Origin of the sequence: Pseudarthrobacter sp. NPDC055928 (genome assembly GCF_042270935.1) — a bacterium.
Classification (GTDB): Bacteria; Actinomycetota; Actinomycetes; order Actinomycetales; family Micrococcaceae; genus Arthrobacter.
Map to the genome: position 1 here is coordinate 114,371 of NZ_JBHJZH010000008.1, position 87,173 is coordinate 201,543.

Genomic DNA, 87,173 nt, shown 5'->3' on the forward strand with positions numbered 1-87,173 from the left:
AAGGACAACTGCGACGTCGCTGTGGGCTGAGTCGCTGCGGATGGCGCTCTCCAAATCCAGCGCCAGCCCGGCCAATCGCTCCGCTCCCACCATCTGGCTTGAAGTCTTGAGGCTAAGGATGGCGTCCACTGCACCGTTCAAGTCGCCCGTGGTCAAGGCCAGGCGGAGTCGGCCGATCCGATACGGGAGGTAGTCGATGAAGTTCCCGACAAAGACCGTGCAGTAGCCCTCGTCCTCGTCCAGTTCTTCCCGCAGCCTGTCCAGGACAGACTGGTCCACCAGCGGCCGCCCTGCATCATCAGACTGCGTCATGACGGTCCTTTCCGCTGGGGCCTCCCGCTCCGGAAATGCGGAGGTGGGTTGAGCCATCTTTCCTCCTTCAGATTAGGTCTGTTCCCCCGCCCTGTAAGGGTTTTGGAAAAGAATTGTGGCTTTCTTGATGAGACTGCGGATTTTCCATCTAGGATCACGCCGGTGCCGCCAGCACTGCCTGTTCGTGGCCCGGGCCACGACTCGATTGTGGGGAATTGATCGCCTTGTTTCGAGTGTTGAAAACCGTGGTTCTCTCGCTTGGCGTGGGTGCCGCTTTGGTCGGCCTATGTGGATATCGTGGCTTTGGACGGCTACAACTGGGGACGTCCGCCGCCTGGAGCAGCTGGAGAAGGAAGCTGACTGGCGCATCAACAGCAGCGTTTCTTCCGCAGGGGCCTTCAGCTCCGCCTTGCTGGCCAGGTGCAGTTAGCCGGCTCTTCGTAGCTGGCCGGGATTTCGTAGCACGCATGGGCGGGAAAGGCACACGTTCCTTCCCCATAGTTGATCCCTTGGCCGCACGATTGCGGCAACAGGGATTCCATCCTTGCTGCCGGTACTCAATATGGGCGGCGGCAAAGGATCAAGATCGCCTCAAGTTCCCTTCAGGCGGCTTACGGGACCGTTGGCTTATGGCACCGCCCAGGAACTGGACGAGCTGGGCCTCGAGGGCGGACCCGTCCTTCAGCTCGCATTCCCACACGGTCAATACCTCCCACCCGGCGTCTTCAAGCTGCCTGCGCTGATCGGCGTCGCGGTCCCTGGTGCGTGTGCGCTTGGCTTCCCAGAAGGTGGCGTTCGCCTTGGGGGCATGCTGGCCCACCCTGCAGTCATGGAAATGCCAAAAACAGCCGTTGACGAAGATGACCTTGCGGCGGCCCGCGAAGACCATATCGGGGTTGCCCGGCAGGCGGACCTTGCCCGCTCCGCCATGCAGGCGGTATCGGTAGCCTTTGGCATGCAGGAGGCGGCGGACCAGCAATTCGGGCTTGGTGTTCTTGCCCCTGATCCGGGACATGTTCCAGCTCCGCTGCTCGGGGGTCAGCCTGTCCGCCATACCTCCAGTCTAGGCAGCCCCTAGATGACGCGCTCCGGCTGCTCGCCAAGCTGGAAATGCCGGCCGCTCAGGGACGTGGGCACGATCTCCACGTAGAAATCCTTGAGTGTGGGGACCCAGCTCTTGAGCCCCATTTCCTCCACTGCGGCGAGCTCCGAGGAGTTGGTCAGGACCCGGGCGGTTCCCCGCAGGACGACGGACCACGCTTCGTCGGACAGGACTCCATCCGTTTCGAACAGGACCCTGGAGTTGATGGTGAGCTGCGCCAGCTTATTTCCGGGCGCCGTCCGCAGATAGATCTTCCGGTCCGAGGTTAGGTAGTTGACCGGGAAAATGTCGGGCTCGCCCGCTACTGAAACCACCAGCCGGCCGTGCTTGGTGGCGTCAAGGAGCTGCCAGGACTGCTCGTCGTCAAGTTCCAGGACGGGGTTGCCGTCGGTGTGGTTGAACATCATGGCTCCTATTCTTCTACGTTGCGTAGAAAATGGCTAGGGCTTTGGAGAATTCGCATCCTTTGCCCTAACCCGGGTGACGCCTTCATTCATAACTTCACAACGCAGTCAAAAGGTGTAACTGAGTGGAAACAATATCGTGACGAATCCGTCGTACTTGCTGGCTACGGTCGCAGGAGACGTTCCACCAACGTTGTCCCCGCACGGAAAGTGACGCACTCACATGAGTAATGACCTGGAGAGCACGCGACTGCTGGACCCAACCGCGCCCGGAAGTGCCGCCGTCGGCCGCGGTCCGGGGCAAACCCCGACGGCGGGCAACACGGCCGCCCTCAGCGCAACCAAAGAGAGCCTGGAGGATTACACGCTCCGGTTCGCGCCGCGTTCATACCGCAAATGGAGCGCGGGCGTAGTTGCCACGAGCGCCCTGGGCGGCATTGCGTATCTGGCCGATTTCTCGATCGGGGCGAACATCGGCATTGCATACGGCACCACGAATGCGGTCTTTGGCATCCTGGTTGCGGCGCTCATCATCTTTGCAACAGGGTTTCCGCTCGCCTACTACGCGGCCCGGTACAACATCGATCTGGACCTCATCACACGCGGTTCCGGCTTTGGCTATTACGGATCCGTGGTCACCAACGTCATTTTTGCCACATTTACGTTCATCTTCTTTGCGCTGGAGGGTTCCATCATGGCGCAGGGTCTGGAACTGGGGCTCGGCATCCCACAGTGGCTTGGGTATGCGGCGTCGACAGTGATCATCATTCCGCTGGTCATTTACGGGATGAACACCTTGGCCAAGCTGCAGGTGTGGACCACTCCGCTGTGGCTCCTGCTGATGGTGGTTCCGGTGGGATACCTGGTCATCTCCCACCCGGAAAGCGTCGACAGCTTCTTCGCCTACACCGGCGAATCAGGGGCAGAAGGACCCAGTGTTGCTTCAGTGATGCTGGCAGCAGGGGTCTGCCTGTCGCTGATGGCGCAGATCGCCGAGCAGATCGACTACCTGCGATTCATGCCGCCGCGGACCGAGGCCAACAAAGGCGCGTGGTGGCGGGCGGTGATCCTGGCCGGGCCGGGCTGGGTGATCTTCGGGGCCATCAAACAGATTGTTGGCATGTTCATCGCCATCTACCTCATTGCCACGCTCGACCCCGCAGCATCAGTGCACGCAAACGAGCCCGTCCACCAGTTCCTGGGCGTCTACCAGGAGATGATGCCGGCGTGGCTTGCCATGACGCTGGCAGTGGTGCTGGTGGTTATCTCGCAGATCAAGATCAACGTTACGAATGCCTATTCGGGGTCCTTGGCCTGGACCAACAGCTTCACACGCATCACCAAGACCTACCCGGGCCGAATGGTCTTTGTGGTGGTCAACCTGGTCATCGCGCTGGTGCTGATGGAAGCCAATATGTTCGACTTCCTGAACACGATCCTGGGCTTTTACGCCAACTGCGCCATGGCCTGGGTGGTTACCGTGGCGTCCGATATCGCCATCAATAAGTACCTGCTCAAGATCTCTCCGAAGACGGCCGAGTTTCGGCGCGGCATGCTGTACGCGGTGAACCCGGTGGGGTTCGTCTCCATGCTGGTCTCCGCGGGGATCTCCATTGCGGTGTTCTTCGGCGCGTTCGGTGGCGCTATCCAACCTTTCTCGCCGATCTTCGCCGTGGGGCTGGCGCTGGTCCTGCCTCCGGTCCTGGCGCTGGCGACCCATGGAAAGTACTACCTGCGGCGCACGGACGACGGCATTGACCTGCCAATGTTTGACGCCAACGGGAACCCGAGCGAGGACAAGCTGCCCTGCCATGTCACCGGGCTGGAGTTTGAGCGTCCGGACATGATCCGCTCGGCCCAGGACGGGCCCGACGGCGAACCCCAGTATGTGTCCTCGCTTGCCCTTTCGACCGATAAGACAGGGAAGTTGGTTTTGCCGGCCCAGACGTAGTTTTTGACGTTTCCACGGTGGGCGGCCCGTGCTTACTGCAAGGGCCGCCCACCGTGTTCCCAATCACAACCGGAATAGTTGCAGACGCCAGTCAGTTGGGCAGGGCAGTACCACTTCATTTCTGAAAGGAACTGCGCATGCTGTTTTCCCCGTTGACCCTCGGCGAGCTCGAACTCCCCAACCGCCTGGTGATGGCACCGCTTACCCGCCTCCGCTCCGGTGCGGAAGGTGTGCCCGGCCCCCTCGTCGTCGAGCATTACCGCCAGCGCGCGTCCCTGGGCCTTATCGTCAGCGAAGGTATTTACCCGAGCCCTGCCGGCCGTTCCTACCCGGGCCAGCCCGGGCTGGTCACCGAGGAGCAGGTCGCCGCGTGGAAGCATGTCACAGACGCAGTTCACGCCGAAGGTGGCAGGATCTTTGCCCAGGTCATGCACGGCGGGCGCGTGTCCCACCAGGACATCACCGGAGGCCATCCGATCGTTGGCCCCAGTGCCGTCGCCATTGAAGGTGAAGTCCGCACCCCGTCGGGCAAGGAGCCCTACCCGGTACCGCACGCGCTCACCTCCGACGAACTGCCCGTCGTGATGGGCGAGATCGTCACCGCATCCCGCAACGCCATCGAGGCCGGCTTCGACGGCGTGGAACTGCACTCAGCCAACGGCTACTTGCTGCACGAATTCCTTGCGCCGAACTCCAACATCCGCGATGACAGCTATGGCGGATCGCCGGAGAACCGGGCGCGCTTTGTCATTGAGACCGTCAATGCCGTAGTCGCAGCACTCGGCGCCAACCGTGTGGGCATCCGCATCTCACCGGAGCACAATGTCCAGGGGATCGCCGAAACGGACCTGGCGGATGTCCGCGCAACCTACGAAGTTCTCCTGGACAGCATTTCGCCGCTCAACCTCGCGTACCTGAGCATCCTGCACCACGAGCCCACCGGCGAGTTGGTCCAGGACCTCCGCGCACGCTTTGATGGGACGTTCCTGGTGAACACGGGCTTCGGTGTTGTCACTACCCGCGACGAGGCCGTGGCCCTGGTGGCCGACGGCCACGCCGATGCCGTGGTGGTGGGCCGGCCTGCCATTGCCAACCCTGACCTGGCCCGCCGCTGGAAGGAAAGCCTCCCGCTGAACGAGCCGGATGCTTCCACTTTCTATGGCGAGGGTGCCAAGGGCTACACCGACTACCCCGCGTACCAAGGCTGACAGCCACATAACGACGACGGCGGCACCCGCTTGGGTGCCGCCGTCGCTGGCTGCACGGTGTGCTGTCCCGGCAGCGCGCGCCAAGAAGCCATCCGACGGCTTTTTGGCTCATTTTATGATTGGCCCGCCTGGATCCCTTGGGGTCCGGGCGGTGCTTACATGATATTCCACCGAATGGATTATCGCTAGGGTTTTCGCTAGAGGAATGCCTCGCGGCCCGTCCCCTCACGCATCACCAGCTTGCCGTCCTCGATTGAAACGAGCAGGCTTTTGGGTTTCCCGCTAACCTTGAGGATGCCTTTCAGGCCCCTGTTGGTGATCTCCACGCCCACCTGTGCCCCTTTTGCGGGCAACTCCACTGATGCTTCAAACGCTTCCCCGAGAAGGGGATTGGTGGAAACTCCGACGTCTCGACGGACCTCTTTGCCGTTGACCATGACGGTGATGTTGGCCTCGTCGAATCCTTCCTGAAAGACGATGAGCAGTTCCCGCATGGTGGCCTCTTCCTCGAGAATGATTACCTGTGACGGCAACTCCACTACAGCACTTCACGGCCCGTAGCGGAATACCCGGGCTGGCGCGGCCCTTGGTGGAGACTGTCGCTGGAGACCGTCAGACCCGTAGGGCAAAATGTTCTGGTGACCCAACTCCCGCACGCCCCGTCCGCCCCCGCATCCGCCCCAACACTGGACAGCGCCATCCACGCCCAGATCGCCGCCGAACTTGGTGTGAAAACCTGGCAGGTCAAGGCTGCTGTGGAACTGCTCGACGGCGGGTCCACCGTCCCGTTCATCGCCCGGTACCGCAAGGAAGCCACCGGGACGCTGGATGACACGCAGCTCCGGGACCTCGACGAACGCCTGCGCTACCTCCGGGACCTGGAAGACCGCCGTCGTACGGTCCTTGAGGCGATTGCCGCGCAGGGACAGCTGACACCGGAACTGCAGGCGGCCATCCTTGCCGCGGACACGAAATCACGGCTGGAAGACATCTACCTCCCCTTCAAATCCAAGCGGCGCACCAAAGCGCAGATCGCGCGGGAAGCCGGATTGGAGCCGCTCGCCGACGTGCTGCTGAAGCGGCCGGAGCTGGACCCCGAACGCGAGGCCGCCAAGTACTTGAACCTAGAGCACTCCATAGACGACGCCGCTGCCGCGCTCGCCGGAGCCCGCTCCATTCTGGTTGAGCGTGTCGCCCAGGACCCGGACCTTGCCGCCACCCTGCGGGACCGGCTCTGGACTCAGGGCCGGATGGTGTCGCGGGTCAAGAAGGGCAAAGAGGTGGAGGGGCAGAAGTTCGCCGACTACTTTGAGTTCGCGCAGGCGCCTTCCGGGATGCCCTCGCACCGCGTCCTAGCCTTGCTGCGTGGCGAGAAGGACGGTGTCCTGGAACTGGATCTTGTTGAGGCAGATCCGACTAACGACGACGCGCTCGCTGCCGCCCGTGCCCGCTACGAGAATGCGGTGGCCAGGTGCCTTGGTGTCGCCGAACGGGGTCGGCCCGCCGACGCCTGGCTGATGCAGACTGCCCAGCTAGCGTGGCGCTCACGTGTACTTGCCCGGTTGACGGCCGACCTTCGCGGACGGTTGTTTACCGCCGCCGAGGACGAGGCCGTCCGGGTATTCGCCGCAAACCTGCGCGACGTTCTTCTCGCGGCACCCGCCGGCAACCGCGCCACGCTGGGGCTGGACCCGGGCCTGCGGACCGGCGTGAAGGTGGCCGTGGTGGATGGCACAGGCAAAGTGGTTGCCACCGACACCGTGTATCCGCACGCACCGGCCCGGAAGTGGGACGAGGCCCTGGCCACGCTGGTCAGGCTGGCGCGGGAGCACAACGTTGAACTGGTGGCCATCGGCAATGGCACGGCGTCACGCGAGACTGACAAGCTGGCCGCGGAACTGATCAAGCTGCTGCCGGCCGGGGAGAAGAAACCGCAGAAACTGGTGGTCTCCGAGGCGGGGGCGTCCGTATATTCGGCGTCGGCGCTGGCAGCCGCTGAACTGCCCGGGATGGATGTGTCCCTGCGGGGAGCCGTCTCCATCGCCCGGCGCCTGCAGGACCCCCTTGCCGAACTGGTCAAGATCGATCCGAAGTCCATCGGGGTAGGGCAGTACCAGCACGACGTGACGGCGTCGAAACTGGACCGCAGCCTGGACGCAGTGGTGGAGGACTGCGTGAACGCGGTGGGTGTGGACGTCAATACGGCGTCGCCCGCGCTGCTGAGCCGCGTGGCCGGCGTCGGGCCTTTGCTGAGCGAAAACATTGTGGCGTACCGGAACGAACACGGCCCGTTCGCCAAGCGCACCGACCTGAAGAAGGTGCCCCGGCTCGGCGCCAAGGCGTTCGAGCAATGCGCGGGCTTCCTGCGGATCACCGGGGGAGCGGAGCCGCTGGATGCCTCCAGCGTGCACCCGGAGGCCTACGCAGTGGCGCGGAAAATCCTGGTGGCTGCCGGTTCGGCGCCGGCGTCGTCCCTTGATCCCCGGGAGTTCGTGGACGGGACCTTCGGGTTGCCCACGGTCCAGGACATCCTGGCTGAACTGGACAAGCCCGGCAGGGACCCGCGGCCCGCGTTTGCCGCCGCAACGTTCTCCGAAGGGATCGAAAAGATTTCGGACCTCAAGCCCGGCATGGTGCTTGAGGGGACCGTCACCAATGTGGCCGCTTTCGGCGCATTCGTCGACGTCGGAGTGCACCAGGACGGGCTGGTCCATGTCTCGGCGCTGGCCAACCGCTTTGTGTCCGATCCGCGCGAAGTGGTGAAGTCCGGCCAGGTGGTGCGGGTCAAGGTCCTGGAAGCCGATCCCGAGCGGAAGCGTATCTCCCTGACACTGAGGCTCGACGACGAACCCTCACCATCCGGCGGGCGTGGGGTTGGTGGGCGTTCGGAAGCCGGTCGTGGGGCTGGCGGGCGGCCGGGAGCTGGTCGTGGGGCTGGTGGGCGTTCGGAAGCTGGTCGTGGGGCTGGTGGGCGTTCGGAAGCCGGTCGTGGGGCTGGTGGGCGGCCTGAGGCAGGCCGTGGCGCTGGCGGGGGTTCGGAACCCGGCCCTGGGGCTGGTGGGCGTTCGGAAGCCGGCCGTGGGGCTGGTGGGCGGCCTGAGGCAGGCCGTCAGGATCGCGGGAAGGCCCCGCAGCCGGCAGGCGGCCGGACTGCTGCCCCAAAGTCGGCGCCGAAGCCTGCGCCGGTGAACACTGCCATGGCGGAGGCCCTTCGTAAGGCGGGACTCGGCAAGTAGCTGGTTCCGTTTCCGCTAAGGCGCTCAAGCGAATACGGGCGGTTCAGGCGAGCGGTTCAGGCGAGCGACAGTACAAACGCGAGGACGAAACCCGCCGCAGTGCTGATGGCCACGGCGGGCCCGCCGTGTTCGTAAGCCTCAGGCATGAGTGTGTCGGCGAGTGAAGCAATGACCGCGCCGGCTGCGAACGCCAGGGGTAGGGAGATTGCTTCGGGGTCGGTACCGGACAGCGGGCCGGCTCCGATCACCACGGCGACTACCAGGAGGATTGCGCAGGCAAGCCACAGTCCAATGACGCTCAACGAAGAACGGCCTTGGCTGCGCATCGAGGCCGCACCCACCAGGGCCTCGGGCAGGTTGGAGACGAAGATGGCGGCGAGCAGGGCCAGTCCTCCGGTACCTTCTCCCAAGGAAACACCGAGGGCGACGTTTTCCGGCACGCCATCCAGGGTGACGGCTGCTAAGAGAGCCATCCCGGCCGCGCCGCGGGTGGAAACCTTGGCGGCTGGCTTGTCCTCCGCGGCAGCATCTGTGTCCAGCTTGGCGCTGCCGTGGAATTCATCGGCAGGTATCGCCTGGTCGCCGGGCTGGGCCCAGCGGTCCAGCAGTGCACTGAGGATTGTGAAGACGATGGCACCGCCCAGCAAGCCAAGTGCGGCCCGGATGATGCCACCGCGCTCATAGGCGTCCTCGAAGAGTTCAAACGTCAGGGCGGTAATCAAAGAGCCCGCTGCGAAGGCCAGAAGGATGGCCAGGAGCCGTTTGGGCAGCTCGAACCGAACACCGATGAAGGCACCCAGAACCAGTGCACTGGATGCTATGACGCCGAACAACAGCGACATCGTCATCCCGTCAGTATAGGAGTGGCGGGCGGGCACGGGAACCTGTGAGTTTCTCAGCAGGAACTTTCGGCGCCGAGACGTATCTGCAAGGGTGGAACCATGACTTACTTCTTGGAGTACACGGTCCCAGCCGCTTCCGACGAGGAAGGATTCGCCTTTCCCCACGATGAAATCAGTCCCGGCACTACCGTCCCTTTGGTGCGGACAGATGCGGACATCGTTCATACCCCCGACCTTCCGGCTCGGACGGGCATCATCGGAGCGACTGTCGCAGAAGCCAAGCTCGAGGCCGAGCAGCTCATCACGCATAGCCGCGCCACCGAAGCCACGCTGTATGAGGATCCGTCGAACTCGCTCCGGGCTGGCGTCGGAACCCGGGTGGCCACCTTCAAAGAGGGGCGCGGCTGGCAGGACGCCTAGCCAGACTGAGGCGGTTGGCTCCCTTTGGTCGAGGCTCAGGGAGAGTCGAGAACGCCCAATCCGTGAAAGTGTGCAGGTCGGCTTAGGGCGCGGCAGGGCCAAAGGCAGGCTCAAGTTGCTGGCCGAACGGCTGGTCCTTCGCAACGGTGGGGCTGTGTCCTTGGTCCGGAAACTGGGCAAGGATCTGGGGTGGCCATTGGGGTGGTTCCCAGTCTTGGTGTTCGCTTTGGTAGTGGCGTCCGGTGGGTGAGGTCCAGCCGGGTGGTTTGTCGATGCTTGCTGCGGTGGGTGTCCAGGCGGTGGTGTGTTTCAGGCGGTGGTGTTTGGGGCAGGGCTGTCCGAGGTTGCTGATGCCGGTGGTGCCGCCGTCGGCCCAGGCCAGGAGGTGGTCTGCTTCGTTGTCCAGGGAGTGGTTGTTGCAGCCGGGGAAGGGGCATTTGCCGTCGCGCATCCTCAGCCATTGGCGCATCGCGGCGGGGATCCGGTAGCTTTGGCGGCCGATCTCCAGTGGTGCCCCGTTGCGGGGGTCGGTCAGGACGCGGTGGAACGAGCCGGCGCCGTCGGCGACCAGGTTGCGGGCCATCGATGCCGGGATCGGCCCGTACCCGTCGAGGGTGGCTGGTTCGTCGGTGAGGCCCATCAGCGCGAACACCGGCACGGTCACGAGGACCTGAGCCGCCGGAGACGGGACCCGGCCCGTCATGAAGTCGTTGCCCGGCAGGACGTTGCTGCCCGCCACGGCTTCGTTGCCCGCCGCGGTCCCGTTGGTTTCGACACGGCCCGCTAGGACGTCGATGCCCGCCGCGGTCCCGGTGGCCAGGACCCTTCCAGCGTCGCCATGGCGGTCGGGGGAAGTACCAGCGGTAAGGTCGGGGCCCGCGGGGCAGCCTGCCGAGACGTCGCGGTCCGGCGGTCCGCGGTGCTGCCTGCCGTGGTGGTGTAGCCGCTTTTGCCCGCCCCGACATCATTGGTACGGGCGCTGCCGGCTGCTGTGTCTGTTCTGCCCTCGGCCAGGCTGGCCGTGGTGCCGGTGAAGCCTGCGCTGAGGAGCAGTTGGGCGGCGATGTCGGCGCGGAGCTGGGTCATGGTGCGGGTCTCGGCCGGGCCTTGGAGGGTGCGGGCGGTGGCGGTGATGCCGTTCCAGATCCCGGCTGCCCGGTCCGCGGGCAGGTAAGCCGAAAGCCAGGCCATGCCGTCCCGGTCCGGGACGTACTCCAGCCGCCGGTCCAACACGCTCCTGGCATGGCGCTTTTCGATACTGACCGGGTGGTGGCGTTCGCGCCAGGTCCGGGCCTTGTGCCGGAACCGGGACGGGACGAGCTCACCGGCCGGGCACTCCCGGGCCCGGTCCGGAACGTCCGGGCCCAGGAAACGGGCCTCCAACGCCGCCGCGCCGGCCGCATCCAGGCCGGTGGTTTCATCGACCATGACCTTCGCGTGCTGCCACGACAGATCCCCGGACTGCAGCGCAGCCAGCGTCAGCGGCAAGGCAGTGGTCAGTTCATGGGCCTGCGCCAACAGGGACGAGGCCGAGCGTTCACTCACCGTCAGCGCACACGCGACCTCGGACACCACACCCATCTCCTGGGCCGTGTGTTCCCCCGGGCTCCTGACCGGGCCGTCCAGGGCCGCAGCCTTCCCCGCATACGCGGCGGCCAGGCGCACCCTGAACGCCGCCACCATCGCGTCCACCCGGACCGAACCGCCCAGCCCGTCCAAGCAAGCATCGGCCTGCCCCCGCAAAGGATCACCACCCCCGGAACCCATCCCGGAACCCATCCCGGAACCGCGGCCGCCCAGCCCCCGGCGCATACAGGCAGCAAACTCCGCAGCAGCAGCCTCAAAGGCCTCCACCGCCTCCTCAACACCCGGGATCCCCATACCCCCATCATCCAGCGAGGCGCCAACAAAAACAGCCCAGCACATCGCCTATGTGGATAACCTCAGGACCACCAGGACCGCCTTAGGTGATTGGGCCAGTCAGGGGGGGCAAGCTGGTGTCCGCGTGCTTAGGTGTCCGCGCGGGCCCGCTCGGAGGGCGTCTCGGAAGGTTCCTTCTGCCATGGCCAGCGTCCGGTGATCTCCAGTTCCAGCGAGAAGCTCAGGAAGGTTCGGATCAGGACGATGATCGCGAGCACGCCCACGCTTTCATATGTGGGTGTCACGGCTACCGTGCGAATGATATCGGCGGCCACCAGAAGTTCCAGGCCCAGCAGGATGGACCTCCCCAACAGCTGCCGGTAAGAACGGTACACGGTCAACTTTTCGGATCCAGCAGGGCGCTTTCGAGGCTGGTAGCCGCGCAAGGCCATGGGAATCGATACAACAGCGCCGATGACCATAACGGCCACTCCGGCGAAGTCCATGTATCTGCCCACGGCTTCGATGATGTGCTGGAAGTCCACGATGCTCCTCGGTTACGACGGGTTCTCACAGCTCAGTACGCCGCGGTGCGGCTTACGGCGGTCCGGCCCCAAGTGTACGTTCGCCCATAGGAAGCTAGGGGTGACGGGCGCCTCTACCGGCAAGGATGTCGCGGTAGCCCTCGCGGAATGACGGGTAGGCGAACTCGAATCCGGTGCTCCGGAGCAACGCATTGCTGCACCGCTTGTTGCCACCGCGGGCCTCGCCAGCAGGGCCGATCGGCGGTTCGGCATAGCCCATCTCGGAGGCCAGGAAGCCCAGCACGTCGCCGAGGTCGGCCGGCTCATTGTCCACGCCAACATATACCGGAGCAGGCATGGACTCCATGGTGCATAGATGGACGATGGCCGCCGCTGCGTCGTCCCGATGGATCCTGTTCGTGTACCGCGGCTCGTCTGGAGCGACCGCCGCTCCGTTACGGACCTGGTCGATAAGCCGGGTCCGCCCGGGCCCGTAGATTCCACCGAGCCGCAGGACCACCGGTGCGCATCCGGTGCCGCGCAACCGCGAAAGCAGGAGTTCCTCAGCCTCGCGGATGATGCGCCCGGAGAAACCACCAGGTGCCGGCGTCGTACTTTCATCAACCCAGCCACCGCCCGCGTCCCCATAGACGGCAGTGGAGGAAACAAAGAGGACGCGGCGTGGTGTCACGCCGTCGCGGTCCAAGGCGTCCAAAACGTGGGAAAGCCCGTCCACGTACGCTGCCCGGTAGGCCGCTTCCGTGGGTGAATCGGCTGCCACTGCAATCACGACGGCGGCAATTCCGGCCGGGATAGCGGGAAGGGCCGCGGTGGACAGGTCAGCTGCGACGCCTTCGATTTCTGCGGGAAGTTTTTCCGGCGAGCGTCGCCAACCCACTACGCGGTGTCCTGCCGCAGCGAAGCGCAGGCCCGCTTCCGTGCCCAGATCGCCGCAGCCGGCCAGGAGGATGGTCATGCGGTCAGGGAGCGGGGACCGGGAAGAAGACCCGGGGGTCCTGCAGGAGTGCCGGGTAGTCGAAGGCGGAGCGGTCGATCACCTCGGTGACGCTGAAGTTCCGGCCAAAGCGGCCGTCGTCGAGCGTGATGGGCCGGCCCAGGACCTGGCCTACAGCGAACTTGGCGCCGTCCTCGAACGAGACCGCCACAGCGGTTTTGCCAGGGAGGGTGGCAAACGCTTCCTCCTGGGCCTGGCGCTTCCTCGTGGGCTTCTTGATCTTCGCCTTGGGGGGAAGCTTCCGGGGCTGCTTGGAGGGACGGCGCGACCCGTCGTCCGCATAAACGGGGGAGTAATCGTCCTGCTCGGCGGCAGCAATGGCGCGGCGGACCGGCGGCAGGGCCACGGTGTTTAGTGTCTCCGGGCTGAATTCTGCATGCGGTGAGCGCAGGATCCACAGGATGTCGCCTTCGGGGTCCTCGGGCAGGAACTCATGCTTGGGCTCAGGCCAGATGTAGTCAATGTCCGGTATGGCGTCAGGGAACACGGACTTGTAGAACTTAGGTTCCTTGCGGAGGAGCTTTGACCGGTGGCTCAGGTGGAAATCCGAATTTCCCAGCCATGGCGGCATGGGGATTTTGGCGGCGTAGTCGGGGTGGGCTGCCTGCGGAGCGAACTCGGTGATGTTGGCGCGGGTGTTGTCAGGGTGGCCACGTTCAGTCCACTCGTCAACCATGGCCAAGCCGTACATGGTCAGTGCTGGAACGTAGCCCATCCACATCCGGACGGCCGGGTGAGTCTGCCAGCCGTACTCGGGGATGACCAGCGCCCGAAGGGTCTGCAGCGCTTCGACGCGCTGCTTGCCGAGCCTGGCAGTGTCCAGTGCTGCGGCGCTCTGCCGGAAATCGGGGTACGGAAGGAAGGTTTGCATCCCTTCAGTCTGACGGCATGCGGCCCAAGTGCCAATTGCAGTGCCGGCCGCCACAGGGGAAAGCCGGAGAATGTTCACATAGTGGACCGATGCATACAGCGGGTAGGCCTTACCACTAAGATCACCGAAACACCCCAGCGTCCCGGAAGCCTTTACATGACAACTACACCTGAAATAACCCCCGGAACTGCACAGCCTTTCACGCCTAAGTTCGGGCAGATGCTGAGTCCGGAGGCCAACGGCATCCTGGTCCTTGATGAGTTCATAATCGACCCAGCCACGGCACGCAAGGACCAGCACGGCTTCCGCGCCGCCCTGGCGTCCGTGGCCCTGACCCTCCGTAAGATCGCCGCCCTTCGCGTCATCATCGCGATTGTGGCCATCGGAAACCTGCCGCTGTTCCTCCTGACCAGCGGCTGGTGGATCTACGGCGTCTCCCTGGCCCTCGTCATCGGCGTCCATGCGGCTGTGTCCTGGCTCAACAAGCACGAACCCAAAGTCCGCCAGCGCCAGAGCCTCGAACTGCACCTGCACCGCGAACGGAGCGCGAATTACCGCAAAGTCCGTGACGCTGTGAAGTACATGATCGACACGCCCAGCCGCATGAACGAGCACCTTTACCTCGAACTGCTCGCAGCCAAGCGTGTGGCACTGAACGTGGCCCATGGCACGGTGGCCCTCCTGGATACCAGCGATGACGCCGCCTGGAAAGTGCGCATCATCCGCGAAATCCCGGCCGCAGCGTAACCGCAGCAGCCGGTCCACAAGCTCAAGACGCAACAACGACGCCGGAGTTCCCCGCTGGGGGGAGCTCCGGCGTCGTTATTCCCGGCCGGGGTCCTGCAGCTTCCAGCCTAGGCTGGAAGCTGCAGGACCTGGCCCTCAAACACGAGGTCAGGATCAGCGACGGTGTCCGTGTTGGCGTCGGCCAGGCTCTGCCAACCGCCATCGATGCCCAGCTTTTCGGCTGCGGTGCTGAGGGTATCGCCCGCCTCTAGTGTGTAGGTTTCGCCGCTCAACGCCACGGGCGCGACGTGCTGGGCTGCCTGCACCGCGTCAGTCGGCGCTGCCAGTGGCGCGGTCTGAACGGGGACGTTTTGGGGCGGTGCCGTCTCGACCGGCACGCTCTGGACCGGCACGCTCTGGGGAGCAGTGGCGCCGCCTCCACCGCTCAGGCCAAGCTGGGAGGCGCAGGACGGCCACGCACCCCAGCCCTGGGATGCTTGCACTTGTTCGGCCACGGCGATCTGCTGCTCACGGCTGGCGTCTGCAGCCGAGCCTGTGCCGCCGTAGGCTGCCCACGTGCTGGCGCTGAACTGCAGGCCGCCTGTGTAGCCGTTGCCGGTGTTGGTGGACCAGTTGCCGCCGCTCTCACACTGCGCCAGGGCGTCCCATGTTGATGTGCTGGTGGCCGCGTTAGCGGCTGTTGCGGAGAGTGCAAGCCCTGCTGCTGAGACGGCGGCAAGGGTGACTCCACGGCGTGCGGCAGTACGGAAGGTGGTGTTTTTCATGTGGTGATGCTCCTGAAGGCCACCTGCGCTCGATCCGTCCCCGGAGGTCGTTGCGCCACTGCCCGCCCCTGACGAATAGAGGTCATTTTCGGTGTCTGCCGGCCGGGCAGTTCTGGTGGAGGCAGCACCGGGCATTCCTGTCGCCCGCTTAGCGGGCATGTCTTTCACGCTAGGACATCACGGTGCCGTTATCAAACCGAGATGCTTTCTGGGAGTTGGCTGGTGGTCGGTTGGGGAAGTGCCGCGGCCAGGTAAGCGGCAGTACGGCTGTGCGGGGAACGCGCGACGTCGGCAACGGTTCCGGCGGCGACGATCCTGCCGCCGGCGTCCCCGCCGGATGGGCCCAGGTCGATGACCCAGTCCGCCCCAGCTACGACGGCCATCTCGTGTTCCACTACCACCACGGTGTTGCCGCTGTCCACCAGCCCGTGGAGTTGGGCCATGAGCAGTTGGACATCGGCGGGGTGGAGCCCGGTAGTGGGCTCGTCCAGAAGGTAGAGGGTGTGGCCCTTCTTTGCGCGCTGGAGCTCGGTGGCCAGCTTGATGCGCTGGGCCTCGCCGCCGGAGAGTTCAGTGGCCGGCTGGCCCAGGCGGAGGTAGCCCAGGCCGACGTCCCTAAGGCTCTTCAAGCTGCGGGCCGCGGCGGGAACATCGGCCAGGAACGCTGCGGCAGCGTCCACCGTCAGGCGGAGCACCTCGGCCACGTTCTTCCCCCGGTACGTCACCTCCAGGGTTTCCGGGTTGTAGCGGGAACCTCCGCACTCCGGGCACGGGCCGTAGCTGCCCGGGAGGAAGAGCAGTTCCACTGCAACAAAGCCCTCGCCCTGGCAGGTTTCGCAGCGGCCGCCGGCCACATTGAAGGAGAACCTCCCGGCGCCGAAACCGCGAGCCCGGGCCTGCCCCGTGGCGGCGAACTCCTTGCGCACGGCGTCGAACAGTCCGGTATACGTGGCGAGGTTGGAGCGGGGTGTGCGCCCGATGGGCTTCTGGTCCACAGTGACCAGCCTGTCGATCCGGTCGGTGCCGCTGACAAGGCCCACCGACAACGGCGTAGCAGGTCCCTCCTCGTCCGGGCCTTCCGTCTGCGTAGCTTTTGCCGGTTGTCCCGCCTGATGGGTCCTCAGTCCGGATCCCACCACCTCCCCGAGGACGTGGCTCACCAAGGTGGACTTGCCTGAACCGGATACTCCAGTGACTGCCGTCAAGACGCCCAACGGGAACCGCGCATCGAGATCCTTGAGGTTGTGCCGACTGATGCCGGCCAGCTCCAGCCAGCCATCGGGCTTCCGGCCACCGCCCGTCCGTGGCGCGCCGCCGGTGGACGCGCCACCAGAACCGCTGTGGGCCCCGCCCTCGGGCGAACCGCCGCCGGGCCCGCTGTGGCCCCCGCCCGTCCGTGGCGCGCCGCCGCCGGACCCGCTGTGGGCCCCGCCGCCGTCGAACAGGAACGGCCGGGTAACCGATTCTTCGATGGCCGCGAGCCCGGCAACCGGACCGCTGTAAAGCACCTCGCCGCCGCCTTCCCCCGCGCGGGGTCCAACGTCCACGAGCCAGTCTGCCCGGCGGACCACGTCCATGTTGTGCTCCACCACGAAAACCGAGTTCCCGGACGCCTTGAGCTGGTCCAATACCGCCAGGAGCGGCTCCGCGTCTGCCGGATGGAGGCCGGCCGACGGCTCGTCCAGCACATAGATCACGCCGAACAGTCCGGACCGCAGCTGCGTAGCGATCCTCAGCCGCTGCATCTCGCCGGGTGAGAGGGTGGGAGTGCCGCGGCCCAGGGCCAGGTATCCCAGGCCCAGCTCCAGCAGCACGGTGATGCGCTGCAGGAGGTCTGCGGTGATGGCTACTGCCACCTCGTTTTCCTCGCCGGAGGATTGCCGGCGGGAGGCAGTTCCGGCGTCCTTCAAAACGGCGGTCGGACGGAGGATCTCGGCCAACTCGGCCATCGGCGTTGCGTTGAACTCTGCGATGTTCCGGCCCGCGAAGGTTACGGCGAGGGCTTCAGTCCGGAGCCCGGTGCCGCCGCAGCGCGGACACGGCCCGGACTCCATAAACGCCAGGACGCGCTCGCGCATGGTGGTGCTCTGGGAGTCCGCCAAGGTGTGCAGGACGTAGCTTTTGGCGCTCCAGAAGCGCCCCTTGTAGGGCTTGGCCACCCGGTCCCGCTCGGGGGTGACTTCCACGACGGGCTGTTCATCGGTGAACAGGATCCAGTCGCGTTGCTTCCTGGGCATCTTCCGCCAGGGCACGTCCACGTCGTAGCCGAGATGGCTGAGGATATCGCGGAGGTTTTTTCCCTGCCACGCTCCCGGCCAAGCCGCGATGGCACCTTCCCGGATGGTCAAGGTGGAGTCCGGGACCAGGGATTTCTCGGTCACCGTATGGGCGACGCCCAGTCCGTGGCATTCGGGGCAAGCTCCGGCGGCGGTGTTCGGCGAAAAGGCGTCGGAGTCCAATGGCTCGGCGCCCGCCGGGTAGGTCCCGGCCCGTGAAAAGAGCATACGGAGCGAGTTGGAGAGCGTGGTCACCGTGCCCACCGTGGAGCGGCTGCTGGGCGCGCCGCGCCGCTGTTGAAGCGCGACGGCGGGCGGCAGCCCGGAGATCATCTCCACCTTGGGATTGTGGCCCTGCTGGATAAGGCGGCGTGCGTACGGTGCCACTGATTCGAAGTAGCGCCGCTGGGCTTCGGCATAGATGGTGCCAAAAGCCAGTGACGACTTACCCGAACCGGAGACCCCCGTGAACGCCACGATGGAGTCCCGCGGCACATCCACGTCCACGTTCTGCAGGTTGTTCTCGCGCGCGCCCCGGACCCGGACAAAGCCGTCCGAAAGATGGTCAGGAGTGGGAAGGGAAATATCGTCAGCCTGCTGAGGGTTCCGCATTGATCCGACTCTAGCCGCGAACCGGCCGGTGGGCGATATCCTGACCCGATGGACAATTACCGGGACACAGCCGCCACTCCTTTCGCCGAACCGGAAGTTCCGGCGTCGGACCTTCCAGACACGGAGCTGGCCGGGGCCGAAGCGGTTGTGAGGATCCTGCCTGTCGCGGAACTGCACCTGCACATCGAGGGAACCCTGCAGCCGGAGCTGATCTTTGAGTTGGCGGAGCGCAACGGCATCTCCCTCCCATATTCGGGGCTTGACGAGCTTCGTGGACTGTACGAGTTCACCGACCTTCAGTCTTTCCTGGACCTGTACTACGCCAACATGGCGGTGCTGCAGACGGAACAGGACTTCGCCGATATGACCCGCGACTACCTGGCCCGGGCTGCGGCCGCCGGTGTCCGGCACGCCGAGATCATGATGGACCCGCAGGCCCACCTGTCCCGCGGCATCAGCCTGGAAACCTGTGTCAACGGAGTGGCCTCCGCCTTGGCGACCTCGGTGAAGGACTTCGGCATCTCCACCATGCTGATCGCCGCGTTCCTTCGCGACCTCTCCGAGGAATCCGCACTGGAAGTCCTGGATGGATTGTTGGCCATGAACGCCCCGATCGGCGCGATCGGCCTGGACTCGGCCGAGGTGGGCAATCCGCCGTCGAAATTTGAACGCCTCTTCGCCAAAGCCCGGGAAGCGGGCCTGCGGCTGACCGCCCACGCGGGCGAGGAGGGACCGGCGTCGTACATCATCGAGGCGCTGGACATCCTTGGCGTGGAGCGGATCGACCATGGGATCCGGTGCATGGAGGATCCCGACCTGGTGGAGCGCCTTGTAGCAGACCGGATTCCGCTGACAGTCTGCCCACTGTCCAACGTCCGGTTGCGCGCAGTGGATACGCTGGCGGACCACCCGCTGCCCGCCATGCTGGCAGCCGGGCTCAACGTCTCAGTGAATTCGGATGATCCGGCGTATTTCGGCGGCTACGTGGACGACAACTTCGCCCAGCTCGAAACTGCCTTAGGGCTTTCCGACTTTGACCGTTCCCGGCTGGCCGCCAACTCCATCCACTCGTCCTTTGCCTCGGAGGAGCGCAAAGCGGAGCTGCTGGACGAACTGAACCGGGCGTAGCCCAAAGCCCTGAACGCAACCGGGGGTACCAGCAGCTAAACTAGTGCCGCAAAGCGTGTCTGGGCGGGGACCGGCGGAAGCCATTTCAGCGCCCCGGGGTTGAGTAAACAGCCCCAAACCCGAGACTCCCGCCTCACTTCCGGTGTTACACGCGTCATAGTCGGTCACGACACGCAGAGTTAACCAATTCAAGTCGTGCGATTTAACAGGCTATTGGCAAGATGCCTATTGACCGATCGCTTTACAAAGGGGAACCATGGCCAAGTCCACTACAGAAAACACCAACCTTCGACTCAAGTCCGTGCTGGATGTCCTGACGGAAGGCACGTGGACCGGCGATGCTCTGAACGCAGGAGGCGTGCTCGCAGAAGCCACCGCCCGCGTACCGTTCAGCCCGCACGAGGCCGAGCTTCTCAGCGGCGGGATCCCCCGCGGACACAAGACCCTCACGTCCGCTACCGCCAAGTTGGTCAAGGCCGGCTGGCTGGTCAAGGGCCGCTCCGGTTGGACCATCACCGAGGACGGGATGCGGGCCACGGTTGCCTTCCCTGATGCGGACTCGTTTGCCTCGGCGCTCGACGCCGGAACTCCCGTCCCTGCCGACACCCCGGTTCCGGTTGCGCCTGTTGCCGCCCCCGCCAAGGTTGCCGCGGCCAGGACTACCCGCAAGAGCGCCGTGGTCAAGGACTCCGCAGCCGGCGATGAGGTCGCCAAGAAGGCTCCCGCCAAGAAGGCCCCTGCCAAGAAGGCACCGGCGAAGAAGGCTGCCGAGGCTGTCGGCAAGGCCGCCAAGATTATCGAAGAAGCCGTGGAGCCGGTGGTCAAGGCTGTCCGTACGCGGAAGGCTGCTACGAAGACGAAGACGAAGTCGGAAGCGGCTGTGTCGGAGTCGCTTGAAGGACCGGATGTGGAAACCTTCCCGCAGCCCGAGGCCGTGGCAGTGGCGGGTGACTTCAACACGCTCCTTGGCGCTCCCGAGGACTGGGCTCCGCAGTACGACGAAGCCCAGATGACGTTCGATTTCGTCGCCCAGCAGTGGGTTATCAGTGCCGAACTGCCTGCTGGCTACTACACCTTCAAGATCGCGTTGAACCGTTCCTGGGAAGAGAACTACGGCGCGTTCGGCACCTTCGATGGCCCCAACCACGAACTGCACCACAACGGGGGCACTGTCACCATCCGTTACGATCACCGCACCAGGGATATCGTCATCAACTGACTGCGCCGGGGAGTTTTTGTCCAGTAGTGGGGCGGCCTGCGGATCCTCCGTGGGCGCCCCAACTAAGTAGCAGCAAATGTCGTTTTGAGCCCTCATAACGACACTTGCTGCTACCTAGTTGGGCTGCCTCTCTCTGGACAAAAACTGCGGAGTGACGCACTGTGGGTTTTGGTCGCTGTGACCGGTTTCCACCCACCTAGGAGATGCGGAAATGACTCTTCCCTCAGGAATCACGCCGGGCGTCTGGACATTGGACATGTCCCACAGCGAGATCGGCTTTACGGTCCGCCACGCGGGCATCAGCAAAGTCCGTGGCCGCTTCACGGACGCCAGCGCCGAGGCCAGGATCGGCCAGTCCTTGGCCGACGCCTCGCTCCACGCCACCGTTAAGACAGCCAGCTTCGATTCCGGCGACGCCAATCGGGACGCCCACGTAAAGGGTCCGGATTTTTTCGACGTGGAGAACTTCCCCGAGATGACTTTCCGGGCCACCTCAGCAGAAGGCGACGGCGAGGACTACACGCTCACAGGCGACCTCACCATCCGCGGCGTCACCAAACCCATCGAACTCGAAGTTGAATTTACCGGCGTGGCCGTTGATCCCTTTGGAGCCACCCGCGCCGGCTTCTCCGCAGAGGCCGAGATCAGCCGCAAGGAGTTCGGCCTGACGTGGAACGCGGTCCTGGAAACGGGCGGTCTCCTGGTGAGCGACAAAGTCAGGATCAACGTCGAAGCGGCGCTGGTCAAGCAGTCCTGACGCCGTGGCAGCTTCCGAAGGGCGGCATTCCGGGAGGCACTCCGCTGGGCGGGATCCATCAGGACCGGACTGGGCAGGGCCGGACGACGGCGATATCCGGCTTTCCGCTCGCGTCTTCGGCGTGGTGCAGGGCGTCGGATTCCGCTTTTGGACGATGGGCAAGGCGGAGGAGTTGGGCCTGACGGGGTTGGTGAAAAACCTCGACGACGGCTCGGTCTCGGTGATTGCCGAGGGACCACCAGCCCAGGTGGAGGAGCTGCTCGACTGGCTGAAGTCGGACAGCACCCCCGGCAGGGTGGAAAGGGTTGAAGATACCCTGTCCGCGGCTGAGGGTGCCTTCAGGGGTTTCAACGCCCGCTGACCGGCGCGTTTTACTTTTAGCCCGGGGGGACGACGCTGGTCCTGGGGCTTAGGCCGATGAACGCTCCGAGTTGCTCCAGCACCTCTGGTTTCCGGGGCATGTAGTTGGTGAGTTCGGGGGAGCGGACAATCACTGCCCGCCACTGGCCGCGGGAAACTGCCACGTTGATCCTGTTCCGGTTCAACAGGAATTCGGCGCCGCGGGGGGCTTCGGCAACAGCGGAGCAGGCCATGGACACCAGGACAACGGGAGCCTCCTGCCCTTGGAACTTGTCCACGGTTCCCACCCGGACCCCTTCCAGGCCCGCCTGTTGGAGCGCGTGGCGGATCAGCTGGACCTGGGCGTTGTAAGCGGCCACCACCAGGATGTCTTCGGCTGCCAGCGGCCGGGCAGGCTGGTCGCCGCCTGCGATCCACTTCAGCCCGATATGCCGCCGCGCTTGCCTGACTACTTCGGCGGCCTCTTCGGCGGACGAGGTGGTGTTGCCGCTGTGATCTACGAACACCGTTTCCACTCCGGGAGCCACCTCGGCCAGGCTCCGGAGTGTGGCCGCCGGTGCGGATTCGAGCTTGGCGTCGTAGCTCAGGACTGACACTGCGCGGCACAGTTCGGGGTGCATTCGCCAACTGTCCGCCAGGAAATAGCCCAGCTCCGTGGGGAGGGTGGCGTGCCCGGCGGCCAGCCAGCCGAGCGCGGACTCGTCCACGGGTTCCGGATGCGAGCCCTGGGTAACCTGCGGGAGCTGTTGCGGGTCCCCCAGGAGCAGCAGGCGTTGAGCGGAACGTGCCACAGCCAAGGTGTTGGCCAGCGAGAACTGCCCTGCTTCGTCAATGACCAGCAGGTCCAGGGACCCGGCCGGAACTGTCTTGCCGGTCATGGTCCACGCGGTGCCGCCCACCAGGCATCCGCCGTGCGAAGCAAGCAGGGCGGCGACGTCGGCTTCCTTAGTGTGGTGCCAGGGCACGTCGTGATCCGAGGCAAGTTTCTTGGCCACCCGGTCAGGGGCGACCCCGGCGGTTTTAATGGCTGTGCAGAGCATGTTCTCCACGACGGCGTGGGACTGGGCGACAACGCCGATTTTCCAGCCCTCCTGCACCAGCCGGGCGATGACATGGGAGCCGACGTAGGTCTTGCCGGTTCCCGGAGGACCCTGGACGGCGAGGTAAGAGCGGTCAAGGTCCTGCAGCGAGGCGGTAATGGCCGTGGCATAGTCCGCCGCGCCGGAGCTGTCCTTCCCGACGGCGGCGGGGGAGGAGAGCGAGCGGAACCGCGGCGGTGCCTTGCGCAGGATGTCCACACCCGGATGCTCCGGCAACCGTGGCACCGAGGCCCCCACGGACTGGGCCAGCTCCGCCAAGGCGGCCTCTATGTTCAGTGTGGGGACGGGCTTATCCTCCGTCAGGGCCACCGGGAAGTGCGGGTACGCAGGGACCTTGCCGGTCTCCTTTTCCTCGATGGTGATGAGGGTTTTGCCCGGAATGTCCGGGTGGTCCGCTACGGCGGTGACCAGGGTGCCGAAGCTAAAGCCACGCGCCAGCAGGTTTCCCTGCGGATCCTCCAGTCCGTCTGGCACTGGTGAATCGTAGAGCCGGCACCACGTGCTGCCGGGTTTGAAGTCCGAGCCCTCACTCATGGTTCCGCAGAGCCTCAGGACACGGGTGCGCATCCGCACTGTGGGCTTGGCAAGGACCCAGTCCGCCACCACTTCGGCGGAGTCCACCACAAACACGTTGCGGTGCTCGGACCAGTGGTCGATTTCGGATTCCGTGCGGTCGAAGTGCTCCCACCAGAACTGCTTCCGTTCACGCCTGTGGTAGCCGGTGGCGGCGGCCACCATGGCGATGGCACGCTCATCGTCGGTCCAGGGCCTGGTATCGGGGAGTCCGGCCAGATACTCCCGGAGCCGGAGCTCCTCGGGCGTTGGTTCCACTTCCGGCACGTCCTCCGGAAGCTCCCGCAGCAGCGGCAGCTGCCCCCCGGAGTCGAGCGTTGCTGCCGCCGCGGGCTCCCCTGATGGGGCCCCGGAAGCCGAACTCCGCAGCTGCAGCAGCCAATCGCGGAGGCGGAGGGTGGAGAGGCAGTCGTATTCGTTGTAGTCAGAAATTGAGGCCAGGACTTCCTGGGCGCCGGCGGCATCGCCGTCGTCCCGCGCCGCGCAGTAGGCGGCGTAGGCCACCACGGAGGCACCTGCATCCTTCACGTCGCCTGAGCGAAGGTTGTCGCCCATATAGAGGGGCTCAAGTTTCTTGATGGAGTAAGAGGGCTCGGAGATCCGGAGGGAGTGCCGGGCCGTGGCGTAGAGGTCCACCAATACACCTTCCCGGAGCCAGTCGTCTACGATCTCCTCGCCCGCCAGGTGGGTCACGGACAGGTTCCGGAGCGCAGACTTTTCATACGCGGCGTAGTGGTAGACATGCATGTCCGGGTACCGGGAACGACGTTCCTCCACGTAGGCCAGGAAGTCCAGGAAAGCCTGCCGTTCTTCAGAGCGGGAATGCGCCCAGAACGGACGGAATACCGGCTTATCAGCGGTATCAGCGGCGGCATCCGGGGACTCAATCACGCCGAACAGGTACTCGAGTCCCCACTGGCTGGTGGCCGGGTCCTGCCAGAGCGGATCACCCTCGAAGTCAAAGAAGATGTCGCCAGGGCTGGGCGCGGGGATAGTGTCCAGTGCGTTCTCCGGCAGCACCTTGAACGTGACCGTGTGGTCCTCGCCGTCCTTGATGAACGTCCGCGAGCCGTGCGGAACGTCCCGGCCCAACTGCATCCTGGCTTGGTCGCGGAGCCGCGCCAGTGAACCGGTTGCCTGCTCCGGCGGAAGGTCCGCCAGGGCATCAATGGTGGTGATTCCCTCGGCACGAAGCTTCTTCCGGCGGAGGGTGGACATCCCGCCCACCATCAAGAGGTCCCGGTGAGCCTTGACCTGCTCGGCGCAATAGTTGCACCGCCCGCAACAGGTGATGCCGGGCTGCAGCCACTCCACGGGGCCGTCGCCTCCGCGGTGGGAAGCGGTCAGGGAACGGAAGCGATCGCGGCGCTCGCGGAAGACCGGCAGCAGGTCTGGCAGGGAATGGACGCTGCGCACGTAGTCGCCGTCCACCACGGCGCCCAGCACCAGGGTGACCTTGGGGGAGGGGTCCAGCCCCATCCCGATCAGCTGGTCGCCATAGGCAGCCAGTTGCAGGAGGGCGCCCACCTTGGCGTGCCGGGCCAGCTTGGTGTCCCAGACCTCGTACCGTCCCGGACTTCCGGTGCCGGCGGCCTCGTTGACGATGAAGTCCGCGTAGCCGAGGAATTCGCCGTCGAAGAAAGTTGCCTGGAAGACCACGTCCGCCCCTGCCCGCAGCGCCAGCTCGGTTTCCGCCTGCTTGGCTACGAGGTCTGCACGGGCGTTTTCGCCACGCTCGATCGAATACACACCGGCACCGCGGCTGGCATCCCACTGGCCGTACTGCGCGATCAGGCCCGCCAACACCTTCGCCTCGTGCTTGTCGCCCAGGGCGCCGGCGCGGCGTTGCATCTCGTCGTCGGGAAATTCGGCCTTGGGGGAGCGGCCCAGTTTCTCGTCCAGGACCCGGAGCGTCCGGTACTCACACTCGCTGGCGGCCACGAGGTCGCTGGCGGAAAACACCAGGTCAGGCGCCGCGCCGGGATCAAGGGTGGCAGGATCGAGCAGGAACATGGGGCCTCCCCATTGACTGGCCTGGCCTGAGGACGGTTCCCCTGGCCTTTATTTGAATCTAGCAAGAGGGACTGACAATTTGGTCCGGACGGCAAGGAAGGGGGTGGCGGGGTCTCCGGTCAGCCCTCGGCGTCCGCCCGGACCTGGGCCTTGTCGTGCTCGGTGTGGGCGTTGCGCAACAGCGTTAGGAACTCGGTCTCGTTGCGGATGAGCCGCTTGTACTTCTCGGGAAGCTTGCGGATCTGGTCTTCCTCGCGGACCATGCGGGCGAAGATCTTGTCCCGCTCCGCCATGTCCGTTTCGTAGGTGAGGTCCAGGTATTCGGTGGCGTGCCGCTTGGCGCCGGACACCGCGTTCTTGGCTTTGCCCTTGGGACTGAAGATGGACGCGAGGATGGTGACCACCAGGACGCCCAGGATCACCGTGAGGGAAACTGCCGTGCTGACTTCCACCACATTGACGTGCTGGCCGTCGTTGACGAACGGCAGGGTGTTCTCATGCAAGGCGTGCAGGATCAGTTTCACGCCGATGAAGCCCAGGATGGCTGCCAACCCGTAGGAGAGGAAAATCAGGCGGTCCAGCAGGCCGTCAATGAGGAAGAACAGCTGGCGCAGGCCCATCAGTGAGAACGCAGTGGCAGTAAAGACGATGTACACATTCTGGGTCAGGCCGAAAATTGCGGGGATGGAGTCCAGAGCGAACAGGATGTCAGTTCCGCCAATGGCCACCATCACCAGGAGCATCGGTGTCAGGACGCGTTTGCCGTCCTCCATGGTGAACAGTTTGTCGCCGTCGTAATGTGCCGACGCCGGGAGGTACTTCTTGGCGAGCCTGACCACCAGGCCTTCGGATTCTTCGTCGTGGACATTGGGCCTGAGCAGGTTGCCGGCGGTGATCAGGAGGATGAGTCCGAAGATGTAGAACACCCACGCGAAGCTGTTGATCAGGGCGGCGCCGAGGAAGATGAAGGCCGTGCGGGCAATGAGCGAAAAGACGATGCCGAACAACAGCACCTTTTGCTGGTCCGCCCGGGGCACCCGGAAGCTGGCCATGATGATGAGGAACACAAAGAGGTTGTCCACGGACAGCGCCTTCTCCGTGACATAGCCCGCGAAGTATTCGGTGCCCATGGTGGTGCCGCCAAACATCAGCACGCCAAGGCCAAAGAGGAGCGCGATTCCCACGTAGATGGAGGACCAGATGGCCGATTCCTTCAACGACGGGGTGTGGGCCTTTCGGACATGGAAGAAGAAATCGAAGGCCAGAAGGCCAACAATTCCTGCGATGGTCAGGGTCCAGACAATGGAGGGAACTTCCACGTGGCGGGCCTTTCGTCGGAGTCTCCCTCCAGCCTACCTAAGCAGGCTTCAGCAGTTTCCGCTTCAGGACAGCCTTCCGTGAAAGCGTCTTGTAGCCCTCCCGCTCAAACAGGACCGTGATCACATCGTCCTCATAGCGCATCACCAGGCCAGGCCCCCAGGACTTGTGGGTGACTGTGGACTGGAGCGGGAACGGAACAGCCTGCTCTTGGCCGGTAGGGCCGCCGTCGTGGTCCACGCCCGGGTGCTCCTGCCCAGCCGGGGCGGACTGCCGTACTGCCTCCGCACAGGCATCGCAGTTGCCGCACGGCTGCGGAAGGTGCTCGCCGAAGTAGCCCAGCAGGAATTGCCGGCGGCAGCCGTCCGTTTCGGCGTAGGCGCGCATCATGTTGAGCCGGGACTGGTCCACTCGTTGGCGGGCTTCGGCGAGGCCGACGGCGTCCCGCACCAGCGCGGACAGCTTGGCTTTCGAGGTGAGGCGCACACCCCGTTTGCCTGAAGTCACCGCCCCGGCCTCGTGCAGCAGGTTCAGCAGGCCCGTCACGCGCCGGGGCAACAGGTCCGTGAGTTCTGCCAGGGACGACGCAAAAACAGGGCCGTCCGCCGACCGGAGCACCTTGAGCAGGGCCAACAGCGAATCCGGGTCCGGGGAGTGCGTGCCGAAGAACTTCCGCAGGCCCAGGTCCTCGGCCCGGTAGTGCAGGACAGCAACCGCAGGCTCGCCGTCCCGCCCGGAACGCCCCACCTCCTGGTAGTAGGCATCGAGCGATTCGGGAATGTCGGCGTGGATGACGAACCGGACGTTGGGCTTATCAATCCCCATCCCGAACGCGGTAGTGGCCACCACAGTGTCCAGCCGGTCGTCCATGAACAGCCCAAGGATACGCTCGCGGTCCGCGGCGGAGCGGCCGGCATGATAGGCCTCGGCGCGGAGTCCGCGCGAAGTCAGCTCGGCCGCATACTTCTCTGTGTCCTTGCGTTTGGCGGCGTACAGCAGCCCCCTCCGGACGGCGCCGCCGTTTCCCTCGGCCAGCGCGCAGACCTGCTCCACTACAGCGCGGCGCTTTTCCTTTGCCTCATGGTGCCGGACCACCTCCACGCTGATGTTGGGCCGGTCAAAGCCGCGGACCAGGACCAGCGGATCCTTCATCCCCAGCCGCTCCACAACTTCCTCCCGCACCGGCGGCGAAGCCGTGGCTGTCAGTGCGGCAACCGGCGGGTTGCCCAACTGCTCCCTGACCGTGCCCAGGGTGAGGTAATCGGGACGGAAATCGTGGCCCCAGGAGGAGACACAATGTGCCTCGTCCACCACCAGCAGAGTGGGGTGCAGGGCGGCGAGCCGCTCCACCGTTTCCTTTTTTGCCAGCTGCTCCGGTGCCAGGAACAGGAAGATTGCAGTGCCTGCCTCCACTTTTTGCCAGGCATCTTCCAGTTCCGCGCCGGAGCGGACGGAATTGATGGCGACGGCGGCGTCCGGACCCAGCACCTCGGCGAGACCATCTATCTGGTCCTCCTGGAGGGCTATCAGGGGTGAAACCACGACGGCGGGGCGTCCCGTCCGGCGGTGCAAGTGGACGGCTCCAACCTGGTAAATGGCGGACTTGCCATATCCGGTGGGCATCACGGCGAGGACATCACGGCCGTCAGCCAGTGCGGCCATACCCGCGAGTTGGCCGTCGCGCAGTTGGGGCAGTGAAAAAACAGAGGAGGCGAGCGCACGCAGCGCAGGATTCTCGGACATGTTGCAGCTCCGGAAGGTGGGTCCTGCGGCCGGTTGCTTCAGCCGTGGTGACCAGCCTACGCGAGGTGGCCGCCGCCGTCGTCCGTGCTTGTACTTGAGCCGGTTGCCGCCCGGCCCTGAACCGGCCACCGTCCTTGACTTCCGGGGGCCCCTGAACAACTGTGGAAAGTGACCGTTCCGCTGATGCAGCCGGCGCGTTTCGGTCTCCGCAGGAACAAGGAGAGTGCAGCGTGACGCGCAAGAACCCCAAGGTGGAAGAGGCCGACGAGTCCGAGATCGAGGTCAGCGGGCATCCTAAGGCGTGGGCGGCGGGCGTTCCCGGCGTGTACCACTCCATGCAGCCGGCCTTGAAGCACATGGGCGCGGGCCGGGCAGCAAAGACGCTGCTGGCGCTGAACCAGAAAGACGGCTTCGACTGCATGAGCTGCGCCTGGCCGGACCCCGGGCACCGCAAGACCTTTGAGTTCTGCGAGAACGGCGCCAAGGCCGTCACCTGGGAAGCGACGCCCGTGGTGATCGGTTCCGATTTCTGGGCGGAGCACCCCGTCAGCGAGCTCCGCGAACGCTCCGAATACTGGTTGGGGATGCAGGGGCGCCTCACGGAACCCGTCTACAAGCCCGCGGGGGAGGACCACTACCGCCCCGTCAGCTGGGAACAGGCGTTCAGCATCGTCTCGGACAAGCTCAAGGGCCTCACTTCCCCGGACCAGGCCACGTTTTACACCAGCGGCAGGACCTCCAACGAGGCCGCATTCCTCTACCAGCTGTTCGTCCGCGCCTACGGCACCAACAACCTGCCGGACTGTTCCAACATGTGCCATGAATCCTCAGGCTGGGCGATGGGCCAGACCATCGGCATCGGCAAAGCCACCATCTCCTACGATGACTTCGCCAAGGCGGACCTGATTGTCATCATGGGCCAGAATCCGGGGACCAACCACCCGCGGATGCTCACCGCGCTGGAGGAAGCCAAAGTGGCCGGGGCCAGCATCGTCGCGGTGAATCCGCTGCCGGAGGCCGGCCTGATGCGCTACAAGAACCCGCAGACGGTCAAGGGCATCGTGGGACGCGGCACAGATTTGGCGGACCAGTTTATGCAGGTCCGGATCGGCGGCGACATGGCGCTCCTGCAGGCCGTTTCGAAGCGGGTGCTGGACGCCGAGGCCGCAGCCCCAGGCACCATCCTCGACCATCAGTTTCTCCAGGAGCACTGCGAGGGGCTGGAGGAACTGCGGACCCATCTCGCCCACCTGGATGAAGCCGCGGTCCTTGAGGCCACCGGGCTGCGGACCGAGGAGATCGACGAGCTTGCGGACCGCTACCTGAGGGCGGACAACGTGATCATCACCTGGGCCATGGGCATCACGCAGCACAAAAAGGGCGTGGCCACCATCAAGGAGATCATCAACCTGCTGCTGCTCCGCGGCAACATCGGCAAGCCGGGCGCCGGCGCCTCGCCCATCCGAGGCCACAGCAATGTCCAAGGCGACCGGACCATGGGCATCTGGGAGCAGATGCCGCCGGCCTTCCTGGACTCGCTGGGCAAGGAATTCAACTTCGATCCGCCCCGCGAGCACGGCGTGGACGCCGTCGAAACCATCCGGCAAATGCGCGACGGCGGCATCCGGGTTTTTGTGGGGCTCGGCGGCAACTTCGTAGGGGCCATTTCGGACACACACGCCGCGTTTGCGGCGATGGAAAACACCGAGCTTTCGGTGCAGATTTCCACCAAGCTCAACCGCTCACACACCGTTACCGGCGCCGAAGCGCTGATCCTGCCCACCTTGGGCCGCACGGAAATCGACCTCCAGGAATCCGGGCCACAGTTCGTTTCGGTGGAGGACACCGTTTGCGCCGTGCACGCCTCACACGGAACGGTGGACCCCGTAGCGCCCGGCCTGCTGTCCGAGGTGGCTATCGTCAGCAGGCTTGCCCAGCACGTAGTGGGAGATTCGGTCCACGCCGACTGGGGCGGTTTCGAAAGAAACTACGACCTCATCCGTGACCACATCTCCCATGTGGTGGTGGGCTGCGATGACTACAACCGGAAGATCCGGCAGGAAGGCGGCTTTGTGCTGCCCAACGGGCCCCGGGACTCGCGGACGTTCAACACCCCCACCGGCAAGGCGGTGCTGACGGTCAACGAACTTGAGCATGTTGAGCGGCCCGCCGGGACGCTGATCCTGCAGAGCATGCGCTCACACGACCAGTTCAACACCACTATCTACGGCCACAACGACCGCTACCGTGGCATCCGGAAGGGCCGCGAAGTGGTGTTCGTCAGCCCCGAGGACCTGGCCGAGTTGGGCCTCAATGACGGGCAGCATGTGGATATCCACGGCGTTTACCACGACAACGTGGAGCGCGTGCTGCGAAACTTCCGGGTGGTGTCGTACCCCACGGCCCGCGGCTGCGCTGCCGCCTACTATCCCGAAGCCAATGTCCTGGTGCCGCTGGAGAGTGTGGCAGAGGGCAGCCAGACGCCTGTGTCCAAGGCGGTCATCGTCCGGCTGGAGCCGGTGCCCGTGCTGGTTGAGGAACCCACGGCGGCGGGATAGCGGGAGCCGGTAGCCGCATAAGCGGTGCCGGCCAGCACCGGCTCATGCGGGCCACGGCAGTTGACGGGAACCCTGCTGCGGCTATTGCGCGGTGTCCGCCCAGCCCGTGGCTGCCGGGCCGCCGTCGTGCCCGTCCTCGCACAGCCGGAACGCGACGTCGGCCGCCTGCGAAACTGCCGCGGAGGACGCCTCCTTGGAACCGGCGCTGCCGTTGCCGGCTGCGAGCCCTGCCGCGTAGCCCACCAGGAACGTGGTGACCGGAGCCGCGGCGTGGATCACGGAACCGGCAGACTTCCGAGCCAGGTCAAGGAGAAGCTCCTGGTCCACGTCCAAGTCCAGGATCTGCAGCGCCTGGGCCAGCCGCTGGGTCCACTGGTCCAGAACCACTGCTTCGTCGTCGTTGACGGCCATGCTCTCTCCTAAATCCGTGGGTCAGTTCCTTGTTCGCTTGGGCGCGATGCCCTCGACACTGCGATGCCCTCGACACTACAAGGCCAAGCCGGCTGAGTCACTGGGTACCGCATCGTCGTCCTTGACAGCCGTTGGCGCCCTGAGGAATATCGGAGGTGCCGGTGCTGCTGGCGGTCTCTTGGGAGTCCAGCTGTTGTCCGGCCCCCCTTGAAGGGACATGGGATGCAGGCTGCCGTTCATGCTTTCGGGTCCTCCCGCCTTGCGTCCGGCCTGGCTGCGGCCGTGCTGGTGGCCTCCCTTGCAGGCTGCACCGGCGCCCCGGATCCCCCTGACCAGCCGTCGCCGACCGCCCCATCCCCGACAGCGACGACGACTGCCCCAACGGAGCCAGCCTTCGCCGCAGTGCTGAAAGAGTACAGCGAGAACGTGCGCGCCCGGGGAGCCACCGCCGTCATCGTCCAACTCAAGTCGCGGGTGGGGGAGTGGTCCTCGGCAGACGGCGTCCGAAACCTGGAAACCCGGGAACCCGTACAGTTGACCGACCAGACCCACGTTGGCGACATCACCATGACCATGGTGGCGGTCTCGGTCCTGAAGCTGGTGGAGGAGGGGGAAATCCAGCTGGATGACGCCATCCAGGAGTACCTGCCGGACTTCGAAAGCATCATCAAGCCGCCCGGACCCATCACGATCCGCAGCCTCCTCAGCCACCGGTCCGGGATGCCCGACTACTGGTATGCCTTGTTTCAGATGGGTAAGGCAGGGGACCAGCCCATGAGCCTTGAAGAGCGGCTCGGTGCCGCTGCGACCGCCCGCTGGACGGGAGGGTCAGGCAGCCTCTACAGCTACTCCGGCACCAACTACTCGGCCCTTGCCCTCCTGGTGCAGAAGCTGCGGGGCCAGGACATTGGAACCGTCATCCGCGCAGACAACGTGGAGCCGCTGGGGTTGCAGGACACCCTGATGACCGGTGATGAACCTGGCCCGCGGCAGCTGGTCCACGGCTATACACAATCGGAAAGCGGCGAGTTGGTGGACAACGCGCTCAGTCCGTTCCACAGGGGTTCCCCCGACGCTGGTTTGATTTCCTCCGTCCCTGATCTCAACACGTATTTCGCTGCCCTGCAGAAAGGGACCCTGGTGACGCGGCAAACCTTGGAAGAGATGCACCATCCCAAATATCAAGAGTTCGGCCTTGGCGTGGTGAGGCGGTACGACTCCTGCTCCAATAACGACTATTTCGGCCACATAGGGGTAGTGCGGGGATATGCAGCGCTGGCGCTCATCAGCGCTGACGGATCCCGCCAGGTGGCCATGGCGGTGGCACGCGCTCCCAAGCCGGACCTGATTGGCTTCGACGACCCGCAGGCTGTTGAGATGGCCAAAGCCGCCGTGGACGCGCTGAACCTGGCCTGTTAGGCGGTTATTGAAATAACGGTGCGCGTGCCGAGGTTAGGCTGTATCAGAAACCGAACCGAGGAGACCTCCGTGAATGACGCCACCATCCGCCACAATCCTGAACGCGAGCGCTTCGAAGTGCTGGTGGCCGGAAACGTCATCGGCAAGGCGGCCTACAAGGATTACGACGGCGGCAGCTCACCGCAGAGGATTTTCTACCACACGGTGATCAACGAGGAATACGGCGGGCAGGGGCTTGCGGGCAAGCTCGCCACCGCGGCGCTGGATGAGACAGTCGGCGCCGGCTTCCGGATCGTGCCGGTTTGCCCATTTATCAAAAAATTCATCACCAAGAACCCTGAGTATGCCAGCGACACCGCACCAATCGCTCCGGCGCACCTGGAATTCTTGAACGACGCCCTGGCTCCGCGGGCCCGCGCGTAAAGCTGGCTGTCCGGGGCTGTTCCACGTCTGTCAGGCTAGGCGGGCTTTGTCAGGCCAGGCGGGCTTTGTCAGGCTAGGCGGGCTTTGTCAGGCCAGGCGGGCTTTGTCAGGCTAGGCGGGCTTTGTCAGGCCAGGTGGGCGTTGTCAGGCTAGGCGGGCGTTGACCGCAGCGGGCGAGAAGACCTGGTTCACCAGCAGCGATGACATGCCCCGGATTGCTGCGTCTTCGCCCAGCGCCGCCAACCGGACGTCCAGGTGGCGTGTGGCTCGCGGGAGCGACATAGGATAAAGCGTCTCGCGGATGCCCCCGATCAACGAGGATGACGCGAGATCGCCCGCGATCAACAGGACTGCCGGATTGAGCAGGCACACCACGGTGGCCATCACTTCACCAAGCCTCCGGCCGGCGTCGTGCGTGAGGCGCATCGTGTCCACGTTGCCGGCCAACAGTTGCTGGCGCACATCACGTCCGGACGATGCATCGATGCCCATCTCCGCGAGCTTGCGCGCGATCGCGCCTCCGCTGGCCCCAGCGGCCAGGCAGCCAAACGAGCCGCACTGGCACTGCAGTTCCGCGAAGGCAGGGTGGCGGACGTGGCCGATATCGCCGGCCCCGCCGTCGACGCCCTGATAGACCTGGCCATCGATGACCAGGCCTGTGCCGATGCCGGTGGACACCTTCACCAGGCATAGGGAAGGGACGCCGGCAAAGCCCGTGCTGTATTCGCCAACTGCCATCGCATCGGCGTCGTTCTCCACCAGGACCGGCACGGGGAAGGTGTCCTGGATGAACTCGACAATGGGGTATGCGTCCCAACCGGGCATGATGGGCGGCTGGCTTGGGCGGAGCGTGTGGGGATCCACCGGGCCGGGGATGGAGATGCCCATTCCCGAAACTTTTGCCATGGGCGTGTTGGACCGCTGGAGAAGCAGCAGTCCGGCTTCGGTGATGGCGTGCAAAACTTTCTCGGGGCCGTCATCGACGGCGATGTCCAGGTGCTCGTCGGTGATGATCGCCCCACTGAGGTCCGTGAGCGCTACCCGGCTGGACGTGGTCTCCACCGAGGCGGAGACAGTGCAGGAGTGCTGGAGGTTGAAGGCCAGATCCGTTGGCCGCCGGCCTCCGGAAGGCCGTGCAGTGCCGGCTTCGCGGATCAGTTCAGCCTTGAGCAGGGCATCCACGCGCTGGGCCACTGTCATGCGGGACATGCCCGTTTCTTCCTGGATGTCCCCGCGGGTTCGGGCCTTGCCTGACCTGATCAGGTGAAGGACGTCCCCTGGTCCGACGTACATCTGCGGCTCCTACGGTTGAAAAGGCACTTTTGACATCCTAGGCGCTCGGAGAGCGCATAGGGCAGAACCTGCATCCACTCGTGTCGATTGACTCTGCAGCTAATGCTAGACAACTAGGCAACATTTGGATAGCCTTTAGGCACAAGTCCCGGGATTGTGACTGCGCTCACGACCGGGGAGTTTTCCAGCACCTCTTCCGCTGGCCCGGCCAAAGTGGTCCAGTGCCGGTGGAACGGGGGAGCAAAGCGCGAATCCGCGGGGCCGCTCAAGGCACCGCCGAAGACAGGAGCATCGAAGTGATGAGAACCAGAAGCCGGTCCAGCGTGGCCGTCTTGGCAGCTGCATCGTTGACCGTGGCAATGCTGGCGGCCTGCACGCCCAACGAAGGCACGGATGACGGCTCAAGCCCCGACGCCAGTGCCCAGGCCATCACAGTCTGGACGGCGGATACCCTCCCGGACCGGGTGGCCAAGACAGAGGCAATCATCGATAAGTTCACAGCAGCCACCGGCGTCGAAGTTGAGCTCGTGGGCGTGCCGGAAGACCAGTTCAACCAGGTCCTGACGTCCTCGGCGGCCGCCGGCGACCTCCCGGACGTGATCGGTTCCATCTCGCTGGCCCAGGTCCGGACCCTGGCTGCCAACGACCTGGTGGATGCCGACAGCAACAAGGCAATCGTTGAAAGCCTCGACGAAAGCACGTTCTCCGAACGGGCCCTGGAACTTACCCGCGACGGCGACCAGCAGCTCTCAGTGCCTGATTCCTCCTGGCAGCAGCTCCTGTACTACCGCAAGGACCTCTTCGACAAGGCCGGCATAGCGGCGCCGAAGACCTATGACGACATCAAGGCCGCGGCGCAGAAGCTCGACACCCCCCAACTGGCCGGGATCGCGGCCGCCAACAAGCCCGGTGAGGCCTTTACGCAGCAGACCTTCGAGCACATTGCCCAGGGCAACGGCTGCGAAATGGTCAACGACAAGGGCGACATCACCTTCGACAGCCCTGAATGCATCGGTGCCCTGGAGTTTTACCGCGACATGCTGAAGGACTACTCTGTTCCGGGCGCCCAGGACGTGGACACGGTCCGTGCTTCCTACTTCGCCGGCCAGGCCGCCATGTCCATTTGGTCAACGTTCCTCCTGGACGAGATGGCAGGCCTTCGCAACGATGCCAAGCCCACGTGCGCCGAGTGCGTGGCCGACCCGTCCTTCCTGGCCAAGAACACCGGCGTTGTAACCGGCATCCAGGGACCGGACGGCGACCAGCCGGCGCAGTTCGGTGAAGTTGTCTCCTGGACAGTCACCAAGGACTCCGCTTCGGAGTCTGCCCGCAAGTTCGTGGAGTACTTCATGACCGAGGGCTACGTTGACTGGCTCTCCATCGCTCCTGAAGGCCGGCTCCCGGTCAGGGCTGGCACGGCGGACAACCCCACCGAGTACGCGGACAAGTGGAAGACCATGCCTGCGGGCGTGGACAAGAAGGAACCCCTGGGCAACTTCTACTCCCAGGACGTGCTGTCCGTCCTGGAACAGGGCCCGGATGAGCTCAAGCGCTGGGGCATCACCCAGGGCCAGGGCGACCTCGTGGGCGCGGCTTTGGGCGAACTGCCTATCGCCAAGGCTGTCAGTGACGTCACCTCCGGCGGAGTGGATCCCGAAACCGCAGCCAAGCAGGCCGCTGAATCCCTTCGCTCGATTCAGGGCTCGCTGAAGTGAGTTCTGTCAAAAAGGACGTTCCTGCAGGACCGGCGGCATCGGCCGCCGGCCTGCGGGGGCGCCGCAAGCTTTCCCCCATGGCAAAGGAGGAGCAGCGGGCGGGCCTGACCTTGCTCTCGCCCACCCTGGTCCTGGTTTTAGTCATGGTGGTCTTGCCGATCCTGTGGACGTTGGTGCTTGCCTTCCAGCGGGTCCGGATCCTGAACATCCGGACGGCCGGAATCTTCGGCCCGTACACCCTTGCCAACTTCGACAACGTGTTCTCGAGCAGCTTCTTCACGTCGCTGGGGACCACGCTGGCTTACTCCATCTTCGGCACCGCCGGCGCGATCATCCTGGGACTGATCGCGGCCCTGGCACTCCGCAAGCCCTTCAAGGGAAGGACCCTGATCCGGGCTTCCATGCTGATCCCGTACGTGTCACCCATCGTGGCCGTGACGTTCACCTGGACCACCATGCTGGATCCGCAGTTTGGGCTCATCAATTATTGGGGCAAGCGGTTGCTCGGCTGGGAGGAATCCATCCCCTTCCTCAGCGAGCGGGCCAGGGAAGTGTCCTTCCTGGGCTTGAACTTCGAGATCCCCACGGCTCTGATCGCCGTCATCGTGTTCGAAATGTGGCGGTCCTTCCCGTTCGCCTTCCTGTTCCTGACCGCCCGGATCAACGCCATTCCGGACAGCCTGGAGGAAGCGGCCAGGGTGGACGGGGCTACTCCCATCCAGCGCTTCTTCCATATCATCCTGCCGCAACTGCTCCCCACCATCGCCATGCTGTCCGTGCTGCGCTTCATCTGGACCTTCAACAGCTTCGATGACATCTACCTGCTCACCGGCGGTGGCGGCGGCACCGAAGTCGTGGCCGTAACCGTGTTCAACTTCCTGACCGCCCGCGGTGACATCGGTGCGGCATCCGCCCAGGCGCTGGTGCTGGCAGTCATCCTCGGCCTGATGGTGGGCATCTACATTAAATTCTTCGGCAAGAAAGAGGAGGTCTCCTGATGGCGATTCCCGTCGAAACGAGACGCCCGGCCTCCCCGTCCCGGCCCCCGGAGGGTTCGCGCTGGACGCGGGACGTGATCGAAACCAAAGTTTTCGGTGTGCTGCGCTGGGTGGTGATCGTCGGCCTGGTGCTGGTGACGCTGTTCCCGTTCTATTACATGTTCGTCCTGTCCATCCGGCCGCTGGATGCGCTGCTGCGTGATCCGGGTTCGTTGGTCATTCCATTCGGCGAACTGGACTGGGGCTCCTACCGGAGCATCCTGACTCCGCAGGAAGACGGCGGGCAGGGCTTCCTGAAGTTCATGGGCAACTCGGCCATGGTGGCGCTGGGCACCGTGCTCATCTCGCTGCTCGTGGCCATTCCAGGTTCCTACGCCATTAGCCGGCTGAACTTCTTCGGCCGCCGCCAGGTCAGCGCCCTGTTCCTTGCGGTGTACCTGTTCCCCAGCATCCTGCTGGCCATTCCGCTGTTCACCTTCTTCACGAGGCTGGGCCTTCGCGGCCAGCTGGTGGCGCTGCTCATCGTGTACGTGGCCCAGGTCATCCCTGTCACTATCTACATGCTGCGCAACTACTTCGACACCATCCCCACCAGCCTGGAGGAAGCTGCGGCCCTGGACGGCTGCAGCAGGCTCGGCGTGCTGCGCCGGATCAGCCTGCCGCTGGCCATGCCGGCCATCATTTCCAACGGCCTGTTCGTGTTCATGATCGCGTGGAACGAATTCCTCTTCGCGCTGCTGTTCCTGGTCAACACCAGGCCAAGCTGGACCGTTTCGCTGGGCCTGTCCCAGCTGGCCGGCAGCATCGAGGTGCCCACCACCGTCCTGATGGCCGGCTCGGTCATCCTGACGCTGCCCATCATCATCATCTTCTTTGCCGCCGAGCGGCTCCTGACCGAAGGCCTGACCGCAGGCGCGGAGAAAGGATGATGGGCCGCACCACGGACGCCGGTCTTGCAGGCACTGTGCGCAACCTTATGGACGCGCACTGGCGCCCGGAGCACGGCTATTCCGTGCCGAACCCCGGCACCTACCCGCATCTGTGGCTGTGGGACTCCTGCTTCCACGCCATCATCTGGGCCAAACTGGGAGATCCCCGCGCGGTCCAGGAGCTCGATGCCGTCCTGGCCGGGCAGCTGGACAACGGCATGGTGCCGCACATGCGTTACGGCGGCGCCGGCCCGGACACTTGGCTGGGTCCGCTCACCGGGACGTCGTCCCTGACGCAGCCGCCCATGTTCGGGCACGCCGCACGGGTGTTGTCCGACGCCGGCATTCCACTCTCAGAGGCAACGCTGGCCAAGGCGCGGGCGGGGCTGGACTGGCTGTGGGAGAACCGGCGGACTCCCGAGGGGCTTATCTACGTGGTGCACCCGTGGGAAGCAGGCAACGACCACGCCCCGCGCTGGGACGACTGGGGCGCCCCGGGCCGGACCAAGGAAGGGTACAGCCGCCCGGCCCGTACGGCGTGGAACAAGGAACGCATGAACGAGGTCTCCTTCTCCGACGACGGCGCCGCCAACTGGTCCACCAGCTTCGTGGCCTGCCCCGCGGCATTCAACGCCTACACCGCGTTCAACCTCCGCGAACTCGCTGCCGTCACAGGCGACGCGACGCTCGAGGCGCGGGCCACCGAACTCGCGGCCGCCATGGACGAACGCCTGTGGGACGACGGCGAGCAGCTCTGGTCCGATCTCGCAGTGGTGGGCGGGGGGCCGTCGGTCCGAATCCCCATCAGCGACGGCGTCATGGGCGCCTTGGTCACCGGGGACGAAGCCAAAGCCCGGGCGGCACTGAAGCAGCTTGAGGATCCGGCCCGGTTCGGCGCGGAGTTCGGCCCTGCCAACGTGGCCCGCGAGCACCCCGCCTACGATCCGGACACGTACTGGCGCGGACCGGCGTGGCCCCCGCTGAACTACCTCTTCGCCCAGGCCTACAGGAGGCTGGGCATGGAGCAGGAGGGCGCTGCGCTCGCAGAGCTTACGGCCAAAGGCGCCACTACCAGCGGGTGGGCGGAGTACTGGAATCCCGACAACGGGCGCGGACTGGGTGCCGTTCCCCAAAGCTGGGCCGGCCTTGTTATTGCCATGCAGCAGTAGCAGCGCGGACGGCGGCGCGGGCCAGGCAGCTATGGCCCGCGTCGTTGGGGTGGACCGTGTCCGCGTCCAGCATGGTGGCAGCGTTCCAGCCTGCGGCCTCGGCCACCACCACCTGCGGAAACTCCGCCGCAACCCGCCGCAGTTCCTCGTTGTACGTGGCCACCAGGGCGTTGGACCCCAGATTGTGCGGGGCATGCAGGCTGAAGTCCAGCAGGGGCGGCTGTGCGAGGGCCACTACCAGCGCGTCCGGGGCTGCCTGGCCGAAGGCGGCAAGGATGCTCCGGAGCGCGGCGGTGTACTGCTCAAGGGACGACGGCGCGTCCCCGCCCAGGCGAAGATCGTTCAGTCCCGTCATCAGCAGGTACAGCGTGGCGGGTGGGGGAGCCGTGTCCTGGACGAGGGCCGCAGTTCCGGTGCTGCTGGAGCCGCCCACACCGCGGTTGTCCAGGTCCAGGCCCAGCCGGGCAGCCACCCGCGCGGCCAGGCAGGAGGCCGGCCCGGACGCGCCGTCGCCGTCCACCCACGAGTGTCCATAGGAAACCATCGTCCGCCGCATTGCGGCACCTGCCCTTCGGTATCAGCCCGCCCCGAGCGGGCCAGTGCATTGCTGGTAACGTTATCAAGAAACATTCCCGGATCGGAAGACCATGAGCCACACACCTCCCCTCTATGACAAATTCCCCACGGTAACCGTCCCGGGCAACCCGCGGACCTGGACCGGACCGGATGCCTGGCAGGAGATCGCCGGCGCCGGCCGGCCCGTTGTGGTGGACGCCTATCCCGGGGTGAAGTTGGACGAACTCCTGGCCTTCATCGGCGAGGCACTGCCGGGGCACCGGATCATGAACGTGGAAGATCTCGCTGCCAGGCCCATCACGGAGATCGATTCGCTGATCGCCGCCAACCTCACGGATGACCGCGTCTTCGGAGTCATGAGCCACCACACCCTGGCCGACTTTTACGACGCCGAAAGGCTGGCTGACCTCGGCCGCCAAGTGGCGTCGTCGGAAGTTCCGGTTGTCCTGGTGGGCTGGGGAGCCGCACTGGTGCCGCTGCCCGAGCGCACCTTGGTCCTGGCTGACATGGCACGCTGGGAGCTGCAGCAGCGCCAGCGTGCCGGCGCCCCCAACTGGCGCTGCCACAACACCAACGAAGACAACCTGCGCAAGTACAAGCGGAGCTTTTTCGTGGAGTGGCGGGTGGCCGACAGGCACAAGCGGCAGCTGTTTCCCGCCGTCGACTACGTTTTGGACACCAACCGGAGCGTCTCCGAAGCCAAGCTGATCACTGGCGACACCTTCCACCGAGGGATGGCCGCTGCGGCCGCCGCGCCGTTCCGGGTGGTGCCGTTCTTTGACCCTGGCGTGTGGGGCGGGCAGTGGATGAAGAAGGTCATCGGCCTGGACTCCGAAGCGGACAACTACGCCTGGTGCTTCGACTGCGTCCCGGAGGAGAACAGCATCCTGCTGGACGTCGGCGGAGAAATCGTGGAGCTGCCCTCGGTCAACGTGGTCTTTACCCAGCCCTCGGCGCTCCTCGGCCAGCAGACCTACGCCCGCTTCGGCGCCGAGTTCCCCATCCGCTTCGACTTTCTCGACACCATGGGCGGCGGCAACCTGTCCCTGCAGGTCCACCCGCTGACGGACTACATCCAGGACCGCTTCGGCATGCACTACACGCAGGATGAGAGCTATTACATCCTGGACTGCGACGACGACGCCGTGGTCTACCTCGGCCTCAAAACCGGCACGGACCCGGAGGCCATGGTGACGGCCCTGAAAGAAGCGTCCGACGGCGGCACCCACTTTCCCGCGGAGGATTACGTTAACGCCTTCCCGGCCAAAAAGCACGACCACTTTTCCATCCCGGCAGGGACCGTGCACTGTTCAGGGGCCAACTCGATGGTGCTGGAGATCTCTGCGACGCCGTACATCTTCACGTTCAAGATGTGGGACTGGGACCGCGTGGGCCTGGATGGCCGGCCGCGTCCCATCCACGTTGACCATGCCAGCCGGAACATCCAGTGGGACCGCAACACCGAGTGGGCGCGCGAGCAGCTCCTGGACCAGGTGGAGGAACTGGGCTCCGGTCCGGGCTGGACCGAGGAGCGCACCGGCCTGCACGAACTGGAATTCATCGAGGTCAGGCGGCATTGGTTCACGGACACCGTGGAGCACCACACCAATGGCACCGTGAACGTCCTGAACCTCGTCGAGGGCGCGCAGGCGGTGGTGGAAAGTCCTGACGGAGCGTTCGAACCGTTTGTGGTGAGCTACGCCGAAACGTTCATCGTCCCGGCTGCCGTGGGCCGGTACACCATCAGCCCGCATGGCCCCGGAATGGGTCAGAAGCTGGCCACCGTGAAAGCCTCGGTGCGGGGGACCGAGACGGCACTGCCTGCCCGCGTTGCGGCCGGCGGAGTTGTGAACTAAGCGCCTTCGGCGGTGTGCCCTGCCCAATAGGCAGCGCCCACCAAGCCGGCCTCTTCGGAGCGCTCCGCCTTCCGGAGGGGCAACGCTGCCAGGCCGGGTGCCACGGCTGCCATGCCCTTCCGGATGGCGGGTTCCACAATGTCCCAGGAGCCCGTCATCGAGCCGCCCACAATCAGGACCTCGGTGCCGAAACTCGAAAGATACGGCGCGGCAGCCTCGCCGACTGCAGAGAAAGCACGCTCCAGGACCATGGCGGCCACGGCGTCGCCCGCACGGGCCGCCTCGGCGATGTCGCGCACGTCCGGAGTACCGGCGTCGGGATCTCCGGGGGCGCCAGCGGCACCAGCACCGGGGGCGCCGGCGGAACCGGAAGCACCCGCGGCCGCCGCGTAGGCCCGCCGGATCGCCCGGCGGGAAACGGTATCCTCGAGCGGCCGTCCCCGGTATTCCAGCAGGTAGCAGCTGCCATCCGGCGGAACATCCGTCCCAGTTTTGACGGGCATGCCGTCGGCCAGGAAAGACGAACCCACCCCGGTGCCCAGCGTGATGCAAACGGCCCGCCGACTGCGGCCCGCGGCGCCGAGCGCCACCTCGCCTATTCCGAAAGCATCGGCGTCGTTCAGGAACGTGACTGTCCCAAGTGCCATGCCCAGCCGTTCCGCCAGCCCGGCACGTACATCCACGTCCTGGAGCCCGTCGAATTTGCCCACATGCTCGTAGCGCGCGATTCCGCTCGCATAGTCGAAAGGCCCGGGCAGCGCCACGCCCCACCGGCCGTTGTGGCCGGTGCCGAGGGAGTTGGCGGCTGCCGCCAGGGCGTCAAGGAGTTGGCTTGCGGGAGCATGCGCGTCAAGGCCCCGGCGGACAACACTGTCCGCCGCGACAGTCCAGGAGCCCGGCGCGTGCCGGACCAGCGCCGCCGTAACATGGGTGCCACCAATTTCCAGTACCGGGGTGGGCAGTTCAAGGTCATTCATGTGCGTCTCTCCTGGCACTTGGTAACGTTGACGCAGCCTGGCAGGAAGCCGCCGGGCGGATAGTCCGAACTGAAAGCACGGGATGGCCATGGCCCGCAGCAATGCCTCTTCCGTCCCTACTGTCAGGGACGTCGCCGCGCTGGCCGGTGTCAGTCCGATGACCGTTTCCCGGACCATGTCCGGGGGCCTGAACGTGCGGCCGGAAGTCCAGGAACGGGTCCGGGAAGCCGTGGAAAAACTCGGCTACCGGCCCAACCAGAGCGCCCGCAACACACGGCTCAGCAAACCCACGGGGCTGATTGGCGTTGCAGTTACGAATCTGGGCAACCCCTACTACGGTCAGTTCGCACTCGGCGTCGAGGACGTTGCCGCCGCGCACGGACGGCACATCGTGGTGGGTAACAGCGGTGAAGATCCCGGCCGGGAGGGCAGCCTTCTCGCCGACTTTGCCGCGCGCCAGCTGGAGGGAGTGATCCTGGTGCCGGCCGGCAAAGGCGGAAACCCGTTGGGCCCACGGCAGTTGGGCGGCGTTCCGCTGGTCCTCGCCACCCGGACCGTCGAAGGCGTGGAGTGCGACGCCGTCCTCGTGGACGACGCCAACGGCGCTGCTGCCGGAACAGCGGCACTCCTGGCCGACGGCCACCGGCGCATCGCCTTCCTCGGTGATGTTGCGGGAATTTCCACCGCTCAGAGCCGCTTTGACGGCTTCACGCAGGCGCTGGCTGGGGCCGGCATCAGCCTGGATCCGGATTATCTGGTGATTGTCCGGGAAACCGACGCCGCCGCTGGAGCCGTTCGGCGGCTGCTTGCCGGTCCGAATCCGCCCACCGCGTTTTTCTCCGCCAACAACCGAACCACGGTAGGTGCCCTGCGGGCAATCTGCGAATGGCGCGACGGCGTGCCGCGGCGGCCAGCGCGCCAGCCGATGCCGGCGCTGGCAAGCTTCGATGATGTTGAGCTGGCAGACCTGTTGGGCATCCCGCTCACGGTGATGTCCCATGATGCGCGGGCCCTCGGGGCAGCGGCGGCGCGCCTGCTGTTCGACCGGCTGGACGGAACAACGGCGCCGGCCGAAGCTTCGCCGGCGCCGCGCCTGGTCCTGATGCCCGTCACCGTACGGCGTTACTGAACGAGCCGTCGCTGAGTTCGGATTGTGCGGGCCACTCATCGTCAACCGTTCTGCAGGATCTCGGCCACGGCGACCATGCGCCGCTCCCGGGCCGAGAGCGCTGCCGCCTCAACCAGCGCCTGGACATGCAGGGCCCGCTCTGCATCCACGGTGACCGCGCTGCCCAGCCGGGCGGCGTCGGCGAATTCCCGCCGCAGGGCTGGCCAGCATTCGGAGTGGTCCATCCCGTCGGTGGTGTAATCCAGGCTTCCGGCCGCTGAATAGACGCTGATGGTGGTCCTGGCCTGGGGGAGGCGGACGGAGCCTGACAGGCACGCCTGGCCGGTGGCGCCGTCACGGTGGAACGTGGTGATGGTGACGTAGTCCTTGCTGCCCTCGGCCCGCACGGCCTCAATTGGTCCTGCAGTGAGCTCCATCAGGTCCAGCAGGTGGGGGCCGAGATCGTGGAGCGCGCCGAACTCATCGCGCCAGCTTTTGCTGGCGTTGCCGGCCCGGGATGCGGTGTCCAGGAACCCGCCATCGAGGAATCCGCCGTGGAGGTAACTGCCGGTGACGCCGAGCACGGCCGCTTCGCTCCGCAGTTCCGTCGCGGCGGCGAGGAAGCTGCGCGTCCGCTGGTGGTAGCGCTTGGTAAGGACGACGGCGTTCGCCACCTTGTTGCGGCGCACGGCATCCGCCACGGCTGCTGCCTGCTGCAGGGACGCCCCGAGCGGCTTCTCCAGGAGGAGGGCAAGCCCGGCATCGGCCGCACGGGGTGCAAGTTCGGCCTGCACGGGCGGCGGCACGGCAAAGTCCACGGCCTCGCAGGAAGCAAGAAGTTCCTCGAACGTTTCGAAGGCACGGACTCCGTGTTTCCCGGCAAGCGCCGCGGCGGTGCCGCCGCTTGCGGACCAGATCCCGGCGAGCTCTGTCTCAGCACCGGCACTGTGCAGCGGGGCATGCATGGTCGCGGCCCATTGCCCGGCACCCACGAGTCCAATCCTGACGGGGGGATAACTGGCAGGGGAGTGCCCCGGGGAGGTGTCCGAATTCATGTGATGAACTTACTGCAGATTCTGCCTAACGTCTATACACAAGTTGGCTAGTGATTGTGCTAATGTCGTTTGCATCACATTCGGTTGCATCGCTTCCAGATGCCCGCTCAGCCAACCTAAGGACCGATCCGAAGTGTCCCGCTTCCTCCGTATTGCGGCGCCCCGCAGCGTCGCCGTCATTGACCAGCCGTCCGTCCCGCTCGAAGCCGGCCAGGCGCGGGTCCGGACCATCTATTCCGGAATCTCGGCGGGCACCGAACTCACGGCCTACCGCGGCACCAACCCGTACCTGACGTCCACCTGGGACGCAGAGTCACGGCTGTTCCAGCCCGGGCAGGAGGCCCTTGGTTATCCACTCGACGGCTGGGGATACTCCGAAGTCGGCGAAGTTGTGGAGCTGGCACCGCCGGAAGGGCCGCTGGCCGGAGCTGCTGGCAACGATGCTCCCGTCCAGGTGGGGGACATTGTGTGGGGCATCTGGGGCCACCGCGACGAGGGCGTCCTCGCCGCGGAAGCACTCCGCGGACACGTGCTCCCCGCCGGCATGGATCCGCTGGCCGGTGCCTTCGTTCGCGTCGGCGCCATCGCCTTGAGCGCCGTCCTGGCCGCAGACCTCGGGCCCGGCTCCACCGTTGCCATCTTCGGCCAAGGCGTCATCGGCCTGCTGGCCACCCGCTTTGCCGTCCTGAACGGGGCGAAGGTCATCGCCGTGGACGGCATCGACGCCCGCCGCAACCGGGCCCTGGGATGGGGAGCCGTTCATGCACTTCCCCCAAGCCCTGCACTGGCAGGAGAGATCCGCAAATTTACCGGAGGCGCCGGCGTCGACGTGGCCATTGAGCTCAGTGGCAACTACCGCGCCCTGCATGAGGCAACCCGCGCCGTGGGCGCCGACGGCACCGTTATCGCCGCCGGTTTCTACCAAGGCGAGGCCGCCGGCGTCCGCTTCGGCGAGGAGTTCCACCACAACAGGGTGCAGCTCCTGGCCTCCCAAATCGGCTCCGTCCCCAACCGCCTCCGGTCCCGCTGGACCGTCCCGCGCCTGCAGCAGACCGTGGTGGACCACCTCGCCAACCGGCTGGTGGACGCCCCGTCCCTGGTCACCCACACCTTTCCCCTGGCCGATTCCGCCAAAGCCTATGAACTCCTGGACACGGACGCGCAGTCCGCGCTCCAGGTTGTATTGGAGTTCTCATGACCCTCATCACCGTCCAGGAACAACACCTCCCGGGCCGCAGTCTCGAAGAGAAATTCGACCATGCCCTGGCCTGGGGCTTCGACGGCATTGAACTGCGGTCTGCCGGCGAACTGCAGTTCAAGGCCCGGCTGCCCGAGCTGCTCCGGGCCAGGAACGCCGGCGTGGTGATGCCCACCGCCTGCGTGGAGATGTCCCACTTCGTGGGTGCCTTCGACGACGAACTGCGCAAGGACGCCGTCATCCAGCTGAAGTCGCAGCTGAGCGTGATGGCGGAGATCGGCGGCCGGGGCGTCATGACTCCAGCGTCCTATGGCATGTTCTCCAAGCGCCTGCCCCCGTTTGTCCCGCCCCGCACGGAGGAGGAGGACACCGCCGTGCTTGTGGAGTCCTTCACTGCCTTGGGGGAGCACGCGGCGTCCGAGGGTGTGGAGATCTACCTCGAACCCTTGAACCGCTATGAGGACCACATGATCAACCGGCTTTCCGACGGCGTCCGGCTGCTGAAGCTCGTGGGCCTGGACTCCGTGCGGCTGGCTCCGGATACGTACCACATGAACATCGAGGAAAGTGATCCAGCTGCTGCCCTCCAGGACGCTGCCGGATTCATCGGCCATATCCAGGCCAGCGACTCGAACCGGCTCGAGCCAGGGGCAGGAAACATCGACTGGGCGCTATTCGGTGCCACCCTCAAATCCATCGGTTACCACGGCACAGTGGCCTTGGAGTCCCGGCTGTCCGGACCCGCGGAAGAAGTGCTTCCGCGGGTGCCCTCCCTGTTGGGGCGGTACCTGTGATGCCGGGTAATGTCCGGGCGGAGGCCGACCAGGCGGAGCTGGATGCGCGGATCGCTGCCCGTTCCATCGCCGTGCTCGAGGCCAACTGGCGGAAAACCCATACTGTTCCTGCCGCTGGCTTGTATCCGCACCAGTGGAGCTGGGACTCGTCCTTCATCGCCGTCGGACTGAGCCGGGTCTCGCCCCGCCGCGCCGGCCAGGAAATGGACGCGCTCTTCGCCGGACAATGGGAGGACGGCCGGCTGCCGCAGATCATCTTCGATCCGCACCGGGACCAGGACTACGCGCCCGGCGCCTCGTTCTGGCAGTCCCGGAAGATTCCCGGGTCCCCGAAGCAAGTGGACACCGCGGGCCTGGTCCAGCCGCCCAACCACGCCTGGGCCGTCTGGAAAATCCACCAGGCCGACCCCGCAGAATCCCGCCGCCGGTCCTTCCTGGAGCGGAACTATCCCAGGCTGGTGCATTGGCACGAATACCTGTCCGGCCGCCGGGACCGCGGCGGCTCGGGACTGGCCTGCATTGTGCACCCCTGGGAGTCCGGCACCGACAATTCGCCCCTGTGGGACACCGTGATGACACGGATTCCGGCGGACTGCAAGACAACCCTGGACCGTCCCGACCTACAGCACGCCGACGCCGGGGAACGGCCAAGCCAGAAGGAGTACGGCAAGTATTTCTGGATGGCTGAGCGCTACCGGGACCACGGCTGCGACGACGCCGATCCGGACTATCCCTTCCTGATGGAGGATCCGCTCTTCAACACTCTGCTGGCGGTCTCGGAGCTGGCCCTGGCGGACATTGCCACCGAGCTGGGCCTGCCCGGGGAAGCACACCGCGACCGGGCACAACGCATCACCACCGCGTTGGAGGAGCTGTATGTCGCGGAACTGGGCTGCTACTCAGCCCGCGACGCCACCGACGGGTCAGTGGTCCATAAGGCGACCATCAACGGCCTGATCCCCTTGCTGCTGCCGGACCAGGTCCACACCGAGGCTCTGCTGGAAACCCTGAACGGTCCGCGCTTCATGAACGGCGATGCCCTCATGGTGCCCAGTTACGATGCCACCGCCGAGGACCACAACCCCGCGTTGTACTGGCGCGGTCCGGCCTGGTTCAACATGTCCTGGATGGTTGCCGAGGCCCTGGAAAGGCTGGGACTTACGGAGGAAGCAGCCTTCTTGCGCGGCAACATCGGCAGGCTGGCCCTTGAACACGATTTCCCTGAATACGTCGACCCCTGGACCGGGGCGGCCCACGGTACGCGAAGCTTCAGCTGGACCGCCGCCCTGGCCCTCGAAACCACCTACGTCCGGAGCACGCCATGACAGCCCTTGCACCCCCGTCAGCAGTTTCGGTCCTCGTGGCCCACGGCGCCATGATGCGCGGCGCAGCGGATGGCAGCGTCGGCCGCGCTGACGCACCCGCCCAGGGTACCGAGGGCCTGTACGTGGCGGACACGCGGCTCCTGTCCCGCTGGATCCTGGAGATCAATGACTCCACGTTCTGGGATGTGGGCAACGTCCGCGAACCCGGCCGCCGCACCACAGCGCTCAGCCCTGCCGCACGGCGGAACCAGACCCACGACCTCTTCGTCTTCCGGACCCAGGAACTGGATGCGGCAGGCCTGCGTGAAACCCTTCGTATCCGGAATCTCGGCCGGGAGCCCATCACCGCCCGGTTGGTCCTGCGGGCGGGCACCGATTTCGCTGACCAATTCACTGTGCGCACTGACGGGAGGACCTTCGACCTCAGTGGCGCCGCGAGCAGCCTGACGGTGGTCGACGGCGGCGCCCTGACTTTCGATTACACCCATACTTTCCGGGGCCGGACCTTCACGGCCGGCGTCGAGCTGACGGCGAGCATCGCTCCGGCGGTCCGCCGGGAGCCGGTGGACGGGCGCTTCGTCGGCGTCGTACTGTCCTGGGACCTGGCATTGGCGGCGGGACAGACGCAGGCCCTGGTGATCTCGGCCGCTTCCACCGGCGGGCAGACGGACCCAGCGGCGCCAGCCGCCGTCGTGCGTTCCACAGAGGGGCTGACCGCGTTGGCGCGGCAGAGCCTCAAGGACCTTGACTCGCTGTTGATGCCGTGCCCGGTCAAGCCGGAGCTGACCATCCCCGCAGCGGGGTTGCCCTGGTTCCTGACGCTGTTCGGCCGGGACTCCCTGCTGACATCCATGCTGACGCGGGCAGAATCTCCGCAGCTATTGGGCGAGGTGCTGCGTGCCCTGGCAGCAACCCAGGGGACCGTGGACGATCCCGCACGTGTGGAGCAGCCCGGGAAAATGGTGCACGAAGTGCGCGTCAGCGAGCTGGCCCAGCTGGGCGCGGTTCCCTACGGCCGCTACTACGGCACAGTTGATTCCACTCCGCTGTTCCTGATGGCGCTGGGGCACGTGGACGACGACGCCCTCATCCGCGAACTCGAACAGCCGGCGCGGGCAGCCGTGGAATGGATCCTCGGCGACGGCGGCCTGAAGGACACCGGGTTTGTCCGCTACACGCCGGACCCCAACGGGCTGCTCCACCAGGGCTGGAAAGACTCGTTCGACGCTGTGGCCGGAGCCGACGGCAGCGAACCGACGGGCGCGATCGCCCTCGCCGAAGTCCAGGGTTACACCTGGCGCGGACTGCGGGAATGTGCCCGGCTGGCGGCCGAATATTGGGGCGACCAGGCCTGGGCGGAGACCTTGAACGGGCTGGCCGACGGGTTGAAGGCGCGCTTTCGGAAAGCGTTCTGGATGGATTCGCAGAACTTCCCGGCACTGGCGGTGGACGGGGAAGGCCACCACGTGGACGCGCTCGCCTCCAACGCGGGTCATCTGCTCTGGTCTGGCATGCTCGACGCTGAGGATGCCCGCGCGGTGACCTCGCGCCTGCTGCAGCCCGACTTCTTCACCGGCTGGGGCATCCGGACGCTTGCTGAAGGCCAGCACTACTACCACCCGATGTCCTACCACAATGGCTCTGTATGGCCCCACGACACCATGCTGGCCGCCGAAGGGATGGCCGCCTACGGCTTCCTGGACGACGCCCGGACTGTGGCAACCGGAATCCGTGAGGCGGCCGGGCATTTCGGCAACAGCCTCCCGGAACTGTTCGGCGGGTTCTCGCGGACGGACTTCCCCGTGCCGGTCAAGTATCACCATGCGGGCTCGCCCCAGGCGTGGGCGGCTGCGGCCGGGCTGGCGGCGGTCCGGCTGACTGCGGGCCCACTGACTGCCGTCCCGCTGACGGACGACGGCGGAACCCGGGTCCCGGACTTGGCCTCCGCCGGGCACAAAGGCCAGTGATGCCGGAGAGCAGGAGCGCCGGAGCCGTGGAAGTCCGGGCGGGCCAGTCAGACGACGTAGGCCGGGTTCTGGACGACGCCGTCCGTGCCGTGGGTGAGGCCGCGGACCGGCACGGGACAGGGATCATGATCACCGACGTCGGGGAAGGGTGTTACGTGGTGCGCGCCCATCCGGCGGTGCCGCACGGCCTGGTGCGGGAGCAGTGGAAGTAATTCGCGCTGCCGGACCGGATGACGCCGTCGGAATCCCCGGGAGGGTGCCCGGACGCTAAAGCGTTCGGGCGAGCCCGGACCGTTCCCGCGACGCCGGGTTTTCCGCCCCTTAGTTGGCGGGCTCTGCCAGCAGCCAGGCCATGGCATCGTCCCGGGAGGTGAAGAACCGGGTGGGGCATGGCGGGACGTGCAGGCTGAGGAAAAAGTTGGCGAGCACCCGATCCACCGGGCTTGAGCCCAGCAGGGCGATCCTGGACGCCGCGCACGGAATCGAGAAGACAGCCCGGGCCTGGCGGCTCACGGACTCGGTGGTGGCCATGTCAACGAGCATCGGATACTCACGGCCGTCGGCCACAACGTTAACTGCTGCCATGGCCTCCTGGGCATCCACTTCCTCGATCCGGACACTGCGGTTCCAGACCAGGTGGATGTACCTGCCATCCTCCAGATCTACCGTGCCCTTGCCGCCTTTGACCGTGATCGGTTCCATACTGCCCCCAGAAGTGTCAGTTGAGCACATCCTAGTCCCAGCCGCGGCGGCGGTCACAAAATCGCGGATTTAAAGGCTGTGCGCCAGACTGTTTCCGTGAGCAACAAACCCCGGACCGGTCTGGCGGTGGCAGGCCTGAGCCTGGGCACCGCGCTGAACCCCCTGAATTCCTCCATGATCGCCGTCGCGCTGGTGGTCCTGCGCGCGGATTTCGGGCTCGACGTCGCTACCGTCACCTGGGTGATCACGTCCTTCTACCTCGCTTCCGCCGCCGGGCAGCCGCTGATGGGCAGGCTGGCGGACCGGTTCGGGCCGCGGCGCATGTTCATGCTGGGCATGGGCACTGTGGCCATCACGTGCGCGCTCGCCCCCTTTTCACCCAACTTCGCGCTGCTGTGCGTTGCCCGCGCCGTCATGGCGTTGGGCACCGCTACGGCCTATCCCAGCGCGGTAGTCATGATCGGTGCCATCGCGCAGCGTGCAGGAACGGAATCGTCACGCCCGCTCGGCCGGATCCAGATGGCAAACACCTCCGCGGCGGCGGTGGGACCGGTGGCCGGCGGCCTGCTCGTAGGCCAGGTGGGCTGGGAGGCACTCTTCCTGGTCAACGTCCCGCTGGCATTGGCAGCCCTCTTTATCGTACGGAAGGTGGCCCCGGCGGACGGGGTCCGGGAGCGGGGAAGCCTTGCCCGGCTGGCCAAGGATTCGGACATCCCCGGGATCGCAGCTTTTGTTGGTTCCCTCCTGCTGGTCATGATGGCGTTGCTGGACGTGGCCCCGGGCTACCGCTGGTGGATGCTTGGCGCCGGAACCGCCATCGCCGCACTGTTTGTGTGGCGCGAACTCCGCTTCAGCCCGCCGTTCCTGGACCTGAGGCTGCTGGGCCGTAACCGGCCGCTGATGCTGGTCTACCTGGGGTTCGCGGTCTTCAGCAGCGTGTACTACTTCGTCTTCTTTGGCCTGCCTCAACTGCTGCAGGAAGCCGGCGGCTATGACCCCGGGCTGGTGGGGCTTCTTATGCTGCCGCTTGCGGCGATGTCCGTGCTGGCCACGCCCTGGGCTGTCCGGGCCATGGGCAAATTCGGCGTACGGCCCGTGCTGATTGCCGGCGTCGTACTTTTGACCATGGTGGCAGCGCTGATGTGGCTGCTGACCGGATCACTGGCCATTCCCCTGGTGCTGGCGCTCACCACGCTGATGGGCATTCCCTACGGGGCGGTGGGCATTGCCACCAACCAGGGCATGTTCCTCTCGGTCAGGCCGCAAGAGCGGGGGGTGGCAGCCGGAATCTACCAGACCTGCCGTTATGTGGGAGCCATTACCGCCACAGTGCTGATCGGTGTCTTCGCTGACGGCGGCGTGGATCAGGCAAGCTGGGGCCTGATGGTGCTGGCCATGCTGGTGCTCAGCGCCGTGGCGTTCGGTGTGACCCTGCTGTGGCGGGCGCCAAAAGCCTAGCCGCCGCGCTGAGGTGGCCCGCTGGATTCGCGGGGAATCAGGCTGGGCATGGCCTTACGGATCCGGGGTTCCTTGCCGGGGTTCACGATGAGGTCGATCGCGTTGCCCGCAATCTGGTCCAGCGGGACGCGCACGGAGGACAAGGGAGTGGCGAGCCGCGACGAGAGGGGAATGTCGTTGTAGCCCACCAGTGCGAGATCCCGTCCCACGATCGCCTGGCAGCGGTGCGCCGCCGCGATAATGCCCATGGCGAGGTTGTCGTTGGCGGCGAAAATAGCAGTGGGGCGTGGGTTGCTGCCCAGCAGCGTCTCGCCGGCCGCGAAGCCGTTTTCGATGCCATAGCCAGCCGCCAGCAGCCAATCTTCCCGCGGGGTGACGCCAGCCTCCTCCATGGCCCGGCGTGCACCGGCCAGGCGGGCCGTCCCCGTGGAAGTGAAGGACGGACCGGTGACCACCGCGATGTCACGGTGGCCCAGGTCGATGAGGTGCCGCGTGGCAAGGTACCCGCCCACTTCGTCGTCGCCGAGGGCTGACGGGCTCACGCCGTCGGTACGCAGCACCAGGGCGTGTGCCACCTTCCGCTGCCGCAACAGCTTGGGGAGTTCGTCGTCGAGCCTGGCCGTCGCAAGGATCAGCCCGTCAACATTGCGGTCCAGCAGCGTCTCCGCGGCGCGGCGCTCATCGTCCGGGTCATCCCCGCTGGTGGCCACCATGGCGAAATAGCCGCGGTCTGAGGCGGCGCGCTCCAGTTCTTCGAACATCAGGGCCATCACGGTGTCGCTGAGGCGCGGGACCAGTACCCCCAGGGTCCGGGTTTCGCCGCGGCGCAGGCTGGACGCGAAGGAGTTCCGGCGGTAGCCAAGTTCCTCGGCAACCTTCCGGACGTGTTCCGCCGCGGCGGAGCGGGAGGCGGTTCCGCGTTCATCCAGGGCACGGCTGGCCGTGGAAAGGCTCACCCCACTGGCGGCGGCAACGTCCCGCAGGGTAACGGTGGTGCCGGGTGCGACCGGTTCCATGTGGGGTCTCCTCTTCACGATTGTCCTAGAAGACACTCTATTTCCTCCGTCTTTCACAGTTGGCCCTTGACAGTGAGCTGGAACACACCGCACAATGAAAACGTTCCCGCAAACGTTCTCACATAGCGGAAACCACCGACTACAAGACAGAGGAAGCTCTCATGACCATCGATCTCCGCGGGCTGGTTCCCGCTCCCGTAACCCCGTTCACCCGCGACGGAGCCGTCGACGTCGACGCGATCCACCGCCTGGGCGGCTGGCTGGCCAGTGTTGAAGGCGTCAAGGGCCTGGTGGTCCTGGGCCACGCCGGCGAAGGAACCTTCCTGACCCAGGACGAGCAGGCCCTCGTCATCCGTGAATTCAAGAACGCCGTCAATGGCGGGATCCCGATCATCGCCGGCATCACCGGTGAGGGCAACACGGTCGCTGCCCTCGAAGCCAAGCGTGCAGTGGAAGCCGGCGCCGAGGCCGGCCTGGTCTACCCCTCCCACGGCTGGCTCCGCTTCGGCTACCAGAAGGGCGCACCCCAGACCCGGTACAAGGAAATCTACGAAACGTCCGGCCTGCCGCTGATCCTGTTCCAGTACCCGGATGCCACCAAGGCAACCTACGACCTCGAAACCCAGCTGGAAATCGCCGGCCAGGAAGGCGTCTTCGCCACCAAGAACGGCGTCCGGAACATGAAGCGCTGGGATACAGAAATCCCCGTCCTGCGGGCAACCTACCCGGACCTGCAGATCCTGACCTGCCACGACGAGTACCTGCTGCACACCATGTTCGACGTCGACGGCGCGCTGGTGGGCTACGGCGGACTCGCGCCGGAGCCGCTGGTTGAGCTCATCGCCGCCGGCAAGGCCAAGGATTATGCCGCCGCCCGCGCCATCCACGACCGCCTCCTGCCGGTCACTAAGAACGTCTACCACCGTGGTTCGCACATGGAAGGCACCGTCGCCCTCAAGGAAGGCCTCGTAGCCCGCGGCATCCTGGACCACGCCACTGTCCGCCCGCCGCTGCTTCCCCTCGCCGAGGGCGCCGGAGCCGAAATCGCCTTGGCCCTCAAGTCCGCCAACCTCGGCAGCGTCACCGTCCCTGCCTGACCAGCGCTGCCTGACCGTCCCTGTCGGACCAGCGTTGCCTGATCCAGCACGGCCTGATCCCAGGATCTATCGGGATGGCGGGCACCGCCCGCCATCCCGGCCCCAACTTTCACTCTCCACCCTGGTCAACGACGACCCCCAGCACTGAAGCTGGAGAAGGAGGACTCGCAATGCGCGAGCAGAATAGGACCATCCATACCCTGGACGAACAGCGAGGTCAGATGGTCACCCCCGAAAGCACTTCCCTTTCCAAACCACCTGCCAAACGCAGAACTTTCCTCGGCTACCTGGCACTCATGGGCCCGGCCTTTGTGGTGGGGGCCTGGCAGTTCGGTCCGGGAAACCTCACTACCGCCGTCCAGGCCGGCAGCCGGTTCGACTACACCCTCGTCTGGGTCATTGCCGTCTCCACCATCCTCATGATCTTCTTCACGGACATGAGCGTGCGGCTCGGCATTTCCACTCCGACGTCGTTGATCACCTCCATCAAGGACAGCCTCGGGAAGTGGGTGGGGGTCCTCGCCGGCTTCGGCGTCTTCGGTATCACCCTGATGTTCTCGGTCGGGAACGCAGTGGGTTCGGGCCTGGGATTGTCCCTGGTCTTCGGTGGCTCACCTGTCCTCTGGACGGTTGTCTGTACCGCCGCCGTCGCCTTCGTCCTGGCGTTTAAAAACGTCTACGGCATCGTCGAAAAAGCCCTCTTGGCCATCGTTGTCCTGATGGGTATCGCCTTCATCGCCAGCACCATCGTTGCCCAGCCCGACTGGTACAGGTCCCTGGAGGGGATGGTCCCGCAGTTGCCTCCGGGAAGCGAGATCCTCATCGTGGCACTGGTCGGCACAAACTTCTCCATCAACGCAGCTTTCTACACGTCCTACGGCATCAAGGAAAACCGCCGTACGCAGGCGGACTACCGGGACATCACCCTCGTTGACACCATCCCGGGCATCGTTGCCCCTGGCATCATGACCGCACTCGTCATCATGGTTGCCGCGGCTGTACTCGGCAAGACCGGCGCCGAGGCCGGAACGATCAACGCCCTCGCCTCGGTCTTCGCCCCACTGGCCGGGCCTGTGGGTTCCATGCTGTTCGCCCTGGGCTTGTCCGGTGCAGCGTTCTCCTCCATGATCGCCAACGCAACGGCCGGGGGCACCATGCTCTCCGACGCCCTCGGACGCGGCGCCAAGGCTGGATCAGCTGCCGCCCGCATTGTCACCGGCATCATCCTGGCTTTCGGGCTGATCATTACCTTGTCGTTCCAAGCATCGCCGGTAGCCCTGATTGTCATAGCTCAGTCACTGACGGTCCTCATCGCACCGCTTCTGGGCATCCTGATCGTCATCATGGCCAACAAGCGCTCTGTCATGGGTGACCTGCGGAATAAGTGGTGGCATAACCTCTTCGGGGCGATCGGACTCATCGCGATCATCGCCTCTTCGGTCAGGCTGATCACTACCCTGGTGGGGTAGTGCCAACACGGCCAACGTCCAAACATTTCAGGCAAGGCAAAGTGGCGATGCCCCCAGGGGCATCGCCACTGTGCTTTTGCATCAGCCGGGAGCGGCGATCCCATAAATCGTGAGCGGGTCCATCACACCTGTCGGCAGGGGCATATCGTGGAGGTATGGAGTTCCTGAGAGGACCTTTGTATCTGGACATAGCTGCAAAGGGCCTGTGCTTTGTGGGCGTCGTGTTGATGATGTTCGGCCGGGGCGGGTGGTTCACGGCTGGGGTGGTTGCCGTGGTCCTGGGTGTGCTCTTTGGTGCTTGGGAAATGGTTGTTGTCCGCAAGATACGGCCCCGCGGCTGGGACGGCTTCCTCCGTACCGGACAAAGCGGTGATCAGGGTCCCCAGCCGCGCGGCTAGTCTTGACTAAGCCTCCGGGGGAGGCTGTCAGTGGCCGGCCAGGCAAACCCCTAGCGAAGCATGGTCAGGTGAGTCCGGCGAGGCGGGAGCACGCGTTCCAGAGCCTCTGGCGGGCTTCCGGGTCCGAGCCCATGCCCGGCGTCGGAAGTTCTTTGCGCTTCGTCCATAGCTTTCCGGTGACCGCCGCTGTTTCGTTGGCGGTGGCGAGCCAAAGTGGTGTGTCGGCCGCTTTTTCGGCGGGGGCACCGAACGTGTTCGTGATCCAGCGGAACGGCCCGCCGACGTCCTGCAGCAGCGCCGTGTTCTTGACCAATCCCGGATGCGCGGCGTTTGCCACCACGCCGGAGCCGCGGAGTTGCTCGGCGAATTCCTGGGTCAAGAGGACGCGTGCCAGCATGGTGGGTGGTGTCGAGCGAAGGTAGCTGTACTTGCCCTTCGCGGTTTGAAGGTCGTCAAAGTCGAGCTTGGCGTTGCCGTATCTGGACGCGATGTTCACGATGCGGGACGTGCGCGGCCCCGCAGCAGGCCGTGCGGCTGTTCCTGTGTTCTCCCGTCCAGCCACGGCAGCGTTCCTGAGGGCGTCCAGCAGAAGCCGGGTCAGGAGGAAGTAAGCCATCACGTTGGTAGCGAAGGTCAGTTCGAGCCCGTCGGGGGTGAGATGGCGTTCCTTGCGGAACACGCCCGCCGCGTTGACCAGCACGTCGAGCCGGTCATGGCGGGACAGGAAGTCAGTGGTCGCCGCATGGATCGAGGATTGAAGGGAGAGGTCGCATACCAGCGGCTCAAGCTGGGCGTCCTGAACGCGCGAGCGAATGCCCTTCATTGCCTCTTCGGCCCGCGAAGCGGAGCGCCCCACCACCACAACCAGCGCCCCTTCGCGGGCAAGCCCGGTTGCCACGGCTTGTCCCAGGCCGCCCGCCGCACCTGTCACCAGCGCCACGGTTCCCTCCATGGAAGCCATCGCCTCCGCCTCCTGACGCCCAGTGTTGGTTCCGGCCGGCAATCGTGTCGCTCGGGACTGCCGGGTGCCTTCAGGCTATGCCTCGTGACGGCAATATCACAGGAGTTTTTGTCCCGACACAGCGACCAAGAAGGCCGTGAAGTCGCCGTCTCTGGACAAAAACTCCCAGGGGCGGATTAGGTGTACATGAGCGAACCCGGTGTGGTGAGTTTCTCTCCCGTCTCAAGCCACGTCTTAAGGCCGGAGAGGATCATTGGCCAGCCACCGTAGAGCTGTTCGTTGGCGCCTTCACGCAGGTCGCTGTGGGTGACGGTGAGGTGGCAGGAATCGCCCACAGGTTCGATTTCCCAGGTGATGGTGGACCAGCCTTCGGCCTTGACGTCCTCGCCCCACAGGGCGCGCATGGTCTGGACGAGCTTCCGCGGAGGGTCCACCTCCTTGTTCTCGCCTTCGCCCAGGAGGTCCCCGCCGTTGGGTGACATCTCGAACCGGGACCCCGGAGTCCAGTCTGAGCTGATGTTCATTCCAAACTGGTATTTGCTGCGGATCTCGCTGTTGGTGATGGCCTCCCAGAGCCGTTCCGGGGTGGTTTTGATGTAGATTTCGAAGATTTTTTCCATGGGACTTTCCAATCTGGATTTGAGGTCGCTGAGGGCAGCGGCCCATGGTTCGGAGTACTTGCTCACCCAGCGGTCGTGGATGAGGCGGATGGGCACCGGATTCAGGAAGTGCAGTTTCTGCCGGCCCCGACGGCGGGTCACCACCAGGCCGGCTTCCTCCAGCAGCTTGAGGTGCTTGGCGATCCCGAAGCGGGACATTTCGAACCTGGCCCCAAGTGCGCCCAGCGACTGCCCGTCCTCGCGGAAGAGCTCATCGAGCAGGTCCCGGCGGGTGGGGTCGGAGAGTGCCTTGAAGACGGCGTCCATAGGGATAAAATAGGTGACCAAATGGTCACATGTCAATGGTTTGCACCACGCAGCATGGCTAGCAAATGGAGCCGGTCCTCCACTAACTGAGTGTTGACTCCGCGCGGGCCCTGAGTAGGCTCTGCGGTGCAGGCTGAGCCTGTAACTGTTGTTTCGTCGCCGTGTCCAGGTGCGGCAAAGGGGGCCGAACCTGCCTAAGAGCGCTGCGGATCTTTCGCGGACGCTCGTTGCGCAGCCTTTGGCTGTGCTCGTTATTTGCGCGGCCCAGAATGCCGCCCACCCCCTGGAGAAGCCATGAAAAACGCCCCAGTCCGCCGTCTCGCGCCCATCGCCGTCCTTGCCGCAGCATTGTTGGCGCTCCCTGCAGGGGCCAATGCGCTGGCCCCAATACCTGGTGACACCCCGCCTGACTTCCCTCCCGATCTGGTCTTGCCCGCGGGGGAGGGCTGCCCCGACTTTGCCTTGGGCATCGAAGCAACCGGTGCGTCGTCGAAAGTTCGGACTTTTGTTGACAGGAACGGCGACCCGGTTCGCGTCCTCACTACCGGGAAGGGATACACCCTGACTTTCGTCAACGACGACACCGGCGCGGAGATCGTCTTCAGGGCCACCGGCTCCAACCGGACCGCCGTCACCAACCCGGATGGCACAACCTCCGTGACGGACAGGGGGGCTGTGGGCATCATTCTCTTCCCAAGCGACACTCCGAAAGGGCCAAGTGCCACGCTTTACCACGGGAGGGTCGAGTACACACTGACCGCTGATGGAACCAATACGTTCCTGTCTTTGGAAACCTCCGGGACAAGTTTCGACATCTGCGAGGCGCTTTCCTGAACGCGCGTGCGTTCCTTCCCAGTTTGTCCCGGCTCGGCACGTCCTAGCCCGCGGAGTTTCTTGTATCCGCGCTGATTCTCGCGGTATGGGCCGAGGTGCCCGCCGGAGCAACTGGGCGGGAGCCCACGCCTAATGCCCGGGAAGGCCGCGATGGATGCAGAAATGCGACGTCGCGGCCTTTCGCTTTGTCCAGGGGCTGCCACGTTGCGTGCATTCGGGCAACTCCGATAGTTTCTATCGCTCTCCGGAAACAACAAGCACCTGTATGTGACAAGAACCGATCCCACGTAGCCAGATAATGCTTCAAAAGCCCCTTGTCGCGACCGCTGCCCCACCCTTCCCTGCCAAAGTGGTAGTGGAATACGCTATCCAAGGTGTTGTTATTGCGTAAAGTTTACGATACTTTCTACGTGTGATGCAGGTCGCAGGGTTGGAACCACGCGGCCGACGTGCCAACCAAAGGACAATGATGACCAGCGAGCCACACAGCACGGCCGAAGACCGCCTGAAACACCTGCACAAACGCCTCGGCGGCATTGCCTACGGCGGCGACTACAACCCGGAACAGTGGCCGCGCGAGGTATGGCAAGAGGACGTCCGCCTCATGAAGGAAGCTGGCGTCAACCTGGTCACGCTGGCCGTCTTCTCCTGGAGCCGGCTCGAAACCGCCGACGGCGTGTACGACTTCGGCTGGCTGGACGAGGTCATGGACCTTATGCATTCCAACGGCATCGGCGTAGACCTGGCAACCCCGGATGCCGTACCGCCGGCCTGGCTGATCGCTCAGCACCCGGACATCCTTCCAGTCATGGCGGACGGCACCACCTTCGGTTTCGGCTCGCGCCAGCACTTCGACGTCTCCCACCCCGCCTACCGCGAAAAGTCCCTGGCAATGGCCGAGAAGATGGGGGAGCGGTACGCCCAGCACCCGGCGCTCTGCATGTGGCACGTGAACAATGAATACGGCCCCGTTTCCTACGGCCCGCACGCAGATCGCGCGTTCCGGGAATGGCTGCAGCGCAAGTACACCGACCTGACCGAACTCAACCAAGCCTGGAGCACGGACGTGTGGGGCCAGGTTTACTCGGACTGGAGCCAGGTCAACGCCCCGGCCCAGCCCCGCGCCTGGTCCAACCCCTCCCGCCGCTTGGACTATCACCGCTTCACTTCGGACTCCATGCTGGAGCACTACAAGGCGGAGCGGGACATCCTGCGCCGACACACTCCGGACCTGCCAATCGTCACCAACTTCATGCGCTTCTACAAAAACAACGACTATTGGGCCTGGGCCGCGGAAGAGGACGCTGCCGCGCTGGATATCTACCCGGACCCGCGCGAAGCCGACGCCCACGTGGCCGCCGCATTGAACTTCGACCTCATGCGGTCGCTCCGAAAAGGCCAGCCCTGGCTGGTCATGGAACAGGCCACCGCGGCGGTCAGCCAGTGGTCCGTCAACGTCTCCAAGCTCCCTGGCAAGATGCGGCTGGGCTCGTACCAGGCCATTGCGCAGGGCGCGGATTCCATCCTCTTTTTCCAGTGGCGCCAAGCCAAGGGCGGCACCGAACGCTACCACTCGGGCATGGTCAACCATGCCGGTCCCAACACCCGAGTCTTCCGCGAAGTCTGCCAACTCGGCCAGGAACTCAAAGGCCTCGGCGGCATCACCGGCACCCGCTCCGCCGCCAAGGTGGCAATCGTCTTCGACTGGGACTGCTGGTGGGCGCTGGAACTGGGCAACTCGCCGCGCTCGGACCTGAGCTATACGCAGGAGGTCCTCCGCCTCTACCGGCCCTTCTTCGATGCCAACATTCCGGTGGACTTCGTCAACACCGCATCAGACCTTAGCCAGTACGGCTTGGTGGTCCTCCCGGCGTCGTACCTGCTTTCGGACCAGGCGGCGCAGCGCGTCGAGGACTACGTGTCCGACGGCGGCCGGCTGGTGGCCAGCTACCTCTCCGGCATTGTGGACCCGGACAACACCATCCGCCTTGGCGGCTACCCGGGCGCCCTCCGGAACGTGCTCGGCGCGTGGAGCGAGGAACTGCATCCGCTCGCCGGAGAGGGTGAGGAGGTCAAGCTTTCAACGGCCGACGGCGGCAACGCCTCCGCCAGTTACTGGACTGAGCACCTGCACACCGAAACAGCCGAGGTCCTCGCCACCTATGCGTCTGGAAGGCTTTCCGGCTCACCGGCCGTCACCCGCAACACCTTCGGCCAGGGCACCGCCGTCTACTTGTCCGCCCGGGTGGACAGCACCTTCCTGGAGGAGTTGCTCGCCGTCGAACGTGCGGCTGCCGGGATCCGTGCGGAACTGGACGCTCCGCTGGGAGTCCAGGTCCGCCGTCGAACCGGCAACCGGGGCAGCTACTTGCTTGTCCTGAACCACAACGACGCCCCCGTCAGCGTGGACGTGAAGGCTGGCGGCACCGACCGCCTCACTGGCACACAGCTCCAGGGAACCGTGGAGCTCGCCGCCAACGGCGTCCTCGTCCTGGAAGAAGTCCCCACAGAAACCGTGCCCGCAGAAACCATCCGATAGGAGGAAATACCATGGCCATTCAACTGGAAGTACCTCCCGAGGCGGTCACCGCGGACCCGCCCGGCACCAAGCCGCGGAACAAGCCCAACGGCTGGAAGCTGGCCCTCAAGCGGGACTGGCGGCTGTACACCCTGGTGGCGCTGCCGCTGCTTTACTTCGCGGTGTTCCGCTACCTGCCCATGGCCGGCAACGTGATCGCGTTCCGGCAGTTCCAGCCCGGCGGCAGCATTTTCGGCGAGAAATGGGTGGGGCTGAAGTACGTCACCCTGTTCATCAACGATCCCAGCTTCTGGCAAGCGTTCCAGAACACGATTGTGCTGGGTGTGCTGACGCTGCTGTTCTGCTTCCCGATGCCCATCATCTTCGCGCTGATGCTCAATGAGCTTCGGTCACAGAAATTCAAGAAGTTCGTCCAGACCGTCGCGTACCTGCCGCACTTTATGTCCGTAGTGATCATCGCCGGCATGATCCTGCAGAACTTCTCGATGACCGGCACGGTGAACCAGATCGCGGAATCCCTGTTTGGCACCACGGTGAACTTCACCCAGGACGCATCCTGGTTCCGGCCTATGTACATCAGCTCCGAGGTCTGGCAGACCATGGGCTGGGGCGCCATCCTCTACCTGGCCGCCCTGACCCGGGTGGACGAGTCGCTGTATGAGGCGGCACGGATCGATGGCGCCAACCGCTGGCAGCAGACCTGGCACGTGACGCTGCCGGCCATCCGGCCCACCATCATCACGTTGCTGATCCTGAACATCGGTACGTTCATGGCCGTGGGCTTCGAAAAGATCCTGCTGATCTACAACCCGCTGAACTACGAAACCTCCGATGTCATCTCCACCTACCTGTACCGGGTGGGCCTGGAATCGTCCAACTTCAGCTACGCGGCCGCGATCGGAATGTTCGAATCCGTCATCGGCCTCACGCTGATCCTCTCCGCGAACGCCATCTCCAAGCGACTCGCCGGAACGAGCCTGTGGTGAAAGGGGCAGTCATGAAGGAAGCACTCCTTAACAGGGCGGGTTCGAAGGCAGCGAGGAAGGAAACCGGCGTGCTGGTCAAGGACATGAAAATCTCCCGCGGCATGCGGGTGTTCCGGGTGGTCAACCTGGCCTTCCTGCTGCTGGTGGTGTTCCTGACGGTATATCCGTTCCTGAACATCGTGGCCCAGTCGTTCTCCAGCGAAGGGTTCATCAACGCCGGGCAAGTGAACCTGTTCCCGCTGGGCTTCAACGTGGAGACGTACAAGCTGATCCTGGCCGACTCCACCTTCTGGAACAACTATGGCAATACGGTCCTGTACACGGTGGTGGCCACGGCCATCTCCATGGTGCTGACCACGTCCTTCGCCTACGCCATCGCCAAGAGGGACCTGAAGGGCCGCAGCGTGTTCATCGGCATCGCGGTGTTCACCATGTTCTTCAACGGCGGCTTGATCCCCAATTACGTGCTGATCAGCTCGCTCGGCATGCGGGACTCCATCTGGGCCGTGGTGCTGCCGAACGCCATCAGTGTCTTCAACCTGCTGATCATGAAGTCGTTCTTCGAAAACATGCCCCGCGAACTGGAGGAAGCCGCCGCCATCGACGGCCTCACCCAATACGGCGTGCTGTTCAAGGTGGTGCTGCCGCTGAGTAAGGCGATCGTAGCCACCATGGTGCTGTTCTACGCCGTGGCCAACTGGAACTCCTGGTTCCAGGCGTTCCTGTACCTGGACAAGCCGGAGCTGTTCCCGGTGACCATCTACCTTCGCAACATGATCGCCGGCGTCACCACGGCCGGTTCCGCCGGCGGCACCGCGGAAAACGTGGGCCAGATTGCCGCCAACATCCAGTCGGTCACCATCGTCCTGACCGTCATCCCCATCCTGTGCATCTACCCGTTCGTCCAGAAGTACTTCTTTTCGGGCGTCATGCTCGGCTCCGTCAAGGAATAACCCTTATGAAAGGAAAGCCCATGATTGCAAAACCAGAGTTCCGCAGACGAGACTTCCTCGGCCTGTCAGCGCTCGCAGCCTTCGGCCTGGTGGTTGCCGGTTGTGATTCAGATTCCGGCAGCAAAATTGATACCTCCAAGGCCCGCACCGGCGCCATGGAGAGCTTCGGGGTGGGGGATACGTTCAAGGCGACGGCGCCGCTGACGTTCAGCTTCCTCTTCAGCGACCAGCCAACGTACCCGTACAAGAAGGACTGGCTGCTGTTCACCAAGATGGCCTCTGACAACAACGTCACACTGGAGACCACCATCGTGCCCAGCAGCGACTATGAGCAGAAGCGCAGCCTGCTCATCAGCTCCGGCAACGCCCCGGAGATCATCGCCAAGACCTACCCGGGCCAGGAATCGGCCTACGTCTCCTCCGGCGCAGTGCTGCCGGTCAGCGACTACGTGGACCTGATGCCGCACTTCCAGGACAAGGTCAAGAAATGGAAGCTGGAGCCCGAGATCGCCGGGCTCACCCAGGAGGACGGCAAATACTACGTGCTGCCGGGCCTGCATGAGGAGCTGTGGCCGGACTACACGGTGGCGTTCCGCAAGGACATCCTGGAAAAGGAAGGCATCGCCGAGCCGAAGACCTGGGATGAGTTCCGCGAGGTGCTGCGGTCGCTCAAAAAGGCTTATCCCGACGTCGTGCCCTTCTCCGACCGCTTCAAGGGTGACAGCGTGCTGAACATTGCGGGCAACGCCTTTGGTACCGTGGCCGGCTGGGGCCTCGTGGACGGGCTGAACTTCGCCGAGTCGGAGAAGAAGTTCGAGTTCGGCGCCGGCACCAAGCAGTTCAAGGAGCTTCTGGAGTACTTCAACTCGCTGGTGGCCGAAGGGCTGATGGACCCGGAGAGCTTCACCCAGACCGACGATTCGGCCATTCAGAAGTTCGTCTCGGGCAAGTCGTTCGTGATCAGCGCGAACTCCCAGAACATCATCACGTACCGCACCTCCATGGAGCAGTCCCTGGGCAAGGGCAACTTCAAGGTAGGCAAGATTACGGTGCCCGGCGGTCCGGCCGGCGACGTCATAGGCGGCTCGCGGCTGGAGAACGGCATCATGCTGAACTCGTCAGTAAAGGACAAGGACAGCTTTGTGGCGCTGATCCAGTTCATCGACTGGCTGTTCTACAGCGACGCCGGGCAGGAGTTCTCCAAGTGGGGCGTGGAAGGCACCACCTTCACGAAGGAGGGAGGCAAACGCGTCCTGGCCAAGGACATCAACTTCCAGGGCCTGAACCCGGCGGGCACCAAGGACCTGCGCATGGAGTACGGCTTCTCCGGCGGCAACTTCGCCTACGGCGGCACCACCGACCTGCTGCACTCCACCTTCAACGAGGAGGAACTGGCGTTCCAGAAGGCCATGAAGTCCAAGAAGCCCAAGCCCGTGGCGCCGCCCGTGCCGTTCAGTGACGTGGACCGCGAGCAGGCCACCCTGGTGCTCACCCCGCTGAAGGACCACGTCAAGCAGAACACCCTGAAGTTCATCACCGGCCAGCGGCCCCTGAGCGAGTTCGACGCCTACGTGAAGGAACTCGACGCGAAGGGCCAGTCCAAGTACGTAGAGTTGGCGAACAAGGCTTACAAGGCTTACGCAGACAAGAAGTAAGGCGGCTCGTGGCACAGAAGAAGGCGGAGTACGGCTCCGGTCCGCTGTTCAGGGCGGCCGGAGTGGTCTACGGCGTTATGGTGGCCGATGTGCTGCTGGTGCTTGCCAACATCCTGCTGGTGCTGGCCCCTGTTCTCGCCAGCCTGGCGGGTGGCTCCGCCCTGCTGGTGGCGGTCCTGGTGGTGGCGTTTGTCCCGGTGGGACCGTCGCTGGTGGCCGCGGCCTACGCGTTCAACCGCCTGCTGGCGGGGGAGGAGACGGGGGTGTTCCGGGACTTCGTGCGCGGCTACCGGACCAACTTCCGCCAGGCGCTCGCGGTCTGGGTGCCGTATGTCGCGGTGCTGGCCGCCGTCGTCGTCAATCTTCTGCTGCTGCCCGGAACGTTCGACGCCGGGAACCCCGCCCCGTCAGCCGCACGGGTGGGGCTGCTGGGGCTGGGGCTCCTGGTGGCGACGGCCGGTGTGACGGCCATGCTGCTGCTGTCCCGGTTCACGTTCCGGACCCGGGACCTCTACCGCCTCTCGCTGTACTGCCTGGGCGCGCAGAAACGGGTGTCGCTGGGCAACGCCGGGATCCTGTTCATCACGGCGTCCCTGCTGACGGCCACCACCGCGGGGCTGCTGATTGTCATCGCCGGGCTGGTGATGTTCCTGGTCTGCCTGAACTCGAGGCCGCTGCTGACGCTCATCGAAGCAAGGTTCACGGTGCAGGAACCGACATCGCAGGAGCCTTTGACAGCCTAGTACAAGGGTGATTTGTGACTCTCACCCTTCGTGTTCCGGGTCCACCGTGCGCGATTCTCTTGGTTTGTTGTGCGCATCGATGTGTCGCATCACGAGCGAAGCTGAGATAAGAGCCGCTGAAAATGGCAAGAAGCCGACGGTAACCAGTTGCCAGAGAACCGACATAATCTCGCCCAGCATTGGAGCGTTGTTTAGCGTAAAACCGGCTCTTTCAACTACCCGGGCAGTGAGGGCAATTGCCAGCACTCCGAGGATCCCAACGATGATTCCTGCGCGCAATGTTCGTTTGGGCATATCGGCCATCTTTTATCCTTTCGTTGGCACACCAATTCACTATACGTCGGCCCCTAGGGAACCTTGGATGCGCAAAAGGGCTTAATTCTTGAAGAAAAACCGGACAAATACTGATCCAGTTCCATATGGTGTCCACGTTGTCGTTTCTTCACTTGCTCGACAACTGTGGAATCGACGATCGATTCAATTAAGTCTTTGGAACCAAGAAATTTTTGGTCAAGAAAAGAAATTGTGGCACTGTACTGTGTGGGATTGACGGCAGCGTCAACTATGGAACTAGTGATGAAAAAGCTGCAATCACCCATCAGGGACTGCCTTGGTGTGATCCGGGGGCGCTCGGGAACGAACTCTGAAGGTCCGTCGAAGGTCCGAAATCTTGCCTTTATTTTCTCCAACTGCAAGGGAGGGCCAACAGCGAACCACTTATCTGTATGAATGACTTGTCGTTCCGGGGACAAGATGTGTTCCCAATCCTGAAGGACTACCAGTGCAGATCCTTCTGCTTCATAGACGCGAATATGAACAGCTTCGCCGTCGCCTAGAAAGCAGCTTAAACCGTTCATCGAGTCATAATAAGCAATGTCATCCACGAAATATGTTGCATGCTTGCAATTAAGAACCCGCTCCGCAGAGTCTGCCTGCGTGAGTTCAATGGGCTCTGAGGTGGGACGCGGAAAACCTGCAACGCTAATTGCGACGACAAGGGCGCAGACCGCGCCGGAAGCCACAAGCCCAAAGCGCGCCCAGCGTGAATTCTTCGAGACTCCTTCAAAAGTCTCGGTGGCTAGTACCAAACTACGGTAGTTCCTGTTGTGCCCATCGACGCGAGCTGGACCTTAGCAACTGAAGCGACGTTCCCCCAAGGAACATTTACTCCACCGCTCCCACCGCAGCCAGCAGAGACCCAAACAACGGCACTCGTGTGGTTGTAACCCCGGGCCTTGACACATGCATTCGAATTGACAAACGGGGCGAGTTGCCAAGAGTAGTAGCGCGTCGCCAGCGAATTTAGTCCAATGTACGAGCATCCATCCTGGGAAAGGTAGAAGGCGCCTCCAACCGGCGCTGACGACTGCCTTCCTCCGCATCCAGCCAATGGGCGCACTTCCAGTGCCTTGATGTCAGGGTCAGTTGCCTGTTCTGGAGTCAGTCCACTTCCAAAAGTCTTCTGGTCTTGGAATATGGGTTGATCAAACCGGAAATCTGACTTCACCTCAACTTTAGGAATCTTGGCGTCCGATGTGTCCGGAGAGGCTAGTGCAGTGCCCGACGAGGTGCCAATCAGTGCTGTCGCAACCAGGAGAGGAACAGTTATTCTTCTGAAAGAATTAAACCTCATTTGCGATCCCCCATCTTGTTGTAAGTTGGATTTTTTGTATTTGATCGAATTAGTGGCATGCCCTCATCGGCTGCAGACTCCGTCGAGGTTGATTAATGTGGACTCACCGGTGAGGGTCCAGGCCCTTCAGTGAAACCCTAATCCTGGAAACGGGCACTGAGTGGGCCTCACGTCGAAAATGAGTGGCGACACCGCCCAGATTAGGTGTTGCGATCTCGAATACCGGCTCGAACAGGGGCCGTTGCATTCCTGCCAATCGGAATCGTGGCCCCGGCTCTGGCGGTCGCAATCGTATTACTGGGCACCGTATTTAGATCGCGGCTTCACAACGGGTCTGTCCACCAGTGCACCGGCTCAACTGATGATCATGGAATGGTTGAACAGCAGAAGACACCCGTTGTCGCTCAAGGCTCTGACGAGCTACCGTGCTTGCGTCCGTCGACAGTTAAGAATCTACAAGGGTCCCTGTTGCCTCATTGCAATACCTCCGGGAACGCGTTTCGTTGCCTCATTGAAAAACCTCCGCGGGAACGTCGGTTCATGATCGGGCTTCCTGGATGGTGGTAGCCGTGGGTGCAGTGCCGGCTTTGTGCCGGGATATGGTCTCGAGTTCGGCGGTGAGTGCGTAGATCTGGCGGGAGAGCGCCATCGGTCGGATCTTCTTGTACTGGGCGTTCATGGCGATGATCGGAGTTCCCAGATCCGGTTCAGCAGGTCCAGCTGCCGGGCCGTGTCGTAGCGGTAGTAGCCGACGAGTTCACGGACGCGGGACCAGTTCTTCTGCTCCACGTGCGCGGCGTCGTTCTTGTTGCCCGGCCGGGACCGGGTGAAGGTGATCTGGTGTTCCTGGCAGTACCGGTAGAGCTCGTTGTTGATGAACTCGCTGCCGTTATCGGAATCGATGCCGATAATCGGGAAGGGGAACACCGCGGTGGCGTGTTGGATCGCTTCGAAGACCCACTTCTGGGCCTTGTTGCGCACGGACCGGTTCACCGTCCAGCCCGTGGCGATGTCGGTGACGGTGAGCGTTAAGCAGAACTCGCCCTGGCTGTTGCCGCCCTCATGGCCGACCAGGTCGATCTCCACGAAACCCGGCGCCGCGTCGTCCCACTCGGCCCAGGTCCGGATCGGGATCTGGGGCCTTCAGCAGCGACCCGGGCTTGGTGTGGGAGCGCTCATGCGCACCAACAGCTCCGCCTGAGCATCGGTGATCACCAGGACCCGCTCGGCGCGCAGCATCGGGACGAGGTAGCCGGTCGCGGCCGCCAGCAGCTTCCCCGCCGGGCCTCGAAGTACCGACCAGCACAACACCAGGGACGGTTGCAGGTCCGCCGGGTAGACAGGCTTCCGTCCCTGGTGTGCCGTCCGTGGTCGACGCGGCTTGAGAGCCTGGCGCAGCGCGGACCGGGCATAGTCGCGGTGCCAGCCGGTCAGGTCCACCAACTCCGAGAGGATCTGCCCCTTCACCAGCCGGTCCGCCGAGCGGTACCGCACCGCTAGATGCTTCGTCACTGCCTTGCGCTCACCCATGGTCAGTCCCATCCACAACAATCGCGCCGCCAGCCAGGCCCCGGCAACCCTGCCCATCCGGAGGTTTTCCAATGAGGCAACGTATCGGCCTCCGCGGAGGTTTTTTATGAGTCAACTCGTGTCTTTACAGGCCTAGAGTTCGTTGCGGACAATGGCTCCCTGGGCCACCACCACGCTGACCGTCTCCAATGCGGAGGCGTCGGCCAGCGGATCGGCGTCCACCACGATCGCGTCGGCGAACCCACCGCGGACCAGCCGGCCGCCGTCGTCGCCCAGGCCCAAAAGCCGGGCAGCGTGGACAGTGGCTGACCGCAATGCCTCCAGCGGGGAAAGGCCCGCCTCGGCGAGAAGCCGCACTTCCTTGCCGATGGGAGTGACATCGGTTCCGAAGGAATCGGTGCCGGCCACGATCGTCACGCCTGCTTCGTGCGCGGCGCGGACGGCGGCCTGCAGGATGGGTGTGTACTCCTGCCCGCGTGCGGCGAGGATGGGGTTGGCTGACGCCGCCATGGAGGTGATCGCGTCCATGGTGGGGGTGAAGTAGGTTCCACGGCGGGCCATCTCTGCGATGGTGCCTTCGCTGACGAAGACGCCGTGCTCGATGCTGCGCACTCCGGCCCGGACGGCCCCGTCGATGCCTTCCGCGCTGTAGGCATGGCAGAGGACACCGGCTCCATTCGCCGCCTTAACCACCGCCGAGAGTTGCTGCTGGTTGTAGACCAGTTCGCGGGGGTCCTGCTCCGGAAGTCCGGCGCGAGGATTGGCTCGGGTCTTAATGACCCGGGCTCCACGGCTGAGGTTGACCCGGGTCAGGTATGCCAGGTCGGCGGGGTCCTTTACCCCGCCGGCGAGCGTGGCCAGCGGCGCGAGGTCGGGGTCGGCCAGGAGCGAATCGCCTAGTTCGGGGGAGATGAACAGGCCGGCGGGAGTCATGCGCGGGGAGACGCCCGGGGTCCAGCCCGGAAGCGCGGCGAGGGCCACGTCCTGGTAGAAACTGCTGGAGCCGCTGCGGACACTCGTGGCGCCGCCCTGCAGGATGGCCCGGGCATCAGCCAACGCGTTGGCGTGAACGTGCACATCGATCAGGCCGGGGAGCACCCAGCGGCCCGTGGCATTCAGGACCTGTGCACGGCCGGCGACGGCGGCAACAGCCTTGCGGGTCGCATCGCGGGTTCCGACGGCGGCCACCTTGCCGCCGTCGAGCACCAGAACGCCGTCTTCCACAGCTTCGCCCGTCTTGGGGTCCACGATGGTGCCGCCCTCGATGATCAGGGCGGGGTGGGTCAGGGGGCTGCCGTGGTAGTTGGGGCCAGAAGGCCGATCAGCGGCGTGGGCAGCGGGAGCGCCGCCGATTTGGGCGGTGATGGTTGCTACGGAAATTCCGGCGAGGGCTGCGGCACCAGCGAGGATGCCGCGGCGGGGGAGGTTGGCTGGCAGTGCGGGCGCAGAAGTGTGGTCATGAAGGCACATCATTGTCTCCTTGGGGAAGGCCGCCTGGGGGAGTGAGCGGCTGACACATATGGTACTTGGTATTCCAAAGTACGGCCAGCCTGAGAAGTGCTGCCAGACATCTGGCTAACTTTCGGTCTAAAATCCGAGACTGCCACCAGTTTGGTATTCCAGACTACGGCGAAAGGATCAGTTCGCGGAGGATATCCGCGTGGCCGCAGTGCTGGGCCAGCTCCCGCAACATGTGCAGGTAGACCCAGCGCAGCGGCAGCGGGCCCCGCCGATTGCCGTGGACCAGATCGTCGAGCTCCAGCGAGGCGGCGGCGAGCCGGGATGCCTCACAGGCTTCGCGGTATGCCTGCTGGATGGAGACGATCGTGTCGCCGTCGTCGAGGATGAACGAGTCGTCCGGCGTGGCCGGAATACCAATCTCATCCCGCGGCCGGCAGGTGATGGCCTCATCGAACCAGACCTTTTCGACGAAGGTGGCATGCTTCACCAGGCCCAGCAGCGTGGTGCGGGAAGGGACGAGCGACCGGCGGGCCTGCTCCTCGGTCAGCCCGTTAAGGCTGTCGTTGAGCCCGGCGCGGTGCTCATCCAGGAACGCGTCGAACTGGACGCGCGCTGGTTGGTGGGTAACGTCATCGGCGGAAGTCGCAGGCTGGGAAGTCATGGTCGGAGCGTAGCAAGAGGCGTAGCCGTGGACTGCACGTGGCGGGAGGGTCCGGTACTAGGGTCGATTCATGCGCTCCTACAACGAACCCCTTCCGCGCCAGCCGAAGCGTGTGCTCGTGGCGGGGGTCTCGGGTGCCGGCAAGACGACCCTGGCCGGGCGGATTGCGGGGATTACGGGAGGCCCGCACCTGGAGATTGACGCGATCTTCCATGGACCGGACTGGACACCGCGCCCGGAGTTCCTCACCGACGTGCGCTCGTTCATCAGCGCGGACACGTGGACCACGGAGTGGCAGTACGACGCCGCGCGGCATTTGCTTGCGGAGCGCGCGGACCTCCTCGTCTGGCTCGACTTTCCCTTTGCCCGCGTGACATTGCCGCGCGTGCTGCGGCGAACCGTCCGCCGTCGGGTGCGCCGCGAAGAATTGTGGAACGGCAACCGTGAGGCGCCGCTAAGGACGTTCTTCACCGACCGGGACCATATCGTCCGCTGGGCGATCCGGACGCGGCGGAAGTACATCGAGCTGATGCCGCAGTTCGTCAACGAATACCCGCATGTCGTCGTCGTCCGGCTGCGTTCGCAGCGGGAAGTCGAGGAATGGCTCCGTGGATCGCTGGTTCCCGCGGTCACTGGCTGACTTGCGCTGCGGCAGAATGGGTGCGTGACTTCGCCTAACGCAACCGTGAACAGCAAAACCAAAAGTGCCTGGGGAGCGGTGGTGAATATCGCGATTCTGGTCTTTCTATTCGCCCTTGGCCCGGTGATGATCGGTATCGGTACCCATCTGGGCAACGCTGACGCGGAGTTGGTGCGGACCGGCGAACGTGCAGTGGGAACGATCGTCGACTTCAACGATGCGCGCCAAGCCTCAAAGCGAACGATCGACGTGGAGTTTCAGTCGGCCGACGGGCGCTTCCACTCGGTCGGGGTCCTGGTGGATCATGACCAGCATCCCGTTGTTGGCGAGGAGGTCACGGTGGTGTACCGGGAATCCGACCCGGAAGATGCCACCGTGCTGGGATTTGAGGGCGATGGGAACTTTCTTGCCGGCGCGGGCGGTATCCTGACTTTCATCTTCTGGGGAATCGCGCTCACCTTCCTCATCAAGAGCCTCGTGCGGGCAACAAAACGCCGAAAGAATCGGGCCAGGTAAGCCGCCTGAAAGGGGATCAACATGGCTGAAACTGCCGAGGCCGTCCTTCACGACGGGTCGATCATCCCCGTTACCATTCACGGCGAGGGGCCTGCGCTGCTGTTGCCGGCCCGGCTGGAGCCTCTTGAACCGGTCGCTGCCGAGACCATGCGTAAGTGGGGCGGGGACCCTGACCTGGGGCCGGCTTTGGTCCGAGGCCTTTCGGGAACAAACCGGGTGATTGTGGCTGACTATGAGGGCCACAGAATGGCGCAGCCGGCCGCGGAGACGCTCACACCGGACAACCTCGCCGCTGACCTTTTGGCCATCGCGGATGCCGCCAGCACGGAGGTTTTCGGCTACTACGGCTACTCCTGGCTGGCGTTGAGCGGACTCCAGCTTGCCCTGCGCACCGACCGCCTCCGGGCCCTGGCCATGGGCGGATTTCCGCCGTTGGACGGTCCGTACCAAAGCATGCTGGCCGTCACCCGCGCCGCGCACGCGAAGTCCACCCAGGAACCGGACCCAGCGTGGGTTCCAGCAGACGAGGCCGAGCCGGGCGACTGGGATTCTGCCGCTGTCCAGACCACCGAGGCCCAAACGCGCCAGTTCGTCACGCTCTACGAAGCACTCCAGGACTTTGACGACTCGGTCGCCGCGGTGCCTCGTGGATTGCCGAGGCTCGCGTTCGCCGGGGCCGATGACCAAATCGACTACAGCCCGCAATGGGGCGGAGTCCAGGTTCGGATCGGTGAACCGCTGGCCAGGCACCGGAATGAACTCATCGCCGCCGGCTGGGATGTGCAGGTGCTTCCCGGGCTCGACCACCTCGGTGCCATGAACAGTTCCGTGGTCCTGCCGATCCTCACCGGCTGGCTCCGGAGGGTTGGCTGGGTTAGTGGCTGACGTGTCGCGGCGCGAACGCCGCCGGGCCTAGGCTGGGACGATGGACTTTCAGCTCCGCCAGGCCACACCCGACGACGCCGAAGCGGTGGTGCGGATGCACACGCTGGCCCACGAGGAGTGCTACGCGCATTTGCTGTCCCCGGAGTTTTTCCGCACACGCCGAGCCAGTATCCCCGAGCGTGTGGAACGGCGGCGGCCCCACCTGGACGTGCAGGACCCGCGGATTATCGCCCTGGATACCGACGGAGAGGTGGTGGGATTGGCCGACGCCGGTCCGGGCCGCGACGAGGACGGACCCGTTGAGCTTGAGCTGTACTCGATCTACGCACTGAGGCGCACGCACGGCACCGGACTTGGTGCGGCCCTGCTGCGCGCAGCCATTGGAGATTCCCCGGCCTACCTTTGGGTGGCTGAGGGCAACCCCCGTGCGCTGGCGTTCTACCTCAAGCATGGATTCCGGCCCGACGGGAAACGCGGGCAGTTGCCGCCCGAATGGGAAAGCCTGCCGGAATTCCGGATGGTCCGGCCCGGACCAGCCCTCGGCTAGCTTGCGGAGCGCCGGTTGCGGGCCTGGCGGACCAGCCGCAGGAAGGCAAAGACGAAAACGGCCTCGATCGCAGCCATCAGTCCAAGCATCAGCCACAGGTTTTCGCTGATGAAGTAGATGACCCCCAGCAGGACCAGGACGGTTCCAAGGACCAGCGCGTACACGGCGAAACCAAGGGCCACCCTGGCGCTGCGCACGCCGGTCCGGAAGCCAAAGCCCACAGGCTGTCCGCCGGGGTACCCCTCCACGCGGTCGCGGCCGGCCGGTTTGAGCCTGTCGAACTCATCCCACAGCTCATGGTCCTGGTCCGTCATACCTCCATTATCCCGCGCAGCACTAACGTCCGTGATCTATACAGCTAGCTGGACTCGGCAAGCGGCCGCCCGCCGTCGTCCGCGGTAAGTGAGGCGGAGTCCTCCGGTTCCCAGCGCAGCAGGTCGCCGGGCTGGCATTCGAGCACCTCGCACAGCGCCTGGAGGGTAGTGAACCGCACCGCCTTGGCGCGGCCGTTTTTGAGAACCGCGAGGTTGGCGGGGGTGATTCCCACACGTTCGGCGAGCGTGCCCACCGGCATCTTCCGCTTGGCCAGCATCACATCGATGTCGACGACGATGGGCATCAGATCACCTCGTCGAGCTCGGACTGGAGGTGGTGCGCCTGCGCATCCAGTGCCACCGCCTGGGCCAGCAACGTGCGCATCACCAGCACCACCAGGGCAACACCGGCGATCATGACGGACGCTCCGCAGATGAGGAGTACGATGCCCGGCGCCGTTTCGCCGGGCGCCAGGACGGCGGCGATCCCGAACATCAATAATGAGGCGAAGGCGATCGCGCCGAAGATGATGTCCACATATCGAAAGGCTCCGTGGGAGAAGACCGTCCCGCGGCGCACCATGGTGAGCAGGCGCCACACGCATACTGCGGTGACCTGGACGCACGCGATGCCCAAAACGAAGATGGTAAGCAGTGCAATGCGCGGGCCATCGGGCGCGCCCGCCTCCACGAGGTCGGTCGAGACCAACGGAATCATCCACACCTGAACGAACAGGGAACCGGCAAGCACCATCGCAATCACGATGCGCAGGGCGAGGACGGTGAGCTTTCCCATGAGGTCTCCTAGGGTGTCGATTAACAGTTAGATAGTATCGATAATCGAGAGGTCGGGCAAGGTGGCGACGCTGGCGGTCCTAGGGCGTCCGGGCCTACGGTGGAGGCATGACTGATACTTTCTCCAACCTTGTGGACACGTTCAAGAACGTCGGCGTCGCCAGGGCATACGGCGATCCCGTCCAGTTGGGCGGGCAGGAGGTCATCCCGGTGGCCCTGGTTACGTTTGGGTTCGGTGGCGGCGCGGAGGGCGAGGCCGACGGCGGCGCTTCCGGCGGTGGGGGCGGCGGCATGGTGCTGCCGCTGGGCGTCTACCGGAACGACGGCGGCACCGTCACCTTCCGGCCCAATACCGTGGTCACCCTGGTGTGCCTGGTTCCGCTGATCTCTGTGCTGGGCGCGGCGGTTCGCCGGGCTATCAGGGCAGCGAAATCCTGACGCTGCCCGCTTTTCGGGCGATGGCCTCGCACGACGGCCATGCCGACGGCACGCAGCGAGGGGACCGGAGGACTAGATGGAGGTCCTCAGCGTGGTGCTGCTGTCAGCAGTCGGCATGCTTCGTCGAGACAGGCCTGGCATTGTTCGGATGTGATGAGTCGGCGTAGCCGAAGCAGACAGGTGGGTAAGAGCTAAAACAACGCTGATGCATCTGTTCATCACTAGGGTAGCTTTCGGTGCTTGGAAGAAACCCAGGGAACCAGGGCAAGCAGCCACCCAGAAGGATATGGCAGGTAGCCCATTGAGATTCCCGCAAAGACCTAGCGCTGCGAGTCCAAATATATTACAGGCCTGCTGGCTTAGTCCATCGGTGCCGGGGTGACCGCGACGGGGGTGAGCATCTCGCGCTCGAAACCCACGACGCGTCGCGGACCGTGCAGGATGACCTCGTGCGTGTGGACATCGGACGTGCTTGATGTGGACACGTGGAGCTTGACCAGTCCGGGAGCCACTACGCGTTTCAGGTCCACACCTGTGAAGGACGTCCGGTCGGCGTGCACCGTGAACTCCACCGCGGCGGAGGCGCCGGCAGCCAGATCCACCCGCACGTAGCCGATCAGCTCGCGGACCGGCCGCACCACCTCGCCCACGGGGTCCTCCAGGTACAGTTGCACCACTTCGGCGCCACCCACCGCGCCGGTATTGGTCACCGTACAGGCCACCGTCACCGAGCCCGATGTCGACACCGTGGGCGCGCTCGCCACATGCTCCGAAAACTCAAACGAGGTGTAGGACAGGCCGTGGCCGAACCCGAACAGTGGCGACGGGTCCAGTGCGCTCACTCCACTGGGACCGGCCAGCCGGCTGTGCAGGTACGTGCCGGGCTGCCCACCCGGGGTCCGCGGCACGGACACCGGAAGCTTCCCGGAAAAATTGACGACGCCGGTGAGAACGTCCCACAGCGCCTCGGCACCTTCCTCGCCGGGAAAGAATCCCTGAACGACGGCGTCCGCGCGGTCCGCGAAACCGCCCAGGGCGTAGGGACGGCCGCTGAGCACCACGAGGATGGTGCGCGTGCCGGCAGCGGCGGCCGCGGCGAGCACCTGGTCCAGCATCGCGGACTGGTCGCCGGGGAGACGGAGGTCTTCGGCGTCGTTGCCCTCGCCGGAAGTGCCCCGGCCGAACAGTCCGGCGTTGTCGCCCACCACCACCACACACGTGTCCACGGAGGCGGCGATCCGGCAGGCCTCGGAGATCTCCTCCGGCGTAATGGCCTCGCACGACCCTGTTGCGGCGGAAACAACTCCCTCAAAGCGGCGTTCCGCGGCTTCGGCCACGGTGGGCACGGAAATGCCCATCGGCACGTCCGGGTGCGAGGCGCCCACATGGGCGTCGAACGAGTAGCAGCCCAGCATCGCGAACGGGTCCTCCGCCAGCGGCCCCACCACACCCAGCGACCGCACGGCCGCAGCGGGCAGCGGCAGTGCCGCGCCGCCGTCGTGCGTCCCGTTTTTCAGCAGCACCAGCGACTGCGCCGCCATGGTCCGGGCCAGCGCGCGGTGCCCGGCCGGGTCCAGGTTGATGCCGTCCGTTAAGGCAGGCGGGGCAGGGTCAAAGCCGGGAGAGAGCAGCCCGGCCTGCTGCTTTTGCGTGAGCACGCGGCGGAGGGCGGTATCAACCAGTGCCTCGCCCACTGCGCCGTCGCGGACCCGCTGCAGCAGCGGCGTTCCGTAGCAGTTCACGGTGGGAAGTTCGACGTCGACTCCCGCAGTCAGTGCCAGCGCTGCGGCCTCGCCGAGGTCGGCGGCCACGCCGTGGGTGACATTGAGGAAGGCGACGCCGAAGTAGTCGGCCACCACCGTTCCCGCGAAACCCCATTCATCGCGGAGCAGCCCGGTGAGCAGGGCCTGGTTGGCGGCGGCCGGGACGCCGTCGACATCTGTGTAGGCGTGCATCACAGAGCGGGGGCCGCCGTGCTTGATGGCCATTTCGAACGGCGGCAGCATAACGTCGGTCAGCTCACGCGGGCCCATGGACACCGGGGCGTGGTTGCGCCCGGCCACCGAGGCGGAGTACCCCACGAAGTGCTTGAGCGTGGCAACAATGCCCGCCTCCTCAAGCCCCTGGACATAGGCGGACGCTACGGTGCCCACCAGGAACGGGTCCTCGCCGATGGTCTCTTCCACGCGGCCCCAGCGGAGGTCGCGCACCACGTCCAGCACGGGCGCCAGGCCCTGGTGCACGCCCAGCCCGCGCATGTCCGCGCCGATCAGCCCGGCCATCTCGCGGACCAGCGCGGGATTGAATGTGGCGCCCCAGGCCAGGGGGACGGGGAAGGCGGTGGCTTTCCAGGCGGCCAGCCCGGCCAGGCACTCCTCGTGCACCTGGGCGGGGATCCCGAAGCGGGAGGAAGCCATGATCTGCTCCTGCGCGGCGGCCAGCCGGCGTGCTCCGTCCAGCGGTTCCAGCGGTGTGGTGCCGTACATCCGGGTGATCTGGCCCAGGCCGTTGGCGATCACGTCGTCCCAGGAGCGGGCGTCGCCGGCCATCTGGTTCTGCAGTGGGGCCACGGAGTCGCCGTCGGTGGACGCGTTCACCCATACACCCACCAGCTGGGCGAGCTTCTCTTCCAGCGTCATCTCTGCGATGAGATGCTCAACGGTTTCCGGCCCAGCGGAACGGGGGAGTGCTTGTTTCTCGGGGGCACCGCTCACGGGCGTCTCCTCACATTGGAATCAGTTTTTAAGAAACTATCAGAAATCTGCATTTAGTTTCTAGGGGACAAAAACCATTGACTTCGGCGCATCGTGCTTCCTACGGTTGAAGGGCGGCCGGAAATGGAGTCATCAAGGTTTCGGAAACTAATGATCCAGTCATGAAAGTTTCTGATGTTCCGGACCGGCCGCGATCAAAAGTGACCGGCACCATCCAGTGAAGAACTGCAAAGGCGGAGAATTTCAAATGCGGACGTACAAAGTGGCCATCGTGGGCACCGGCGGGATCGCCGCGGTCCACGCGGACAACTTGGCCCGGACCGGCGGCCGGGCCGAAGTCGTGGCGGCCTGCGATGTGAACCAGGCCCGGCTGGACAACTTCGCGGACCAGCACGGCATCGCCGGGCGGTACCTCAGCCTCACCGAACTGCTGGCAGAAGCCAAACCGGACATCGTGCACCTCAGCACCCCGCCCATGATGCACATCGACCAGGCCCTCGAGTGCCTGGCGGCGGGCGTCCACGTGCTGTCGGAGAAGCCGCCGGCCTTGTCCCTGGCCGACTTCGACCGGTTGGAAACCGCCCAAATCCAGGGCCGTGCGCAGTTCTCCTGCGTCTTCCAGCACCGCTTCGGCGACGCCTCCGCCGCGGCGCAGTCGCTCATCGGCGGCGGCGAGTTCGGCCGTCCGCTAGTTGCCCGGTGCGACACGCTCTGGTACCGGCCGGACACCTACTGGGACCTGCCCTGGCGCGGCACTTGGAACGCCGAGGGTGGCGGCCCCACCATGGGCCACGGCATCCACCAGTTCGATCTCCTGCTCCACCTGCTCGGCCCGTGGCAGGAGGTCACCGCCATCGCCTCCCGGCAGGCCCGCGACACCTCCACAGAGGACCTGTCCGCCGCGCTGGTCCGGTTCCAAAACGGCGCCGTTGCCACCATCATCAACTCGCTGCTCTCCCCGCGCGAAACTTCGGACATCCGGATCGACTGCGAGTTCGCCACCGTTGAACTGAGCCACCTGTACGGCTACGCCACGGACAACTGGACCATCACCCCGGCGCCGGGCCACGAGGACGCGGTTACGGGAGCGTGGGACGCGCAGCCGCTGGAACGGGGAAGCGGACACTCGGCCCAGTTCCTGGCCATGTATGACGCGCTCGACGCCGGCAGGCCGCTCCCAGCCGGCGCGGACTCCGCGCGGCAAACGCTGGAGCTTGCTGCCGCGATCTATGCCTCCGCCTTCACCGGCGCACCCGTCCGCCGGGGCGAGATCGTGCCCGGCCACCCCTTCTACGCCGGTATGGACGGCGAGGGCCTGGGCACCCGGGTCCTCGATTCCACCGCGCCCGCCGCCACGTCCGCCGCCTGACCAAACACCCTTGAACCTTTGGGAGACTCCCATGACCAGCCCCGCCTTTACCACTACCACGGCCACGCAGCTCAGCTTTTCCGACGACGGCGCAGCCCTCACCTTCACCGCCGGTAGCCAGCAGATCGCCACGTACACCTACAGGCCCACGGATGACCAGTACGAAAGCCCGCGCCCCTACTTCCACCCGCTCAGGACCCTCGGCGGCGACGAGGTGACCATCTTCCGGCCGTGGGACCACGTCTGGCACAAAGGCCTCTCACTCGCCCTGCCCAACGTGGGCAAGGACAACTTCTGGGGCGGCGCCACTTATACCCGCGCCACCGGCTACGCGAACCTGGACAACAACGGCGCCATGACCCACGAGGCCTTCACCGCCATCGACGACTCCGGAACCGGAATCACCGCGGCCGAGGAACTCGTGTGGAGTTCACAGGACGGGACGCCGGTCATCGCCGAGAAGCGCCGCTTCAGCGTCCAGGTCCTCGATGTCCCGGCCACCCCGGCCTGGGTGCTGCTCTTCGAAACCGAACTGGCCAATATCTCGCCGGACGTCATCGAGATCGGCAGCCCCACCACCGAGGGCCGCGACAACGCCGGGTACGGCGGACTGTTCTGGCGCGGGCCTCGATCCTTCACCGGAGGCCAGTTCCGCTCCGACGCCGGCACCGGGCAGGACGAGTTCATGGGAACCCGCTCGGAATGGATCTCCTTCACCGGCCGGCACGATGACACATGCCGGTTCTCGTCCATCACCTTCGTGGAGGACGGTACCAACCCCGGCGCCCCGAACCAGTGGTTCGCCCGCTCGTCCATGTTCGCGTGCCTGGGATCCGCGCCGTTCTTCAGCGAAGTAGTCCCGTTGAAGGCGGGTCAGCCGCTCACGTACCGCTACGCCGTCGTAATTTCCGACGGGCAGGTGGACGAGCGGTCCGCTGCCGAATTGGCCGGCGCCGCCAAGACTGCCCTGCAGGCCTGGTCCTGAATATGGCAGCCACGACGTTCCCGGGAGCCACCGCCCTGTCCGAGGTCAGCATCTACGACTGGCCCGCAGCGGACGGTGCGGCCGGCGGCACCCCGCACCTGCATACGGCGTCCGCGGAAGCGTACATGGTGCAGCAGGGGTGGGGCCGGCTGGAGACGTTGGACTCCCGCGGGTTCACCTCCACGCCGCTGGAGCCGGGGGTGGTGCTGTGGTTCACGCCCGGCACCATCCACCGTGCCATCAACGATTCGGGCGACCTGCGCGTCCTGGTAGTGATGCAGAATGCGGGCCTGCCGGAGAACGGCGACGCCGTCATGACGTTCCCGCCCGCGCACCTGGCGGACGTGGATGCATACCGGCGGGCAGCGGCACTGGTACCCAGTGATGCCGACGGCGGTGACCCGGACGCAGAAGCGGCCGCGCGCCGTCGTCGTGACTTGGCGCTGGAGGGGTACTTTGCCCTTAAGGAGGCGGTGCTGGAATCCGGTCCCGGGGCGTTGGCCGGGTTCCATGCGGCGGCGGCCCGGCTGGTTAGTTTTCGGACCTCCGCGTGGCAGGACATGCTGGCCCAGGGGGCGGAACGGCAAGCGGCGGCGACGCGGGAACAGTTGGAGTCTCTGGAAATCGCCGAAAGTTTCTATCTGCAGGATGCGCGGACTACCATGGGGAAACGGAAACCCCGCAGGATTTACGGCATGTGCGGCCGGATCCAGGCGTGGGGACTTTCCGAAAACTCATAGGGCCGGGCGAGTGCTCCGGCGGGAAGGTGGGTTACATGGTGACCAAGCAGGACACCGGGCGCGCGACAATCAGTGAGATTGCCCGGGAGGCCGGGGTCTCGGTTCCCACCGTTTCCAAAGTGCTGAATGGCCACGCCCACGTTGCGGCCGAAACACGGGCCCGGGTGGAGGAGATCATCGCGCGGCGCGACTACGCCCGCCGCCCGGCCAAGCGGAGGCAGAAGGCCGGCCTAATCGACCTGGTGTTCCCTGGTCTGGGGTCGGAGTGGGCGCTGGAGATCATCGAGGGCGTGGAGCGCGTGGCGCAGGAGGCCGGTTACGGCACAGTGGTGAGCAGCCTGAACATGGACGGTTCGCGGATCCGGCCGTGGCTGGCGAACGTGGCCGAGCGAAAGTCGGACGGGCTGCTGATGGCCGTGTACCAGCTGGATGCCAAACAGATCCAGCGGATCAAGTCGCTGGGGATCCCAGTGGTGCTGATCGATCCGGTGGGCCAGCCCGGGCCGGACCTGATGACCGTGGGTGCGGCTAACTGGGACGGCGCGCACTCGGCCACCGAGCACCTCCTGCAGTTGGGGCACCGGCGGATCGGGATGATCGGCGGCCGCGAGGACCTGCAGTGCAGCAGCGCCCGCGAGGACGGCTATGTCTCGGCGCTGCGGCGGGCGGGGATCGCGGTTGATCCGGCGCTGATGGTCCCTGGCGACTTCTCCATCGAGGCCGGCGAGTCCGGGACCCGGAAGCTGCTGTCTTTGGACGACCGCCCCACCGCGATCTTCACCGGCAACGACGACCAAGCCATGGGCGCTTACCGCGCGGCCCGGACCGCGGGACTTCGGATTCCCGAGGACCTGTCCATCATCGGCTTTGACGACATCCCGGCGGCCGAGTGGATCGAGCCGGGCCTGACCACCATCCGCCAGCCCGTGGTCCAGATGGCCGAGACCGCCATGCGCGCGTTGCTCCGGCACCTGGACGGGGACGAGGAACTGCCGCAGCGGATCGAGCTGGGAACAGAGTTGGTGGTTCGAGGCTCGACGGCGCCCCCGCGGAAGTAGGGCGCCCCGCCCCCGACCGGGACGCAGTGGGTGAACTCAGGCCGAGGCGCGGCGTCCGGGAAACGCGGTCCGCACCTGCTGCCGGAACGTCTGAGGGCTGCGGCGGTTCACGGCGATGACCGCGAACAGGCCGGTCAGCAGCACGATCGCACCTGCCGCGGCCACTGACCAGCGGGCCCCGAATTCGGTGCCGATCCAGCCCAACAGTGGCGCCCCCACGGCAGTCCCGCCCTGCAGGATGGCGAGGTACAGGGCAAGCACGCGCCCGCGAAACTGGGGCTCTACCGTGAGTTGGATGGTGGTGTTGCAGCTGTTCAGGAAGGTAATGCAGGCCAGGCCCAGCGGTATCAGCACGGCGGCGTAGAGCCAGATCGACGGCGACGCGCTGGCCAGCAGCGAAAAGACGCCTACTCCGAGGGCCCCGCCCAGGAGGAAACGCAGCCGCGGGCCTGACCTGCGGGCGGCGAGCAGGGCGCCGGCGAGTGTCCCGACGGCCATGACGGAACCGAGAAGCCCGAATTCCCCGGGGCCCGCCCGGAATTCCACGGTGGCCATCAGGGCGTTGGTGATGGCGAAGTTCATGCCGAAGGCCCCAATAACACTGACCATGACGAGGATGAGCACCAGGTCCGGCCGCTGCCGGACGTACCGCAGGCCGTCCATTACCGGATGCTTGCTGCGCGCTGCGGGGGTGGCCAGGGTCAATTCAGAGGTCCGGATCCGCGACAGCGAAACGATGACGCCGGCGAAGCTCACGGCGTTGAGCAGGAAGACCGGTCCCGTTCCCACCCAGGCGATGAGCACGCCAGCGATGGCCGGACCGGTGAGCCGGGCGGTGTTGAAGGATGCGGAGTTCAGGGACACGGCATTGGTGAGGTGTTCACGCCCCACGAGTTCGGACACAAACGCCTGGCGGGCGGGTGCATCAATGGCGCTGGCGAGGCCGAGACAGAGCGCGGCCAGGTAGGCATGCCACAGCTGCGCGTTGCCCGTCACCACCAGGAGTCCGATGGCAAGCCCGCACAGGCCCATGGCCACCTGGGTCCACAGCAGGATCCTGCGCTTGCGGTACCGGTCCGCGAGGACGCCGCCGTAGGGGCCTAGAAGCAGGCTGGGCAGGAACTGCAGCGCGGTGGTGATGCCGACGGCGGTGCCGGAGTGGTCGGTGAGGACTGTCAGCACCAGCCAGTCCTGCGCGATCCGCTGCATCCAGGTGCCGACGTTGGAGACCAGCGCCCCGCCCGCCCAGATCCGGTAGTTACGGTTCTCCAGTGCCCGGAACATGGCGCTCATTTGGCGCTCATTTCCTGCATGATGTGTGCGGCCCGGCTCAGGACTCGGCGGTCCTCTTCGCTGAGCCCGGCGACACGCTGGGCCAGCCATGCGGTCCGTTGGCTGCGGGCCTCGGCAAGGACGGTTTCGCCCGCCGGAGTGATGGCTATCTGGATCTGGCGGCCGTCCTCCGGATGCGGGGACCGTGACACGAACCCCTGTTCCGTGAGCGCATTGACGATCCGGGTCATCGACGGCGCCTGTACGTGTTCGCTTTCGGCGAGTTCGCGCAGGGTCTTGGATCCGGTGCGGAGGTGGGCGAGCACCGTGTACTGGCCCGGGGTGATGACATCGCCGGTTGCCTCGATGCGGAGCCGCCGGGACGTCCGCATGACGGCCGTGCGAAGGTCGATTGCCAGCATGTCCGGTTCAATGTTGTCCGCGGACTCGTGGTCCGTCGCTGTGGTGGTGGTCATGGGTCCTCGCAGATAGTTAGCACTGCTAATTAGCTCTGCTAACCATTATGCTCCCGAGGGGTTGTCGGAGACAAGTAATGTCCGGCAACTCACAGTGTCTCGGCCATCATGTGCCGCCTCCCGCTGAGGTCCCCAGCGGCAAGGTGTCCGGTCCACGTGGCGAAGCGCCTCTACTGCCCGCCTTTGATCTTCCGCCAGCCGCCAGCGCGGTTGTTCGCGATGATCGCCCGGAACATCTCCACCAGCGCGTCCTCGTTCATCGGCTCGCCCTCGTGATACGAAATCATGCGGCCGGTCTTGTTGCCGTGGCCGGCGGTGATGATGTTGTGCGGGTCAGGGGTGATGCCGCCGTCGTACAGGAAGACGTTGACGTGATCTTTCGCCGCGAGCAGGGCAATGACGTTGCCCTGCAGGACGAAGTACGGCTGGACGGTCCGTTTGATGGTTTCCTGGACCTCGGGGTCGGCGGCATGGACCAGGTCGCGGACCTTGCGGCAAATGTCCTGCTGCCATGCAGGGAGGGCGTCGATGTACTGGTCAACGCGGGGGTCTTTAACGTAATCCATAGCTTCAATTCACCTTTCGCCTGCCAGTTTCTGTGATTGAGCCTGTTTCGAAACTCTAGGCGCTCCTAGGCGCCAACAGAATGGGCAGGAATAGAATGGGCGCATGGGCACCGTTGACGATTCCCTGGCCGATTTGCCCGAGCTTGAGCGCCTCTCCCTGCAACGCGTGATCGCCGTTGCGCGGACCCTGGTGCCGGAGGCCGAGGACGGAATGAGCTACGGGATGCCTGCCTTGAAGCTGGATGGGAAGCCCCTCCTCGGCGTCGTCGCAGCGGCCAAGCACCTCTCCGTCTTTCCCTTTTCGCCCGCGGTGGTTGACGCCGTCGCGGACCGGCTGAAGGGATACTCGCTGTCCAAGGGCACCATCCGCTTCACCACGGACCACCCGCTTCCCGACGACGTGCTCGAGGACATCGTCCGCCTCCGCCGGGCGGAAATCCAAAAGTAGATCCGGGGTCCGGTCACACGGTCGCGTAGGTTGCAATCACGACGCCGGTGGTGGTCGTCACGCTGTTGGTGAGCCGGAGCCCTGACTCCGGTCCGTCCGGGAACAGTCGGCGGCCCGTCCCCAGAATCAGCGGATGGATGAGCAGCACATATTCGTCGATGAGGAGCCTGCCCCGCAGCGACTGGATCAGTTCCCCGCTGCCCAGGATGGCGATGTCTGGCCCGGGCTGCTCCTTGAGCCTGGCCAGTGCATCCGCCGCATCACCCTGAAGCAGGATGGAGTTCTGCCAGGGCAGCGGCTCGGTCAGCGTGGTCGAGGCAACGTACTTTTGGATGTTGTCCAGGAGGTCGGTGAAGGGGTTGTCCGTCTGGCGGGGCCAGTAGCTGGCGAAGTCCTCGTACGTGCGCCGCCCCAGCACAAGCGCGCCGGTTTTCGCCATGCCCTCGCCCATGACGCGTCCCATGACTTCGTCGTTGTAGGGCAGGGCCCAGCCACCGCGCTCGAACCCTCCCCGGGTATCCTCATCGAAGCGTCCGGGCGCCTGCATGACGCCGTCCAGGGACACGTTGTTGGTGACGCTCACTTTTCTCATGGTCGATTCCTTAGAGCAGCCGCCCCCAGCGCTGATGGGTGAGGCCTCCATTATCCCGCTCTATGCGGCGCCACTCCTCCGTGCAAGCATGGGGTTCAGCCCAGAGAAGCGTACCGAGAGGGACCCGATGAAATCGAACGAACTCCTGCTGGACGCCTTCGGCCGGATCCGGGAAACTGTGGAAGCCACGCTGGAAGGGCTCGACGACGCGTCCTTGGTTCAGCGGCCGGCCGGCACCGGGAACTCCATCGCCTGGCTGATTTGGCACCTCAGCCGGGTGGAGGACGCACAGGTGGCGGAAGCCGCCGACGTCGAACAGGTGTGGACCGCGCAGGGCTTTGTGGCCCGCTTCGACCTGCCGCTTCGCGCCCGTGACACTGGCTACGGCCATTCCTCCGAGCAGGTGGACGCCGTCAGGGCAAGCCCGGAGCTGCTGCTGGAGTACTACGACGCCGTACACCGGCAGACCGCGGACTTCCTGCAGACCATCGACGACGAGGCCTTGGACCGCGTCGTCGATACCCGCTGGGACCCGCCCGTGACCTTGGGAGTGCGGCTTGTCAGCACTATCGCTGACTGTCTCCAGCATGTGGGGCAGGCTGCGTACGCCAAGGGTTTGAAGCCCACGCAAGTGCAGTAGGGATCACCTATTTCCGTGGCCGCAATTCGGCTCCATAATGGCCACATGAGCTTCGGGGACCCTCGCGCCGATGATGGCTGGCGTGGCGTTGCAGGGTCCCAGGTGGCCACCCCGGCTTTCGGCGGAACGGGCGGCCACGCGGCACCGGACAAGGATGTTCCGGGGCCGAACCGGGGGAGAGCGGCGCCACCAACGCGAGTTATGCATAAAGGAAATCACCATCATGCTCAAGGATCGAACCATCATGGCTGTCCTTCCGGCGAAGGACATCAACAGGGCGAAGGATTTCTACCGCGACAAGCTGGGCCTGGAACCGTCCGGCTCCATGGAGGACGACAGCCTGACGTACAGCGGCGGTAATGGAACCAGCTTCCTGATCTATCAGACAGAGAATGCCGGAACGGCCAAGAACACCCAGATGGGCTGGGAAACGGACAACCTCGAGGCCGAGATGGAGGAACTGCGGGGCCGCGGCGTCGTCTTTGAAGACTACGATTTCCCCGGCCTGAAGACGGAGAACGGTGTTGCCACCAACGACTGGGGCAAGTCCGCTTGGTTCCTGGACAGCGAGGGCAACATCCTCAACATCTCCCAGCGCGCGTAGCATCGATTAGTACGACGTCGGCGCTGGTGGCCCGCAGCCCGCTCACCCCGGGCGGGCTGCCAGGCGTCGACGTGTCACTCTAGCGGTTGGCCGCGGTCAGCGCGCTGAGGTTCTGGCGGCACTCGGTGTTGCGCCTACCTCACCAGCCGGTATTTGCCCATCATCCAGCAATTGTTAAGTGCCGAATTTCTTCTGCGACAGGCACCATCAAGATCGGCTCAAGACTCAATCAACGTTGCCCGAGGATCGCCGAAGATTCGGTTTTGCCGGGTGTCTGAGAAATAGGCTCCTCACCAGCAGCAATATTGGCTTAAGCAAAGGGCCCGGCTATCCTGAACTGCTCCCCGAAAGTTGGACTGAGAAATCAGTTCTGACTTTCGGGGAGCAGTTCTATGCATGGAAGAAGTACGTTGTCCGAGGAGCAGCG

General features: G+C 65.0%; 83 protein-coding genes and 1 pseudogene (1 of these 84 cut by a window edge). 46 read left to right on the top strand and 38 right to left on the bottom strand.

All coding sequences use genetic code 11. The annotated features are described in order from the left end of the window. The 3 genes from ACFC25_RS12030 to ACFC25_RS12040 form a co-directional block, all read right to left on the bottom strand. Positions 1-312, bottom strand: the 5' portion of a protein-coding gene (locus ACFC25_RS12030; RefSeq protein WP_337346404.1) for an Hpt domain-containing protein. 99 nt of this gene lie to the left of the window's left edge; only the first 312 of its 411 coding nucleotides appear in the window; its start codon is at positions 310-312; the stop codon falls past the left edge of the window. 580 nt (positions 313-892) lie between these two features. After that, complete coding sequence (locus ACFC25_RS12035; protein WP_376045353.1) at positions 893-1,366, bottom strand: very short patch repair endonuclease; 474 nt, start codon at positions 1,364-1,366, stop codon at positions 893-895. A gap of 20 nt (positions 1,367-1,386) precedes the next feature. Then, on the bottom strand, positions 1,387-1,821 hold the full coding sequence (locus tag ACFC25_RS12040; RefSeq protein ID WP_376045355.1) for a pyridoxamine 5'-phosphate oxidase family protein: 435 nt from the start codon (positions 1,819-1,821) through the stop codon (positions 1,387-1,389). A gap of 220 nt (positions 1,822-2,041) precedes the next feature. Between ACFC25_RS12040 and ACFC25_RS12045 the strand changes: the two genes are divergently transcribed. After that, positions 2,042-3,769: a purine-cytosine permease family protein gene (locus tag ACFC25_RS12045; RefSeq protein ID WP_376045357.1), complete on the top strand. Its 1,728-nt coding sequence runs from the start codon at positions 2,042-2,044 to the stop codon at positions 3,767-3,769. Positions 3,770-3,906: 137 nt separating this feature from the next. After that, positions 3,907-4,977 carry an alkene reductase gene (locus tag ACFC25_RS12050; RefSeq protein ID WP_376045360.1) on the top strand — a complete coding sequence of 357 codons (1,071 nt, stop codon included), beginning with the start codon at positions 3,907-3,909 and terminating at the stop codon, positions 4,975-4,977. Between the two features lie 197 nt (positions 4,978-5,174). Here the strand turns inward: ACFC25_RS12050 and ACFC25_RS12055 are convergent, their stop codons facing one another. Continuing rightward, positions 5,175-5,492 (bottom strand): hypothetical protein, encoded by a 318-nt coding sequence (locus ACFC25_RS12055; protein WP_337350427.1) that lies wholly within the window; start codon positions 5,490-5,492, stop codon positions 5,175-5,177. 123 nt (positions 5,493-5,615) lie between these two features. On the opposite strand from ACFC25_RS12055, the gene ACFC25_RS12060 reads away from it, so the two are divergent. Continuing rightward, entirely contained in the window at positions 5,616-8,213 is a 2,598-nt protein-coding gene (locus ACFC25_RS12060; protein ID WP_376045362.1) for a Tex-like N-terminal domain-containing protein, read from the top strand. Between the two features lie 56 nt (positions 8,214-8,269). Here ACFC25_RS12060 and ACFC25_RS12065 read toward each other — a convergent pair whose 3' ends face one another. After that, positions 8,270-9,061 carry a ZIP family metal transporter gene (locus tag ACFC25_RS12065; protein ID WP_376045365.1) on the bottom strand — a complete coding sequence of 264 codons (792 nt, stop codon included), beginning with the start codon at positions 9,059-9,061 and terminating at the stop codon, positions 8,270-8,272. Between the two features lie 93 nt (positions 9,062-9,154). Between ACFC25_RS12065 and ACFC25_RS12070 the strand changes: the two genes are divergently transcribed. Further along, a complete protein-coding gene (locus ACFC25_RS12070) occupies positions 9,155-9,475 on the top strand; it encodes a hypothetical protein (protein ID WP_376045368.1) in 321 nt (106 codons plus the stop codon). 175 nt (positions 9,476-9,650) lie between these two features. Here ACFC25_RS12070 and ACFC25_RS12075 read toward each other — a convergent pair. The 4 genes and pseudogenes from ACFC25_RS12075 to ACFC25_RS12090 form a co-directional block, all read right to left on the bottom strand. Then, positions 9,651-11,356 (bottom strand): annotated as a pseudogene (locus tag ACFC25_RS12075) (DUF222 domain-containing protein); the annotation flags it as partial. A gap of 128 nt (positions 11,357-11,484) precedes the next feature. Beyond that, complete coding sequence (locus ACFC25_RS12080) at positions 11,485-11,880, bottom strand: DUF1622 domain-containing protein (protein ID WP_337350332.1); 396 nt, start codon at positions 11,878-11,880, stop codon at positions 11,485-11,487. A 94-nt stretch (positions 11,881-11,974) separates the two neighbouring features. After that, positions 11,975-12,835: an SDR family oxidoreductase gene (locus tag ACFC25_RS12085; RefSeq protein WP_376045371.1), complete on the bottom strand. Its 861-nt coding sequence runs from the start codon at positions 12,833-12,835 to the stop codon at positions 11,975-11,977. A 4-nt stretch (positions 12,836-12,839) separates the two neighbouring features. Next, positions 12,840-13,745 (bottom strand): MSMEG_6728 family protein, encoded by a 906-nt coding sequence (locus ACFC25_RS12090; RefSeq protein ID WP_376045374.1) that lies wholly within the window; start codon positions 13,743-13,745, stop codon positions 12,840-12,842. Positions 13,746-13,964: 219 nt separating this feature from the next. On the opposite strand from ACFC25_RS12090, the gene ACFC25_RS12095 reads away from it, so the two are divergent. Further along, complete coding sequence (locus tag ACFC25_RS12095; RefSeq protein ID WP_376045376.1) at positions 13,965-14,492, top strand: hypothetical protein; 528 nt, start codon at positions 13,965-13,967, stop codon at positions 14,490-14,492. A gap of 107 nt (positions 14,493-14,599) precedes the next feature. On the opposite strand, the gene ACFC25_RS12100 is transcribed toward ACFC25_RS12095, so the two are convergent. Continuing rightward, positions 14,600-15,256 (bottom strand): transglycosylase family protein, encoded by a 657-nt coding sequence (locus ACFC25_RS12100; RefSeq protein WP_376045379.1) that lies wholly within the window; start codon positions 15,254-15,256, stop codon positions 14,600-14,602. A gap of 191 nt (positions 15,257-15,447) precedes the next feature. Beyond that, positions 15,448-18,144, bottom strand: coding sequence for an ATP-binding cassette domain-containing protein (locus ACFC25_RS12105; RefSeq protein WP_376045381.1), 2,697 nt, complete (start codon positions 18,142-18,144; stop codon positions 15,448-15,450). A 48-nt stretch (positions 18,145-18,192) separates the two neighbouring features. Between ACFC25_RS12105 and ACFC25_RS12110 the strand changes: the two genes are divergently transcribed. From ACFC25_RS12110 to ACFC25_RS12125, 4 genes are all read left to right on the top strand, one after another. Continuing rightward, complete coding sequence (locus ACFC25_RS12110) at positions 18,193-19,272, top strand: adenosine deaminase (protein ID WP_376045384.1); 1,080 nt, start codon at positions 18,193-18,195, stop codon at positions 19,270-19,272. Between the two features lie 256 nt (positions 19,273-19,528). Then, positions 19,529-20,491 (top strand): glycosidase, encoded by a 963-nt coding sequence (locus ACFC25_RS12115; RefSeq protein ID WP_376045387.1) that lies wholly within the window; start codon positions 19,529-19,531, stop codon positions 20,489-20,491. Positions 20,492-20,702: 211 nt separating this feature from the next. Next, complete coding sequence (locus ACFC25_RS12120) at positions 20,703-21,248, top strand: YceI family protein (RefSeq protein WP_337346421.1); 546 nt, start codon at positions 20,703-20,705, stop codon at positions 21,246-21,248. A 4-nt stretch (positions 21,249-21,252) separates the two neighbouring features. Then, positions 21,253-21,609 carry an acylphosphatase gene (locus ACFC25_RS12125; protein ID WP_376045390.1) on the top strand — a complete coding sequence of 119 codons (357 nt, stop codon included), beginning with the start codon at positions 21,253-21,255 and terminating at the stop codon, positions 21,607-21,609. Between the two features lie 16 nt (positions 21,610-21,625). On the opposite strand, the gene ACFC25_RS12130 is transcribed toward ACFC25_RS12125, so the two are convergent. From ACFC25_RS12130 to ACFC25_RS12140, 3 genes are all read right to left on the bottom strand, one after another. Further along, positions 21,626-25,294 carry a TM0106 family RecB-like putative nuclease gene (locus ACFC25_RS12130; protein ID WP_376045392.1) on the bottom strand — a complete coding sequence of 1,223 codons (3,669 nt, stop codon included), beginning with the start codon at positions 25,292-25,294 and terminating at the stop codon, positions 21,626-21,628. A gap of 119 nt (positions 25,295-25,413) precedes the next feature. Next, positions 25,414-26,613 carry a TerC family protein gene (locus tag ACFC25_RS12135; RefSeq protein ID WP_337346424.1) on the bottom strand — a complete coding sequence of 400 codons (1,200 nt, stop codon included), beginning with the start codon at positions 26,611-26,613 and terminating at the stop codon, positions 25,414-25,416. 37 nt (positions 26,614-26,650) lie between these two features. Continuing rightward, positions 26,651-28,354 carry a RecQ family ATP-dependent DNA helicase gene (locus ACFC25_RS12140; RefSeq protein ID WP_376045396.1) on the bottom strand — a complete coding sequence of 568 codons (1,704 nt, stop codon included), beginning with the start codon at positions 28,352-28,354 and terminating at the stop codon, positions 26,651-26,653. 230 nt (positions 28,355-28,584) lie between these two features. Here ACFC25_RS12140 and ACFC25_RS12145 point away from each other — a divergent pair, with 230 nt between their 5' ends. Beyond that, complete coding sequence (locus ACFC25_RS12145) at positions 28,585-30,912, top strand: FdhF/YdeP family oxidoreductase (protein WP_376045399.1); 2,328 nt, start codon at positions 28,585-28,587, stop codon at positions 30,910-30,912. 81 nt (positions 30,913-30,993) lie between these two features. Here the strand turns inward: ACFC25_RS12145 and ACFC25_RS12150 are convergent, their stop codons facing one another. Then, positions 30,994-31,323: a DUF6457 domain-containing protein gene (locus ACFC25_RS12150; protein ID WP_337350319.1), complete on the bottom strand. Its 330-nt coding sequence runs from the start codon at positions 31,321-31,323 to the stop codon at positions 30,994-30,996. A 222-nt stretch (positions 31,324-31,545) separates the two neighbouring features. Here ACFC25_RS12150 and ACFC25_RS12155 point away from each other — a divergent pair, with 222 nt between their 5' ends. Then, the gene (locus tag ACFC25_RS12155; RefSeq protein WP_376045402.1) at positions 31,546-32,742 is read left to right on the top strand and encodes a serine hydrolase domain-containing protein; all 1,197 of its coding nucleotides are present in this window, start codon (positions 31,546-31,548) and stop codon (positions 32,740-32,742) included. Positions 32,743-32,811: 69 nt separating this feature from the next. Continuing rightward, on the top strand, positions 32,812-33,165 hold the full coding sequence (locus tag ACFC25_RS12160; RefSeq protein WP_337346429.1) for a GNAT family N-acetyltransferase: 354 nt from the start codon (positions 32,812-32,814) through the stop codon (positions 33,163-33,165). Positions 33,166-33,309: 144 nt separating this feature from the next. Here ACFC25_RS12160 and ACFC25_RS12165 read toward each other — a convergent pair whose 3' ends face one another. Continuing rightward, a complete protein-coding gene (locus tag ACFC25_RS12165) occupies positions 33,310-34,458 on the bottom strand; it encodes an ROK family protein (protein WP_376045406.1) in 1,149 nt (382 codons plus the stop codon). Positions 34,459-34,757: 299 nt separating this feature from the next. On the opposite strand from ACFC25_RS12165, the gene ACFC25_RS12170 reads away from it, so the two are divergent. From ACFC25_RS12170 to ACFC25_RS12185, 4 genes are read left to right on the top strand one after another with little or no spacing between them, the layout of a single operon-like run. Then, positions 34,758-36,173: an extracellular solute-binding protein gene (locus ACFC25_RS12170; RefSeq protein ID WP_337346431.1), complete on the top strand. Its 1,416-nt coding sequence runs from the start codon at positions 34,758-34,760 to the stop codon at positions 36,171-36,173. Next, positions 36,170-37,171: a sugar ABC transporter permease gene (locus ACFC25_RS12175; RefSeq protein WP_337346432.1), complete on the top strand. Its 1,002-nt coding sequence runs from the start codon at positions 36,170-36,172 to the stop codon at positions 37,169-37,171. The genes ACFC25_RS12170 and ACFC25_RS12175 overlap by 4 nt, the downstream gene beginning before the upstream one ends. After that, a complete protein-coding gene (locus ACFC25_RS12180; RefSeq protein ID WP_337346433.1) occupies positions 37,171-38,100 on the top strand; it encodes a carbohydrate ABC transporter permease in 930 nt (309 codons plus the stop codon). Before ACFC25_RS12175 ends, ACFC25_RS12180 begins: the two co-directional genes overlap by 1 nt. Further along, positions 38,100-39,269: a hypothetical protein gene (locus ACFC25_RS12185; protein ID WP_376045411.1), complete on the top strand. Its 1,170-nt coding sequence runs from the start codon at positions 38,100-38,102 to the stop codon at positions 39,267-39,269. The genes ACFC25_RS12180 and ACFC25_RS12185 overlap by 1 nt, the downstream gene beginning before the upstream one ends. On the opposite strand, the gene ACFC25_RS12190 is transcribed toward ACFC25_RS12185, so the two are convergent. Further along, positions 39,250-39,825 (bottom strand): SGNH/GDSL hydrolase family protein, encoded by a 576-nt coding sequence (locus ACFC25_RS12190; protein WP_376045413.1) that lies wholly within the window; start codon positions 39,823-39,825, stop codon positions 39,250-39,252. The two genes, ACFC25_RS12185 and ACFC25_RS12190, sit on opposite strands and share 20 nt — an antisense overlap. 91 nt (positions 39,826-39,916) lie before the next feature. On the opposite strand from ACFC25_RS12190, the gene ACFC25_RS12195 reads away from it, so the two are divergent. Next, entirely contained in the window at positions 39,917-41,701 is a 1,785-nt protein-coding gene (locus tag ACFC25_RS12195; RefSeq protein WP_376045416.1) for a class I mannose-6-phosphate isomerase, read from the top strand. On the opposite strand, the gene ACFC25_RS12200 is transcribed toward ACFC25_RS12195, so the two are convergent. Next, positions 41,698-42,678: an ROK family protein gene (locus tag ACFC25_RS12200; RefSeq protein ID WP_376045419.1), complete on the bottom strand. Its 981-nt coding sequence runs from the start codon at positions 42,676-42,678 to the stop codon at positions 41,698-41,700. The two genes, ACFC25_RS12195 and ACFC25_RS12200, sit on opposite strands and share 4 nt — an antisense overlap. An 88-nt stretch (positions 42,679-42,766) precedes the next feature. On the opposite strand from ACFC25_RS12200, the gene ACFC25_RS12205 reads away from it, so the two are divergent. After that, entirely contained in the window at positions 42,767-43,807 is a 1,041-nt protein-coding gene (locus ACFC25_RS12205) for a LacI family DNA-binding transcriptional regulator (protein ID WP_376045422.1), read from the top strand. A gap of 41 nt (positions 43,808-43,848) precedes the next feature. Here the strand turns inward: ACFC25_RS12205 and ACFC25_RS12210 are convergent, their stop codons facing one another. Further along, positions 43,849-44,841 (bottom strand): Gfo/Idh/MocA family protein, encoded by a 993-nt coding sequence (locus ACFC25_RS12210; protein ID WP_376045425.1) that lies wholly within the window; start codon positions 44,839-44,841, stop codon positions 43,849-43,851. Positions 44,842-44,974: 133 nt separating this feature from the next. Between ACFC25_RS12210 and ACFC25_RS12215 the strand changes: the two genes are divergently transcribed. The 5 genes from ACFC25_RS12215 to ACFC25_RS12235 are packed head-to-tail and all read left to right on the top strand — an operon-like array spanning position 44,975 to position 50,337. Beyond that, positions 44,975-46,039 carry a zinc-binding alcohol dehydrogenase gene (locus tag ACFC25_RS12215; protein WP_376045427.1) on the top strand — a complete coding sequence of 355 codons (1,065 nt, stop codon included), beginning with the start codon at positions 44,975-44,977 and terminating at the stop codon, positions 46,037-46,039. Then, on the top strand, positions 46,036-46,833 hold the full coding sequence (locus tag ACFC25_RS12220; protein WP_376045430.1) for a sugar phosphate isomerase/epimerase family protein: 798 nt from the start codon (positions 46,036-46,038) through the stop codon (positions 46,831-46,833). The genes ACFC25_RS12215 and ACFC25_RS12220 overlap by 4 nt, the downstream gene beginning before the upstream one ends. Next, positions 46,833-48,158 (top strand): hypothetical protein, encoded by a 1,326-nt coding sequence (locus tag ACFC25_RS12225; protein WP_376045432.1) that lies wholly within the window; start codon positions 46,833-46,835, stop codon positions 48,156-48,158. The genes ACFC25_RS12220 and ACFC25_RS12225 overlap by 1 nt, the downstream gene beginning before the upstream one ends. Then, positions 48,155-50,125, top strand: coding sequence for a glycogen debranching N-terminal domain-containing protein (locus tag ACFC25_RS12230; RefSeq protein ID WP_376045435.1), 1,971 nt, complete (start codon positions 48,155-48,157; stop codon positions 50,123-50,125). The genes ACFC25_RS12225 and ACFC25_RS12230 overlap by 4 nt, the downstream gene beginning before the upstream one ends. Then, positions 50,125-50,337 (top strand): hypothetical protein, encoded by a 213-nt coding sequence (locus ACFC25_RS12235; protein ID WP_337350304.1) that lies wholly within the window; start codon positions 50,125-50,127, stop codon positions 50,335-50,337. Before ACFC25_RS12230 ends, ACFC25_RS12235 begins: the two co-directional genes overlap by 1 nt. Positions 50,338-50,446: 109 nt before the next feature. On the opposite strand, the gene ACFC25_RS12240 is transcribed toward ACFC25_RS12235, so the two are convergent. Further along, the gene (locus ACFC25_RS12240) at positions 50,447-50,827 is read right to left on the bottom strand and encodes an STAS/SEC14 domain-containing protein (protein WP_337346445.1); all 381 of its coding nucleotides are present in this window, start codon (positions 50,825-50,827) and stop codon (positions 50,447-50,449) included. Between the two features lie 96 nt (positions 50,828-50,923). Here ACFC25_RS12240 and ACFC25_RS12245 point away from each other — a divergent pair, with 96 nt between their 5' ends. Further along, positions 50,924-52,285, top strand: coding sequence for an MFS transporter (locus ACFC25_RS12245; protein WP_376045438.1), 1,362 nt, complete (start codon positions 50,924-50,926; stop codon positions 52,283-52,285). Here the strand turns inward: ACFC25_RS12245 and ACFC25_RS12250 are convergent. After that, positions 52,282-53,301: a LacI family DNA-binding transcriptional regulator gene (locus tag ACFC25_RS12250; RefSeq protein WP_376045441.1), complete on the bottom strand. Its 1,020-nt coding sequence runs from the start codon at positions 53,299-53,301 to the stop codon at positions 52,282-52,284. The genes ACFC25_RS12245 and ACFC25_RS12250 overlap by 4 nt on opposite strands. A gap of 161 nt (positions 53,302-53,462) precedes the next feature. Here ACFC25_RS12250 and ACFC25_RS12255 point away from each other — a divergent pair, with 161 nt between their 5' ends. The 3 genes from ACFC25_RS12255 (at position 53,463) to ACFC25_RS12265 (ending at position 56,265) form a co-directional block, all read left to right on the top strand. Next, on the top strand, positions 53,463-54,398 hold the full coding sequence (locus tag ACFC25_RS12255; RefSeq protein ID WP_376045443.1) for a dihydrodipicolinate synthase family protein: 936 nt from the start codon (positions 53,463-53,465) through the stop codon (positions 54,396-54,398). Between the two features lie 170 nt (positions 54,399-54,568). Next, positions 54,569-55,867 (top strand): Nramp family divalent metal transporter, encoded by a 1,299-nt coding sequence (locus tag ACFC25_RS12260; protein WP_376045446.1) that lies wholly within the window; start codon positions 54,569-54,571, stop codon positions 55,865-55,867. 155 nt (positions 55,868-56,022) lie between these two features. Continuing rightward, complete coding sequence (locus tag ACFC25_RS12265) at positions 56,023-56,265, top strand: hypothetical protein (protein WP_376045449.1); 243 nt, start codon at positions 56,023-56,025, stop codon at positions 56,263-56,265. 64 nt (positions 56,266-56,329) lie between these two features. Here the strand turns inward: ACFC25_RS12265 and ACFC25_RS12270 are convergent, their stop codons facing one another. Together ACFC25_RS12270 and ACFC25_RS12275 are read right to left on the bottom strand one after the other, a co-directional pair. Next, a complete protein-coding gene (locus ACFC25_RS12270) occupies positions 56,330-57,226 on the bottom strand; it encodes an SDR family NAD(P)-dependent oxidoreductase (protein WP_337350298.1) in 897 nt (298 codons plus the stop codon). A 176-nt stretch (positions 57,227-57,402) separates the two neighbouring features. After that, positions 57,403-58,152 (bottom strand): metalloregulator ArsR/SmtB family transcription factor, encoded by a 750-nt coding sequence (locus tag ACFC25_RS12275; protein WP_337346453.1) that lies wholly within the window; start codon positions 58,150-58,152, stop codon positions 57,403-57,405. A 294-nt stretch (positions 58,153-58,446) separates the two neighbouring features. Here ACFC25_RS12275 and ACFC25_RS12280 point away from each other — a divergent pair, with 294 nt between their 5' ends. The 6 genes from ACFC25_RS12280 (at position 58,447) to ACFC25_RS12305 (ending at position 65,862) form a co-directional block, all read left to right on the top strand. Next, the gene (locus ACFC25_RS12280) at positions 58,447-58,986 is read left to right on the top strand and encodes a hypothetical protein (RefSeq protein ID WP_337346454.1); all 540 of its coding nucleotides are present in this window, start codon (positions 58,447-58,449) and stop codon (positions 58,984-58,986) included. 469 nt (positions 58,987-59,455) lie between these two features. Further along, complete coding sequence (locus ACFC25_RS12285) at positions 59,456-61,525, top strand: beta-galactosidase (protein WP_376045453.1); 2,070 nt, start codon at positions 59,456-59,458, stop codon at positions 61,523-61,525. 11 nt (positions 61,526-61,536) lie between these two features. Continuing rightward, entirely contained in the window at positions 61,537-62,511 is a 975-nt protein-coding gene (locus tag ACFC25_RS12290) for an ABC transporter permease subunit (protein ID WP_337350283.1), read from the top strand. 83 nt (positions 62,512-62,594) lie between these two features. Continuing rightward, entirely contained in the window at positions 62,595-63,464 is an 870-nt protein-coding gene (locus ACFC25_RS12295; RefSeq protein ID WP_376045533.1) for a carbohydrate ABC transporter permease, read from the top strand. 5 nt (positions 63,465-63,469) lie between these two features. After that, the gene (locus ACFC25_RS12300) at positions 63,470-65,119 is read left to right on the top strand and encodes an extracellular solute-binding protein (RefSeq protein WP_376045456.1); all 1,650 of its coding nucleotides are present in this window, start codon (positions 63,470-63,472) and stop codon (positions 65,117-65,119) included. Between the two features lie 8 nt (positions 65,120-65,127). Then, positions 65,128-65,862, top strand: a complete 735-nt coding sequence (locus tag ACFC25_RS12305; protein ID WP_376045459.1) for a DUF624 domain-containing protein — start codon at positions 65,128-65,130, stop codon at positions 65,860-65,862. A 21-nt stretch (positions 65,863-65,883) separates the two neighbouring features. Here ACFC25_RS12305 and ACFC25_RS12310 read toward each other — a convergent pair whose 3' ends face one another. From ACFC25_RS12310 to ACFC25_RS12340, 7 genes are all read right to left on the bottom strand, one after another. Next, positions 65,884-66,165: a hypothetical protein gene (locus ACFC25_RS12310; RefSeq protein ID WP_376045462.1), complete on the bottom strand. Its 282-nt coding sequence runs from the start codon at positions 66,163-66,165 to the stop codon at positions 65,884-65,886. A 44-nt stretch (positions 66,166-66,209) separates the two neighbouring features. After that, a complete protein-coding gene (locus ACFC25_RS12315; RefSeq protein WP_376045465.1) occupies positions 66,210-66,950 on the bottom strand; it encodes a hypothetical protein in 741 nt (246 codons plus the stop codon). 1,083 nt (positions 66,951-68,033) lie between these two features. Then, positions 68,034-68,174, bottom strand: coding sequence for a hypothetical protein (locus ACFC25_RS12320; RefSeq protein ID WP_337346462.1), 141 nt, complete (start codon positions 68,172-68,174; stop codon positions 68,034-68,036). After that, complete coding sequence (locus tag ACFC25_RS12325; RefSeq protein WP_376045468.1) at positions 68,171-68,581, bottom strand: transposase family protein; 411 nt, start codon at positions 68,579-68,581, stop codon at positions 68,171-68,173. Before ACFC25_RS12325 ends, ACFC25_RS12320 begins: the two co-directional genes overlap by 4 nt. 57 nt (positions 68,582-68,638) lie before the next feature. Further along, entirely contained in the window at positions 68,639-69,007 is a 369-nt protein-coding gene (locus ACFC25_RS12330) for a hypothetical protein (protein ID WP_376045471.1), read from the bottom strand. A gap of 150 nt (positions 69,008-69,157) precedes the next feature. Next, positions 69,158-70,495 (bottom strand): amidohydrolase family protein, encoded by a 1,338-nt coding sequence (locus ACFC25_RS12335; protein ID WP_376045473.1) that lies wholly within the window; start codon positions 70,493-70,495, stop codon positions 69,158-69,160. A gap of 154 nt (positions 70,496-70,649) precedes the next feature. Continuing rightward, positions 70,650-71,147, bottom strand: a complete 498-nt coding sequence (locus tag ACFC25_RS12340) for a DinB family protein (RefSeq protein WP_376045476.1) — start codon at positions 71,145-71,147, stop codon at positions 70,650-70,652. 70 nt (positions 71,148-71,217) lie between these two features. On the opposite strand from ACFC25_RS12340, the gene ACFC25_RS12345 reads away from it, so the two are divergent. From ACFC25_RS12345 to ACFC25_RS12360, 4 genes are read left to right on the top strand one after another with little or no spacing between them, the layout of a single operon-like run. Beyond that, the gene (locus tag ACFC25_RS12345) at positions 71,218-71,787 is read left to right on the top strand and encodes an AAA family ATPase (RefSeq protein WP_376045478.1); all 570 of its coding nucleotides are present in this window, start codon (positions 71,218-71,220) and stop codon (positions 71,785-71,787) included. Positions 71,788-71,811: 24 nt separating this feature from the next. Then, positions 71,812-72,303 (top strand): DUF3592 domain-containing protein, encoded by a 492-nt coding sequence (locus tag ACFC25_RS12350; RefSeq protein WP_376045481.1) that lies wholly within the window; start codon positions 71,812-71,814, stop codon positions 72,301-72,303. A 21-nt stretch (positions 72,304-72,324) separates the two neighbouring features. Continuing rightward, on the top strand, positions 72,325-73,188 hold the full coding sequence (locus tag ACFC25_RS12355; protein ID WP_376045484.1) for an alpha/beta hydrolase: 864 nt from the start codon (positions 72,325-72,327) through the stop codon (positions 73,186-73,188). Between the two features lie 40 nt (positions 73,189-73,228). Next, positions 73,229-73,735: a GNAT family N-acetyltransferase gene (locus ACFC25_RS12360; protein ID WP_376045487.1), complete on the top strand. Its 507-nt coding sequence runs from the start codon at positions 73,229-73,231 to the stop codon at positions 73,733-73,735. On the opposite strand, the gene ACFC25_RS12365 is transcribed toward ACFC25_RS12360, so the two are convergent. From ACFC25_RS12365 to ACFC25_RS12375, 3 genes are read right to left on the bottom strand one after another with little or no spacing between them, the layout of a single operon-like run. Further along, a complete protein-coding gene (locus ACFC25_RS12365; RefSeq protein ID WP_337346471.1) occupies positions 73,732-74,049 on the bottom strand; it encodes a hypothetical protein in 318 nt (105 codons plus the stop codon). The genes ACFC25_RS12360 and ACFC25_RS12365 overlap by 4 nt on opposite strands. Positions 74,050-74,093: 44 nt before the next feature. Further along, positions 74,094-74,354, bottom strand: coding sequence for a helix-turn-helix domain-containing protein (locus tag ACFC25_RS12370; protein ID WP_376045491.1), 261 nt, complete (start codon positions 74,352-74,354; stop codon positions 74,094-74,096). Further along, positions 74,354-74,845, bottom strand: a complete 492-nt coding sequence (locus tag ACFC25_RS12375; protein ID WP_376045493.1) for a DUF2975 domain-containing protein — start codon at positions 74,843-74,845, stop codon at positions 74,354-74,356. Before ACFC25_RS12375 ends, ACFC25_RS12370 begins: the two co-directional genes overlap by 1 nt. Positions 74,846-74,952: 107 nt before the next feature. Here ACFC25_RS12375 and ACFC25_RS12380 point away from each other — a divergent pair, with 107 nt between their 5' ends. Next, a complete protein-coding gene (locus tag ACFC25_RS12380) occupies positions 74,953-75,282 on the top strand; it encodes a hypothetical protein (protein WP_376045496.1) in 330 nt (109 codons plus the stop codon). Positions 75,283-75,641: 359 nt separating this feature from the next. Here the strand turns inward: ACFC25_RS12380 and ACFC25_RS12385 are convergent, their stop codons facing one another. Continuing rightward, positions 75,642-77,921 (bottom strand): beta-glucosidase, encoded by a 2,280-nt coding sequence (locus ACFC25_RS12385; protein WP_376045536.1) that lies wholly within the window; start codon positions 77,919-77,921, stop codon positions 75,642-75,644. A gap of 322 nt (positions 77,922-78,243) precedes the next feature. On the opposite strand from ACFC25_RS12385, the gene ACFC25_RS12390 reads away from it, so the two are divergent. Genes ACFC25_RS12390 through ACFC25_RS12405 form a run of 4 tightly spaced genes read left to right on the top strand, consistent with a single transcriptional unit; the run spans position 78,244 to position 82,148 of the window. Further along, a complete protein-coding gene (locus ACFC25_RS12390) occupies positions 78,244-79,365 on the top strand; it encodes a Gfo/Idh/MocA family protein (RefSeq protein ID WP_376045499.1) in 1,122 nt (373 codons plus the stop codon). A 31-nt stretch (positions 79,366-79,396) separates the two neighbouring features. Further along, complete coding sequence (locus tag ACFC25_RS12395; protein WP_376045502.1) at positions 79,397-80,350, top strand: PmoA family protein; 954 nt, start codon at positions 79,397-79,399, stop codon at positions 80,348-80,350. Between the two features lie 2 nt (positions 80,351-80,352). Next, the gene (locus tag ACFC25_RS12400; protein ID WP_376045505.1) at positions 80,353-81,090 is read left to right on the top strand and encodes a cupin domain-containing protein; all 738 of its coding nucleotides are present in this window, start codon (positions 80,353-80,355) and stop codon (positions 81,088-81,090) included. Positions 81,091-81,125: 35 nt separating this feature from the next. After that, on the top strand, positions 81,126-82,148 hold the full coding sequence (locus ACFC25_RS12405) for a LacI family DNA-binding transcriptional regulator (protein ID WP_337346479.1): 1,023 nt from the start codon (positions 81,126-81,128) through the stop codon (positions 82,146-82,148). Positions 82,149-82,184: 36 nt separating this feature from the next. Here ACFC25_RS12405 and ACFC25_RS12410 read toward each other — a convergent pair whose 3' ends face one another. The 3 genes from ACFC25_RS12410 to ACFC25_RS12420 form a co-directional block, all read right to left on the bottom strand. After that, a complete protein-coding gene (locus ACFC25_RS12410) occupies positions 82,185-83,441 on the bottom strand; it encodes an MFS transporter (protein WP_376045509.1) in 1,257 nt (418 codons plus the stop codon). Beyond that, complete coding sequence (locus ACFC25_RS12415) at positions 83,438-83,896, bottom strand: MarR family winged helix-turn-helix transcriptional regulator (RefSeq protein WP_376045512.1); 459 nt, start codon at positions 83,894-83,896, stop codon at positions 83,438-83,440. Before ACFC25_RS12415 ends, ACFC25_RS12410 begins: the two co-directional genes overlap by 4 nt. 170 nt (positions 83,897-84,066) lie before the next feature. Continuing rightward, the gene (locus ACFC25_RS12420) at positions 84,067-84,462 is read right to left on the bottom strand and encodes a DUF1801 domain-containing protein (protein WP_337350264.1); all 396 of its coding nucleotides are present in this window, start codon (positions 84,460-84,462) and stop codon (positions 84,067-84,069) included. Positions 84,463-84,565: 103 nt separating this feature from the next. Here ACFC25_RS12420 and ACFC25_RS12425 point away from each other — a divergent pair, with 103 nt between their 5' ends. Further along, positions 84,566-84,910, top strand: a complete 345-nt coding sequence (locus tag ACFC25_RS12425; protein WP_376045515.1) for an iron chaperone — start codon at positions 84,566-84,568, stop codon at positions 84,908-84,910. 13 nt (positions 84,911-84,923) lie between these two features. On the opposite strand, the gene ACFC25_RS12430 is transcribed toward ACFC25_RS12425, so the two are convergent. Next, a complete protein-coding gene (locus ACFC25_RS12430; RefSeq protein WP_376045517.1) occupies positions 84,924-85,502 on the bottom strand; it encodes a dihydrofolate reductase family protein in 579 nt (192 codons plus the stop codon). Between the two features lie 127 nt (positions 85,503-85,629). Between ACFC25_RS12430 and ACFC25_RS12435 the strand changes: the two genes are divergently transcribed. From ACFC25_RS12435 to ACFC25_RS12445, 3 genes are all read left to right on the top strand, one after another. Beyond that, a complete protein-coding gene (locus tag ACFC25_RS12435) occupies positions 85,630-86,142 on the top strand; it encodes a DUF664 domain-containing protein (RefSeq protein ID WP_376045539.1) in 513 nt (170 codons plus the stop codon). A gap of 223 nt (positions 86,143-86,365) precedes the next feature. Then, the gene (locus ACFC25_RS12440; RefSeq protein WP_337350261.1) at positions 86,366-86,746 is read left to right on the top strand and encodes a VOC family protein; all 381 of its coding nucleotides are present in this window, start codon (positions 86,366-86,368) and stop codon (positions 86,744-86,746) included. Between the two features lie 178 nt (positions 86,747-86,924). Beyond that, positions 86,925-87,173 (top strand): hypothetical protein (locus tag ACFC25_RS12445; RefSeq protein ID WP_376045520.1); only part of this gene is annotated, 249 nt, incomplete at its 3' end.

What these genes read in the sequence shown, in the direction of transcription:
- ACFC25_RS12335 (WP_376045473.1), bottom strand. Translation starts at nt 70,495, where the DNA reads ATGTGCCTTCATGACCACACTTCTGCGCCCGCACTGCCAGCCAACCTC.
- ACFC25_RS12115 (WP_376045387.1), top strand. Translation starts at nt 19,529, where the DNA reads ATGGCCAAGTCCACTACAGAAAACACCAACCTTCGACTCAAGTCCGTG.
- ACFC25_RS12180 (WP_337346433.1), top strand. Translation starts at nt 37,171, where the DNA reads ATGGCGATTCCCGTCGAAACGAGACGCCCGGCCTCCCCGTCCCGGCCC.
- ACFC25_RS12270 (WP_337350298.1), bottom strand. Translation starts at nt 57,226, where the DNA reads ATGGCTTCCATGGAGGGAACCGTGGCGCTGGTGACAGGTGCGGCGGGC.
- ACFC25_RS12095 (WP_376045376.1), top strand. Translation starts at nt 13,965, where the DNA reads ATGCTGAGTCCGGAGGCCAACGGCATCCTGGTCCTTGATGAGTTCATA.
- ACFC25_RS12250 (WP_376045441.1), bottom strand. Translation starts at nt 53,301, where the DNA reads ATGGAACCGGTCGCACCCGGCACCACCGTTACCCTGCGGGACGTTGCC.
- ACFC25_RS12190 (WP_376045413.1), bottom strand. Translation starts at nt 39,825, where the DNA reads ATGCGGCGGACGATGGTTTCCTATGGACACTCGTGGGTGGACGGCGAC.
- ACFC25_RS12440 (WP_337350261.1), top strand. Translation starts at nt 86,366, where the DNA reads ATGCTCAAGGATCGAACCATCATGGCTGTCCTTCCGGCGAAGGACATC.
- ACFC25_RS12425 (WP_376045515.1), top strand. Translation starts at nt 84,566, where the DNA reads ATGGGCACCGTTGACGATTCCCTGGCCGATTTGCCCGAGCTTGAGCGC.
- ACFC25_RS12235 (WP_337350304.1), top strand. Translation starts at nt 50,125, where the DNA reads ATGCCGGAGAGCAGGAGCGCCGGAGCCGTGGAAGTCCGGGCGGGCCAG.
- ACFC25_RS12050 (WP_376045360.1), top strand. Translation starts at nt 3,907, where the DNA reads ATGCTGTTTTCCCCGTTGACCCTCGGCGAGCTCGAACTCCCCAACCGC.
- ACFC25_RS12070 (WP_376045368.1), top strand. Translation starts at nt 9,155, where the DNA reads ATGACTTACTTCTTGGAGTACACGGTCCCAGCCGCTTCCGACGAGGAA.
- ACFC25_RS12120 (WP_337346421.1), top strand. Translation starts at nt 20,703, where the DNA reads ATGACTCTTCCCTCAGGAATCACGCCGGGCGTCTGGACATTGGACATG.
- ACFC25_RS12100 (WP_376045379.1), bottom strand. Translation starts at nt 15,256, where the DNA reads ATGAAAAACACCACCTTCCGTACTGCCGCACGCCGTGGAGTCACCCTT.
- ACFC25_RS12340 (WP_376045476.1), bottom strand. Translation starts at nt 71,147, where the DNA reads ATGACTTCCCAGCCTGCGACTTCCGCCGATGACGTTACCCACCAACCA.
- ACFC25_RS12205 (WP_376045422.1), top strand. Translation starts at nt 42,767, where the DNA reads ATGGCCCGCAGCAATGCCTCTTCCGTCCCTACTGTCAGGGACGTCGCC.
- ACFC25_RS12405 (WP_337346479.1), top strand. Translation starts at nt 81,126, where the DNA reads ATGGTGACCAAGCAGGACACCGGGCGCGCGACAATCAGTGAGATTGCC.
- ACFC25_RS12085 (WP_376045371.1), bottom strand. Translation starts at nt 12,835, where the DNA reads ATGACCATCCTCCTGGCCGGCTGCGGCGATCTGGGCACGGAAGCGGGC.
- ACFC25_RS12410 (WP_376045509.1), bottom strand. Translation starts at nt 83,441, where the DNA reads ATGAGCGCCATGTTCCGGGCACTGGAGAACCGTAACTACCGGATCTGG.
- ACFC25_RS12300 (WP_376045456.1), top strand. Translation starts at nt 63,470, where the DNA reads ATGAAAGGAAAGCCCATGATTGCAAAACCAGAGTTCCGCAGACGAGAC.
- ACFC25_RS12275 (WP_337346453.1), bottom strand. Translation starts at nt 58,152, where the DNA reads ATGGACGCCGTCTTCAAGGCACTCTCCGACCCCACCCGCCGGGACCTG.
- ACFC25_RS12105 (WP_376045381.1), bottom strand. Translation starts at nt 18,144, where the DNA reads ATGCGGAACCCTCAGCAGGCTGACGATATTTCCCTTCCCACTCCTGAC.
- ACFC25_RS12225 (WP_376045432.1), top strand. Translation starts at nt 46,833, where the DNA reads ATGCCGGGTAATGTCCGGGCGGAGGCCGACCAGGCGGAGCTGGATGCG.
- ACFC25_RS12140 (WP_376045396.1), bottom strand. Translation starts at nt 28,354, where the DNA reads ATGTCCGAGAATCCTGCGCTGCGTGCGCTCGCCTCCTCTGTTTTTTCA.
- ACFC25_RS12150 (WP_337350319.1), bottom strand. Translation starts at nt 31,323, where the DNA reads ATGGCCGTCAACGACGACGAAGCAGTGGTTCTGGACCAGTGGACCCAG.
- ACFC25_RS12355 (WP_376045484.1), top strand. Translation starts at nt 72,325, where the DNA reads ATGGCTGAAACTGCCGAGGCCGTCCTTCACGACGGGTCGATCATCCCC.
- ACFC25_RS12360 (WP_376045487.1), top strand. Translation starts at nt 73,229, where the DNA reads ATGGACTTTCAGCTCCGCCAGGCCACACCCGACGACGCCGAAGCGGTG.
- ACFC25_RS12280 (WP_337346454.1), top strand. Translation starts at nt 58,447, where the DNA reads ATGAAAAACGCCCCAGTCCGCCGTCTCGCGCCCATCGCCGTCCTTGCC.
- ACFC25_RS12240 (WP_337346445.1), bottom strand. Translation starts at nt 50,827, where the DNA reads ATGGAACCGATCACGGTCAAAGGCGGCAAGGGCACGGTAGATCTGGAG.
- ACFC25_RS12065 (WP_376045365.1), bottom strand. Translation starts at nt 9,061, where the DNA reads ATGACGATGTCGCTGTTGTTCGGCGTCATAGCATCCAGTGCACTGGTT.
- ACFC25_RS12415 (WP_376045512.1), bottom strand. Translation starts at nt 83,896, where the DNA reads ATGACCACCACCACAGCGACGGACCACGAGTCCGCGGACAACATTGAA.
- ACFC25_RS12285 (WP_376045453.1), top strand. Translation starts at nt 59,456, where the DNA reads ATGACCAGCGAGCCACACAGCACGGCCGAAGACCGCCTGAAACACCTG.
- ACFC25_RS12035 (WP_376045353.1), bottom strand. Translation starts at nt 1,366, where the DNA reads ATGGCGGACAGGCTGACCCCCGAGCAGCGGAGCTGGAACATGTCCCGG.
- ACFC25_RS12200 (WP_376045419.1), bottom strand. Translation starts at nt 42,678, where the DNA reads ATGAATGACCTTGAACTGCCCACCCCGGTACTGGAAATTGGTGGCACC.
- ACFC25_RS12420 (WP_337350264.1), bottom strand. Translation starts at nt 84,462, where the DNA reads ATGGATTACGTTAAAGACCCCCGCGTTGACCAGTACATCGACGCCCTC.
- ACFC25_RS12130 (WP_376045392.1), bottom strand. Translation starts at nt 25,294, where the DNA reads ATGTTCCTGCTCGATCCTGCCACCCTTGATCCCGGCGCGGCGCCTGAC.
- ACFC25_RS12400 (WP_376045505.1), top strand. Translation starts at nt 80,353, where the DNA reads ATGGCAGCCACGACGTTCCCGGGAGCCACCGCCCTGTCCGAGGTCAGC.
- ACFC25_RS12380 (WP_376045496.1), top strand. Translation starts at nt 74,953, where the DNA reads ATGACTGATACTTTCTCCAACCTTGTGGACACGTTCAAGAACGTCGGC.
- ACFC25_RS12385 (WP_376045536.1), bottom strand. Translation starts at nt 77,921, where the DNA reads ATGACGCTGGAAGAGAAGCTCGCCCAGCTGGTGGGTGTATGGGTGAAC.
- ACFC25_RS12370 (WP_376045491.1), bottom strand. Translation starts at nt 74,354, where the DNA reads ATGCCCATCGTCGTCGACATCGATGTGATGCTGGCCAAGCGGAAGATG.
- ACFC25_RS12155 (WP_376045402.1), top strand. Translation starts at nt 31,546, where the DNA reads ATGCAGGCTGCCGTTCATGCTTTCGGGTCCTCCCGCCTTGCGTCCGGC.
- ACFC25_RS12395 (WP_376045502.1), top strand. Translation starts at nt 79,397, where the DNA reads ATGACCAGCCCCGCCTTTACCACTACCACGGCCACGCAGCTCAGCTTT.
- ACFC25_RS12220 (WP_376045430.1), top strand. Translation starts at nt 46,036, where the DNA reads ATGACCCTCATCACCGTCCAGGAACAACACCTCCCGGGCCGCAGTCTC.
- ACFC25_RS12430 (WP_376045517.1), bottom strand. Translation starts at nt 85,502, where the DNA reads ATGAGAAAAGTGAGCGTCACCAACAACGTGTCCCTGGACGGCGTCATG.
- ACFC25_RS12040 (WP_376045355.1), bottom strand. Translation starts at nt 1,821, where the DNA reads ATGATGTTCAACCACACCGACGGCAACCCCGTCCTGGAACTTGACGAC.
- ACFC25_RS12045 (WP_376045357.1), top strand. Translation starts at nt 2,042, where the DNA reads ATGAGTAATGACCTGGAGAGCACGCGACTGCTGGACCCAACCGCGCCC.
- ACFC25_RS12165 (WP_376045406.1), bottom strand. Translation starts at nt 34,458, where the DNA reads ATGTACGTCGGACCAGGGGACGTCCTTCACCTGATCAGGTCAGGCAAG.
- ACFC25_RS12390 (WP_376045499.1), top strand. Translation starts at nt 78,244, where the DNA reads ATGCGGACGTACAAAGTGGCCATCGTGGGCACCGGCGGGATCGCCGCG.
- ACFC25_RS12295 (WP_376045533.1), top strand. Translation starts at nt 62,595, where the DNA reads ATGAAAATCTCCCGCGGCATGCGGGTGTTCCGGGTGGTCAACCTGGCC.
- ACFC25_RS12290 (WP_337350283.1), top strand. Translation starts at nt 61,537, where the DNA reads ATGGCCATTCAACTGGAAGTACCTCCCGAGGCGGTCACCGCGGACCCG.
- ACFC25_RS12365 (WP_337346471.1), bottom strand. Translation starts at nt 74,049, where the DNA reads ATGACGGACCAGGACCATGAGCTGTGGGATGAGTTCGACAGGCTCAAA.
- ACFC25_RS12185 (WP_376045411.1), top strand. Translation starts at nt 38,100, where the DNA reads ATGGGCCGCACCACGGACGCCGGTCTTGCAGGCACTGTGCGCAACCTT.
- ACFC25_RS12320 (WP_337346462.1), bottom strand. Translation starts at nt 68,174, where the DNA reads ATGAACGCCCAGTACAAGAAGATCCGACCGATGGCGCTCTCCCGCCAG.
- ACFC25_RS12265 (WP_376045449.1), top strand. Translation starts at nt 56,023, where the DNA reads ATGGAGTTCCTGAGAGGACCTTTGTATCTGGACATAGCTGCAAAGGGC.
- ACFC25_RS12210 (WP_376045425.1), bottom strand. Translation starts at nt 44,841, where the DNA reads ATGAATTCGGACACCTCCCCGGGGCACTCCCCTGCCAGTTATCCCCCC.
- ACFC25_RS12255 (WP_376045443.1), top strand. Translation starts at nt 53,463, where the DNA reads ATGACCATCGATCTCCGCGGGCTGGTTCCCGCTCCCGTAACCCCGTTC.
- ACFC25_RS12375 (WP_376045493.1), bottom strand. Translation starts at nt 74,845, where the DNA reads ATGGGAAAGCTCACCGTCCTCGCCCTGCGCATCGTGATTGCGATGGTG.
- ACFC25_RS12195 (WP_376045416.1), top strand. Translation starts at nt 39,917, where the DNA reads ATGAGCCACACACCTCCCCTCTATGACAAATTCCCCACGGTAACCGTC.
- ACFC25_RS12310 (WP_376045462.1), bottom strand. Translation starts at nt 66,165, where the DNA reads ATGGCCGATATGCCCAAACGAACATTGCGCGCAGGAATCATCGTTGGG.
- ACFC25_RS12110 (WP_376045384.1), top strand. Translation starts at nt 18,193, where the DNA reads ATGGACAATTACCGGGACACAGCCGCCACTCCTTTCGCCGAACCGGAA.
- ACFC25_RS12345 (WP_376045478.1), top strand. Translation starts at nt 71,218, where the DNA reads ATGCGCTCCTACAACGAACCCCTTCCGCGCCAGCCGAAGCGTGTGCTC.
- ACFC25_RS12090 (WP_376045374.1), bottom strand. Translation starts at nt 13,745, where the DNA reads ATGCAAACCTTCCTTCCGTACCCCGATTTCCGGCAGAGCGCCGCAGCA.
- ACFC25_RS12435 (WP_376045539.1), top strand. Translation starts at nt 85,630, where the DNA reads ATGAAATCGAACGAACTCCTGCTGGACGCCTTCGGCCGGATCCGGGAA.
- ACFC25_RS12260 (WP_376045446.1), top strand. Translation starts at nt 54,569, where the DNA reads ATGCGCGAGCAGAATAGGACCATCCATACCCTGGACGAACAGCGAGGT.
- ACFC25_RS12170 (WP_337346431.1), top strand. Translation starts at nt 34,758, where the DNA reads ATGAGAACCAGAAGCCGGTCCAGCGTGGCCGTCTTGGCAGCTGCATCG.
- ACFC25_RS12230 (WP_376045435.1), top strand. Translation starts at nt 48,155, where the DNA reads ATGACAGCCCTTGCACCCCCGTCAGCAGTTTCGGTCCTCGTGGCCCAC.